111 protein-coding genes and 1 pseudogene (2 of these 112 cut by a window edge) are annotated in these 111942 nt (G+C 60.5%); 47 read left to right on the top strand and 65 right to left on the bottom strand.

Annotation, left to right across the window (positions count from 1 at the left end; all coding sequences use genetic code 11):
- From msrP to ACOAP0_RS13900, 4 genes are all read right to left on the bottom strand, one after another.
- Nucleotides 1-863, bottom strand: partial view of a protein-methionine-sulfoxide reductase catalytic subunit MsrP gene (gene msrP / locus ACOAP0_RS13915; RefSeq protein ID WP_087496471.1) — the 5' portion only. It extends 145 nt beyond the left edge of the window; 863 of the gene's 1008 nt are visible here — the first part of the coding sequence; its start codon is at nucleotides 861-863; its stop codon lies off the left edge, out of view.
- A gap of 45 nt (nucleotides 864-908) precedes the next feature.
- Nucleotides 909-2258, bottom strand: coding sequence for a c-type cytochrome biogenesis protein CcsB (ccsB, locus tag ACOAP0_RS13910; RefSeq protein ID WP_498376880.1), 1350 nt, complete (start codon nucleotides 2256-2258; stop codon nucleotides 909-911).
- Between the two features lie 3 nt (nucleotides 2259-2261).
- Nucleotides 2262-4382: a cytochrome c biogenesis protein ResB gene (locus ACOAP0_RS13905; protein ID WP_498376879.1), complete on the bottom strand. Its 2121-nt coding sequence runs from the start codon at nucleotides 4380-4382 to the stop codon at nucleotides 2262-2264.
- 106 nt (nucleotides 4383-4488) lie between these two features.
- Nucleotides 4489-5127 (bottom strand): c-type cytochrome, encoded by a 639-nt coding sequence (locus tag ACOAP0_RS13900; protein ID WP_087496468.1) that lies wholly within the window; start codon nucleotides 5125-5127, stop codon nucleotides 4489-4491.
- Between the two features lie 70 nt (nucleotides 5128-5197).
- Between ACOAP0_RS13900 and yihA the strand changes: the two genes are divergently transcribed.
- Nucleotides 5198-5932 carry a ribosome biogenesis GTP-binding protein YihA/YsxC gene (yihA, locus tag ACOAP0_RS13895; RefSeq protein ID WP_442873340.1) on the top strand — a complete coding sequence of 245 codons (735 nt, stop codon included), beginning with the start codon at nucleotides 5198-5200 and terminating at the stop codon, nucleotides 5930-5932.
- Here yihA and ACOAP0_RS13890 read toward each other — a convergent pair.
- Nucleotides 5926-6786, bottom strand: a complete 861-nt coding sequence (locus tag ACOAP0_RS13890; protein ID WP_498376878.1) for a lysophospholipid acyltransferase family protein — start codon at nucleotides 6784-6786, stop codon at nucleotides 5926-5928. The two genes, yihA and ACOAP0_RS13890, sit on opposite strands and share 7 nt — an antisense overlap.
- Nucleotides 6783-7643, bottom strand: a complete 861-nt coding sequence (locus tag ACOAP0_RS13885) for a lysophospholipid acyltransferase family protein (protein WP_498376877.1) — start codon at nucleotides 7641-7643, stop codon at nucleotides 6783-6785. Before ACOAP0_RS13885 ends, ACOAP0_RS13890 begins: the two co-directional genes overlap by 4 nt.
- 180 nt (nucleotides 7644-7823) lie before the next feature.
- Here ACOAP0_RS13885 and metK point away from each other — a divergent pair, with 180 nt between their 5' ends.
- The 4 genes from metK to ACOAP0_RS13865 are packed head-to-tail and all read left to right on the top strand — an operon-like array spanning nucleotide 7824 to nucleotide 12536.
- Nucleotides 7824-9008, top strand: a complete 1185-nt coding sequence (metK, locus tag ACOAP0_RS13880) for a methionine adenosyltransferase (protein ID WP_087496465.1) — start codon at nucleotides 7824-7826, stop codon at nucleotides 9006-9008.
- 9 nt (nucleotides 9009-9017) lie between these two features.
- Nucleotides 9018-10265 carry a glycosyltransferase family 9 protein gene (locus ACOAP0_RS13875; protein WP_498376876.1) on the top strand — a complete coding sequence of 416 codons (1248 nt, stop codon included), beginning with the start codon at nucleotides 9018-9020 and terminating at the stop codon, nucleotides 10263-10265.
- Nucleotides 10262-10744, top strand: a complete 483-nt coding sequence (locus ACOAP0_RS13870) for a GtrA family protein (protein WP_498376875.1) — start codon at nucleotides 10262-10264, stop codon at nucleotides 10742-10744. Before ACOAP0_RS13875 ends, ACOAP0_RS13870 begins: the two co-directional genes overlap by 4 nt.
- Nucleotides 10745-10751: 7 nt before the next feature.
- Nucleotides 10752-12536 carry an ArnT family glycosyltransferase gene (locus tag ACOAP0_RS13865; protein WP_498376874.1) on the top strand — a complete coding sequence of 595 codons (1785 nt, stop codon included), beginning with the start codon at nucleotides 10752-10754 and terminating at the stop codon, nucleotides 12534-12536.
- Between the two features lie 28 nt (nucleotides 12537-12564).
- On the opposite strand, the gene ACOAP0_RS13860 is transcribed toward ACOAP0_RS13865, so the two are convergent.
- The 7 genes from ACOAP0_RS13860 to ygiD all read right to left on the bottom strand — a co-directional run bounded on the left by ACOAP0_RS13860 (nucleotide 12565) and on the right by ygiD (nucleotide 18715).
- Nucleotides 12565-13401: a shikimate dehydrogenase family protein gene (locus tag ACOAP0_RS13860; protein ID WP_498377783.1), complete on the bottom strand. Its 837-nt coding sequence runs from the start codon at nucleotides 13399-13401 to the stop codon at nucleotides 12565-12567.
- A complete protein-coding gene (aroQ, locus tag ACOAP0_RS13855) occupies nucleotides 13401-13847 on the bottom strand; it encodes a type II 3-dehydroquinate dehydratase (protein WP_498376873.1) in 447 nt (148 codons plus the stop codon). The genes ACOAP0_RS13860 and aroQ overlap by 1 nt, the downstream gene beginning before the upstream one ends.
- Before the next feature lie 66 nt (nucleotides 13848-13913).
- Nucleotides 13914-14918: a TRAP transporter substrate-binding protein gene (locus ACOAP0_RS13850; RefSeq protein ID WP_313878843.1), complete on the bottom strand. Its 1005-nt coding sequence runs from the start codon at nucleotides 14916-14918 to the stop codon at nucleotides 13914-13916.
- A gap of 99 nt (nucleotides 14919-15017) precedes the next feature.
- On the bottom strand, nucleotides 15018-16295 hold the full coding sequence (locus ACOAP0_RS13845) for a TRAP transporter large permease subunit (protein ID WP_313878844.1): 1278 nt from the start codon (nucleotides 16293-16295) through the stop codon (nucleotides 15018-15020).
- An 18-nt stretch (nucleotides 16296-16313) separates the two neighbouring features.
- Nucleotides 16314-16832, bottom strand: coding sequence for a TRAP transporter small permease (locus tag ACOAP0_RS13840; protein WP_498376872.1), 519 nt, complete (start codon nucleotides 16830-16832; stop codon nucleotides 16314-16316).
- A 116-nt stretch (nucleotides 16833-16948) separates the two neighbouring features.
- Nucleotides 16949-17671 (bottom strand): TetR/AcrR family transcriptional regulator, encoded by a 723-nt coding sequence (locus tag ACOAP0_RS13835; protein WP_498376871.1) that lies wholly within the window; start codon nucleotides 17669-17671, stop codon nucleotides 16949-16951.
- 138 nt (nucleotides 17672-17809) lie between these two features.
- On the bottom strand, nucleotides 17810-18715 hold the full coding sequence (ygiD, locus tag ACOAP0_RS13830) for a 4,5-DOPA-extradiol-dioxygenase (RefSeq protein ID WP_498376870.1): 906 nt from the start codon (nucleotides 18713-18715) through the stop codon (nucleotides 17810-17812).
- A 169-nt stretch (nucleotides 18716-18884) separates the two neighbouring features.
- On the opposite strand from ygiD, the gene ACOAP0_RS13825 reads away from it, so the two are divergent.
- Complete coding sequence (locus ACOAP0_RS13825) at nucleotides 18885-19034, top strand: lmo0937 family membrane protein (protein WP_313868876.1); 150 nt, start codon at nucleotides 18885-18887, stop codon at nucleotides 19032-19034.
- A 47-nt stretch (nucleotides 19035-19081) separates the two neighbouring features.
- Here ACOAP0_RS13825 and ACOAP0_RS13820 read toward each other — a convergent pair whose 3' ends face one another.
- The 3 genes from ACOAP0_RS13820 to ACOAP0_RS13810 all read right to left on the bottom strand — a co-directional run bounded on the left by ACOAP0_RS13820 (nucleotide 19082) and on the right by ACOAP0_RS13810 (nucleotide 22379).
- Nucleotides 19082-20428, bottom strand: a complete 1347-nt coding sequence (locus tag ACOAP0_RS13820) for a dicarboxylate/amino acid:cation symporter (RefSeq protein WP_498376869.1) — start codon at nucleotides 20426-20428, stop codon at nucleotides 19082-19084.
- A 143-nt stretch (nucleotides 20429-20571) separates the two neighbouring features.
- Entirely contained in the window at nucleotides 20572-21213 is a 642-nt protein-coding gene (locus ACOAP0_RS13815; RefSeq protein WP_498376868.1) for a hypothetical protein, read from the bottom strand.
- Nucleotides 21210-22379 (bottom strand): exo-alpha-sialidase, encoded by a 1170-nt coding sequence (locus ACOAP0_RS13810; RefSeq protein ID WP_498376867.1) that lies wholly within the window; start codon nucleotides 22377-22379, stop codon nucleotides 21210-21212. Before ACOAP0_RS13810 ends, ACOAP0_RS13815 begins: the two co-directional genes overlap by 4 nt.
- Nucleotides 22380-22438: 59 nt before the next feature.
- Between ACOAP0_RS13810 and ACOAP0_RS13805 the strand changes: the two genes are divergently transcribed.
- Nucleotides 22439-23458, top strand: a complete 1020-nt coding sequence (locus tag ACOAP0_RS13805) for a pirin family protein (RefSeq protein WP_498376866.1) — start codon at nucleotides 22439-22441, stop codon at nucleotides 23456-23458.
- Nucleotides 23459-23559: 101 nt separating this feature from the next.
- Here the strand turns inward: ACOAP0_RS13805 and ACOAP0_RS13800 are convergent, their stop codons facing one another.
- Nucleotides 23560-24189 carry an FMN-binding negative transcriptional regulator gene (locus ACOAP0_RS13800; protein WP_313868871.1) on the bottom strand — a complete coding sequence of 210 codons (630 nt, stop codon included), beginning with the start codon at nucleotides 24187-24189 and terminating at the stop codon, nucleotides 23560-23562.
- A 185-nt stretch (nucleotides 24190-24374) separates the two neighbouring features.
- Between ACOAP0_RS13800 and ACOAP0_RS13795 the strand changes: the two genes are divergently transcribed.
- Nucleotides 24375-24830: a fasciclin domain-containing protein gene (locus ACOAP0_RS13795; protein ID WP_087496450.1), complete on the top strand. Its 456-nt coding sequence runs from the start codon at nucleotides 24375-24377 to the stop codon at nucleotides 24828-24830.
- A gap of 90 nt (nucleotides 24831-24920) precedes the next feature.
- Here the strand turns inward: ACOAP0_RS13795 and ACOAP0_RS13790 are convergent, their stop codons facing one another.
- A complete protein-coding gene (locus ACOAP0_RS13790) occupies nucleotides 24921-28709 on the bottom strand; it encodes a DUF748 domain-containing protein (protein ID WP_498376865.1) in 3789 nt (1262 codons plus the stop codon).
- A gap of 136 nt (nucleotides 28710-28845) precedes the next feature.
- Between ACOAP0_RS13790 and ACOAP0_RS13785 the strand changes: the two genes are divergently transcribed.
- The 4 genes from ACOAP0_RS13785 to xylA all read left to right on the top strand — a co-directional run bounded on the left by ACOAP0_RS13785 (nucleotide 28846) and on the right by xylA (nucleotide 33610).
- Nucleotides 28846-29430, top strand: coding sequence for a hemerythrin domain-containing protein (locus ACOAP0_RS13785; protein WP_498376864.1), 585 nt, complete (start codon nucleotides 28846-28848; stop codon nucleotides 29428-29430).
- Between the two features lie 158 nt (nucleotides 29431-29588).
- A complete protein-coding gene (locus tag ACOAP0_RS13780; protein WP_313868859.1) occupies nucleotides 29589-30767 on the top strand; it encodes an ROK family transcriptional regulator in 1179 nt (392 codons plus the stop codon).
- A gap of 2 nt (nucleotides 30768-30769) precedes the next feature.
- Nucleotides 30770-32212, top strand: a complete 1443-nt coding sequence (gene xylB / locus ACOAP0_RS13775; protein WP_498376863.1) for a xylulokinase — start codon at nucleotides 30770-30772, stop codon at nucleotides 32210-32212.
- A gap of 81 nt (nucleotides 32213-32293) precedes the next feature.
- Complete coding sequence (gene xylA / locus ACOAP0_RS13770; RefSeq protein ID WP_498376862.1) at nucleotides 32294-33610, top strand: xylose isomerase; 1317 nt, start codon at nucleotides 32294-32296, stop codon at nucleotides 33608-33610.
- Between the two features lie 286 nt (nucleotides 33611-33896).
- Here xylA and ACOAP0_RS13765 read toward each other — a convergent pair whose 3' ends face one another.
- The 5 genes from ACOAP0_RS13765 to ACOAP0_RS13745 form a co-directional block, all read right to left on the bottom strand.
- Nucleotides 33897-34946 (bottom strand): protein kinase domain-containing protein, encoded by a 1050-nt coding sequence (locus ACOAP0_RS13765; protein WP_498376861.1) that lies wholly within the window; start codon nucleotides 34944-34946, stop codon nucleotides 33897-33899.
- Nucleotides 34943-35422, bottom strand: coding sequence for a hypothetical protein (locus ACOAP0_RS13760; protein ID WP_498376860.1), 480 nt, complete (start codon nucleotides 35420-35422; stop codon nucleotides 34943-34945). Before ACOAP0_RS13760 ends, ACOAP0_RS13765 begins: the two co-directional genes overlap by 4 nt.
- Nucleotides 35423-35579: 157 nt before the next feature.
- Complete coding sequence (locus ACOAP0_RS13755) at nucleotides 35580-36449, bottom strand: DNA adenine methylase (RefSeq protein ID WP_498376859.1); 870 nt, start codon at nucleotides 36447-36449, stop codon at nucleotides 35580-35582.
- A gap of 28 nt (nucleotides 36450-36477) precedes the next feature.
- Nucleotides 36478-38139, bottom strand: coding sequence for an ATP-binding protein (locus ACOAP0_RS13750; protein WP_498376858.1), 1662 nt, complete (start codon nucleotides 38137-38139; stop codon nucleotides 36478-36480).
- A 432-nt stretch (nucleotides 38140-38571) separates the two neighbouring features.
- Nucleotides 38572-39741, bottom strand: a complete 1170-nt coding sequence (locus tag ACOAP0_RS13745) for an MFS transporter (protein ID WP_498376857.1) — start codon at nucleotides 39739-39741, stop codon at nucleotides 38572-38574.
- A 177-nt stretch (nucleotides 39742-39918) separates the two neighbouring features.
- Between ACOAP0_RS13745 and ACOAP0_RS13740 the strand changes: the two genes are divergently transcribed.
- The 3 genes from ACOAP0_RS13740 to ACOAP0_RS13730 are packed head-to-tail and all read left to right on the top strand — an operon-like array spanning nucleotide 39919 to nucleotide 43337.
- Nucleotides 39919-41259 (top strand): glutamine synthetase family protein, encoded by a 1341-nt coding sequence (locus ACOAP0_RS13740; protein ID WP_498376856.1) that lies wholly within the window; start codon nucleotides 39919-39921, stop codon nucleotides 41257-41259.
- 24 nt (nucleotides 41260-41283) lie between these two features.
- Entirely contained in the window at nucleotides 41284-42663 is a 1380-nt protein-coding gene (locus ACOAP0_RS13735; RefSeq protein WP_498376855.1) for an aspartate aminotransferase family protein, read from the top strand.
- A complete protein-coding gene (locus tag ACOAP0_RS13730; RefSeq protein WP_498376853.1) occupies nucleotides 42660-43337 on the top strand; it encodes a GntR family transcriptional regulator in 678 nt (225 codons plus the stop codon). The genes ACOAP0_RS13735 and ACOAP0_RS13730 overlap by 4 nt, the downstream gene beginning before the upstream one ends.
- Before the next feature lie 107 nt (nucleotides 43338-43444).
- Here the strand turns inward: ACOAP0_RS13730 and ACOAP0_RS13725 are convergent, their stop codons facing one another.
- The 5 genes and pseudogenes from ACOAP0_RS13725 to ACOAP0_RS13705 all read right to left on the bottom strand — a co-directional run bounded on the left by ACOAP0_RS13725 (nucleotide 43445) and on the right by ACOAP0_RS13705 (nucleotide 50713).
- Entirely contained in the window at nucleotides 43445-44959 is a 1515-nt protein-coding gene (locus ACOAP0_RS13725) for a CoA-acylating methylmalonate-semialdehyde dehydrogenase (RefSeq protein WP_498376852.1), read from the bottom strand.
- Nucleotides 44960-44981: 22 nt separating this feature from the next.
- Complete coding sequence (iolB, locus tag ACOAP0_RS13720; RefSeq protein ID WP_498376850.1) at nucleotides 44982-45800, bottom strand: 5-deoxy-glucuronate isomerase; 819 nt, start codon at nucleotides 45798-45800, stop codon at nucleotides 44982-44984.
- A 99-nt stretch (nucleotides 45801-45899) separates the two neighbouring features.
- Nucleotides 45900-46827: pseudogene (gene iolE, locus ACOAP0_RS13715) on the bottom strand (myo-inosose-2 dehydratase).
- 27 nt (nucleotides 46828-46854) lie between these two features.
- Nucleotides 46855-48726: a 3D-(3,5/4)-trihydroxycyclohexane-1,2-dione acylhydrolase (decyclizing) gene (gene iolD / locus ACOAP0_RS13710; protein ID WP_498376848.1), complete on the bottom strand. Its 1872-nt coding sequence runs from the start codon at nucleotides 48724-48726 to the stop codon at nucleotides 46855-46857.
- Nucleotides 48727-48748: 22 nt separating this feature from the next.
- Complete coding sequence (locus ACOAP0_RS13705) at nucleotides 48749-50713, bottom strand: bifunctional 5-dehydro-2-deoxygluconokinase/5-dehydro-2-deoxyphosphogluconate aldolase (RefSeq protein ID WP_498376847.1); 1965 nt, start codon at nucleotides 50711-50713, stop codon at nucleotides 48749-48751.
- Between the two features lie 124 nt (nucleotides 50714-50837).
- Here ACOAP0_RS13705 and ACOAP0_RS13700 point away from each other — a divergent pair, with 124 nt between their 5' ends.
- The 3 genes from ACOAP0_RS13700 to ACOAP0_RS13690 all read left to right on the top strand — a co-directional run bounded on the left by ACOAP0_RS13700 (nucleotide 50838) and on the right by ACOAP0_RS13690 (nucleotide 55677).
- Nucleotides 50838-51710, top strand: a complete 873-nt coding sequence (locus tag ACOAP0_RS13700; RefSeq protein WP_498376845.1) for a MurR/RpiR family transcriptional regulator — start codon at nucleotides 50838-50840, stop codon at nucleotides 51708-51710.
- Between the two features lie 48 nt (nucleotides 51711-51758).
- Complete coding sequence (gene iolG / locus ACOAP0_RS13695; RefSeq protein WP_087496424.1) at nucleotides 51759-52754, top strand: inositol 2-dehydrogenase; 996 nt, start codon at nucleotides 51759-51761, stop codon at nucleotides 52752-52754.
- A 340-nt stretch (nucleotides 52755-53094) separates the two neighbouring features.
- Complete coding sequence (locus ACOAP0_RS13690; protein ID WP_498376844.1) at nucleotides 53095-55677, top strand: DUF3857 domain-containing protein; 2583 nt, start codon at nucleotides 53095-53097, stop codon at nucleotides 55675-55677.
- Here the strand turns inward: ACOAP0_RS13690 and ACOAP0_RS13685 are convergent.
- The 3 genes from ACOAP0_RS13685 to ACOAP0_RS13675 all read right to left on the bottom strand — a co-directional run bounded on the left by ACOAP0_RS13685 (nucleotide 55670) and on the right by ACOAP0_RS13675 (nucleotide 57702).
- Entirely contained in the window at nucleotides 55670-56041 is a 372-nt protein-coding gene (locus tag ACOAP0_RS13685) for a response regulator (RefSeq protein ID WP_498376843.1), read from the bottom strand. The genes ACOAP0_RS13690 and ACOAP0_RS13685 overlap by 8 nt on opposite strands.
- Nucleotides 56042-56086: 45 nt before the next feature.
- Nucleotides 56087-57046 (bottom strand): chemotaxis protein CheX, encoded by a 960-nt coding sequence (locus tag ACOAP0_RS13680; RefSeq protein ID WP_087496421.1) that lies wholly within the window; start codon nucleotides 57044-57046, stop codon nucleotides 56087-56089.
- Nucleotides 57047-57162: 116 nt separating this feature from the next.
- Nucleotides 57163-57702 (bottom strand): FxDxF family PEP-CTERM protein, encoded by a 540-nt coding sequence (locus ACOAP0_RS13675; RefSeq protein ID WP_498376842.1) that lies wholly within the window; start codon nucleotides 57700-57702, stop codon nucleotides 57163-57165.
- 268 nt (nucleotides 57703-57970) lie between these two features.
- Here ACOAP0_RS13675 and ACOAP0_RS13670 point away from each other — a divergent pair, with 268 nt between their 5' ends.
- Nucleotides 57971-58531, top strand: coding sequence for a hypothetical protein (locus ACOAP0_RS13670; protein WP_498391438.1), 561 nt, complete (start codon nucleotides 57971-57973; stop codon nucleotides 58529-58531).
- A 19-nt stretch (nucleotides 58532-58550) separates the two neighbouring features.
- On the opposite strand, the gene ACOAP0_RS13665 is transcribed toward ACOAP0_RS13670, so the two are convergent.
- Entirely contained in the window at nucleotides 58551-62036 is a 3486-nt protein-coding gene (locus ACOAP0_RS13665) for an error-prone DNA polymerase (RefSeq protein WP_498376840.1), read from the bottom strand.
- A 38-nt stretch (nucleotides 62037-62074) separates the two neighbouring features.
- Between ACOAP0_RS13665 and ACOAP0_RS13660 the strand changes: the two genes are divergently transcribed.
- The 4 genes from ACOAP0_RS13660 (at nucleotide 62075) to ACOAP0_RS13645 (ending at nucleotide 64387) form a co-directional block, all read left to right on the top strand.
- Entirely contained in the window at nucleotides 62075-62284 is a 210-nt protein-coding gene (locus tag ACOAP0_RS13660) for a hypothetical protein (RefSeq protein WP_498376839.1), read from the top strand.
- Nucleotides 62269-62499 (top strand): PIN domain-containing protein, encoded by a 231-nt coding sequence (locus tag ACOAP0_RS13655; RefSeq protein ID WP_498376838.1) that lies wholly within the window; start codon nucleotides 62269-62271, stop codon nucleotides 62497-62499. The genes ACOAP0_RS13660 and ACOAP0_RS13655 overlap by 16 nt, the downstream gene beginning before the upstream one ends.
- A gap of 173 nt (nucleotides 62500-62672) precedes the next feature.
- Nucleotides 62673-63206, top strand: a complete 534-nt coding sequence (locus tag ACOAP0_RS13650; protein ID WP_498376837.1) for a hypothetical protein — start codon at nucleotides 62673-62675, stop codon at nucleotides 63204-63206.
- Between the two features lie 35 nt (nucleotides 63207-63241).
- Nucleotides 63242-64387, top strand: coding sequence for an MORN repeat-containing protein (locus ACOAP0_RS13645; RefSeq protein WP_498376836.1), 1146 nt, complete (start codon nucleotides 63242-63244; stop codon nucleotides 64385-64387).
- Nucleotides 64388-64509: 122 nt separating this feature from the next.
- Here the strand turns inward: ACOAP0_RS13645 and ACOAP0_RS13640 are convergent, their stop codons facing one another.
- On the bottom strand, nucleotides 64510-65697 hold the full coding sequence (locus tag ACOAP0_RS13640; RefSeq protein WP_498376835.1) for an alkane 1-monooxygenase: 1188 nt from the start codon (nucleotides 65695-65697) through the stop codon (nucleotides 64510-64512).
- Nucleotides 65698-65771: 74 nt separating this feature from the next.
- On the opposite strand from ACOAP0_RS13640, the gene ACOAP0_RS13635 reads away from it, so the two are divergent.
- Nucleotides 65772-66851: an AraC family transcriptional regulator gene (locus ACOAP0_RS13635; RefSeq protein ID WP_498376834.1), complete on the top strand. Its 1080-nt coding sequence runs from the start codon at nucleotides 65772-65774 to the stop codon at nucleotides 66849-66851.
- On the opposite strand, the gene ACOAP0_RS13630 is transcribed toward ACOAP0_RS13635, so the two are convergent.
- Nucleotides 66832-67584 (bottom strand): dienelactone hydrolase family protein, encoded by a 753-nt coding sequence (locus ACOAP0_RS13630; protein WP_498376833.1) that lies wholly within the window; start codon nucleotides 67582-67584, stop codon nucleotides 66832-66834. The genes ACOAP0_RS13635 and ACOAP0_RS13630 overlap by 20 nt on opposite strands.
- A 142-nt stretch (nucleotides 67585-67726) precedes the next feature.
- Here ACOAP0_RS13630 and ACOAP0_RS13625 point away from each other — a divergent pair, with 142 nt between their 5' ends.
- Nucleotides 67727-68488: an SDR family oxidoreductase gene (locus ACOAP0_RS13625; protein ID WP_498376832.1), complete on the top strand. Its 762-nt coding sequence runs from the start codon at nucleotides 67727-67729 to the stop codon at nucleotides 68486-68488.
- A 44-nt stretch (nucleotides 68489-68532) separates the two neighbouring features.
- Here ACOAP0_RS13625 and ACOAP0_RS13620 read toward each other — a convergent pair whose 3' ends face one another.
- Nucleotides 68533-69468 carry an EamA family transporter gene (locus ACOAP0_RS13620; RefSeq protein WP_498376831.1) on the bottom strand — a complete coding sequence of 312 codons (936 nt, stop codon included), beginning with the start codon at nucleotides 69466-69468 and terminating at the stop codon, nucleotides 68533-68535.
- Between the two features lie 65 nt (nucleotides 69469-69533).
- On the opposite strand from ACOAP0_RS13620, the gene ACOAP0_RS13615 reads away from it, so the two are divergent.
- Nucleotides 69534-70004 (top strand): Lrp/AsnC family transcriptional regulator, encoded by a 471-nt coding sequence (locus ACOAP0_RS13615; protein WP_313878882.1) that lies wholly within the window; start codon nucleotides 69534-69536, stop codon nucleotides 70002-70004.
- A gap of 63 nt (nucleotides 70005-70067) precedes the next feature.
- On the top strand, nucleotides 70068-70931 hold the full coding sequence (locus tag ACOAP0_RS13610; RefSeq protein WP_087496412.1) for a transglutaminase-like domain-containing protein: 864 nt from the start codon (nucleotides 70068-70070) through the stop codon (nucleotides 70929-70931).
- 17 nt (nucleotides 70932-70948) lie between these two features.
- Here the strand turns inward: ACOAP0_RS13610 and ACOAP0_RS13605 are convergent, their stop codons facing one another.
- The gene (locus tag ACOAP0_RS13605) at nucleotides 70949-71440 is read right to left on the bottom strand and encodes an acyl-CoA thioesterase (RefSeq protein WP_481874132.1); all 492 of its coding nucleotides are present in this window, start codon (nucleotides 71438-71440) and stop codon (nucleotides 70949-70951) included.
- A gap of 90 nt (nucleotides 71441-71530) precedes the next feature.
- Here ACOAP0_RS13605 and ACOAP0_RS13600 point away from each other — a divergent pair, with 90 nt between their 5' ends.
- Nucleotides 71531-72118: a DUF1993 domain-containing protein gene (locus ACOAP0_RS13600; protein WP_498376830.1), complete on the top strand. Its 588-nt coding sequence runs from the start codon at nucleotides 71531-71533 to the stop codon at nucleotides 72116-72118.
- Nucleotides 72115-72600, top strand: a complete 486-nt coding sequence (locus tag ACOAP0_RS13595) for a hypothetical protein (RefSeq protein ID WP_498376829.1) — start codon at nucleotides 72115-72117, stop codon at nucleotides 72598-72600. The genes ACOAP0_RS13600 and ACOAP0_RS13595 overlap by 4 nt, the downstream gene beginning before the upstream one ends.
- On the opposite strand, the gene ACOAP0_RS13590 is transcribed toward ACOAP0_RS13595, so the two are convergent.
- Nucleotides 72597-74030, bottom strand: a complete 1434-nt coding sequence (locus tag ACOAP0_RS13590; protein ID WP_498391437.1) for a Y-family DNA polymerase — start codon at nucleotides 74028-74030, stop codon at nucleotides 72597-72599. The genes ACOAP0_RS13595 and ACOAP0_RS13590 overlap by 4 nt on opposite strands.
- Nucleotides 73999-75000, bottom strand: a complete 1002-nt coding sequence (gene imuA, locus ACOAP0_RS13585; protein WP_498376827.1) for a translesion DNA synthesis-associated protein ImuA — start codon at nucleotides 74998-75000, stop codon at nucleotides 73999-74001. The genes ACOAP0_RS13590 and imuA overlap by 32 nt, the downstream gene beginning before the upstream one ends.
- A 131-nt stretch (nucleotides 75001-75131) precedes the next feature.
- On the opposite strand from imuA, the gene ACOAP0_RS13580 reads away from it, so the two are divergent.
- Together ACOAP0_RS13580 and ACOAP0_RS13575 are read left to right on the top strand one after the other, a co-directional pair.
- Nucleotides 75132-75761 carry an HD domain-containing protein gene (locus tag ACOAP0_RS13580; protein WP_498376826.1) on the top strand — a complete coding sequence of 210 codons (630 nt, stop codon included), beginning with the start codon at nucleotides 75132-75134 and terminating at the stop codon, nucleotides 75759-75761.
- Between the two features lie 12 nt (nucleotides 75762-75773).
- Complete coding sequence (locus ACOAP0_RS13575; RefSeq protein WP_498376825.1) at nucleotides 75774-76358, top strand: flavin reductase family protein; 585 nt, start codon at nucleotides 75774-75776, stop codon at nucleotides 76356-76358.
- Between the two features lie 7 nt (nucleotides 76359-76365).
- Here ACOAP0_RS13575 and ACOAP0_RS13570 read toward each other — a convergent pair whose 3' ends face one another.
- The 7 genes from ACOAP0_RS13570 to ACOAP0_RS13540 form a co-directional block, all read right to left on the bottom strand.
- On the bottom strand, nucleotides 76366-76857 hold the full coding sequence (locus tag ACOAP0_RS13570) for a C40 family peptidase (protein ID WP_498376824.1): 492 nt from the start codon (nucleotides 76855-76857) through the stop codon (nucleotides 76366-76368).
- Nucleotides 76857-78089: a multidrug effflux MFS transporter gene (locus ACOAP0_RS13565; protein WP_498376823.1), complete on the bottom strand. Its 1233-nt coding sequence runs from the start codon at nucleotides 78087-78089 to the stop codon at nucleotides 76857-76859. The genes ACOAP0_RS13570 and ACOAP0_RS13565 overlap by 1 nt, the downstream gene beginning before the upstream one ends.
- 102 nt (nucleotides 78090-78191) lie before the next feature.
- Complete coding sequence (locus ACOAP0_RS13560; RefSeq protein ID WP_481874121.1) at nucleotides 78192-78941, bottom strand: SDR family NAD(P)-dependent oxidoreductase; 750 nt, start codon at nucleotides 78939-78941, stop codon at nucleotides 78192-78194.
- Between the two features lie 129 nt (nucleotides 78942-79070).
- Nucleotides 79071-80030, bottom strand: coding sequence for a GlxA family transcriptional regulator (locus tag ACOAP0_RS13555; protein WP_498376822.1), 960 nt, complete (start codon nucleotides 80028-80030; stop codon nucleotides 79071-79073).
- The gene (locus tag ACOAP0_RS13550) at nucleotides 80027-80953 is read right to left on the bottom strand and encodes an EamA family transporter (protein ID WP_498377782.1); all 927 of its coding nucleotides are present in this window, start codon (nucleotides 80951-80953) and stop codon (nucleotides 80027-80029) included. Before ACOAP0_RS13550 ends, ACOAP0_RS13555 begins: the two co-directional genes overlap by 4 nt.
- A gap of 14 nt (nucleotides 80954-80967) precedes the next feature.
- Entirely contained in the window at nucleotides 80968-81234 is a 267-nt protein-coding gene (locus ACOAP0_RS13545; protein ID WP_498376821.1) for a DUF1272 domain-containing protein, read from the bottom strand.
- A 27-nt stretch (nucleotides 81235-81261) separates the two neighbouring features.
- Nucleotides 81262-81834: an isochorismatase family protein gene (locus ACOAP0_RS13540; protein ID WP_498376820.1), complete on the bottom strand. Its 573-nt coding sequence runs from the start codon at nucleotides 81832-81834 to the stop codon at nucleotides 81262-81264.
- 228 nt (nucleotides 81835-82062) lie between these two features.
- Between ACOAP0_RS13540 and ACOAP0_RS13535 the strand changes: the two genes are divergently transcribed.
- Nucleotides 82063-83745, top strand: a complete 1683-nt coding sequence (locus ACOAP0_RS13535) for an AMP-binding protein (protein ID WP_498376819.1) — start codon at nucleotides 82063-82065, stop codon at nucleotides 83743-83745.
- Nucleotides 83746-83814: 69 nt separating this feature from the next.
- On the opposite strand, the gene ACOAP0_RS13530 is transcribed toward ACOAP0_RS13535, so the two are convergent.
- Complete coding sequence (locus ACOAP0_RS13530; protein WP_498376818.1) at nucleotides 83815-84036, bottom strand: hypothetical protein; 222 nt, start codon at nucleotides 84034-84036, stop codon at nucleotides 83815-83817.
- A 657-nt stretch (nucleotides 84037-84693) separates the two neighbouring features.
- Between ACOAP0_RS13530 and rpoH the strand changes: the two genes are divergently transcribed.
- A complete protein-coding gene (gene rpoH / locus ACOAP0_RS13525) occupies nucleotides 84694-85635 on the top strand; it encodes an RNA polymerase sigma factor RpoH (RefSeq protein ID WP_087496396.1) in 942 nt (313 codons plus the stop codon).
- 86 nt (nucleotides 85636-85721) lie between these two features.
- Nucleotides 85722-86717 carry a Bug family tripartite tricarboxylate transporter substrate binding protein gene (locus ACOAP0_RS13520; protein WP_498376817.1) on the top strand — a complete coding sequence of 332 codons (996 nt, stop codon included), beginning with the start codon at nucleotides 85722-85724 and terminating at the stop codon, nucleotides 86715-86717.
- Between the two features lie 64 nt (nucleotides 86718-86781).
- On the opposite strand, the gene ACOAP0_RS13515 is transcribed toward ACOAP0_RS13520, so the two are convergent.
- The 5 genes from ACOAP0_RS13515 to ACOAP0_RS13495 are packed head-to-tail and all read right to left on the bottom strand — an operon-like array spanning nucleotide 86782 to nucleotide 90864.
- Complete coding sequence (locus ACOAP0_RS13515) at nucleotides 86782-87387, bottom strand: SCO family protein (protein ID WP_498376816.1); 606 nt, start codon at nucleotides 87385-87387, stop codon at nucleotides 86782-86784.
- Complete coding sequence (gene cyoE / locus ACOAP0_RS13510; protein ID WP_313868815.1) at nucleotides 87384-88280, bottom strand: heme o synthase; 897 nt, start codon at nucleotides 88278-88280, stop codon at nucleotides 87384-87386. Before cyoE ends, ACOAP0_RS13515 begins: the two co-directional genes overlap by 4 nt.
- Nucleotides 88281-88304: 24 nt before the next feature.
- Nucleotides 88305-89432 (bottom strand): COX15/CtaA family protein, encoded by a 1128-nt coding sequence (locus tag ACOAP0_RS13505; RefSeq protein WP_498376815.1) that lies wholly within the window; start codon nucleotides 89430-89432, stop codon nucleotides 88305-88307.
- A 9-nt stretch (nucleotides 89433-89441) separates the two neighbouring features.
- Nucleotides 89442-90134, bottom strand: coding sequence for a redox-active disulfide-containing membrane protein (locus ACOAP0_RS13500; protein ID WP_498376814.1), 693 nt, complete (start codon nucleotides 90132-90134; stop codon nucleotides 89442-89444).
- On the bottom strand, nucleotides 90127-90864 hold the full coding sequence (locus ACOAP0_RS13495; RefSeq protein WP_498376813.1) for an SURF1 family protein: 738 nt from the start codon (nucleotides 90862-90864) through the stop codon (nucleotides 90127-90129). The genes ACOAP0_RS13500 and ACOAP0_RS13495 overlap by 8 nt, the downstream gene beginning before the upstream one ends.
- A gap of 15 nt (nucleotides 90865-90879) precedes the next feature.
- Here ACOAP0_RS13495 and ACOAP0_RS13490 point away from each other — a divergent pair, with 15 nt between their 5' ends.
- The gene (locus ACOAP0_RS13490) at nucleotides 90880-91101 is read left to right on the top strand and encodes a twin transmembrane helix small protein (RefSeq protein WP_498376812.1); all 222 of its coding nucleotides are present in this window, start codon (nucleotides 90880-90882) and stop codon (nucleotides 91099-91101) included.
- Between the two features lie 55 nt (nucleotides 91102-91156).
- On the opposite strand, the gene ACOAP0_RS13485 is transcribed toward ACOAP0_RS13490, so the two are convergent.
- The 8 genes from ACOAP0_RS13485 to ACOAP0_RS13450 all read right to left on the bottom strand — a co-directional run bounded on the left by ACOAP0_RS13485 (nucleotide 91157) and on the right by ACOAP0_RS13450 (nucleotide 97426).
- Complete coding sequence (locus ACOAP0_RS13485; RefSeq protein ID WP_087496389.1) at nucleotides 91157-92038, bottom strand: cytochrome c oxidase subunit 3; 882 nt, start codon at nucleotides 92036-92038, stop codon at nucleotides 91157-91159.
- Between the two features lie 50 nt (nucleotides 92039-92088).
- The gene (locus ACOAP0_RS13480) at nucleotides 92089-92298 is read right to left on the bottom strand and encodes a DUF2970 domain-containing protein (protein ID WP_087496388.1); all 210 of its coding nucleotides are present in this window, start codon (nucleotides 92296-92298) and stop codon (nucleotides 92089-92091) included.
- Nucleotides 92298-92894: a cytochrome c oxidase assembly protein gene (locus tag ACOAP0_RS13475; RefSeq protein ID WP_481874110.1), complete on the bottom strand. Its 597-nt coding sequence runs from the start codon at nucleotides 92892-92894 to the stop codon at nucleotides 92298-92300. The genes ACOAP0_RS13480 and ACOAP0_RS13475 overlap by 1 nt, the downstream gene beginning before the upstream one ends.
- A gap of 3 nt (nucleotides 92895-92897) precedes the next feature.
- Nucleotides 92898-93011: a cytochrome oxidase small assembly protein gene (locus ACOAP0_RS13470; protein WP_313868808.1), complete on the bottom strand. Its 114-nt coding sequence runs from the start codon at nucleotides 93009-93011 to the stop codon at nucleotides 92898-92900.
- Nucleotides 93011-94627 carry a cytochrome c oxidase subunit I gene (ctaD, locus tag ACOAP0_RS13465; RefSeq protein ID WP_087496386.1) on the bottom strand — a complete coding sequence of 539 codons (1617 nt, stop codon included), beginning with the start codon at nucleotides 94625-94627 and terminating at the stop codon, nucleotides 93011-93013. Before ctaD ends, ACOAP0_RS13470 begins: the two co-directional genes overlap by 1 nt.
- 42 nt (nucleotides 94628-94669) lie before the next feature.
- A complete protein-coding gene (coxB, locus tag ACOAP0_RS13460; protein ID WP_498376810.1) occupies nucleotides 94670-95854 on the bottom strand; it encodes a cytochrome c oxidase subunit II in 1185 nt (394 codons plus the stop codon).
- A gap of 57 nt (nucleotides 95855-95911) precedes the next feature.
- Complete coding sequence (locus ACOAP0_RS13455) at nucleotides 95912-96388, bottom strand: DUF2244 domain-containing protein (RefSeq protein WP_481875356.1); 477 nt, start codon at nucleotides 96386-96388, stop codon at nucleotides 95912-95914.
- Nucleotides 96389-96541: 153 nt separating this feature from the next.
- A complete protein-coding gene (locus tag ACOAP0_RS13450; protein ID WP_498376809.1) occupies nucleotides 96542-97426 on the bottom strand; it encodes a methyltransferase domain-containing protein in 885 nt (294 codons plus the stop codon).
- A 250-nt stretch (nucleotides 97427-97676) separates the two neighbouring features.
- Between ACOAP0_RS13450 and ACOAP0_RS13445 the strand changes: the two genes are divergently transcribed.
- Nucleotides 97677-98180, top strand: coding sequence for a ComF family protein (locus ACOAP0_RS13445; RefSeq protein ID WP_498376808.1), 504 nt, complete (start codon nucleotides 97677-97679; stop codon nucleotides 98178-98180).
- 11 nt (nucleotides 98181-98191) lie between these two features.
- Entirely contained in the window at nucleotides 98192-98656 is a 465-nt protein-coding gene (gene trmL, locus ACOAP0_RS13440; protein ID WP_313878908.1) for a tRNA (uridine(34)/cytosine(34)/5-carboxymethylaminomethyluridine(34)-2'-O)-methyltransferase TrmL, read from the top strand.
- Nucleotides 98657-98677: 21 nt separating this feature from the next.
- On the opposite strand, the gene ACOAP0_RS13435 is transcribed toward trmL, so the two are convergent.
- Together ACOAP0_RS13435 and ACOAP0_RS13430 are read right to left on the bottom strand one after the other, a co-directional pair.
- The gene (locus ACOAP0_RS13435) at nucleotides 98678-99133 is read right to left on the bottom strand and encodes a MaoC family dehydratase (protein ID WP_498376807.1); all 456 of its coding nucleotides are present in this window, start codon (nucleotides 99131-99133) and stop codon (nucleotides 98678-98680) included.
- Between the two features lie 61 nt (nucleotides 99134-99194).
- Complete coding sequence (locus tag ACOAP0_RS13430) at nucleotides 99195-99812, bottom strand: nucleotide-binding protein (RefSeq protein ID WP_498376806.1); 618 nt, start codon at nucleotides 99810-99812, stop codon at nucleotides 99195-99197.
- A gap of 41 nt (nucleotides 99813-99853) precedes the next feature.
- Between ACOAP0_RS13430 and kefF the strand changes: the two genes are divergently transcribed.
- The 4 genes from kefF to ACOAP0_RS13410 all read left to right on the top strand — a co-directional run bounded on the left by kefF (nucleotide 99854) and on the right by ACOAP0_RS13410 (nucleotide 103490).
- Nucleotides 99854-100495 carry a glutathione-regulated potassium-efflux system oxidoreductase KefF gene (kefF, locus tag ACOAP0_RS13425; RefSeq protein ID WP_498376805.1) on the top strand — a complete coding sequence of 214 codons (642 nt, stop codon included), beginning with the start codon at nucleotides 99854-99856 and terminating at the stop codon, nucleotides 100493-100495.
- Nucleotide 100496: 1 nt separating this feature from the next.
- A complete protein-coding gene (gene kefC / locus ACOAP0_RS13420; RefSeq protein WP_498376804.1) occupies nucleotides 100497-102326 on the top strand; it encodes a glutathione-regulated potassium-efflux system protein KefC in 1830 nt (609 codons plus the stop codon).
- A gap of 21 nt (nucleotides 102327-102347) precedes the next feature.
- On the top strand, nucleotides 102348-102782 hold the full coding sequence (locus tag ACOAP0_RS13415) for a DUF1841 family protein (protein ID WP_481875348.1): 435 nt from the start codon (nucleotides 102348-102350) through the stop codon (nucleotides 102780-102782).
- Nucleotides 102783-102875: 93 nt separating this feature from the next.
- Nucleotides 102876-103490, top strand: coding sequence for a hypothetical protein (locus ACOAP0_RS13410; RefSeq protein WP_498376803.1), 615 nt, complete (start codon nucleotides 102876-102878; stop codon nucleotides 103488-103490).
- Between the two features lie 35 nt (nucleotides 103491-103525).
- Here the strand turns inward: ACOAP0_RS13410 and ACOAP0_RS13405 are convergent, their stop codons facing one another.
- On the bottom strand, nucleotides 103526-105190 hold the full coding sequence (locus tag ACOAP0_RS13405; protein ID WP_498376802.1) for an aminotransferase class III-fold pyridoxal phosphate-dependent enzyme: 1665 nt from the start codon (nucleotides 105188-105190) through the stop codon (nucleotides 103526-103528).
- Nucleotides 105191-105231: 41 nt separating this feature from the next.
- On the opposite strand from ACOAP0_RS13405, the gene asd reads away from it, so the two are divergent.
- Entirely contained in the window at nucleotides 105232-106113 is an 882-nt protein-coding gene (asd, locus tag ACOAP0_RS13400; RefSeq protein ID WP_498376801.1) for an archaetidylserine decarboxylase, read from the top strand.
- Here asd and ACOAP0_RS13395 read toward each other — a convergent pair.
- Nucleotides 106057-107340 (bottom strand): glycosyltransferase family 4 protein, encoded by a 1284-nt coding sequence (locus ACOAP0_RS13395; protein WP_498376800.1) that lies wholly within the window; start codon nucleotides 107338-107340, stop codon nucleotides 106057-106059. The genes asd and ACOAP0_RS13395 overlap by 57 nt on opposite strands.
- A 63-nt stretch (nucleotides 107341-107403) precedes the next feature.
- The gene (lplT, locus tag ACOAP0_RS13390; protein ID WP_498376799.1) at nucleotides 107404-108660 is read right to left on the bottom strand and encodes a lysophospholipid transporter LplT; all 1257 of its coding nucleotides are present in this window, start codon (nucleotides 108658-108660) and stop codon (nucleotides 107404-107406) included.
- 148 nt (nucleotides 108661-108808) lie between these two features.
- Here lplT and ACOAP0_RS13385 point away from each other — a divergent pair, with 148 nt between their 5' ends.
- Complete coding sequence (locus tag ACOAP0_RS13385; protein WP_087496371.1) at nucleotides 108809-109267, top strand: hypothetical protein; 459 nt, start codon at nucleotides 108809-108811, stop codon at nucleotides 109265-109267.
- A 57-nt stretch (nucleotides 109268-109324) separates the two neighbouring features.
- On the opposite strand, the gene ACOAP0_RS13380 is transcribed toward ACOAP0_RS13385, so the two are convergent.
- Nucleotides 109325-109990, bottom strand: coding sequence for a c-type cytochrome (locus tag ACOAP0_RS13380; protein WP_498376798.1), 666 nt, complete (start codon nucleotides 109988-109990; stop codon nucleotides 109325-109327).
- A 120-nt stretch (nucleotides 109991-110110) separates the two neighbouring features.
- On the opposite strand from ACOAP0_RS13380, the gene ACOAP0_RS13375 reads away from it, so the two are divergent.
- The 4 genes in view from ACOAP0_RS13375 to ACOAP0_RS13360 are tightly spaced (at most 10 nt apart) and all read left to right on the top strand, a layout consistent with a single transcriptional unit that may run on beyond the window.
- Entirely contained in the window at nucleotides 110111-110965 is an 855-nt protein-coding gene (locus ACOAP0_RS13375; protein WP_087496369.1) for an AAA family ATPase, read from the top strand.
- A gap of 5 nt (nucleotides 110966-110970) precedes the next feature.
- Entirely contained in the window at nucleotides 110971-111195 is a 225-nt protein-coding gene (locus ACOAP0_RS13370; protein ID WP_198301842.1) for a hypothetical protein, read from the top strand.
- A 2-nt stretch (nucleotides 111196-111197) separates the two neighbouring features.
- The gene (locus tag ACOAP0_RS13365) at nucleotides 111198-111794 is read left to right on the top strand and encodes a GNAT family N-acetyltransferase (protein WP_481875339.1); all 597 of its coding nucleotides are present in this window, start codon (nucleotides 111198-111200) and stop codon (nucleotides 111792-111794) included.
- A gap of 10 nt (nucleotides 111795-111804) precedes the next feature.
- A protein-coding gene (locus tag ACOAP0_RS13360) for a vWA domain-containing protein (RefSeq protein WP_498376797.1) crosses the window boundary here: on the top strand, nucleotides 111805-111942 show its 5' end (the start). The gene runs 1077 nt beyond the window's last position; the window shows 138 of its 1215 coding nt (coding positions 1-138); the start codon lies at nucleotides 111805-111807; its stop codon lies beyond the right edge, outside the window.

Below are 111942 nucleotides of genomic sequence, written 5' to 3'. Positions count from 1 at the left end.
TCCACGTTCGGATTCACGTTGGAATAGAAGCCATATTCATTCGCTGCAGCCTTATTCCACGCGGTGGCCGGTGGCTTCTCGGTGAAGCGGATCTTCACGATGCTCTTGCCGCTCTTGAAGCCGTATTTCCACGGCACCACCAGCCGTACCGGAGCCCCGCTCTGGTTCGGCAATATCTCGCCGTACATGCCAAAGGTCAGTAACGTCAGCGGATGCTGGGCTTCATCCAAACGCAGACCTTCCACGTAGGGCCAATCCAGGACTCTGGAACCTACAAAAGGCATGGTTTTGGGGTCTGCCAGCGTCACGAACTCCACATACTTGGCGCTCCCCAAAGGCTCTACCTTCTTGATCAGCTCAGCCAGTGAATAGCCCACCCACGGGATCACCATGGACCAGCCTTCTACGCAACGCAAGCGATAAATCCGCTCTTCCATGGGGCTGAGCTTGAGCAGGTCTTCCATCGCAAACTTGCCCGGTTTTTTGACGAGGCCCTCCACCTCCACCGTCCACGGTGTGGTTTTGAGGGTATGGGCGTTGACCGCGGGGTCCGCCTTGTCGGTACCGAATTCGTAGAAATTGTTGTAGGTGCTGGCGTCTTTGTAGGGCGTGACCTTCTCGGACGTGACCGCCCCGTCTACCGACGTGGCTTTGGTGTTGAGCGCAGCCAGCTTGCCAGGCTTGGCGCCCCACCCTGCACCTTGGGCTATGGCTTTACGGGAAGCCCAGGTCGCCAAACCTGCGCCTGCGACGCCGGTCGCCATGTGTTTAAGCAGGCGGCGCCGGTCTTGATAGACCACCTGCGGTGTGATTTCGCTGGAAACCGGATGTTCGAACCCGTTAGAGGAGGACTTGATATGCATGGTGACTTCCTTGTTTCCAGTTTGGTCGTGGGAGACCGTGTTTTCTTACAAAGTTCCGTAACTGTGCAACCCGCTAAGGAACATGTTCACCCCGATAAAGGCGAAGGTTGTGACTGCCAGCCCCGCCAGTGCCCACCAGGCGGCTACCGTGCCACGCAGGCCTTTCATCAGTCGCATATGTAACCAAGCTGCGTAGTTCAGCCAGACGATCAAGGCCCAGGTTTCTTTGGGATCCCAGCTCCAATAGCCGCCCCAAGCTTCTGCAGCCCACAAGGCGCCCAGCACGGTAGCGATCGTGAAAAATGCGAATCCGACCGCGATGGACTTGTACATCACGTCGTCCAGCACCTCGAAATCGGGCAACTTGGCTGCGATTGCTTTGCGCCCCAGCAAAATGCCGGCGACGATCAAAGCAGAAATGCCGAAGTACATGGCCCAGTAGTCACTCAAGCCGGTGACCGAAGACTTGCGAAACACGATAGGCTCAAAGCACAAGACCACGCCCAAGAGCCAGAGCGGCGCCATGCGGTACCACTTGGTCTCCGACGCTTGCTGCTTGATCAGGTAGGCAAAAGCCACCATCGCGGCCAAAGCAAAGGTACCGTAGCCAATGAAGTTGGCAGGGACGTGCAGTTTCATCCACCAGCTTTTCAAGGCCGGAACCAAAGGCTGGATTTCTTGGGCTTGCCTCTCCACGGTGTACCAGAGCAAGAAACCGACCGCAGCACTCACCACCAGCATGACGAAGGCACCCAGCGCGCGGGTGTTGTATTGCGCCTCGAAATACAAGTAAAACACCGCTGTCATCCAGCAGAACATCACAAATACTTCGTAGAGGTTACTCACCGGAATGTGGCCGATATCTGCACCCAGCAGATAGCTCTCGTACCAACGCACCATGGTGCCGATGAGTGCCATAGTCACCGCGGCCCATACCAAGCGGGAGGCGACCAGCTCCAAACCGTCAGCCCGCCCCTTGGCGAACACACCAATCCAATAGAAGAGCGTCGCCATGAAAAACAGCATGCTCATCCACAAAATCGCCGACTGGCTGGACAAGAAGTACTTCAGCCAGAACACCGTCTCTGCGCGTGCAAGGTCGTTCTGGTATGTGTTAATTCCTAGCAATGAAAAAGCGGCAACCACCAGCATCAGTCGTTGCAGTGGCTTCCAAAGCCATCCCAGCCAGATGGCAGCAGGCATGGCCCCCAACAAGATGCCTTTTTCGTACACGTCCATGGCGGACTGGTATTGCACAAAGGCAAACACACCGCCTGCCATGACAAGCACTGCAAACAGCCATTCCCACACCGAGCGCTTGAAATAGCTGGCGTTCAATTCCAAGGTCACCGACCCATCGGTACCTACTGTTTCGTTGGCGGGTAGTGCGCTCATTTCTTATTCCTTCCAGGCTAACAGGCGACGTTTCAGGTGGTCGAACTGTTTGTCGCCATCCATGGTTTTTCTGTTGGTGGACAGCGCCATCGTGGCCGCTGTCAAGCCGGAGCCTGCTTCTACAGGTTCCAACCATATCCACAATCGGCGCTCACGCACATACAACATTGCAAAGACCCCGAGAATCAAGAGTGCACAACCCAGATACACCACGGTCTTACCCGGTGCCCGGGCAACCTGAAACACGCTGGCCTGTACTTGGGTGAAGTCGGTCAGAGAAAGCACGAAGGGAGCCGGATACAGAGGCACATCACTCAGGGCCAGTACGGCTTGGGTCATGAAGGTTTGCGTAGCGGCATCAGCGGGCAAGGGCTTCAACCCCGCTTTTTCTCGGCTGAGTTGGGCCAATTCGTAGAGCACACCATTCAATATGCGAACCAGCACTTCGCCTGCTTTATTCCGCTCGGTTTCCGGCACATTCGCCTCAATAAAGTCAGAGATAGCTTGTAAACCTGCTGTCGACTTGTCTGTACCGGCAAACAAGGTCAACGCACGATTCGCAGACCCGGCGAGCTGCTCCACCAAGTCCGGGCGCTTGGAATCGATTGCTTTGGTCGCGTAGCGCCTGACCGCCTCTTTGCGCAGTTCAGGATCTGCCAGCGCGCGGCTCAACCGGAGAAAACCATCCATGCCACCATCTGCATCCGCAGGTACCCGCAGATAACGGAACGGTTCCGAGGGGCTCTCACGCATGCCCAGCAAAAACACTGAGGTGCCGTCACCGAGGTCGGCTGGCAGCATGTAGTTGTTGAACTCCCTCGCCTGTCCGGCTTTGTCGCGCAACTTGTAACTGAAGCTAGGCCCGATATTGCGCAGACTTTTGCCCTCTTTGTGTTTGTTGGCAGCGCCCAGCTGGGCATCAACCGCAGAGCGCAAGTCCACACCTCGCACATCCGTTTTGGCACCGGCATCCGCAGACAGGTTTTCAACGTTGATCACCCGCAGCCCCGTGTACTCCACCGTCAAGTCATCTGCATTGCCACTGTCGCGGCTGGCAATGGCGCTGCTTCCACCCACAATGCCCTGCAAGTCGAAGGCAGCACCTCCGGCACGAAGAGGTTGCGCCTTGAACTTCAGGGCCGAACCACCGTCATCAAAACTGGACTGGTAAATTTCAATGCCTTTGTAGCTCGCCGGATGATTCACTTCCACCCGAGCAGGGATCTTTTCTCCCGTGGCTTTATCGTGAATAACAATGTCACTGGCAAACAGCTTGGGCATGCCGGTGGAGTAGTACTCCACAATGAATTTTTTGAGCTCCACTGCGAAGGGTAGCTCCTGCAACAGAATGCCGTCCGACTGGCTCAGGATGGCGGTGCTGGACTGGGTCCCTTCAGCCACCATCAGGTTACCCCGGAATGTCGGGTTGCGTTCACTCAGGCGGTGTTCAGCAGGAACATCTGCAATCATCCCGCCGCCCTTGAAAGGAACTTTGCCGGCAAACAACATTTGCGCACGCACGACCAGATCACCATCCAGCAAGCCCCCCAGGCACACCAGCACAATGGCACTGTGGGCAGCGATGTAGCCCAGCTTGTTGGCAGCACCCGCTTTGGCGGCCAACATCCACCCCGTGCCCTTGGCGGTCTCGCGGGATTGGAGCTTGACCTTCCAACCGCCACCTGCCAGCAAGCCACCCAAACGACGGGCGGCGACCTCGGGTGACTCTTGTAGCTGCGCCTGCGCTTTATGCCCGAAAGCCTTCAGGCTTTGCTCCCGGATGTTTTCCTTGTAAGAGCGCAAATCAGCCAGTATCTTGGGTGTGTTCCGGGCCACACAGAGCGAAGTGCTCACCACCAGAAACGCCAGGATCAGCAAAAACCACCAAGCGCTGTAAACATTGAAAAGACTTGCGCGCTGAAAAACTTCCGCCCAGAACGGACCAAACTGGTTGACGTAGTTCCCGACCGGTTCGTGCTGCTTGAGAACGGTTCCGATGATCGAAGCAATGCAAATCACCGTCAAAAGTGAGATGGCAAACCGCATGGAGGACAGCAGCTCCACGCCGGCGCGCCAGGCACGGGAACCGACATTGAGCTCAATGCCTTGGGTTGAAACAGTCATGGAGGAAAATCATCAAAAAAAAAGCGGGCCATCGTGTTGATGGTCCCGCCTGTTGGGTTGTCTGCGCTCCCTTTGGTTCCCTGAAGAACCACAGAAAGCCGACGCTTTAGCGCAGCCCGGCGACGTAGTCGGCTACCGCCTTGATTTCGCGGTCATTCAGCTTCGCAGCCACTTGTGTCATTTGCAGGTTGTTCTTGCGGACTCCGTCGCGGAATGCTGTCAGTTGAGCAACGGTGTAATCGGCATGCTGGCCGCTCAAGCGAGGGTATTGGGAGGGGATACCGGCGCCGTTCGGGCTGTGGCAACCGGCACAGGCAGCGACCTGACGGTCTGCAATGCCACCGCGGTAAATCCGCTCACCCAAGGTCACCAGTTCTTTGTCTTTCGCGAAACCGGGCTTGGCTTTCTTGCTGGTCACCCAGTAAGCGATGTTTTTCATGTCCTCGTCGCTCAACGCAGACGCAAAGCCCTTCATGACCGCGTTATTGCGTTTGTCGGACTTGAACTCCTGCAACTGCTTCACCAGGTATTCGGGGTGCTGTTGTGCCAGCTTGGGGTAGGCGGGCGTACCAGAGTTGCCGTCGGCGCCGTGGCAAGCAGCGCACACAGCGCCATAGCTTGCCTCACCCTTGGCCAGATCCGGCTTTGCAACTGCAGCAGCCTCTTTTTTCGGCTCTTCCGCAAAGGAAGAAACAGCGAGCGTAGCCACGGAGGCTGCGATGATCAATTGAGCAATCAACTTCATAGGGATGTTGTGTCTGGTGGGCGGAACAGCGCCATTCTACAATGCAGCTCTGGGTTTACCTTCCAAATCAATGACCACAACACAAAACCCAAAGGGCGCGACCCCTTCCAAGACGATTTCCGCCCCTCCTGAGAAAAGCGCAGCCACCATCGCACTAGGCTGGCTGCATACCGCCCGATTCCTGACCACCGCCCCCCAACTGCACTTCCTGCCCGAGCTGGACGTACCTGAAATTGCCTTTGTCGGACGTTCCAACGCGGGCAAGTCCACCTGTATCAATACACTGACCCAGCAGAAGCAGCTGGCATTCGCCTCCAAGAAGCCCGGGCGCACCCAGCACATCAATTTGTTTGCTCTGGGCAAACAAGGCGCCACCGACGCCGTGCTGACCGATTTGCCGGGTTATGGCTATGCGGCCGTTCCCAAGCAAGACAAAATCCGCTGGCAACAGGTAATGGCCAATTACCTGGTCACGCGCAAGAACTTGAAGGCCATTGTGCTCATGTGCGATCCGCGACATGGCATGACTGAGTTGGATGAAATCTTGCTCGACGTCATTCGCCCCCGCGTAGCAGAAGGCTTGAAATTCCTGGTCGTTTTGACCAAGGCCGACAAGTTGACCCGCTCTGAGGGCGCCAAAGTGCTGTCCATTACCAAGCTACAAGCCGGCGGGGGCGAAGTCCGTCTGTTTTCTGCGACCAAGCGCACCGGCATCGACGAAGTGGCTACGCTGCTATGGGACTGGGCACACCCCGATACACCATCCCTGGAGGCGCAGGCAATTCCTGCCACCGACGCTCAGTAAGGCGGCGTCATGCCCGCAGGCTGGTCTTTAAACCGTTTGTGCACCCAGTAATACTGCTCGGGCATCTGTTTGATGTAAGTTTCCAGCGTGCGGTTCATGCGGGCCGTATCTGCCTCCAAGTCCCCGCTGGGAAAATCTATCCAAGTTGGGAGTATCTCGATCTCGTAGCCGGTGGACGTCAGGCGGCAAAGGATGGGTACCACCTTTGCGCGCGACAAGCGGGCAAAGCGCGACAGGGATGGAACGGTCGCGGCCGGGCGACCATAAAACGGCACGAACAAGGACTCTTCCGGACCGAAATTCATGTCGGGCAAAAGGTACAGCGGCTCTCCTGCCTTCAGTCCCGCAATGATGGGCTTCACCCCCTCAATCCGACCGAACAACCGTCCGCCGAATCGCTTGCGCCCGGCCAATATCCAAGCGTCAGCCACTTTGTTGGCTTGGTCCGTATAGATGGTCGTATAGCTGCGCTTGCCCTGCTGGGTCAAGGCTGTCCATCCGGCATCCAAGCCGACGAAATGCGGGGCGAACAAAACAGTGGGCGCTTCGCCCGCCAATTCTTCGAGGGCTCCGCACAAGCGTAAGCGCTCCCTGAGTACCTCAGGGCTTGCATGCCATAACCAGCCGCGATCCAGCCACGCTTGGGCGAACGCGACAAAAGTGCGGATCGATTGCCTGCGACGGAATGAGGGTGTCCATTCGGGGAAGCAGATTGTCAGGTTGATATCCACCACCCTGCGCCGTGAGCGAACCAGCAGGTACAAAGCCCAACCAAACACGACCCCCAAACCCCGAAGCAACGGCAGCGGCAACCGGCCCAGTACCTCAATGCAACGCAATATCCAACGACTCATTCTTTATGGCTTTCCTGTCCGACTGCCAGATCCGGCCGCCGGGGTTGTTTATAGCGCGCGTAGCCCCACAGGTATTGAGAAGGCAATTCCCTGATGACCTGCTCCATGGCGGCATTAATCTGGGCGGTGGCTTCCGTCAAGTCCAGTGACAAAGCCAGCTCGTAAGGCCGCACACAGACCTTGTAGCCCGCGCCGTCCGGCAAACGCTCACCCCAAGCCAAGACCAGACGGGCACCGGTTTGCTGGGCCAACCTCGCGGCCAGCGTCATGGTGTAAGCATCGCGTGCAAAAAAAGGAACCCAAGCGCCTTGCCCCTCAGGGGGCACCTGGTCGGGCAGCAAACCCACACACTGCCCTGACCGCAGGGCTTTGATCAGTTGCTTCACTCCCGCCAGGTTGGCCGGTGCAGTGTGCAAACCAGGCCGCGCACGACTGGCCTCAATAATCCGGCGCAGCCACGCATGACGGGCGGGCCGGTACAGCACCGTCATGGGCGCGCCGGATACCCCGAAGCGACTTGCATAGGCCTGTGCAGTCACCTCAAAACTGCCCAAGTGAGGTGTCAAAAAAATAATCCCGCGCTGCTCAGCCAGCGCTTGCTCAAAGTGATGGGCACCGTCCCACATCACCGGCACCGGGGCACCCAGCCATAGCCGGGGAAGCTCCATCACCATTCGACCGGCAGCTGCCACTGCTTTGCGTCGGTCTGCATCGAGAATTCCTGCCTGACTGGCGTTGTCCTGCAAGCGACTGCGGTAACCGGGGGACAGCGCGTAGACCAGCCAACCGCACACAGCCCCCAAGCGGTGCAACAACCACAAAGGCCAGCGGGAGAGGAATTGAAATACAAAGGCCATGGGTGGGCTAAAATTCACGATGTCACCGAGTTATAGAACTACTTGCAGGGTGACTTCACAGGGGCAACTGATCAAAAAGAAGCCATTGTGCCTCGCCGATTCCGGCGTATCTGCTAAAGCGTTCGCTGAAAGCTCCAAAGCTCAAGCAACGCGTCTTGATGTTTTTTTTGGAGAACTACTATGGCGAACGATTTCCTCTTTACCTCTGAATCCGTATCTGAAGGTCACCCTGACAAGGTCGCAGACCAGATTTCCGATGCAATTCTGGATGCAATTTTCAAGCAAGACCCCCGCTCCCGCGTAGCTGCCGAGACCCTGACCAATACCGGTCTGGTGGTGCTCGCAGGTGAAATCACCACCAACGCGCATGTGGACTACATCCAGGTGGCACGCGACACCATCAAGCGTATCGGCTACGACAACACCGAATACGGCATCGACTACAAGGGTTGCGCGGTGCTGGTGGCATACGACAAGCAGTCCAACGACATCGCACAGGGCGTGGACCACGCGTCTGACGATCACCTCAACATCGGAGCCGGTGACCAAGGCCTGATGTTCGGTTACGCCTGCGACGAAACGCCCGAGCTGATGCCTGCGCCCATCTACTACGCCCACCGCTTGGTAGAACGCCAGGCGCAGCTGCGCAAAGACGGCCGCCTGCCCTTCCTGCGCCCGGATGCCAAGAGCCAGGTGACCATGCGCTATGTGGACGGCAAGCCCCACAGCATCGACACCGTGGTGCTGTCTACCCAGCACAGCCCGGACCAGTCCGAAACCCAGCACAAGATGAAGGCCTCGTTCACCGAAGCCATCATTGAAGAAATCATCAAGCCGGTGTTGCCCAAAGAGTGGCTGCAGAACACCCGCTATCTGATCAACCCCACCGGCCGTTTTGTGATCGGCGGACCCCAGGGTGATTGCGGCCTGACCGGTCGCAAAATCATTGTGGACACTTACGGTGGCGCCTGCCCCCACGGCGGTGGCGCATTCTCCGGCAAAGACCCGTCCAAGGTGGACCGTTCTGCCGCCTATGCAGCCCGCTATGTGGCCAAGAACGTGGTGGCCGCCGGTCTGGCGCGCCAGTGCCAGGTGCAAGTGGCCTACGCCATCGGCGTGGCCAAGCCCATGAACGTGACCGTATACACCGAAGGCACCGGCGTCATCCCTGACGACCAGATCGCCGCCCTGGTGAACGAACACTTCGACCTGCGTCCCAAGGGCATTATCCAGATGCTGGACCTGCTGCGCCCCATCTACGAAAAGACCGCGGCGTACGGCCACTTCGGCCGCGAAGAGCCCGAGTTCACCTGGGAGCGCACTGACAAGGCAGCTGCGCTGCGTGCCGCTGCCGGCCTGAAGTAAGCACTGCCCATGAACATCCAGACACAACGCTTCATTGACCGCTGGGCCGGCCAGCTACTCTGCGGCGGTGTGTCTGCATGGGTGCGTTTCACTGGGCTATTCAGTGCACCGGCCCGTATGCCGGCTGCGCCGAAAAACATCCTGGTTATCCTGCTGTCCGAGATGGGCAGCATCGTGCTGGCGGGGCCCATGTTTGCGGAGTTACGCCGCAAGTACCCGGGTGCTGCCATCCACATCCTGCAGCTCAAAAAGAACCAGGAAGTCTCCAAACTGCTGTCGCTCACGGACGTGGAGCACATGCACACGCTGGACGACAGTTCCGGCGGCTCGCTGATCTCGGACATTTTTAAAGTCAGCCTGAAGTTCCGAAGTATCGGGCTGGATGCGGTCATCGACTGCGAGCTGTTTTCACGTGTGAGCGCCCTGCTGTCTTTCAGCACCGGTGCACCGGTGCGGGTGGGGTTTACCCCGCACACGCAGGAAGGACTGTACCGTGGCAGCTTCATCAACCACAGCATTCCGTACAACCCCTACCAGCACATCAGCAAACAGTTTTTGTCGCTGGTCGATGCTTTGGATGCACCGGACAGCATGCCGCGCAACCGCGCCGCTGCGATCCGGAACACACCGGTGGACACCGAGCTTTCCGTCACGTTCACCGATACCGAGCTGGAAACTTACCGCAGCAAGCTGGAGAGCGACCACCCTGTGACGCGCGAGCGGCGTCTCGTGCTGGTTTATGCCGGCGGCGGCATCCTGCCTGAGCGGGCCTGGCCTGCCAGTCACTATGCGCGCGTGGTACAAGGGCTGTGCAATGCCGGCTATGCAGTCGGCCTGATCGGCCTGAAAGATGACGCTGTGCTGGCGCGTGACCTGCAAGCCCAAGTGGGCGACGCGGCCTGCCTGAACCTCACCGGCTACACCAAGAGCATTCGCGAGCTGCTTATGCTCATGCACGCCAGTGCCCTGCTGATCACCAACGACGGCGGCCCCAGCCACTTCGCCACGGTCACTCCTATTCAGACCATGGTGTTCTTCGGGCCGGAAACCGGCAAGCTGTATGGGCCCCTGGGCCATCGCACCATTATTCTGGAAAGCGGCATTGCCTGCTCCCCGTGCCTGACCGCCTACAACCACCGCCTGACCTTTTGCGACGGCGACAACCAGTGCCTCAAACGGATTGCGCCCGATCCGGTGCTGGACCAGGCGCTGGCATTTTTGAATAGTGCATCTGCGAGTGCAGGTGCCGCAGCATGATTGCTGTGCAACGTTTGGTGCTCTGGGCACTCGGGCTGCTGGAGCGCTACCGCTATATCAAGTTCGGCATCGTGGGCGCCAGCGGCACGGTGGTGAACTTGGCGGTCTTGCACTTCGGGCACGAGTACCTGTTCAACCATATTGAAGCCGGCTACAACAAGCCCTACTTCTCGCTGGCTCTGGCCATCGCACTGGCCACCCTGAACAACTTCACCTGGAACCGGTTGTGGACCTGGTCCGACCGGGTCAAGACGCTGGAAGCGGGCGAGGTGCAACCGGTGAGCCTGAGCCTCTTGGGCATGGAATTCGGGCAGTACGTCACCGCCTCCGCATTCGGCAGCGGCATGCAATATGTGCTGACCCTGTTGCTGTCTGGCAGCATGGATTACCGCCTGGCAAACATCATCGCCATTGTGGCCGCCAGTGTCAGCAACTTTCTGGCCAACGACCGTTGGACCTTCAAACGCAAGCGCGACTGAGCAGACCATGGGGCCTATCCACAAGCCTTTCGGGCCTCTAGCGTCCACCGAGCGTGCGTGGCTAGCTCTTGTTTTTATAGCAGCTGCGCTCTACCTGTTCGGTCTGGGTGGTAGTTACGCGCCCACCAACGGCGACGAGATGGTGTACATCCACATCGCGCGCATGACTGCCGAGAGCGGCCACTGGCTGCCACTGCAGTCCGAACTGGTGGGCACCCGCAATACCAAACCGCCCTTGCTGATCTGGCAGGCCATGGTGGCAGGTGGCTGGGGCCAAACCTGGAGTCTGTTCGCACTGCGCTTGCCCAGCATCATTTACACCTTCGCCACCACTGCCTTGCTGGCGTTTTTTGCTTACCGGATGAGCGAGGCATCCAACCGCCTGCGCACTGCCTGCGTGGCGGCTGCCTTGTATCTGCTGTTTTTCTGCACCTTCCGCTACGGGCGGGTGTACCTCACTTCCGCACCCGAAACCTTCTGGCTGGCCTTGCCCATGTGGTGGGTGCTTTGGCTGCGCTTGCGTGAAAGCACCACAGGCATGGGGCACCCGGCAGACGCCACGCCCGGCCCGCTCGGCTACACCTTGTTCGGCATCGCGATGGGCTTGGGCGCAGCCTACAAGTCTTTTGCCTTGGTCGCCCCTGCAGCTGCCGCCCTGTGGTGTGCGGTGCTGCTGAGCACGCCCTGGAACTGGCGCACGGCCATTCGCACGACCATAGGCACGGGCTGGAGCACGCTGATTGGCGTTGGAATCTTTGCCTTGTGGTTCGTGCTGGACCCGGACCCGGCCAGCGTCTGGCAGGAATTTGTCGTGGCCGAGAACGCGGGCAAGATGTCCAGCAGCATGGGCTACTGGCAGGCAGCCTTATCCGGCCCTTACCCCATGTGGACCCAGCTGCTGGCTTACCCGGCCAACGGCGGCCTGCTGGCTCTGCCGGTGTTGGGCTTTTGCCTGCTGGCCTTGCGCCACACCGGCTCGCTGCGCCAGCCGAATCGACTGAGTCCCGCGTTGTGGGTGCTTTTGGCCTGGGTAGCGGTGTGGCTGGTGGTGTTCACCATCCCCAACCAGCGCTCGGAGCGCTATGTCATTCCCGCCATGCCCGCGGTGGCCATTGCCATGGCGCTGGTGTGGGACCGGCTACCGCGCGTCTGGTTCTGGCTGACGTTGCTGATCACCCTGCCCGCGCTGGTGATGCTGGGGCGTATCAGCTGGGTCATGGGCACGTTGGGGATGGCCTCGACCACTGAAGTCGCTATTACTTTGATAGCTGCCGGCGCAGGTATCGCGGGCGCCATCGTCGGTTTTTATCGCAAACCATGGGCCGCCAACGCCAGCCTTGTGGCGGTGCTGGCGGTGTATGGCTGCTTCACGCTGATGGTCCAGCCCATCTCCAAGGACGAGGCAGGCTACAGCCCGGCGATGGAAGCCCAAATGAAAGGCCAGCGTGTCGCTGTGCCCAACGGCTTTACCGGGCAGTACGAGCGCTATCACTTCCAGTTGCATGGCGCTCGCATCACGCCCTATGACGCGGAGGGCCGCAACACCGGGGCGCTCTATCCCGAAATGCCGCCCAAGGAACGCTTGGCACGCTTGCTGAATGAATTTGATGCCGTGATCTGGCTGCAGGAGGACTTGAACGAGCCTCCGTCTTGCCTGCCCCAGTGCACCCTGCTTGCCCAGCGCTGGCACGTGAAGAGCCGGCACAAGGACGGCGAAATCACGCTGGACAACCTCTGGCAGGTACAGGACTGGCTGTTCCGCCGCGAGTGGCTGCTCACAGCCGCCCGATAAACACCTGAAAAAAGGCCCGCTTGCAGGCCTATTGGTATTGCAAGGTTGCCAGCGAACGCAGCTCATCGGCGCTGGTGCTGGGCAGGCCGAAGAACTCCAGATACGCTGGAATCTGCTCAAACAACATGTCCGAGCCCACCTGCACTTTGCATCCGCGCAGAATGGCTTCAGCGAGAAACGCCGTGGTTTCGGATTTCATGACCACTTCACCCACAAAGGTGCTGGCCGACAGGCGTGACACATCCAGGGGCATGGGGTCGCCCTCGTTCATGCCCAGAGGCGTGGCGTTCACGACCAGGTCAAAACCTGCCGGGTCGGTCGACCCGGTGCTGACGTCAATCTGCGGGTAGTGCTGGCGCAAACGTGCTGCCAGCCCCTCAGCGGCCTCTGCATTCACATCGAACAGCGCCAACGCCGACAAGCCCTCGGCTGCCAGCGATGCGGCAATCGCACAGCCCACGCCACCGCTTCCCACGACCAAGGCACGAGCGCCCTTAAGAACCAAGCCTTTACGCAGTACCCCGCGCACGAAGCCGGCGCCATCGAACATGTCGCCTTGCAACTGGCCTTGGGGCCCCAGGCGCACGGCGTTACAGGCTCCTGCAATCTGCGCCGTGGGGGACAGTTCGTCCACCAACGTGGTCGTCACCACCTTGTGCGGCATGGTGATCAACGCGCCCCGGATGTTAGAGAGCTGGAACACGCTGCGCAAAAAGCCGGGGAAGTCTTCGGGCTTGGAGCCCATGGGGACCACCACGGCATTGACCCCGGCTTTTTCAAACCAAGGGTTGTAGATCATGGGCGCCTTGAAGGCGTGGGTCGGGTAACCAAGATGAACAATGAGCTCTGTATTGCCGTTGATGATCATTTTTTCGCAGCTTTCGCCGCAGACACCCCGGCGCGCAGGGCCAGCAGATAGCTGTCCACGCCGAAGCCTGCGATCTGGCCCTTGACGATTTCCGCGAACACTGACTTGTGGCGGAATTCCTCACGGGCATGAATATTGGACATGTGCAATTCCACGATAGGGCAGGTCAGGATGGCCAGCGCGTCGCGGATGCCGTAGCTGTAATGCGTCCAGGCACCGGCGTTGATGAGGGCCGCGTCCACACCATCGGTATAGCCCTGGTGAATGCGCTCGCACATGGCGCCTTCATGGTTGGTCTGAAAGGTCTCCACGTCCACACCCAATTCGCGGCCCAAGGCCGTCAGGTCGGCGTTGATTTCATCGAGCGTGATGGTGCCGTACTGCACCGGATCGCGCTTGCCGAACATGTTGTGGTTAATGCCGTGGAGCATCAGGACTTTCATACAAACCTCTAGAGAAGATGGAATCAAACGTGGAGCGTCCCTCGCGGGCCGCTCCACACGGTGTGATTACTTGCGCATCTTGGCCAACTCGGCCTGCACATCAGCCACCACGGTGCCCAGGGCAGCGCTGTGCTTGTCAATCACGGGCTTCATCTTCTCACGCAGTTTGGCGATTTCGGCCGCGGGCAGGGTCGTAATCGTCATGCCGTTCTTCTTGAGCAACTCGAGGTTGTTGTTCAAGGCAGCACGGTTGGCCTCGCGCTGCGCCTTCACGGCTTCGTCTGCAGAGTCGTCGATGATTTTCTTTTCAGCGGGAGACATGGTGTCCCACACCTTCTTGCTGAAGATCACGGACTGGGGGTTGTACTGGTGGTTGGTCAGGGCCACGTTCTTCTGCACTTCCCAGAACTTGTTGGCGGCAATTACGGCAATCGGGTTCTCCTGGCCGTCAATCGCGCCCTGCTCCAATGCGGCGTACACCTCAGGGAATGGCAGGGGTGTGGGGTTCGCGCCCAGTGCTTTCACCCAGTCCACATTGATCGCGTTGGGAATCACGCGCAGCTTCAGGCCAGCGATGTCGTCCACCTTGGTGATCTGCTTTTTGCCGGTCGTGATGTTGCGAAAGCCCAGTTCCCAGTAGGACAAACCGATGATGCCCTTGTCGGCCAAAGCGGCGTGCATCTTCTGGCCGATGGGGCCGTCCACGATGGCATCCGCTTCTTTTTCGTTGGCGAACAGGAAGGGGAAGTCGAACACTTCGAGGGCTTTCACTTCGCTGGCCAGAATGCCGGAGTTCATCACGGCCATTTCCACGGTGCCGCCCTTCAATGCGGACAGGGTCGCTTGGTCGCTACCGAGTGCGCCGTTCAGGAACAACTGCACCTTCATCTTGCCGCCGGATTTGGCTTCCACTGCGGATGCGAACTTGCGCATGCCGGCCACAGCAGGGTGACCTTCAGGGCTGTTCAGGCCGAACTTGATCGTGCGTTCCTTGATGTCCTGGGCAGAGGCCAGGCCACACGCGGCCAATGCCACGGTTGCCAAGACGGATTTGATAAACAGTCGCTTCATGAGTTGTCTCCTGGACAGTTAGTTGGGTGAAAACAGGCGTACGCGGTGAATAAGAATCCTGTGCGTGGCGTACCCATCACGCACAGGTTTGGAATGGGGTCAATAGAACCAGCGGGCCGGCACCATCACCAGCTGCGGGAACAGCACCATCAAAAACATGATGGCGAACTGGGCAATCATGAAAGGCACCACGCCTTTGGTCACCTCGTCCATGCTGACCTTGCCCACACCGGCCACCGCATTGAGCACGGTGCCCACCGGCGGGGTGATCAGGCCGATGGCGTTGTTGATGATGAACAGCACGCCGAAGTACACCGGGTCGATGCCTGCCGCTTTGACCACCGGTATCAGCACGGGGGTCAGCAACAGAATGGTGGGTGTCATGTCCAGCGCCGTACCCACCACGATCACCAGCACCATGATGGCAAACATCAGCAGCTTGGGGCTGTCCAGCAGGGGTTCCAGCAAGGCCACCACTTGAGCGGGCAGGTTGGCCACGGTGATCAACCAGGCAGACACCATGGCAGCTGCGACAAGGAACATCACCACGGCACTGGTCTTGGCGGCTGTGATGAACAAAGGCACCAGCTTCTTGAAGTTCAACTCACGATAAATCACGGTGGACACAAACAGCGAGTACACCGCCGCCACTACCGCCGCTTCCGTGGGGGTGAAGACACCAAACTTCAGGCCGAACACGATGATGAAAGGCAGCACCAGCGCCCAGGTGGCCAGACGCATGGCCTCCAGAACTTCGGCCAGGTTTTTTCGGGGCGGGGGTGTGATGTGCTCTTTGCGAGCCAGCCACCACCACGTCCCGACCAAAGACAGAGCCAACATCAGGCCGGGAAAAATGCCCGCCATGAACAGCTTGGAAATGGAGACATTGGCTGCCACACCGAAGATCACAAAGCCGATGCTCGGCGGGATGATGGGGGCGATGATGCCGGCAGAGGCAATCAGGCCAGCAGAGCGCGCTCTGTCGTGGCCGGCCGCCACCATCATGGGCAGCAACAAGGCGGTGAGCGCTGCCGCATCTGCTACTGCGGAGCCGGAGAGCGAGGCCATGATCACCGCGGCCACAATGGTCACATAGCCCAGGCCGCCTTTGACGTGGCCCACCAGTGCCATGGCAAAGTTCACGATGCGGCGGGACAAACCGCCTGCGTTCATGATTTCACCGGCCAGCATGAAAAAGGGCACCGCCAGCAACGGAAAGCTATTGGCACCTTCCAGCAGGTTCTGCGCGAGGATTTGCGCATCGAACATGTTGAGGTGCCACATCAAGGCAGCACCGCACAAGAGCAGAGAGAAAGCGATGGGCACGCCGACAGCCATGGCCGCCAGCAAGGAACCCAGAAAAATAATGATCGTCATGTCAAAGGGCTCCGGGGCTTAGTGAGGGGCTTCTTCAGATTCCTGGATCAGCATCAGGTCTTGGTCGGCGATCTGGCCGGTCACGAGGCGGAACAGCTCCAGTGCCAGGATCGGGAAGCTCAAGGCCGAGAACACCATGCCGCCCGCATAGAACCAGCCCATGGAGACTTCCATCACCGGGCTCTCAGAGTCCTTGTTCACCAAGAATTGGTCGTAGGTGCCCTTGAAGATGAGCCACAGGCAATAGATCATCAACAAGAGCGAGATGCCCATGAAGATGCGCTTGCCGGTCGGGCCGAACTTGCTCACCAACATGTCGGTGCCAAGGTGGGCGTTATCGCGCAATGCGATCACTGCGCCCAGGAAAGTCACCCACACAAACAGCCAGCGCGACAGCTCTTCGGACACGGTCAAGCCGGAGTTGAACGCATAGCGCATGAACACGTTGCCAAACACCAGCACCACCATCAGCGCTAGCGCGGCGGCGATGACGTAGCCGATCAAACGGCAGTAGGCATCGATGAATTTTTTCAACACAGAAAGCTCCTCAGGGTCGTACTTTCAATAATGTACGAACTAGTTAGTTTTTAAGTTTGCGGGTTTTCCCTAAATCGGTCGGGCATAACCGGGAAAGCTGTTATGCCGGAAAGGAATTACTTGCGCACGAAGCGCACCACCATGTCGGTGATGCTCGCGCGCCGGTCTGCAGAGCGGGCGTTGCGGGCCTTGTCCTTGAAGATCAGCCCGAAAGTGTGGCGGTTGGACACATTGAAGAACGTGAGCGCGGAGATGGAGGCGTGAATATCCACCGGGTCCAGGCCCTCGCGGAACACGCCCTGCTCCACGCCCCTCTGGTAAAGCCGGCGAATGGACTCGATGGCCGGCACGTTGAGCTGCTGGATGGACGTGCTCTGTGCCAGATAGGTGCCTTGCTCGATGTTTTCGTTCATCACCAGGCGGATGAAATCTTCGTTGTCGGCGTGCCGGTCGAAGGTGAAGCCCACCAGGCGCCGCAAGGCCGCCTCGGGCTCCAAATCTTCCAGGTGCAGCTCCGCCTCGATCTGCCGCATGCGGCGGTAGGACTCCTCCAGCACCGCGAGGTACAAGCCCTCTTTGCTGCCGTAGTAGTAGTAAATCATGCGCTTGCTGGTGTGGGTAGCCTCGGCAATCGCGTCGATGCGGGCACCGCTCAAGCCCTTGTCGGCGAACTCTTTGGTTGCCACTTCCAGTATCCCGGCCATGGTGCGCGCCGGGTCGTTGGTGCGTGTGGGGGCCTTGGCACCGCTGGCCTTGCTGGCCGCCGGAGCAGCACCCGCAGCAGCTTTCCGGCGGGTGGGTTTGTCTGTCTCTTTATTGGAATGTACTAACTCGTTCATTCGACCAGTATAGGAGGGCGCACGCCGCACCTACAAGTGCGGCGATTCCGCAGCCCCTTACCGGGCTTATGCATCAAATCAGTGCCTGGCGCTCATGAAATATGCGCGAGCAGCTATCAAAACAGGAGCGTTTTCGTATTAACCCCAGATCACCGAACGCATGGAGATGGAGGCTTCCTGAAACCCGGTGTTAAAAAACCGGGGCATCTCGTCCGGGCGCGCAGCCCCGGCGGCTACCAGCAAGGGCAGATAGTGGTCATACGAGGGGTGCGCCTGCTGCGCGACCGCACCCAACGACTGGAATTTGTGCAGCTGGTCGAGCTGGCCCTTTTTGATCTGGTCCTGGACCACTGTGTCGAATTCGCGGGCCCAGTCGTAGGTTTCGTTCGGGCCGCTGCCGTTCCGCGTGGCACGCAGGTTGTGCACGATGTTGCCGCTCCCCACCACCAACACCCCGCGGCTACGCAGGACATGCAGTTGCCGCCCCAAGGCAAAGTGCTCAGCCGGCGGGCGGCTGTAATCCATGCTGAGCTGCAGCACCGGTATGTCCGCTTTGGGAAACATGGGCTTGAGTACCGACCAGGCGCCGTGGTCCAAGCCCCAGTGGTCCGGGTCCAGTGCCAGTTTGTCACCCGAGGGCACCTTGATCTCTTGTGCCAGAGCGCGGGCCACCGCCGGCGCACCGGGTGCGGGGTACTGCACATCCTGCAGCGCCTGCGGAAAACCGCCGAAATCATGGATCGTTTGCGGCTGCGCCATGGCCGTGACCTGCCAGCCCTGGGTCAACCAGTGGGCCGAAATGCAAACAATCAGTTGCGGCGCCGCCTGCCGCACCAACAATTCTTTGCCCATGGCCTGCCAACCCCGGCGCCATGCGTTGTCTTCGATCGCATTCATCGGGCTGCCATGGCCGACAAACAGCACCGGCATGCGAGGCGAAGGTTTGAGCGACTGCAACAAAGGCTGGGTGGAAGCGCCTGCCAGACTGCTGCGAAAAAGGGCGGAGAAAGCGGCAAGCGTTGCCAGTGCGGATCTGCGGTGCATAAAGAATTGTTGAGCGATGGCAGTGATGGAGTCTTTCCCCGAGGCTTGAGTTCCCTGCGAATGGCAATCCGCCCTGCAACTCACTCTGTGCCCTGCCACACAGCCAGCCAGTCCGGGGAGTTGGACACTGGAATGCCGCGCAGTAGCGCACGCCATTTGAAAGCTCCTCATGCTCTACACCATCGCTCTTGTACTCATCGTTTTGTGGCTTCTAGGGCTGGTCAGTGCCTACACCATGGGGGGATTTATCCACATCCTTCTGGTGGTTGCTGTGGTGATGATCCTGGTGAACCTCATCAACGGCCGCAAGCCGCTATGAAAAAAGGGCCCCTCAGGGCCCTTTTGCTTTGCTGTCAGATCGCCCCATCAGCGCGCATCTGCAGGTACCGCCATGGTGGCCACCTTCTGGTCCAGCAGCACTTCAGGCTCCTGGGCTTCGATGGTCGTAGGGTTCGCCAAGCCTTGGGTCAGGCGTTCCATGTCGAGGTCGCCGGTCCACTTGGCCACCACCAGAGTCGCCACACCGTTACCCACCAGATTGGTCAGCGCACGCGCTTCGGACATGAAGCGGTCAATACCCAGAATCAGCGCCAGACCGGCCACAGGCACATGACCCACGGCGGACAAAGTAGCCGCTAACACGATGAAGCCACTACCGGTGATACCGGCGGCGCCCTTGGACGTGAGCAACAACACGGCCAGCAAGGTGAGCTGCTGGGTCAGGTCCATGGGAGTGTCCGTGGCCTGGGCAATGAACACCGCCGCCATGGTCAGGTAGATAGACGTGCCATCGAGATTGAAGGAGTAACCGGTGGGGATCACCAAGCCGACCACCGACTTGCGGGCACCCAGGTTTTCCAGCTTTTCCATCATGCGGGGCAGCACCGATTCAGACGACGAGGTGCCCAACACGATGAGCAACTCTTCCTTGATGTAGCGCACAAAGCGCCACACGCTAAAGCCATGCAAGCGGCTGATGATGCCCAGCACGCCGAACACAAAAATCAGGCAGGTCACGTAGAAAGCGCCCATCAATTTGCCCAACGAAAACAAGGAATCCACGCCGTACTTGCCGATGGTGAACGCCATGGCACCGAAAGCACCGATGGGCGCGACCTTCATGATGATGGCCACGATATCGAACAGCACATGCGATGTCTTTTCGATCAAGTCAAACACCATGGTGCCGCGGCCGCCGAACTTGTGCAACGCAAAGCCGAACAAGACCGAGAACAACAGCACCTGCAGGATTTCACCCTTGGCGAAAGCATCGATCACCGAGGTCGGAATGATGTTGAGCAAAAAGTCCACGGTGCCCTGCATCTTGCCCGGTGCGGTGTAGGCCGCAATGCCTTTGGTATCCAGCGACGCGGGGTCTACATGCATGCCGGAACCGGGCTGCAACAAGTTGACCACCACCAGACCGATGATGAGCGCCACCGTAGAAACCACTTCAAAGTACAAGAGCGCCAGACCGCCGGTCTTGCCGACTTTTTTCATGTCTTCCATGCCGGCAATACCCACCACCACCGTGCAGAAAATGATGGGGGCAATGATCATCTTGATCAACTTGATGAAGGCATCGCCCAGCGGCTTCATGTCTGCCCCGGTTTGGGGAAAAAAGTGGCCAAGGAACACGCCCAGTGCCACCGCGGTGAGCACTTGGACGTAAAGGGATTTGTAGAGCGGTTTGCGCCCGGGAGTGGATGACATGAGGGGTCTTCTGGAGAGGGGTTGATTTGCCGATGCAATGAGCACGAAGCGGGCACGCGCCAGGGCGCGCCGCAGGCTTCAAAACAGGGCGCAACGATACGGCGCCCACCCCTCCACGCCTACTGTGGCGTTCAACAGTAGGGTTAACCCTTAATTTTCCAGTGGCAATACAGCCAGCGCAAAGCCACCGCGTGCAAGGCTACCCACAGCCATGGGTCCAGCACCGCATCAAATGCATTGCCTGTGGGCAGTCGCAGCAACACAAACAGCGCCAACGCCACCGGAGCCAACCAGGCACTCACCCGTCGAACGGCACCCACTTGCAGCAGCGGCAGCACCGCCACTACCAACAAGGCCAGCAATACCGGTTGCCCGAAACCCAGCGGGTACAGGGCAGACGGCAACTGCGCAAAGGTATCGAGCAGCAACGCCCAGCCCAACAGCACGCCGCACACCACCAGCCCGGCCTCCCAGCGCAGAGGGCGAGTTGCGGTTTCCGCAGCGGGTGCCACCGTTGGACGCAGTGCCGCCCAGCCCACATACGCACAGGCCAGCGCACCCAACACACTAGGCGCCTGAAAAGCCAGGCCCAGCCAGTAGGCGACAGACAGATTGCCGGGCATCAGCACCAACAGCCCCAGCACTAGCGCAATCACACGACGGAACAACAAGGGCACAGAAAGTTGCGCCAGCACTGCAGCACCACCGCCAGCGAGCACCAGCGCCCAGCCCACATGCAGCCACAGCTGCATCACCACCAGATCAGGCAAAGCCGGTGTACTCATGGTTTGCCTTCCACCGCAAAGCGCTGCCACGACAAGGTGGCCCGGTCTACGGTGTAGGCGATCCACAGCGCGTCATCCGCCCAAGCCATGGCGGGGTAAGAAAACTCGGCTTCCTCGCTGCCCTGCCGCAAGGTTTGTTGCGGGGTCCATTGCAGGCCATCCTGGCTACGGCTCAACTCCAGCTTGGCGCGCCCTTCCGGCGTCGGGTTGTGGGCCAGCAGCATTTGTTGCGGCCCCAGCCCGAAGGCGGCTACCGCAGAGTCCGGGTTACCCAGCGCAAGGTCCGGCAGGTCCTGCCAATGGGCGCCACCGTCCTCGGTGCTCACAGCAGTTACTTTGCCGTTATGGCGTTCGTCACGCATGAGCGCTAACCATTCAGAAGGGCTGCGCGCCAGCAGAGAAGGCTGCAGTTGGTAAGTGAGTTGCGACATGCGCGTCAGGCCAGCGAACTCACCGTTCGCATCCAGCCGCACCGCGCTGGGGTACTTGAGCCCCAGCTCAAAGTGCACGGGCAGCACGGCGCCGCCATCCTGCAAAGGCATGACTGCATTGCGTGCGAGAAAACTGGTGTTCCACAACCACGACAGGGGCAACACCCGCATGGGCTCAAACGCCAGATCGCTCAGATCTTGCGAGGCGCTACTTTGGCGCAGGTGCAGCACGCGGCTTGCAGCCCAGCCACCCCAGCCGGTCGCCACCACAAACAGGTGCATGCGGCCTTGTCCGTCCATCCATGCCACCGGGTTGCCCAAGCGCCGCAAGCCGTGGCCCAGCACATCGCCCATGATGTGGCGGTTGACCACAAAGCGCGGCTCACGCCAGCGGCCGCTCCCGCGGTCCCACTGCGTTACGGCAATCTGCACCAAGGGGCCGCTTTCGCGTTCACCTGAGAACCAGAACAGGCTCAGCGTCGACGGACTTCCGGCAGGCATGGGCAGCAAGCTGCTGGCGTGCGCCGCCGTCGTGCCGGGCGGCATGGGCACGTCGCCCATCGCCACACGCTGCAATTTGGCCGCCTCCACCGGCTGGCCTTGCACACTGATGGCCGGCATGAGCGCCTGGGCCGGCGGCATGGGAGCCGGACGCACCCGCGCATCCACCGCCCAGAGGCCGGCTACCAGGGCAGCCGCCAGGCCGGCACGTGCAGTGAAAGAAGAAAACAACATGGGGGGTGATCTTAGTGGGCGCCGGCAAGGCCTTGGAACTGGCGCGACAATGCGCCCTTATGAAAACCTTGCTCTCCATCGCACCTTTGGGTTTCCCCTGGCAGACCCTGGATCCCTTCCTGTTCTGCGTGCACCACAACGACGCCTATCCGGCAGGCAACGCACAGCTGGCGCCGGATCCGGCCCTGCTGGCCGGGCGCAGCATCGGCCAGGACTTTGCCGGCAAAGACGGCTGGAGCATGTACCACGGCGATACGGTACCGGGCTTTCCCTCCCACCCGCACCGGGGGTTTGAGACCGTCACCATCGTGCGCAACGGCCGCATAGACCACTCTGACTCGCTGGGCGCCACCGCCCGCTTTGGCGGCGGCGATGTGCAGTGGCTCACTGCCGGCAAAGGCATCGTGCACTGTGAAATGTTTCCACTGCTGCATACCGATGCGCCCAACCCCACCGAACTGTTTCAGATCTGGGTGAACCTGCCGGCCAAAAACAAAATGGCTGAGCCGCACTTCACCATGTTCTGGCATGAAGACATCCCCCGCCTCACCGCCACCGACGCGCTGGGCAAGACCACCGAAGTGGTTTGCATCGCCGGCAAGCTCAATGACAGGCAAGGCCTGCCACCGCCCCCCGATTCGTGGGCGAGCGAGCCCGGCAGTGACCTCGGCATCTACACCATCAAACTCAGCCCGGGAGCGAAGTGGACGCTGCCCGCCGCCCAGAGCGCGGACACCCGGCGGGTGCTGTATTTCTTCAAAGGCGGCGCTTTGCAAGTGGCAGGAGAAGACGTGCCTGTGAAGTCCGTGATGGTGGTGCAAGCCGACCACGACTGCACTTTGGTGAATGGCGATGCCGAGAGCGAGCTGCTGGTACTGCAGGCCCGCCCCATTGGTGAGCCTGTGGCGCAGTACGGTCCGTTTGTGATGAACACCCAAGCCGAAATCCACCAGGCCTTTGCGGACTATCGCCGCACCGAATTCGGCGGCTGGCCCTGGGGCGCCAACGACCCGGTACACCCGCGCGAGAAAGGCCGCTTCGCCAAGCACGCGGACGGGAAAGTCGAAGAAAGAGGCTAGCCCTCCGAAGTACTTCGCGCCCCACGCTCCACCGCTGCGCGGGTCGCTGCCCCCGTGGGGCCGTGTTTTGCCTTGGGGCGGCCCGGCGGCAAAACCCCTGTTCAGGAGCGTGGAATCAGTCCCGCCATGGTGCGGGCAGCGTCGGTTGCCTGATGCTCCAACCCTTCGCGCACAGTGGTCTGGTTGGCGGGCGGCTGGTTCTGGCTGACCTTCCATTTGCCCACCCATTCGTCCACCACGATCTCAATGCCGACCACCGCTGAAATCATCTTGTCGGTGTAGTCGCGCGGCGCATCGTCCACGGCCCATGGCTTGTCCATGGGCGCTTCCTGTTGGGTCGTGATCTGTTGCATCTGGCTGCGGACCCATGCCGCATCGTCGTGCACGGTCAGCAGGCCTTTGGCATGGACCACCGCGTAGTTCCACGTGGGCACCACCTTCCCGTGCTCCGCCTTGGTGGCATACCAGCCGGGGCTGATGTAGTGCTGCGGCCCCTGGAAGATGGCCAGTACCGGCACGCTCAGGTCCGTGTCTTTCCAGATCGGATTGACCCGGGCTACATGCCCCACCAGCGATGTGCGGCCATCCGCCGCCACCCGCAGCAGCAAGGGGATGTGGTTCGCATCCATGCCCTTGTCGGACAGGGTCACCAGCGTCGCCAAGGGGTGGCTTTGCACTAGTGCATGCAGTACCTCGGGGCGGTTCTCAATGAAGTGGGAGGGTTGGTACATCACAGGCTCCGACGTAGGAAGAGTGGCCTCAGTGTAGCCGCCGATAAATCAACAGATTTGACAAACATTACCGATCAGTTCAGTTTAAATACCGTACAGTTCAAAGGGATACTAAATGGGCTATATTTCGGTCACGTCAGTATTTTCTGACGTTAAACATCGAATTCAACCTCTTGGAGATTCCAATGAAAAAACTGTTGATTGCTTCCGTTCTGGCACTGGGTGTGGCTGTTTCTGCACAAGCTAAAGACATCGTTGACACCGCCGTAGGCGCGGGCAACTTCAAGACCCTGGCTACCGCGCTGGGCGCAGCTGGTCTGGTCGATACGCTCAAGGGCAAGGGCCCCTTCACGGTTTTCGCACCGACTGACGAAGCATTTGCCAAAGTACCCAAGGCCGACCTGGAAGCCCTGCTCAAGGACAAGGCCAAGCTGACTGCCGTGCTGACCTACCACGTCGTCCCCGGCAAAGTGATGGCGGCTGATGTGAAAGCCGGCAAGGTCAAGACCGTGCAAGGCAGCGAAATCACCATCAGCACCACCGGTGGTGTGAAGGTGGATGCCGCCAACGTGATCAAGACCGACATCGTGGCTGACAACGGCGTGATCCACGTGATCGACTCCGTGATCATGCCCAAGTAAGTCCTTCGCAGGCCTCAACAAAAAGCCCCGGCAATTTCGGCTGCCGGGGCTTTTTTGTTCTCTGGAGTGAGCTTTCGGTAAGCGAAAGACTTAGTTGCCGCCGATCTCCAGCTCGGATTGCGGTTTGGCTTCCGACGCGGGACCGCCGGTCTTCACCGCGCCCAGGAACAGGCGCTCGGCGGCCAGCTTTTTGCCGGCGAGGTATTCCTTCACCGTTACCGCCCGCTGCAAGGCCAGGTTGCGGATGTCATCCTCATTGGCGCTCAGGTTGGCCAACAACAAGGCCTCCATGTCGGCCACCGCGATGTCTTTGGTCAGGCCCACCAGGTTGCGCGGCTTGGTGATATCGGAGCGGCGGTACACCGAGCGCAGCAACACCGGCATTTCTTCAGTGGTGTAGCTGGCGACCGCAGCGGCATCTTTGCCCTGTGCGCTGGTGGTGCGGCGCTTTTCTGCCAACAGCAAAGCCTTGAGCTTTTCACGCTTGGCAGCTTCGCGTTCGGCCTCCAGGTTGGCAGAGCCCACCACTGTGAGTTTGAGTGCCGGCCGGTCCTGCAGGGCCTGTGCCACTTTGTCCAGGCCGGCGCGGGCTGAATCACTCAAGCCTGCACTGCCTGGCGCAAACGCCACGCTGCTGAGCTCGGAGCCACCGGCCCCGCCCCCGAAGGCATTGGCCAGCAAGCTGAAGGGCGCGGTAATCGCCTTGGTCACCAAGTTGGTGATCACCTTCCAGATCACCGGACCGATGCGGAACTGCGGGTCGTTGAGCGAGCCACTGATGGGCAAGTCCAAATCAATCACGCCATTACGGTCTGCCAACAAGGCCACCGCCAGCTTTACCGGCAGGCTGGCGGGCGCACCCTCCACCTTGTCGCCAAAGGTCAGTTGGTTGAGCACCAGCTTGTTGGTTGCGGTGAGCTGGCCGTCAGGCTGCACGGTGTAGTGCACATCCACACTCAGCTTGCCGCGCTCAATACCGTAGCCGGCGTACTTGACCGCGTAAGGCGACAGGGGCGAGAGTTCCAGATCGCGCACCAGCCCCTTCACATCCAGGGCCAGCGGCTGCGCCAATGGGTTGAGCTTGCCCAGAATTTCCAGCGACGCGGTGCCTTCCGCACGGCCCCGCAGCTCCAGGTCGGCCAGTTGCACCACGCCACCGGTGGGCTGGTTGGAGAAGCGGCTGAGCTTGCCGGTGAGGTCGGTCAAGTTGGCCGTGTAGTTGGGCTGGATAAAGCGGTCCGAGAACAGCACCCGGCCGTTGACCATGCTGATGGGCCCCATCTGGATGATGGCGGCCGGGCCGGCCGAAGCGGTACTGGTGGCAGACGCAGCGGCCGCAGGTGCCACTGCACTGGCCGCAGCTGCTGCCGGCTTGGCGCCATCGGCAGCGGGCGGGGCGGTCTGCCCCAAATCTTGCAGGTTCAAGCGGCCTTGGGGGCTCACGATCAGGCGGGCATAAAAGTCAGACAGTGCAGCCTCGCGCACCTGCACTTTGGTGGCGGTGCCGGGCGCCATGTTGAAGTCGATGCCCGGCACATTCAGCGCCTTCCAGCTCAGTAGTTCTTCGCCCAGGCTCTCTGCGCCTTTGCCGGTGGTGTTGGCCTTGAAGTCTTCCAGCGCGGCATCGCCCTTCACGCTCACCTCGGGGCCATTGGGCAGCGCGGCATACCGCACCTGGCCCTTGAAGCTGGTGTCAGCGCGCAACACATCAAGTTTCAGGACGCCGCCGGCGTAGGCGGCAAAGGCGTGGGCAGGCAAGTCGGTGATGTCCACCTCGCCTTGGGCGACCACCGGGTCCCACATCACGTTGCCGGTGTAGCGCAGGCTGCCGGCCTCGGCCTGGCCGGATTTCAGCTTGGCGGCTACTTGCAGCGGCATGGGCTTTTTGCCGTCGGGTTGTATGTTTTTGGCTTGTACCTGCAGGCCGCTCAGCTCCACCCGCACCGGGCGCTCAGGCAAGCGGTCTGCAAACACCACGTGGCCTTCTTCGAGCTTGAACTCACCTACATTCAGCTTCCAGGGTGCGGGTGACTTGGCCACCTCAGCCTTGGTGCCGGCAGGTTTGCCGGCAGCAGCCTCTGCCACCGGTGCAGCTGCAGCCTCGGTGGGCTTGAGCCAGCTTTCAAACATCCAGTGGCCATCTGCATCGCGGCGCACGCCGCTGCTGGGCTTTTGCAGCAGCACCTTGCTCACCGTCGCACTGCGCGCCAGCGTGTCTACCCGCACATCGCTCACTTCCAGCAGCTTGAACTGCGGCATGTCCGCCGAGCTGGGCCCGTTGTTGGTGGCATTCGCGTTCCCATCCACGCTCCTGTTCGCACGGGGTTCTGCGGCCGGCTTGTCGCTGATCAAAGCCACATCCCGCAAGGCCAGCTTTTGCACCACGGCCGTCTGGCGCTGGCCGTCCCAGGTGATGTTCATACGGGTGTCCGCCTGCCCGCGCAAGCTTGGCACCAGGTAGGGCGACACATAGCCCGACACCAGCCCCAGCCCGAAGTCCGACACGCTGGCCTCGGCTCTGCCGGCGTCCACCGTGCCTTCGCCTTGCAAGCTGATCTGGGTAGCGGGTGCTTTGGCGCCCGCAGCAAGGCTTTGCAAACGCGCCTTCAGGTCCAACGTGGCGGCTTCCTTCATAGGCCACTGCAGCTTGGAGATGGTGACCTGGAAGTCCCGCAGCCCCAGGCGCGTGGCCGGCGCGGTGACCTGATCTATCCAATCCACCGAAGCGTCCTTCAGTGCCAGCGTATCCAGCTGCAAGGCCCAAGGCGTCGGCGCTGGTATTTCAGCATCTTTTTGACCACCAGCGCCCGTGGAATCTGCGCGAGCAGCTACGTTATCAGGAGCGGTTTGTTTTGCCGGCGCAGGCGGCAAAAGATTCAGGCTGCCATCCGCGGCGCGCACCACGTTGAGCACGGGCGCATTCAGGGTGATGCCCGAGAGCTTCACGCTGCGCTCCAGCGGGCGCACATCTGCCAGGCCCACCTGCAGGCTGTCAGCCGAGAACAGCGGCTTGCCCTTGGTGTCTTGCACAGCCAAGCGGCTCACGGTGACTGAGCCGGACAAAGTCACTGCGGTTTGCGGGCTCTGCACAAAGCCCAGTTTGATGTCCGCATCCACCACCGCGCTTTGGGGCTTGACCGGCAAGTTGGCCGGCAGATAAGGCAAATAAGGCGCCAGGTCCAGCTGGCTGATCTTGAGCTCCGCATCCCCCTTGCGGCTTTGCGCGAACGGCGTACCTTCGGCCTCCGAGTCGAAATGGCTGCCATTGAGCACAAAGGCCAATCGGGGCGAGACCAGCACATCGCGCTTGGAATCGAAACTGCTCAAAAACGGCAGGCTGATCTGCAAATCCCGCAGGGTGTGCACGCGCTCAGCGCCACCGGCGCGGTCGGTGTAGTCCACGCTGCCTTGGTTCAGGGTGAGGTTGTAGACCGCAAACTTTGGCGTGGATCCGGCAGGTGTGTCGTCGGGCTTGTTCAGGCGCTGGATGATGTCGTCAATGTCGTAGCGGCCCGCGCCCAGGTGGGTGAGCTGCACCTTGGGCGCATCCACGGTGACTGCGTCAATCACCGGTGCCAGCCGGAACAGCGACTGCGCCTCGGCATCCACATACACCCGGTCCAGCGAAAACTGCACGCCCTTGCCATCGGCGGTGGCCACCGCAAATTCCCGCACCGTGAGCTCCAGCGACCAGGGCGAAAACGCAATGCTCCCGATGGTCACTTGCCGGCCCAGCAGCTCGCTCAGGCGGCTTTGCGCCTGGCTTTTGACCAGCGGCGGCACCGCGGCCCAGGCCAGCGCCCACAAAGCCAGCAAACCGCCAAGCCCCCAGGCCAGTCGGCGAAACCAAGGGGAAGAAACAAGAGCGCGTGGATTCATAGGACAGCAGATTCGTGGAGTAGCGTGCCCCCTGATGGTACCCAAGCCACTGTGGCAAAGCAGCGCCCTGTTGACTTGCATCAAGCTGCCACAGCCCCCGCCATGGGAAGCTCGCGCCCAGCCTGAGGAGCACTCCATGAAACAAAGCAGCCTTCAAATCATCAAAGACGAGCACGCCGCGTTGCGCGCCATGTTGCAGTCACTCACCATGATGCTGGACCGCGGCCCGGGCGATGAGCCCGAAGGCTTTTTTGACGTGGTGCGCGCCATGCTCTTCTACATTGACGAGTTCCCCGAAAAGCTGCACCACCCCAAAGAGTCCAACCTGCTGTTCCCGCGCGTGGCGCGGCTGGCCCCGCAGGCCATGGAGGCCATCGTCCAGCTTGAAGAAGACCACGCGCACAGCGAAGCATCCGTGCGCGACCTGCAGCACCTGCTGCTGGGCTGGGAGCTGATCGGCGAGAGCCGCCGCGCTGCTTTTGACACTGCCGTGCGCCGCTACGTGCAGGCCTACCTGGCCCATATGCAGCTGGAAGAAACCGCCATCCTGCCTATTGCCCAGACCACCCTCACCGACCAGGACTGGGCCGAACTGGACGCCGCGTTTGAAGCCAACCGCGATCCGCTGGCCACCAAAGGCCAGCGCGATCCGGTGTACGACCGGCTGTTCACCCGCATCGTGATGCGGGCACCTGCGCCCATTGGCGTGGGCGAAGCCTGAACTTTTTTGCCCCCGGCCGCCCCTGGGCGGCAAATAAGTAGGCATTTCTCGCACCACAGGCGGTGTGAAAACCCTAGTTGTTGGCATGATCGCCGTTGGTAAATAATTCGACGGTTCAACAAAAGCCTTCGCATCCTGTGCGAGCGGCTCCCCAGATCATGAAAACAACAGGCGACCAACAGCTAGTCAAGCGCATCAACCGCAGTGTGCTGCTGCGGCAGCTGCGGGCGCAACCCGGCCTCTCACGTGCCCAGCTGGCCACGGAAAGCGGGCTCACCAAGTCCACCGTCAGTCTGCTTGTGCGCGAGCTGATTGACGAAGGCTGGGTCACCGAGACCGACGTCACCACCACCCAAAGCCAGGGTCGCCCCTCCACGCCCCTGCACATCGACACCCGCTCGCGCGGGCTGATCGGGGTGGAAGTCGCAGTGGAGGCCCTGCGCGTGGTGGGCGTATCGCTCACCGGCCAGGTGCTGTGCGCGGCCGAAGAGGCACTCAACGGCACCAAGCCTGAAGACGTGTGCCGCCAGGCCGCCCGGCTGATTGCCCGCACCTACAAGCAACTGCAACAGCGCAACATCGAGGCGCTGGGCGTGGGCGTGGGCTTGCCCGGCGCGTTTGACGAGGCCACCGGCATGCTGCGCTTTGCCCCCAACCTCGGCTGGCGCAATGTGGACCTCATGCCCCCCATTGCCGAGGCGCTGGCCAAAGCCAAACTGCCCGAGCTCAAGGTGCACCTGCAAAACGAGGCCGACACCGCGGCGCTGAGCGAATACGAGTTTTCTGATGGCGATGCCAAAGACTCTCTGATCTTCGTGACCTGCGGCGTGGGCGTGGGCGCCGGCATTGTGCTCAACGACCGGCTATTTACCGGCGTGCAAGGCATGGCCGGCGAAATCGGCCACAACATTCTGCAGATCGACGGCCCCTTGTGCTCCTGCGGGCGTCGGGGTTGTGCCGAAACTTTCTTCGGAGCCCGCACCCTGGCCAAGCTGCCAGACCCCACCCAAGGCGGCCACTACCTGGGCGTGGTGTTGCAAAACCTGTGGACCACCTTCAACCCCAGCACCCTGGTGGTGGGCGGCCCCTCGTGCGACACCTACCCCGGCATCGTCAAAGCCGCGCAAGACACCCTGCAGCGCTACGCCGATGCAGCCGGCATGGCCGCCCCCACCGTGCGCCCTGCGCGTTACGGCCTGCTGGCATCCGCCGTGGGCGCTGCCGCGCTGGTGCTGCACCACGAGCTGCGTCCCATGCACACCGGCACCCCTTTGGCCGCTGCGCGCCAGGCCGACAGCGAACCCCTTTCTCACACCACAACGACAACCGCGGACTAACTATGTTTCTTGGAATTGATATCGGCACCTCCGAGGTGAAGGCCCTTTTGCTCTCCGATGACCATCGCATCATCGGCTCGGCCGGCACATCGCTCAGTGTGTCGCGCCCGCACCCCGGCCACAGCGAGCAAAATCCGGCCGACTGGTGGTCTGCCACCCAAAGCGCCCTGCTCAAGCTGCAAGCTGCCCATCCGGCCGACTACGCTGCAGTGCGCGCCATCGGTCTGTCGGGCCAGATGCACGGCGCCGTGCTGCTGGACGCGCAAGACCGCGTGCTGCGCCCCGCCATTTTGTGGAACGACACCCGCTGCGCCCTCGAGTGCACCGAGATGATGGACGCCCTGCCCGGCCTCACCGACCTGGCCGGCAGCCTGGCCATGCCCGGCTTTACCGCGCCCAAGCTGCGCTGGGTGGCCAAGCACGAGCCCGAAATCTTCCAACAAGTGGCCAAAGTGCTGCTGCCCAAAGACTATGTGCGCCTCATGCTCACCGGCGAATACGCCTGCGACATGTCTGACGCCAGCGGCACCCTTTGGCTGGACGTGCAAAAGCGCGACTGGTCTGACGCACTGCTCGCCCTGACCAACCTGAACCGCAGCCACATGCCCCGCCTGGTAGAAGGCAGCGCCCCCGGTGGCCTGCTCAAAACCGACGTAGCCCGCCTGCTTGGCCTGCACCCCGGCATCGTGGTGGCAGGCGGCGCGGGCGACAACGCTGCCAGCGCCGTGGGCATGGGCGCGGTGGACAGCGGCCAAGGCTTCTTGTCGCTGGGAACCAGCGGCGTGCTGTTTGTGGTGACGCCCAGCTACCAGCCCAACGCGGCCAGCGCCACCCACGCTTTTTGCCACGCGGTGCCCGGCCGCTGGCACCAAATGAGCGTAATGCTCTCTGCCGCCAGCAGCCTGCAGTGGGTGACCGACCTGCTGGGCGCGCCCAACGCCGGTGTGGTGGCCGAAAAGGCCGGTGCCCTGAGCGCGGCGCAGCGCGCTGCATCACCCCTGTTTTTGCCCTACCTGGGTGGCGAGCGCACCCCGCACAACGACGCCAACGTGCGCGGCAGCTTCCACGGCCTGAGCTTCGACACCGACGCCGCCCGCCTGGGCTACGCCGTCATAGAAGGCGTGACCTTCGGCCTGAAAGACGGCCTGGCCGCCCTTAACGCGGCTGGCAGCACCGTGACCCGCCTCTCGCTGGTAGGCGGCGGCGCGCGCAGCACCTTCTGGGCACAGCAGCTGGCCACCGCGCTGGATGTGGAAATCGTCACCCATGGCAGCTCAGCCGTAGGCGGCGCCCTGGGTGCAGCCCGCCTTGGGTGGCTGGCCACAGGCGCTGCGCAGGCCGATGTATGCCTGAGCCCCGAGGTAGACGCCACCTACCGCCCCGATGCCGCCGAGCAGCCCCTGCTGCTGGAACGCTACGCCACCTTCCGCAGTCTGTACCGCTGATACGGGTAAGCCCTTGATCCACAAGGGCGCCCTTTCATGATTTAATTCGACCACACAACTAAACAACCCCGAGGAAACGCCATGAGCCATTACTTCCCCACCGTCGCGGCGCCCGTTGCCTATGAAGGCCCGCAATCCACCAACCCGCTGGCCTTCAAGTGGTACGACAAAGACCGCTTGGTCCTGGGCAAGCGCATGGAAGACCACCTTCGCTTTGCCGTCTGCTACTGGCACACATTCTGTTGGAACGGGCTGGACCCGTTTGGTGGAGACACCTTCCAGCGCCCCTGGCACTCCATGACCGACCCCATGGCCGCCGCCAAGGCCAAGGCCGAAGTGGCTTTTGAGTTTTTTGCCAAGCTGGGCGCGCCCTACTACTGCTTCCACGACCGTGATGTGGCCCCTGAAGGCGCCACCCCGCGTGAGAGTGTGAACAACCTGCGCGAGATGGTCGACATCCTGGGCGCCAAACAGCAAACCACCGGCATGAAGCTGCTGTGGGGTACGGCCAATCTGTTCAGCCACCGCCGTTTCATGTCGGGTGCGGCCACCAACCCCAACCCCGAAATCTTTGCCATGGGCGCCTTGCAGGTGAAGGAGGCCATGGACGCCACCCTGAAACTGGGCGGCGAAAACTACGTGCTGTGGGGCGGCCGCGAAGGCTACGAGACCCTGCTCAATACCCGCATGGGCCACGAGCTGGACCAGATGGGCCGCTTCCTGAACATGGTGGTGGAGTACAAGCACAAGATCGGCTTCAAGGGCACCATCCTGCTCGAACCCAAGCCCCGCGAACCCTCCAAGCACCAGTACGACTTTGACACCGCCACCGTCTACGGCTTCCTGTGCCGCTACGGCCTGGAGAAGGAAATCAAGGTCAACATCGAAGCCAACCACGCCACCCTGTCGGGCCACAGCTTTGAGCACGAAATTGCCACAGCCATTGACCTGGGCATCTTCGGCTCTATCGACATGAACCGCGGCGACATGCAGTGCGGCTGGGACACCGACCAGTTCCCCAACAACATCCCCGAGACCGCGCTGGCGATGTACCTGATCTTGAAGGGCGGCGGCTTCACCACCGGCGGCCTGAACTTTGACGCCAAAGTGCGCCGCCAGAGCATCGACCCCGAAGACATCTTCCACGGCCACATCGGCGGCATGGACGTATCGGCCCGCGCCTTGCTGATCGCCGAGAAGATGATCACCGACGGCAAGTTCGCCCAAGTCACCGAAGACCGCTACGCCGGCTGGAAAGGCAGCTTCGGCCAGGACGTGCTGACCGGCAAGCTCGGCCTGGACGCCGTAGCCCAACGCGTGCTGGACCAGAACGCGGACGTGCAACCCGTCTCCGGCCGCCAGGAGCGGATTGAGAACCTGCTGAACAGCTACATCTGAGTTGAGCCGCTAGACAGCGGAAAGACGAAGGCCCCGCAGGTGAATGCCTGCGGGGCCTTTTTTTATCTGCTTTGGGCCAGTTGCGGACCATAGCGAATGACTGCTTTACGGACCTGTTCTCGCTCTAAACTTTCGATCAAGATTCACCCGATTGAGGGATAGCGAGATAGCGCTGTTGACGACAGAATTGCAGAGAACAGCCGCCGATCAGCGTTCAGAACTTGAATGGCTGCAACTGCTTGAGGTCTTTGATGCGCCAGCCGGGAGGCTAGCACTGCCGCGCCGCCTAGTACGGTGAGTTTGTTCGCTCGTGCGGCGGAAGATGCCATTCAGGATCGCAGCCGTGGCTCACGTACTCATCCAAAGCGGCGCCTTTCCTGCTTAGAAGCTCATAGTCATGGTTATGCAACTGCGCCATAAACGCGGTTGCGCTCACTAGGTCTATGCGCTCTGCTGGATTCACCCGCAGCATCAGTTTCTGCAGTTTTTTCAAATGATAGTCATTGATGCTTTGGTCGATAGCTTGGTCAAGTCGGACCTGGAGACGACCATCGCTGATGCTGGCTGCGAAGTGGCCTAGCGAGTCCGCCACCTTCAAGAGCTGCCCCGTCGTCATTTTGTGAAGCAGCAGACCCAGACCCCAACAGTCGAGCTTGCCAGGGGACTGCATTGCATCGGTGTATCCTCCCGTGAGGAACTCGGGTGCCAGGCTATAGAAGGAACCAGCAAAGCGTTTGTGATGGTCTGACCACAAGTCAGCATCGAAGGTCTCTTCATATCCAAAGCGGAATGGCGAGATCGACGCACCGAGATCAAGGATTCTGACCTCCGGAGATTCTGGCTTTCTGGCAAGCCAATCAGTCATATTAGATAGAAAGAAGATATTCCCCGGATGCAAGTCCCCGTGAACATGACCACGGAGTGCTTGATGGTACGCCCAGACAACTCGGAAGAAGGCTCCGTGCAGTTCGTTGGTTTCGCCAAAGCCGGAGGACGGTATAAGCGTCTCAAGTGACGTCCCGTCAACGAACTCCATGAGATACCCACGAAGGAGGCCGTCCGATGACACGAAGCTCGTATAAATCTTGGGCAGGACGTCCGAGTACATGAGCATCTGCTGATGGTTCTGAAGTTCGTTAAGGAACCGCTTCTCCGTGATGGCATGTGGGCCCATGAAGAAGAATTTCGCTACCGCCTTCTTGGAACCGTCCTCAAAAAGCGCGGTGAAATTGGTGCCGCCGCCCGGCAACGGCGATACGTACTTAAACCCATCAATGATTTCGAGGCCGTTGGTGCGAAGAAACTGGTCGAGGTTTTGCAACACAGGAGCGTTCATGCCAGTTCTTTAATGACTTCGTACCCAAAGGAATCAGCCGCGAGCATCACTTCGCAGTTGCTCGCTGCCGCCGCGTCTAAGCCTTGGTTCTGAAGGCAGTTGTATCCAAGTATGTCCATCTCCGCAGTGATCTCTTCTGAAGTGGGTGCTGTGCCGGCAAAGCGATTCTGAAAGCTGTCGAAGAGGTCGTAGACCCAGTTGCTATAGCAAAGTTTGTAGTCACCGATGGGCCAAATGTTGATCATCACCGCTCCGGGCTCAAGGTAATTTGAAGCCTGCGCGAAGCTCCCAGTTGCAAAGAGCGCTCGCGAGCGAAATCGCGTCTGGAAGTGGTCATAGAACCATTGATCGGCTGCGTCGTGTACAACAAGTGGCGTAGTGCGTGGCCTCCGCGGCCGCTCCAGGTATGGATTTGGGAAGACTCCGCCCTGGGCGAAGTTGGCAGGAAAGTGGTGAGCTCGATACAGTTTTGTCATGGGCGAGAGTATGTTCGCTGATGTCGGATGCGGCAGCGGATAGTTGAAAACCAGTGGCGCTTATACCGGAGAACGACCGCACTTGAGCACCGAACCAAATGACTTGGACATCTGCTTTGGGGCGTTACCGGCCCTTCGGCGACAGGTGCCTCATGCGTCAGGCCGCAATCTTCTCCATCGTATCCCGCGGTGCTTGAAGACGCTTGCTGAAAAACATGACTTCTGAGCCTGTGTAACGGCGCTGTGCTGTGTAGTGGAGTCCGTACGCATAAGGTGTGGCGTATGCGTACATCTCTCTGATTTCATCAGCGTTGTCATATGACACGACCCACGGTCGGCTGAAGCGCTGCTTCCCCAAAAGCTGTGCGATCTTCACGTGGTCGTCGTGTTTGTAAAAGTTGCGGTACAGACCCGCGCCTTTGACGTAGTAAGGCGGGTCTAAGTAGATCAGTGATTTGGCTGGCAAAAACTGGTGGCAACGCCGCAGCAGTTCATGTGCATCTTCTTCATACACATGGATGCCCTCGGCGTGTTGGCCAATGCGTTCCAGACGCTTGCAAAGCTCGTCACGCATAAAGCGGGCATCAATTCTGTAGATCCCCGCTTGCGCCTTGCCGCCAATAACACCACCTTTCAGGATGCCTGAACGGTTGGTCCGGTTCATGAACAGCGTGGCAAAGCCACGTTCCAGCTCCGTTCCGGCTTCTTGCCCCAGCATCACTCCACGCCAGTGGTGCCACGCATCCATGGTGATGGGCTCGGTAGCGACCATGGTCACCAACTTGGTGGTTTGCTGGGTTGCCACACGCCAGAAACCCGCAATGGCGGGGTCGGCATCGTTGATGTGGATGTGCTCAACGACGTTGTCGATTAGCAGAGACAACGCAACGCCAGCTCCCCCAGCATACGGCTCAAGGTAATGGCCGCCGGCAAGCTTGTTGGTGGTGATGACCTCTGCGATCAACGGGGCAAAGCGAGCTTTGCCACCGGGGTAGCGCAGAGGGGTGTACAGCTTGTTGGAGTACATGGATAAACAGGTAGGCGGGTAGCTTACCTCATGCCTTGTCTTTCAGCCGACCTGCAGTGCGGGCGACAGCAGCCTCAAAGGCGGCTTCAAATTTATCCACCTCAGGTTTGTACACCACAGCCCACTGTTCTATCACCCCCCAGTTTTTCAGCTTGGTCCAGTGCTTTTTCCACCAAATTTTGGTCTTTTCCCGCTTGGTGCTTTCACCATCACCATCTTGGAAGAAGTTAACGTAGATTTTGTCAGTGGTCGGGTTTTGCGTGTTGAGATTAATCAGTGCTTTGCGCAGTGGACCGTCCGCGGTATCAGAGATGTCGCGCAGGAATTGTTTGGTGGTGTTTTCCAATGATCGCGCAACACCGGTTGTGCCGGGCACATTGGGCAACTTGACGATATTGCCTCTTGCAGCAGCTTCTTGATGTACGGATGTGTCTGCATCCACGATCAAGACTCTGTCTAGGAATAATGGGTCTTTTTCCGGGAGCTTTACCAGATGTGATCCACCTATGCCCAGTGGAATCCAGTTGATGTGAACTCCGTACTTTTTGGATAAGGCTGTTTTTTTCGCTGCAGGGATCAAACTGGCGCAGAACTGAGCTGCCTCGTCGTCCTCGAAGTAAACGGCAAGCTTGGGTTTAGCCTTCCTAGTCGGCTTTTCCTTGTCCTGCGTCATGGACATGTCGCTCAGCATGGCCTGAAGTGATTGATCAGTGGCCAGTCTGGGGTACTTGGTGTCCAGTAGGTAAATCACCTTGTCGGGGGCATTGGCGTTCCCGTTGCCATCCGGGTGGATGGCTTCAATGAGTCGCGGCGAGTGTGTGGTGGCGATGATTTGCAGGTCAAGTTGATTGGCGTAGGTTTTCAGTGACTTGGCGAGCCGTTCAATGGCGTGCGGGTGGAAGCCCACATCCATTTCGTCGATAACCAGCAGTCCCCCTGGATATGCCTCTCCCATTTCGCGTTTCAACTGGTTGAATGACGCCAGCGCTGTCGCCATGCTACCTAGGCTGTCCTGCCCCATGGATACGGCGAGCGCGTCATGGTTTGTGTAGCCAGGTTGAGCGGTTTTTTTCTTGGAGCCTTTGATGGTCTGGTGGGTCACGTCTGTGTTCAGTTCGGTGCCATGAATCACTGAGCTGACAAAGGCCACCATCAGGGTGCTGTCGGCAAGGTGCATATCCAGCTGGCTGCTGGCTACTTCTTTTTCGTCGGCTTCACCTGCCGAGGCAAGCCGTCGCATTCCAAGGTATATGGTCGGTAGAGGTATCTTGGCATCTTGGCCTACCGTGTCATCTTCAGCTTTATCTATGGTCCGTGGAACGACACGAGCACGTTTCCACTCGGTACGTTGGGTCATTGCACAGCGTTTTTTGACCTCGATGCCATTGACATTGGCTGTAACAACTGGTGCAGAGGCCAGATCCTTCTGGGCTTCAGCCACTTCGGCCAAAGCCAAATACACGATGCGTTCGATGTTTGCGTAGTAGGGCTCACCAAAATAGCTTTTGGGGCCACCGCGCTCAGTGATACCGAATGTGTTGGCAACCAGGCCCAAGATTGTGGATTTACCAATCCCGTTGTGCCCTGCGATGAGGGTAAGCCGATGGGCGAACTCAATGTTGATATTGCCTAACTTGCGGAATGGGGGTTTCCCAAACGTCAGTGATTTAACCTGAACCTTGGCTGCCACAGAACCTCCTGAATATTGTTCATCTGCATGGTGATGCGCTCCCTGTGCCGAGAGCTATGCGCATCTTATCGAAAGTACTGGGCCGTCTGCGTGCTGGAGTCGAGGAACGTCGCTGCAAAGCGTCGTTCAGGATCGGTATTCGATTGCGCGAATACCCGCTTGGGCCGGGCAACACAGCGTTGCATTGCTGTGTCTCATACGGTCTTCGATTGTCATTGGGCCTAATGACTGCTTAGTAGCAGGCATGGTGAATCCGCCTTGCGGAGACCACCCGCAGCAATCGCTGCAATATGCGACCGCTGCAAGCACGCCTCATTTGTATCTGATCGGATGTCCGCTTTCGGGCAACCACTAAAAGAATGTAGTGGTCCGCTTTGGGTCGAAAGCAAGCATCAAATTCGACTCCAGCGCCCATAGAACATGCGCAACCAGCTATCTTTTCAATAGCAACCCCACCATCACCACACCCACCGCAGCCGCAAACCACATCAGCGCAACGCTGCTGGTCGCGGTCATGGCGCCGCCGGCCACCACCGGGCCGACGACGGCGCTGAGCGAATAGGCCATCGATAGGCTGCTGACGTTCCAGGCCATGTCGGGTGTGGGGGTCTTGGTGGCGGCGATGAGTGACAGGGTGAGGAAGGCGGTGATCAGCCCGCCCAGCACAAACATGGTGGCAAACGCCACAGTCACACCGGGCACGCAGGCCAGCAATGCCGCGGCCAAGGCGGTACCCAGCGCGGCCAGTGCGCCAGCAGCGCGCAGGCCCCAGTGGTCAGCCATCCAGCCCACGGGGTATTGCAACAGCAGGCCACCCAACCCGAAGGCGGTGAGCAAATGGGCAATGCCTTCAGCCTCAAACCCGCGGTCGCCCGCGAACACGGCAAACAAGCCGGCCAGCGCCGACTCCAGCATGCCGCCGCACAGCGCGATCAGCAGCCCCTGCCTGAAGATGCGGTGCGGCCACGCCGCGTGGGCGGACTGGCGCCAACTGTTGACGTGGTGCACCTCCTCCACCGGCGGTGTGCGGGCGAATGCCAACGGCACCAGTGCTGACACGGTAAAGCCCACGCCCACCCACAAAATGGTGTGGCCCTGCACGCCCACCCAAGCGGCAATGGCCGGGGCCACCACGGGGGCGGCGGCAATCAACGTTTCATGAAAACCCACCAGGCGCCCGCGCGCATGAGCGGGGGCAATGTTGTAGAGCCAAGGCTCCAGCCCCACCCAGCGCAGGCCCATGCCCAAGCCGGCCAGCAGGCCGCAAGCCAGGTACGCGGGCCACGGCAAAGACGCCATGGGCACCCATGCAATGCCCAGCAGCGCCACCACCGAGCAGGCCAGCCCCACCACCACCACGGTGCGTGCGCCCCAGTGGCGGCACAGCCAAGGCGCCAAGCCCAGCCCGGGCATTTGCCCCATCCACAACGAAGCCGCAAAAAAACCAAGCTGCGCCGCGCTCAAACCCTGCAGAGCCAGCCACACCGGCACGATGACAAAGATGATGCCGAACTGACCGATCTGGGCCAGGGTAGACACGATGTTGAGCGCGGTGATGGTGCGCCAGTCGTAGGCGCTCGGGGTGGGGTTGGTGCTGGACATGGAACGAAACCGAAGGCGGGGGTGGGAGTCTAGCCGGTTCCAAAACCGGGCTGAATATTGAATTTTTCGATCACAGATGATCGATTTAAATCTAAATTTCGGCTTATTCTACTATTTGTGATCACAAATTGACTTTGACGCACTAGAATTTGGCCATCTCCACTCCCGGCTACGCCCATGTCTACTCCCAGCGCCATTGAAGCTTTTTTGACCCAGCACCGCATCCACGAGGTGGAGTGCGTCATCCCCGACATGACGGGCATTGCGCGCGGCAAGATCCTGCCGCGCGACCTGTTTTTGGCGGCGGGGGAAATGCGCATTCCCAAAAGCGTGCTGCTCAACACAGTGAATGGCCAGCAGCCGGACAACGGCCCCTATGTGGGCGACACCGACCCCGACATGGTGTGCCTGCCCGATGTGAGCACCGCCCGCGTGGTGCCCTGGGCGGCCGAGCCGGTGGCGGTGGTGATCCACGACTGCCAGGAGTGGGACGGCAGCCCGGTGCAAATCTCGCCACGCGGCGTGCTGCGCCGGGTGCTCAAGCTGTTTGACGAACGCGGCTGGACGCCGGTGGTGGCGCCCGAGATGGAGTTTTATCTGGTGGCCCGCCAGCAAAACCCGCACGAGCCTTTGCAGCCGCCCCTGGGCCGCACCGGCAAGCCCGAGGCGGGGCGGCAGAGTTATTCGATTGACGCGGTCAACGACTTCGACCCTTTCTTCATGGAACTGTCGAGCTTTTGCCAGCAGCACAACCTGGGCGTGGAGACGCTGATCCACGAGGCCGGACCCGGCCAGATGGAAATCAACTTCAGCCATGGCAATGCGCTGGAGCTGGCGGACCGGGTGTTTTTGTTCAAGCGCACGGTGCGCGAGACGGCGCTGCGCCACGGCATTTTTGCCACCTTCATGGCCAAGCCCATGGAGCAGGAGCCGGGCAGCGCCATGCACATCCACCAGAGCATTCTGGATGCCGAGGGCAACAACATCTTCAGCCTGCCCGATGGCTCGGTCAGCCCGCTGTTCGGGCAGTGCATTGCGGGGCTGCAGGCCTACATTCCGCAGCTCATGCCCATGTTTGCGCCGTATGTGAATTCGTACCGGCGGCTCTCGCCCTTTATGTCGGCGCCCATCAATGTGCGCTGGGGGCATGACAACCGCACCTGCGGCATCCGTATCCCCAAGTCCAGCCCCGCCAACCGCCGGGTGGAAAACCGGGTGCCGGGTGTGGACGTGAACCCCTACCTCGCCATGGCCGCTACGCTGGCCTGCTGCTACTTGGGCATGACCGAGGGCCTGACGCCCAGCGCCCCCACCACCGACAGCGCCTGGAACGTGAGCCACGAATTGCCCCGCCACCTGGAAGACGCCATAGCCTCCATGCGCAGCTGCGAGCCCATGCGCGAGGTGCTGGGTGCCGGTTTTGTGGATGCCTTTTGCGCCGTGAAAGAGCTGGAGTACGCCACCTACAACCGCGTGATCAGCTCCTGGGAGCGCGAGCACTTGTTGCTGTTGGTTTGAACCCGCACGCACCGGAGAACCGCCATGACACAGACCCACACACCCGTTTTGCGCCACCTGGACCCGCAACGCCTGGCCGCCGTGCGCGAGCGCGAGCGCGCCGCCTACGCCGCCGCTAACCCCACGTCCCACGCCCTGTCGCAACGCGCGGCCAAGCACCTGATGTTTGGTGTGCCCCTGCACTGGATGAGTGACTGGTCCACGCCCTTCCCGCTGCACCTGGCCCACGCGCAAGGCGCGCGGTTGACCGACGCCGACGGCCACCGCTATGTGGACTTTTGCCTCGGTGACACGGGCGCCATGTTCGGCCACAGCCCGCCCGCGGTGGCCCGCGCCATTGCGGCGCAGGGGGCGCAAGGCATCACCACCATGCTGCCCGGTGAGGACGGCGTGTGGGTGGCCGAGGAGCTGGCCCGCCGCTTCGGGCTGCCGGTGTGGCAGTTTGCGCTGTCGGCGTCTGACGCCAACCGCTTTGCCATCCGCTGGGCGCGGGCGCTGACCCAACGCACGCAGGTGCTGATCTTCAATGGCTGCTACCACGGCACGGTAGACGATGTGTTTGTGGACCTGGTGGACGGCCAGCCCCGCACGCGCGACAGCCTGCTGGGCCAGGTGATGGACATCACCCGCACCACGCGCAGCGTGGAGTTCAACGACCTGGCCGCTCTGGAGTCTGCGCTGGCCGACGGCCAAGTGGCCTGCCTGCTGGCCGAACCGGCCATGACCAACATCGGCATGGTGCTGCCCGAGCCCGGCTTTTGGGAGGCTGCGCAGGCCCTGTGCCGCCGCTACGGCACGCTGCTGCTGATCGACGAAACCCACACCATCAGCACCGGCCCCGGCGGCTACACCCGTGCCCACGGCCTGCAACCTGACTTGCTGGTACTGGGCAAACCGGTAGCCGGTGGCGTGCCCTGCGCGGTGTATGGCTTTAGCGCCGAGGCCGCAGCCCGCGCTGAGGCCGCCAAGCGCAACGCACCACCCGGCCACAGTGGCATAGGCACCACGCTCACCGCAAATTTGCTGACCATGGCCGCCATGCGCGCCAACCTGGCTGAGGTGATGACGGACGCCGCCTACGCCCACATGTTCACCCTGGCTACCCGCTTGGCAGAGGGCCTGCGCGCCATGATTGCGCGCCACGGCTTGGGCTGGTGTGTAACGCAAGTGGGTGCGCGCACCGAGTTCCAGTTCACCCCCACACCGCCGCGCAACGGCAGCGAGGCGGACCGCATCTTGAACCCGGCTCTGGAGCAGAACATTCACCTCTACCTGCTAAACCGGGGCCTGGTGATCACGCCGTTTCACAACATGATGCTGGTGTGCCCCGACACCACTGCCGACGATGTGGACCGCCTGGTGGCCGGCATGGAGGCGTTTGTGGTGGACACTCTGACCCCATGAGCGAAGCCCCCACCCCAGAGACAAGCACCAGCACCGACCAGGACCGCGTTTACACCACGCTGCGGCAGTGGATCACGGTGGGGCGCTTTCTGCCCGGCGAGCGGCTCAAGATCCGCAATGTGGCTGCCGACATGGGCGTGGGCCAGATGCCGGTGCGCGCTGCCTTGCAGCGTCTGGCTGCCGAGGGCGCGCTCATTAATGTGCCCAACGCCGGGGTGACCGTACCCCGCCTCTCGCTGCCCGAGTTTGACGACCTGATGCAGATGCGCCTGCTGCTGGAAGGCGAAGCCGCCGAGCGGGGTTGCCTGCGGCTGGATGCGGCACAAATTGCCACCCTGCAAGGCTGGAGCGCCGACATGGCCGCCGCCTTGCAAGCGGGTGAAGCCAAGCGCTACCTGGACATCAACGATGACTTCCATGTGCTGCTCTACAAGGCTGCCGGCTCACCCCTGCTGTTTCAGCTGATAGACACCCTGTGGCTGCGCGCCGGCCCCATCTCCAACCGCCTGTTTGACACCCCGGATGCGAGCGCCGTACTCAACGACGCCCACGACGACCTGGTGCGAGCCCTCGCCCAGCGCGACAGCGCCGCCGTGCGCCGCGCGGTAGAGCGCGACATCTTTGTAGCCGGCCAGTTTTTGCGCGCGGCGTGCGTGGACAGGAAGCGCAAGTAAAAAAGGCGACTCCGCCGAGTCGCCTTTTTGCTATCAAAACAGAAGCTGCTCGCGCCCATTCCATGGGCGCTAGAGCACGATTTGACTTGTAATTACTTGGCTGGCAGTTATTTGGCGGTGGGCATCACAAACTCAGCCCCCTTGCCGATGCTCTCGGGCCAGCGCTGCATGATGGACTTTTGCTTGGTGTAGAAGCGCACGCCCTCTTCGCCGTAGGCGTGCATGTCGCCAAACAGGCTCTTCTTCCACCCCCCGAAGCCGTGCCATGCCATGGGCACCGGAATTGGCACGTTGATGCCCACCATGCCCACTTGCACGCGGCGGCTGAATTCGCGCGCCACGTTGCCGTCGCGGGTGAAGCAGGCCACGCCGTTGCCGAACTCGTGGTCGTTGATGAGCTGCAGCGCCTTGGCAAAGTCGGGCACGCGCACGCACGCCAGCACCGGGCCGAAGATTTCTTCTTTGTAGATGCGCATCTCGGGGGTCACGTGGTCAAACAGTGTGCCGCCGAGCCAGAAGCCATCGCCACAGCCTTCACCGGCTTGCTTGCCGTCAAAGCCACGGCCATCAGCCAGCAGCGTGGCGCCTTCTTGCACACCGAGGTCGATGTAGCCGCTGATGCGCTTGTGCGCTGCTTGGGTGACGATGGGGCCCATTTCGGCTGCGAGGTTGGTGCCGTTGAGCACCTTAAGCGTTTTGGTGCGCTCCAGCAATTTGGGGATGACCTTGTCGGCCACATCGCCCACCAGCACCGCCACGCTGATGGCCATGCAGCGCTCGCCGGCGGAGCCATAGCCTGCGCCTATGAGGGCGTCTACCACCTGGTCCACATCCGCATCGGGCATGACCACCATGTGGTTCTTGGCGCCACCCAGGGCCTGCACGCGCTTGCCGTGGTGGGCACCGGTCTCGTAGATGTAGTTGGCAATGGGTGTGGAGCCCACAAAGCTCACAGCCTTCACATCGGGGTGCACCAGAAGTGCGTCCACCGCTTCTTTGTCGCCCTGCACGACATTGAACACGCCATCGGGCAGGCCGGCTTGCTTGAGCAAAACGGCAATGTAGAGGCTGGGGGACGGGTCAATCGGACTGGGCTTGAGCACAAAGGTGTTGCCCGCAGCAATGGCGACGGGGAACATCCATGCCGGCACCATGACCGGGAAGTTGAACGGCGTGATGCCGGCCACCACGCCGAGTGGCTGGCGCAGGGTCCAGTTGTCGATGCCGGTGGAGACCTGGTCGGTGAAGTCGCCCTTGAGCAACTGCGGAATGCCGCACGCGAATTCGACGATGTCGATACCCCGGGACACCTCGCCCTGCGCATCGGTAAACACCTTGCCGTGCTCGGCGGTGATCATGCGGGCCAAGGCGTCTTTGTGCTCGTTCAACAACTGCAGGAAGTTGAACATGATGCGCGCGCGGCGGATAGGCGGTGTGTCTGCCCAAGCCGGGAATGCCGCTTGCGCTGAAGCAACCGCGGCGTTGACCTCTGCCCCGTTGGCAAGCGCCACCGAGCCGGTGACCTGGCCGGTGGCGGGGTTAAAGACATCCTGGGCACGGCCGCTGGTGCCAGGGGTGACCTGGCCTTGGATGTAGTGGGAGATGGCAGTAATTGGGGACATGGAATGTGTTTCTCTAAAAGGGTCAGGTACCGGCAGCAGGGGCCAGCATCCATTCGTGGGCGGGGTCGTTCTTGAAGACCCAGAAGCGGTTGGGGCCCGCCATCACGTTCAGGTAATACGAGTCGTAGCCGTGGGGTGCCACCACCGGGTGGTAGCCCTTGGGCACCATGACGACGTCGTGGTTCTCGACGGCACAAGCTTCGTCGATGCTGCGGTCGTCGGTGTACACGCGCTGAAAGGCAAAGCCCTGCGGCGGGTTGAGGCGGTGGTAGTAGGTTTCTTCCAGCAGCGTCTCGACCGGCGGCTGCTCCACGTCGTGTTTGTGGGGCGGGTAGCTGCTGCTGTGGCTGGCGGGGGTCATCACCTCGACCACCAGCAGGTGGGCTGCGGTGGGGTCATCGTGCGGCAGGATGTCGCACACATAGCGGGTGTTGGTGCCCTTGCCACGCACACTGCGGCGCATGGTGGCGGGGTCGATCACGCGCACGGTGCGCTCTTGTGAGTCGGTGGGTGCGGTGCACAGGCCGACTTCCGCCTGGCGCACACCGCGCAGCGTGACCGTTTTGCCGGCGGGCACGTACACAGCAGCAGGCGACTGCTCGTCAAACACGCTGTCGCGGGTGCCGAGGTTGGCATGGGTGGTGCCGTCCACCGTGACATCCACAGAGCCTGTGAGCACCACCACGCACAGCTCACGTGCGCCGGTAGCTACGATTTCGATAGCACCCGCTTCGAGGCGCACGGCGCGGAAGCCCACGTGCGTCCAGCCTGCGCGCTCGGGAGTGACGTTGACAATCTCGCGACCCGAGGGCGCGGCCTTGGCTAAAAGGGGGCTGACCATAGGTGGCTCCTTAAGAAAGATGTTGCACAACCAGGGCATCCGTGGAACCGGCTTTGCCGGGCCAACGGATGCGTCCCCTGGGGGAAGACGCGAAGCGGCTCAGGGGGTGCCTTTCACCAGAGCGCTGAGAGTGTCAAAGCCCTTCTTGGCGTACTGGTAGCTGGGGGCGACGGCCGGGTCTTGCTCGGCTTCAACCACGAGCCAGCCTTCATAGCCGGCTTCGCGCAGCACTTGCAGGGCGGCTGCGTAGTCGATGGTGCCGTCGCCGGGCACGGTGAAGGTGCCGTTGAGCACGCCGTGCAAAAAGCTCCAGCCATCGTTGCGGGCTTGGGCAATCACGGGGGGTACGCACGTCTTTGCAGTGCACATGCACCACACGCTTGACGTGCTTTTTGAGCAAGACCACCGGGTCGGTTGCGCCCCCGAAATAGGCGTGACCTGTGTCGTACAGCAGGAAAACCTTGGCGGGGTCAGTGAGCGTCATCAGCTTGTCGATGTCAGCCGGGGACTCCACATAGGCACCCATGTGGTGGTGGTAGGCCAGCTTGATGCCGTAGGTCTGGATGAGGTGCTCGCCGAATGCGTTCAGGCGCTCGGCGTAGCCTTGCCAGAGGGCCTCGCTTGCGAACCGGGGGCGCTTGTTGACGGGGGTGTCCATCTGGCCTTGCACAGTGCCTGCGCACTCGCCATACACCACCACGTTCACGCCGTTGTATTGCAGCTTGCTCATATGGGCCTTGCAGCGCTCGATCTCGGCGGCTACGGCGTCGGCATTGCTCTGGCCGGGTGCTACTTCGGCCAGAAAACCGGAGTACCAGCCGGACACGCAGGCCAGGCCGTACTCATCAAGCTTGGCTTTGAGCGATGGGCCGTCTTTGGGGAATTTGTTGCCCAGCTCAAAGCCGACGTAGCCGATTTCTTTGCCTTCGCGCAGCGCGGTTTCCAACGGAGTTTCGCCGCCCAGGGAGGGCATGTCGTCGTTGAACCAGGAGATGGGGTTGATGCCGATGCGGACGTTCCAGGTCATATCAATGCTTCTTTCTGAATCTAAATATCAAACACGTTGTTCTTGCTTGCCGGCGACATAGCGGGCGTGGGCGTCCAGCACCTCGCTGCGCGCGGACACTTCGGGAATCGCCACCTCCCACCAGCAGCCGCCCTCGGTGGTACGGGTGTGGGTGGTGTCGATCACCAGTACCTGGCTGCGTGTGGCAGCGCGGGCTTTGGCCATGGCGGCCTTGAGCTCGGCCACGTTGGCCACATGCACGGAGTCTGCACCCATGCTGCGGGCGTGGAGCGCAAAGTCGATGTTGCTGGCCTCGCCGCCCTCGCCAATGCAGTCGTCCAGCAGGTTGTTGAAGGCCGGGCTGCCCGACGCGGTTTGCAGGCGCTGGATGCAGCCGTAACCGCGGTTGTCCAGCACCACGACAATGATCTTTTTGCCCAGCATGACAGAGGTGGCCAGCTCGGAATTCATCATCATGTAAGAGCCATCGCCCACCAGTACGATGACCTCTTGCTCAGGCCGGGCCAGCTTGACGCCCAGGCCACCCGCAATCTCGTAGCCCATGCAGGAATAGCCGTATTCCATGTGGTAGTTGCCAGGCCGGCTGGCGCGCCAGAGCTTGTGCAGCTCGGCAGGCAGGGTGCCGGCGGCGCAAATGGCCACGTCGTGCACACCGCTGTCGCCACCTGCGTCGTTGAGGGAGTCGCGCACGGCGCCAATCACCTCGGCGTCGTAAGGCAGCACGCCTGGCTGGGGCGCGGCGGTGGTGAGCTCGGTGACCCGCGCGTTCCACAGCGCTGCTTGTTGTTGGGCGCGCGCAGTCCAGGCGCTGTCTGCCGCCCATGTGCCCAGCGCTGCGCTCAAGGCTTGCAGACCCACCAGCGCATCGGCCACCAAGGCGGTGCCACTCCACTTGCTGGCGTCAAAACTTTGCACGTTGAGGCTGAGCAACCTGGCGTTGGCAAACAGGGCGTGCGAGCCGGTAGTGAAGTCTTGCAGGCGGGTGCCCACGGCAAAGACCACATCGGCCTCGCGGGCCAGCACATTGGCATTGGGCGCACCGTCCACGCCGATGGCGCCGAGATTCAGGGGGTGGTCCCACGCCAGGCTGCTCTTGCCGCCATGCGACTCGACCACGGGCACACCATGCGCTTCGGCAAAGGCGCGCAGCGCCTCGCCCGCGTGGCTGTACAACACGCCGCCACCAGCCACGATGAGGGGCTGCTTGGCTGTCTTCAGCAAAGCGACTGCCTTTTGCAGTTCGCGCGCATCAGGGGGCGGGCGGCGGAACTGAATCAGCTCGGGGTGCAAGAAGCTCTCGGGGCAATCAAACGCATGGGTCTGGATGTCCTGCGGCAGCGCCAGGCACACCGGGCCGCAGGCTGCAGGGTCCGTCATGATCTGAATAGCGCGCGGCAAGGCGGTAAGGATTTGCTCCGGGCGCGTGATGCGGTCAAAGAAGCGCGTCACGGGGCGGAAGCAATCGTTGGCGCTCAGGTCGCCCTGCTGAAAACTCTCGACCTGCTGAAGCACCGGATCCGGCGCGCGGGAGGCGAAGGTGTCGCCGGGTAACAGCAGCACAGGCAGGCGGTTCACATGCGCCACAGCGGCGGCGGTGACCAGGTTGGTGGCGCCGGGGCCGATGCTGGTGCTGACTGCCATGATGCGCTGGCGCATGTGGGCCTTGCTGTAGGCGATGGCCGCATGGGCCATGCCTTGCTCGTTGTGGGCGCGGTAGGTGGGCAGCGCCTGGCGCTCGGCCCAGAGGGCTTCGCCGAAACCGGCGACGTTGCCATGGCCGAAGATGGTGAACACCCCGCCGCAGTAGGGCTGGATGCTACCGTCATGCATTTCCACCTTGAGGGCGGCGAGGTGCTTGACCAGGGCTTGTGAGAGCGTGAGTCGTTGGGTTGTCGTCATGAAAATCTCCGTCCTGCGGGGTTCAGGCTGCTGCAGCTGAAGAAGCGTGGCTAGAACCACGACGTGCTCGCCATGCGTTCACCAGGGTGGTGAAGTTGCCGGCAACCTCGGTCACAAATTCTTCGTCAGACATGCCGCCTGACAGCCATGTTAATGAGGCTTCGGCCCAGAGGCTACGACCCACCATAAAGCCCTTGACCACCGGGTTGGTGGCCAGCTTGAAGCTCTCTACCAGATGGGGAATGGGCTGGTTCAAACCGAGGATGACGGCGCCACGGCAGTACGGGTCGCGCTCGTCGATCAGCGCCTTCAACTCGGCCCAGCCGCCCTCTTGCATAGGGGCCAGCTTCCACCACTCGGGCTTGACTCCCAGGTTGTAGAAACGCTTGACGGCACGCAGCACCGCAGCGTCTTCCTCGCCCGCGACCACCAGCGCCTTGGGCAGGATGATTTCGAGCAGCAGCTCGTTGCCGCTGGCACGGGTGGCTTCCCACAGTTCCAGCACTTTTTGCTCTTGCTCCAGGCGTAGGGTGTAGTGGTCGTCCGGGTGGTAATGCACGAGGCACTTGACCACTTGCTGGGTGGGCCAATGGGTAAGTGCTGTGCCAATGGAGCGGGTGCCGTCAAACCGTAAGGGGCGGGAGCCGGGAAGCTCCACCGGGCGGCCTACCCACCAGCCACGGCCTGTGGCGCTGGCCAACGCGTCGGCACCGTAGCTGCCGCCATCGACCAGCACACCGGTGGCGCCTTGCAAGCCGCTGCCCTGCTCCACACGCTCTGCAGCGGTGACCAGCAGCTTCTTGAGGGCCGGAATGCGGGACTCGGGGGCGCCTGCCTGGCGGCACAGGTCATAAAACTGGCTGCGGTGGTCAAAGGCCATGACGCAGAGCTCGTTCCACACTGGGCGTGCCGCGGTGACGCGGTGCAGGTGGGCCAATTGCTGGTCCGCATCGACCTGCGGATTACGGCTGCCGCCAAACCAGTGCACCAGCTCGGGTGGCGTGGGCATGGCGGCAGAGCAGGCGTGGCGGGACACCACGATGGCTCCGCAGGCATTGGCCGTCTGGGTGGATTGCGCCCAGTCTTTGCCCTGCAAGAGGCTGGCCATGAGGCCTGAGAGAAACGCATCCCCCGCGCCGAGCACATTGAGCACTTCAACCCGCTCGCCCTGGAAGGTGGGCGCATCGTCAATCGCAGCGGGAATGGCGCCTTCAATGACGGTGCAACCTGCAGCGCCCCGCTTGACCACCAGCACGGCCTGGCTGTGCGCACGCACAGCGCGCAGACTGGCCATCAGGTCGTTGGGCACGCCACCCGCAATGAAGAACTCTTCTTCGGTGCCGACCAGCAGGTCGAACTGCGGCAGCATTTCTTGTAATTGCCGGGTGACAGCGGCATCGGCCACATAGCGGTTTTCGCCGGCGCCGCGGCTGGTCAGACCCCAGAGCACGGGGCGGTAGTCAATGTCCAGCACGCGCACCACGCCATGCTTGCGGGCGAACTCCAGAGCGCGGGTAGACGCAGCACGGGTACCCGGGGTGGATAGATGCGTGCCAGTGATGGCCAGTGCACGGCAGCGGGCGATAAAGGATTCATCAATCAGCGCCGCGTCTACCGCCATGTCAGCGCAGTTTTCGCGCACGAACAGCAAGGGGAAGGTGTCGCGGTCCTTGATGCCCAGCAGAACCAGGGCGGTAAGGCGCTGGGGGTCGATCTGTACCTGGCTCACATCGCAGCCATTGGCCTGCAAGGTGGAGGTGAGAAAACGGCCCATCTGTTCGTTGCCCACGCGGGAGATCATGGCGCTCTTGCAACCCAGGCGGGCTACGCCAAAGGCCAGGTTGGCGGAGCTGCCACCCAGGTACATGGCCATGCTGCGCGCGTCTTCCAGGGCGCTGCCGAATTGCTCGGCGTACAGGTCCACGGCCAGCCGGCCCAGGCAGGCCAGGTCGATGTCGCGCCCCTGCGGAAATTTCAGTTGTGTCATGGTGCTTCCTGATCGAAGAACTTTAGAAAATAGAATTATTTTTCGATTTAGTATAGTTCAATGAACAAATTTTCGTTTCAAAGTTTTTTATTGATGGATAATTTGTTTCAATTACCGACAACACATGAGCCCCATCACCCCCACCGCCCCCGATAGCGAAGAAGCTCTGATCGCAGCGATTGCGGCAGGCTACGAGGGCTTGAGCCGGCAGCTCAAGCAGATCGGCACGTACGTGGAGCAGCACCGTGGGCAGCTGGGCATTCAGTCCATCCAACAGGTGGCGGAGCAGTGCGAAGTGCAGCCCAGCGCGGTGATCCGGTTTGCCAAGCACTTCGGGTTTAGCGGCTTTACGGAAATGCAAAAGCTGTTCCGGGACGGGCTGGCGCGCCATATCTCGCCCAGCAGGGATTACCAGTCGCGCATCCGCAGTGCCATTGAGTCCGGTGCCAAAGACCTCACGGGTGCTGACATCGTGCACGCCGTCATTGGCGGCGGGATTGCCGGAATGGAAGAGCTGCAAAGCAGCTTGCAGGAGCCCGCGTTTGAGGAAGCGGTAGACCTGCTGTTCCATGCAGACACGGTGTGGCTGATGGCCTCGCGCCGCTCGTTTGCCATCTCCACCTACTTGGCCTATGCCCTGCAGCACACCGACAAGCGGGTGCAGCACATCACCGCCCTGGGCAACATGCAGGATGGGCAACTGCGCGGCCTGCGGCCCGGGGATGTGATGGTGGCCATTTCATTCGCACCCTATGCGGCGGAGACCGAAAGCATCGTGGCGGACGCCCACGCGCGTGGCGCCCGCATCATTTGCATTACCGACAGCAGCCTGAGCCCCATGGCGCGGTTTGCACAAACCTCGATCCTGGTGAATGAAACCAGCGTCTTCGGATTCCGTGCACTGACCAACACCATGGCCGTCGTGCAAAGCCTGTTCATGGCATTGGCCTACCGGCTGGAGCTGCAGTACGAACCCACCCGTCCGCGCGCAAGCTGAGCTGCGCGCGTTTTTGTTTTTTCCCTCCACTTACACCCAGACCCCACCATGAAAAAAGTTGCTCTCTTCGGTGCCGGCCGTATCGGCCGCATCCACGCCGCCAACCTCGCCGCCATGCCCGGCATTGAACTCACTGCGGTGAGTGACCCGATGGCTGCCAACGCGGCATCGCTCGCCCAGGAACACGGCGCACGCGTTGACAGCGTGGAAGCCATCTTTGCGGACAAGTCGATTGACGCGGTCGTCATCGGCAGCCCCACCACCACGCACAGCGACCTGATCACCCGCGCGGCCCAGGCCGGCAAGCACATTTTTTGTGAAAAGCCTGTGGACCTGTCTGCCGAGCGCGCACGTGCTTGTGCGGCTGTGGTGGCACAGGCCGGTGTGGCTTGCATGATCGGTTTCCAGCGCCGCTTTGACCCCACCTTCAATGAAGCCAAAACCCGCCTGGACCGTGGCGATATCGGCAACCCCGAAATGCTGGTCATCACCAGCCGCGACCCCGGTGCGCCACCCGTGGAATACATCCAGCAGTCCGGCGGCATCTTCCGCGACATGCTGATTCACGACTTCGACGTGTTCCGCTGGATCTTGTGTGGCGACGGTGACAAAGCCGCCTGGCTGAGCGCTACCGGCTCCTGCCTGACTGACCCCGCCATCGGCAAGGCCGGCGACTTTGATTGCACCGCAGTGACCATCAAGACCGTCAAGGGCCGCCTGTGCCAGATCAACACCACCCGCCGCGCCGCCTACGGTTACGACCAGCGCTTTGAAGTGATCGGCTCCCAAGGCATGCTGCAATGCGGCAACCACAAGCCCAGCGAAGTAACGCAGGCCACCGCCCAAGGCACCTCCCAAGACAACCCCGAAGCTTTCTTCCTGCAGCGCTACGCCGCGGCTTACCGCCTAGAGATTGAACACTTCTTCACCCAGCTGCAAAACGGTGGCAGCTTCCGCACCTCGGTACAAGACGGTGTGGATGCGCAGATTCTGGCGGACGCGGCGGCAGAGAGCGCGGCTAGCAACCGCATCATTACGTTCTGACAATGAAGGAACCTTTCACCACACGCAAGCTGTGGTGAAAGGTTCGTCGCGTGATAGACAGCGGCAAGGGTCTCTCCCTACATACAAGCCCTTTACGTGGCGAAAACCTTTGCTAGCATCCTGACTCAAATAAAAGGGGGGCTGTGTGCGAGGTTTATTCATTCGTTTCGTAGGCGTGTTTCTCGCCTTTTTTGTCCTTGCACTGGCGCTCCCCCATACGTCCCGGGCACAGGACTTGGACAGGGCCAACAAACTCAGTACGGGGCCGGAGCCGGAATGGGTCGAGGCCCGAGAGGCAGTGCCGGCCTCTGTGGTACCTGTCCCCCCTGGCATTGCGACATTGGGCGCATACATCGAATATTGGGGAAGCGAAATTCTGGCCAGCGGCTCCAGATCAGTGACGTATGAACGCCGCATCACTAGGATCCAGCAAACATCTGCGCTAACCGATGTAGGTGTTTTCCGCCTGGACTATTCGCCGGATTACCAATCGGTAAAGATTCACCGGATTGACCTGATCCGGGGCGGCCAGAGAATCCCGGTCCTCAAATCCATGACCTTCCGCGTCTCCAAGGTGGAAAGCGGGCTTGAGCGGCTGATGTTGAGTGGTAAGTCTGCAGCCATAGGCCAAATCCCAGATGCGCGTGCAGGTGATGTGATCGATGTCGCCTACTCGGTGACAGGCCAGAACCCCGTGTTTGGAGAACATTTTGTTGCCAATGTGAATTGGAACCATCCGCAGTACGTGCACAAGCGCCAAGTGCGCCTACTACACAGCCCGGAAATCAAAATTGCCAGCCAATTCATGGGGCCGCAATTCAAAGAGGCACCGTCCAACGGAAGTGTTTTCGGTGGCCGGTACAAGGAGCAGGTCTTTACCCAGACCCAAGTACTGCCCGCCTTCTACGACAACAAACTACCGAAAGACTACTCTCCGTTTCTGATTCTCCAACTGAGTTCCATGGGAAGTTGGTACGACGTGCACCAGTGGGCCGCGGAGCTCTTCAGGACGGAACCGGCCTCCCCAGCCATCAACTCTCTGGCAAAAGCATTGTCTGCCGGCGTCTCGCAAAAGCAGGCGATCGCCAAAGCTGCCAAGTTTGTCCAAGACGATATTCGCTACTTTTCTGTCTCAATCAGCGAGAACACTCACCGGCCACAGCAACCCGACGTAACACTGGAACGGCGTTTTGGTGATTGCAAAGACAAGGCGCTTTTGTTGGTCACGCTGCTTCGCGCGATGGGTGTCCGGGCCAATCCGGTACTGGTATCCGATTCCATGGGAAGACGCATTTTGGGAAGCCTGCCAACACCATTGGCATTCGATCATGCCGTGGTACAGGTGGTCTACAGCGACCGCTCGGAGCAAATGATTGATGCCACGCTCAATGCCGAGGATTTGCCCCTGGAACACCAAAGCGGAAAGCTGCAACGCAGCGTCGGTCTGGTTATCAAGCGTGATGCTCCCTATTACGTTCACCTCAAGGCCCTGGGCTACAGCCAAGCCAACCTGCAACTCAGCATTCTGGAATCCGTCAAGGTAGGTGGACTGGACAAAGAGTCCACCACAACCATCTCCACCCGTCTCCAAGGAGCTTTGGCGGAAATTACCCGTCAGTCACAAAAACAGCAGCCCGAGTCAACCCGTCTGCAGTTCCTGACCGACAATTACCTGCAACGGTACCCGAGCGCACGCAAGCGCAACGGGTTTCCGGTCAGCAAAGACATTCAGGCCTTGAACCAGTTTGAAATTGAAGAGGCCTACACCATTGAACGATTATTGAGTCGGGACAACACCAGCGGAATCTGGTTCGCGCGCTTCAACGCGCAACAGTTGCTCGGTGCGCTGAGTCAGGGCGGTTTGGACAAAGACCGATGGCTTCCCCTAGGCCTGCCGATGCCTGGCTCCATCCAGACGTACAGGGTGGAAGTTGAGTTTCCGCCGGAAATCCAAGGACAAGACGACCCCATCGAAGACAAGATGGACACCCCTTTTTTCCAACTCAACACTTTCCGCAGCTTTCGGGGCAACGTCTTCACATTTCAAGCGGACCTGAAGGTAATGGCGGACGAAATTCTTCCCGGAGGCATGGCGGACTTCGTCAAGGCCTACCAGGATGCCCAGAAAAAGTTGACAGATATCGTGATCGTTAGAGAAGACAACGTGTCGGCCAGCGTCAACAGCCGGGAAAACTATCGCGACCAAGCGGAAGCCAATCGCAAGAGGGCCATCGTAGCGGCAAGCAAAATCATTGACACAGGAAAGATCGCAGATGAAGACATGGCAGAGGTCTATCTGCAACGAGCCGCTGCGTACATGGACCTGGGTCAGATGCCGGAGGCCGAGGCTGACATCACCCAGGCCGTGCGACGCAGCCCGAACCTGGGGATTGCGTTCCAAGTTCGAGCCACTTGGAACATGCGGAACAAGCGATTACAAGCAGCAGAGAGCGATCTGAACAAGGCCATCGGAATGGGTAGTGAGCCAAGTTCAGCTTATTTGCGACGAGGCCAAGTCCGCTATGTTTCCGGAAACTACGCAGGAGCGTTAAGAGACTTCGAACAGGCGGAAAAATCTTCAGAAAGCGGCCTGAACAACGGCTTCATGCGGGTCTGGCAAGCACTCGCCCGAAAGCAGCTTGGATTGCCCGGCAATACTGATGTGACACAGGCTGGTTGGCCGAATCCCTTGCTCAAGGTGATATCGGGCATTGAGTCTCCTCAGGCCATGCTCCAAAAAATTGAAGCGACAAAATCACGCGAAGAGCGCACGCTCAACCTGTGCGAAGCCTACTTTTATCTGGCGCTGTGGTCTCAGACATCAGGCCGCGAAGGGGACTACCGTCGCTATCTGCAGAAAACCCTGGACACAGGCGTCATTCATTTCATGGAATACGAACTCGCCACGGTGCTGCTTAAATAATGCCGCAGAACTTCTTGAATGGCCCGAGTACCGCATCACCGCGGAAGGGCTTGACGATCCAGCCGGTGACGCCGATGGCACGGCCGCGCTCGCGCATGACCGGGTTGTCCTCGGTGGTGAGCATGATGATGTGCACCGACTTGTTGCCCAACTCGTTGCGGATTTTTTCGGCCATGGCCAAGCCGTCCATGTTAGGCATGTTGATATCACTGACCACCAGCTTGATGCCGGGGTCAGCCTTCAGCTGAACCAAACCATCGCGACCATCCGTGGCAAGTGCCACATCAAAACCGTGTTTGTTTAAGTAGCCGGAAACGATTTCCCGCATCGTGCTGGAATCGTCCACCACCAGAACATTCGCCATCTCTACCCTCTTCCCATCCGCACCGAAGTTGACGCTTTGAGTTGCTTAAAACAGATCCAGTTCACCGGCATCGCTGGAGCTTGACGCTGCATATTCTGCGAATTGCTCGGGCGACCAATGGAGGTTGAATATAAACCGCTGCACGATCACCAGCGGCTGGCCACCGCGCCGACCGGATTCCGACAGCGAATAGCGAATACACAACTGCGGATCGGGCGACCCGAAAGAGATGTACTTGTGCGCATGGTTGATCACGATCGGCACCTGGGCCAGCTGCGTGGCAGTACCTACAGGGGCAATGTAGCGGTTTTTGAAAGCACCCCAGATCAGGTTGGTGGTTTCGCCCAGCATGTTGTTGAGATCGCGGAAGTTGAGCTCGCCCCCCACCCCCTCGTAGCTGAAGCCCTTGAGCATGCCCTGGCGCAGTGCACTTTCTTCGGTTTGCAACATCATGTAGCCGCGGCACCAGGTGCTTTCGATCGGAATGATGGTGGACACTTCACCATGGATGATGCGGTCGTGCACTACATAAGGTGGCTCGGCCGTCACGTTGGCGTTCGGGAACATGGAGCGCATGGAAGTCAGCGTCAAATCCACAATGCCTTCCACCAGAGCAGTGGGGTAGCGCAGGCTGAATATCGACCGCTCCACGCCGGCGCGTAATTGCTCAACGTCGCCGGTGCTCCATGGGTAGCGGATGAATTCACGGTACAGCGCATCCAGGTCTCCGCTGGCGGTACGACGGAGAAAGATAGGCAGCTCAGGCCGCAGGCGGTGAATGGACTCGGCCAAGTGCAGCGCATCACGGTTACCGCAAGGCAGGTCTTCGGCCAGCAGTACACCAGCCAGATCCTTGTGCTGCTCCAGGCATGTAAGCGCATCGTGCGAGGTGCGCAACAAGGGCATCAGCCCCACGGAATCACAAAAATCGGTAAGCACTTTGCACTGCTGGGCATCGTGCTCCAGCAACAACACCTTGGCTTCCAGGTGGGTGGTATCAGTCATCGCGCAGACCTCACAGGATGGGTTTGACTCCCTGTGGACATCCTACACCGGCAGCGTTGAGACAGAGGCAAAAAAACGGGCCCGAGGGCCCGTTGATTTCTGAGGTTGTTTTCCGCTCAAGCGCTCTTGGCTTTGCGACGACGAGCTATTGCTCCCATCAAGCCCAAACCAGCCAAGAGCATGGCGTAGGTTTCTGGCTCAGGTACCGCAGTGACCGAGATGGAGCCGTGATAGCCGGTCATCGGAACATTACTGTAGCCATTGATGGTCAAAGTAAAGGGAGGCTGCGAATTGCCATCGATATCGAATGAACGTTTGGCCATATAGCTTACAGGAATCGAGTTCAACGTAGCTGATGTAACGGTAATGGGATTCGTGGTCGGAATACTGCCACTGGCCTGCTCCATGAAATTCAGCTCTACATAGTACTGTCCGGCCTCCCATGTTCCACTCATGCCTTGGAAGGTAATGGTGTCTGTGCCGGGGACACCGACGATGCCGCCCAACAATGGGCCGGTCAAATGGTCAGAGTCGTAATCCGCCTGCCAGTAACCGGGTGCTGTTTGGTGTAACTCGACGCTCATGGTGCCAGCTTGCACATTGGCTGCCATGCAAAGCACTGCAGCAGCAGTAAGGGTAAAGGCTTTCAGTTTCATAGAGAACTCCCGAAGTATGGGTTGGTTGAGTCGACATCAAGGTGGCACCCTGAGCGCTCTTTGTCATTGTTTTTCTGCTGGTCTTTTGGCTCCGTACGGCGGCGCACGGTCGGGCCATCCGTTTGGACTAGGTTCGAGTTCTCCCCGTCGAATCTGCGGACATTGAAAGACGTATTTGCATAGCACCTTGGAGTCTGAATAGCATCGCGACCATCAACTCCCGATCGCCCCTATGTTCAATACGCTCCGGTTATCCCTATCCAGGTTAATGTTGCTAGTCGCCGCATCGACTTCTACTGTTATCCATGCCGATGAATCAGACTGGAGCATCGGCGTCTATGCGGGCAAATATCACGATGCGGAGCCCGCCGGTGCACTGGCAGGTCGTGCGAACTATGCAGAGCACTACATGCTGGCCGTGACCGGTAGCAAAACGCTATGGAGACATAGCGAATGGCCGATTGCCATTGAACTTGACGGCATGCTGGGGCAGCAAGCCGGCATGGCCAACTTGACTGAAATTGCAGTGGCCCCCGCCCTGCGTTGGAGCGGCCTTCCATGGCGCGATACGCTGCGTACGGGCATCCGTCTTGCGCCCTTGGGGCTCTCGTACACCAGCCAAGTCGGTCCCATGGAAGCCGGGCCGGATGGAAGAGGGAGCCGTACGTTGAACTACCTGTTTGTAGAAGCCGCGTTTTCGCGCCCTCAATCCAAAGACAGTGAGTTCTTTGTGCGCTTGCACCACCGCTGCGCAATTTACGACCTGCTGAACAACTATGGCGCCAATGGTGAGGATTTCTTGAGCTTCGGCTTCAGGCGCAAGTTTTGATGCGGAGCCTACGCAGCGCTCAGTGAAAGTCCCGGCTAGTCGTCGCCAGCTCCCCCAGCAGGTGTGTCATGTCCACCACGCGCTTGGCAATCACATGGCGGACTTGGCCGCCGGTGGCCTCGTCACGCTGCCATACGCCGTAGACTGCCATCAGCCGGGCGCGGTAGACCGCGTCACGGAACTGCTCTTTCACCGCTTTCCAGACGATGATATTCACACTACCCGTCTCGTCCTCCAGCGTGACAAACACCACGCCTTTGGCGGTGCCCGGTTGCTGGCGCGCGGTGACGATGCCGCAGGCGCGCACCAGCCGGCCGCTGGGATAGTCACGCATCTGAGCCGCCGTGAGTAGGTTCTTTTTTGATAGCTGCTCGCGCAATAGCTGCAGGGGGTGGGAGCGCAAAGTGAGGCCTGTCGCTGCGTAGTCAAAGGTCACTTCTTCGCCCTCGTCGGCCGGGGGTAGCGCCAATTCATCCTCTTCAATCGGCACGCCCTGCAGCAGTGCGGGCGCGGGGCGCAGGGCGGAGGCGTCCCACACCTGCTGGCGGCGGTGACCGCTGAGGCTGATGAGGGCATCGGCACTGGCCAGCGCCTTGAGGTCGCCAGCGTCGAGGGCGCAGCGCAGGGCCAAATCTTGCGTGCTGGTGAACGGCCCGTTTGCGCGCTCTGCGCAGATGCGCTCGGCCACCGCCTGCTGCAAACCGCTGACCATGCGCAGCCCTAGGCGGATGGCGGCTTGGGTTTGCAGCGTCCATCCATTTGGGGTGGGGTGCTGCGCTTGCGGCTGCTCCAGCGTGCAGTCCCACGCGCTGTGCAGCACATCCATCGCGCGCACCTCCACACCGTGGTGGCGGGCGTCTTGCACCAGCTGTGCAGGGCCATAAAAGCCCAGCGGCTGGCTGTTGAGCATGGCCGCCAGAAAGCAAGCTGGCTCATGCCGCTTGAGCCAGCAGCTCACATACACCAGCAGAGCAAAGCTGGCCGCGTGGCTCTCGGGGAAGCCGTATTCGCCAAAGCCCTCAATCTGCTTGAACAGCGTGTCGGCAAACTCCTGCGTGTAGCCGTTTTTGAGCATGCCGCCCACCAGCCGGTCGTAGAACTTGCCCACACCGCCCTTGCGCTTCCAAGCGGCCATGGAGCGGCGCAGCTGGTCCGCCTCGCCCGCCGTGAAGTCGGCGGCGGCCATGGCGATCTGCATGACCTGCTCCTGAAAAATCGGCACGCCCAAGGTGCGCTTCAAAGCCTCTTCCAAGCCGGGAGATGCGTAGGTCACTGCTTGCGGATTGGCGCGCGCCTTGAGGTACGGGTGGACCATGCCGCCCTGAATCGGCCCCGGCCGCACGATGGCCACCTCGACGACCAGGTCGTAAAAGCACTTTGGCTTCAGGCGCGGCAGCATGCTCATTTGCGCGCGGCTCTCGATCTGGAACACACCCACCGTGTCGGCCTGGCAAATCATGGCGTAGGTGGCGGGGTCTTCGGCGGGCACGTCCTGCATGCGCAAAGGCACGTCACGCCACTGGCCGATGAGGTGCAGGCAACGTCGTATGGCGCTGAGCATGCCCAGGGCCAGCACATCGACCTTCAAGAGGCCCACCGCGTCCAGATCGTCCTTGTCCCACTGGATGACCGAGCGGTCGGGCATAGACGCGTTTTCCACTGGCACCAGCCGCGTCAGCGGGCCTTGCGTTAGCACAAAGCCGCCTACGTGTTGGCTGAGGTGGCGGGGAAAGCTTTGTAGCTGCGTGGCGAGGTCCAGCCAAAGTTGCAGGCGGAGCAAGGAAGGCAGGGGCGAACCGTCCACCAACAGACCGCAAGGGGCCGATGCTTGCGAACCAGTCCCAAAAGAACCACCCCGCTCAGCGACGCCACCTGCAGGAGCAAGAGTGGCAGGGCGTTCAGCGTAGGTCAAGGAGGAGCCCGCAACGCGGGCGGGGGACACGGAGCTGGGCGCCCTGCCGCTCTGGCTCCCGGCCCCCACACTGCCCGCCGGAGATTGAGCATCAAAACCACCCCTAGCGCCCGCAGAATCTGCGCAACCAGCTACTTTTTCGATAGCAGCCTGCAACCGCTCCACCAACACCGCACGGCTGTACATGCCGGGGTGCTCCTTGGCCATTGCGGTGATCAACACCTCAGGAATCTCCAGTGCCCACCCCACATCGCGCAAAGCGCTGCGCGGGCGGTAGCTAGCCACCACCGCAGTAATAGCAGCCCGCTCCCGGCCATATTTGGCGTAGATGTACTGGATGACTTCTTCGCGCCGCTGGTGCTCAAAGTCCACATCAATGTCGGGCGGCTCGTCGCGCTCCTTGGAGATGAAACGCTCGAACAGCACGTTCATGCGGCTGGGGTCCACCTCGGTCACGCCCAGGCAGTAGCAAACAGCCGAGTTCGCCGCCGAGCCACGCCCCTGGCACAAAATGCCGCGCCCTCGCGCAAATCGCACCAGGTCGTGCACGGTGAGGAAGTACATCTCGTACTTCATGTCGGCAATCAGGGCCAGCTCATGCTCCACCTGCGTGCGCACGTGGGGCGGCATACCCGTCGGGTAACGCTCCAAGGCGCCCTCTTCCGTGTACTGGCGCAAGGTCTGCGCCGGGGTGTGGCCGGGCAGCACGGCCTCCATGGGGTACTGGTAACGCAGCGCATCCAGTGTGAAGCTGCAGCGCCCCGCCACCACCAGCGTGTGGGCCAACTCGTCGGGGGTGAATAGGGCCGCGAGCCGGGCGCGACTGCGCAGGTGGTGCTCGGCATTGGCCTGCAGCGCAAAGCCGCACTGCGCCACCGGCAGGCCGCAGCGCACGGCGGTCAGCACATCGTGCAGCGGCTTGCGCGAGCGGGTGTGCATGCGCACCTGCCCGGTAGCAAGTGGGGCCAGCCCGCTCACCGCCGCAATCTGCTGCCAGTGCGCCCGCTCCAAAGCTTGCATGCCGCCCAGACCCGCAGTGACCGCCAGCCAAGAATTGATGCCAAAAAGGCCTCTAGCGCTCATCGCTATTGCGCAAGCAGCTTCTGTTTTGATAGCAAGGGGCAGATGCAGCAGCACCTCGCAATGCCGCAGCGTGTGCCAGGGAGATGCCTCCGGCTGCCCCAACCAGGCGACCCGGTAGTCGCCCTTGGGCGCCGCCATGCGCGCGCGGGTGATGAACTCGCACAGGTTGCCCCAGCCCTGCAGGTTGTGCGGCAACACCACCACGGTGAAGCTGGCGCCCGCGGCTACACCACCCGGCGCAGCCGGGTAAGGCACCGCAAACTCCGCCCCCGGCAGCAGCTGCAGACCCAGGCGCTGCGCCTCGCCATGCGCACGCACCACCCCGGCCACCGAACACTCGTCGGTGATGGCCAGCGCCGCATACCCGAGCCGGTGCGCCCGCTCCACCAACTCTTCCGGCTGCGAGGCACCGCGCTGGAAGCTGAAGTTGGAGAGGCAATGCAGCTCGGCATAGGCCGGCGCCGGGGTGGCTACCGGCGGCTGGGGCTTGATGGGCTTGGGAGATTGCATTTAAACTGTATAAAAATACAGTTTACAAGGAGATTCTCATGACCGCACCCATCAACCCCGTAGAGAGTGACAGCAAAACCGATGGCGACCCGGTGCTGCACCCGATTCAAGCGGACCGGGGCGCGGCACTCGTGCAAGCGCTGGAGGCGTTTGACGACGACTTTGCCGACCTGTTGGTGGCTGACCAGAAAGCCATCTTGCCATTGCAGGGAGCAGCACCCGCAAACCCGAAGTGCTCAAACGACTGACAGACCTCACCCGCTCCATCCCCGTGCGCTACAGCACCAGCGCCAGCTTGTGCGAACACTACGCCACACAGTTCACCCGACTGCGTACTGCAGGCACCCCCATAGGCGCCAACGACCTGTGGATCGCTTGCCATGCACTTGCGGACGATTGCACGCTGGTGACCAACAACGTCGGGGAGTTTGAGCGGGTGCAGGGACTCAGGTCGGAAAATTGAGAAAAGCTAAGCTGATTGACAGCATGGTCAAAGTCAATCCAACGTTACATTCATCTAAGCTCTTATCTTGAGCGGCACATTCCATGATGAGTCTTCAGATGTGAGGCCACGACCTCTGGCTGGCTCCACTGCAATGCCGTCGAGTGACGGCATATATGAATGGAAATACTTTTATGACACGAGTATCTGACTCATCTCAGCTCGACATATTTCAACAACTTGACCTTGACGCGATTGCCGACCCCGGAGACAAAATTCGAGAGTGTGAATTCTTTCTTAATCAGGCTTCCGCTGAGGTGGATCGCACACGATTTAGGTGGTTTATAAGCGCCTATCTCAATGCCGTTTACAGTTACTTTGAAACCACGGCTATGTATGCGTCCGTTGCATTCACCGATCCAAAAACTGGTTACCCAATTGAAGACACAGAGGCAATTGAAAAATTACGTACTTACGTTAGCGCTTCTCAGAGCAAGAGGAATCCTTACTACGTGAAGACCTCTGGGATACATCCAGTCATTGCTCGCGTATTTGAGATAAGAAAGGTAGCTACACATCATTTCCCGCTTGCAATCATGACCGTTGGCCCGAATTTGCCGGAAGATTTCCACTTGGGCTATCTGAAAGACAAAAGCGTGCCATTACTCGCACTCTGTCGCGAGGTATTAGCAATTGTCAAGAACGCGCAAAATGAGATTGACAAGTGAACTTTGTATGCGAACTACAGTTTGGAGGATAGGCCATGAAAAACAATCTGAATAAATTTGCTGTCATTGCCGCAGGATTTATCTTTGCCCTCATTGCCTGTAAAGCCACTCTGGCTCGTACCCTAATTGAGGTGGAACACGTTGCCAAAGGCGGTTGCAGGATTGTTCTTTTTGAGGATGCATTAGCTAGAGATTCAGAAAAGGACTCAGCACTTCTTTCATGGTCTGGAAAATGCAAGGATGGTTACGCTGATGGCCTTGGGACATTTGTTTCGAAGCAAAAGGGCATTGAGATAACAGTCACCGCAACCCTCATACGTGGACGTCTTGAAGGAGAGGGAACGTATGAAGCTTCAAAAGCCAATGGAGATCGCGAGTTCTTCAAAGGAATTTTTGCTAATGGTTTGCGGAATGGAGATGGCCATCAATTCACCACAAAGAAAGGTCAGACCTCCGCTACTTACACTGGCAATTTTGCAGCTGGACTCCCCCATGGAAACGGTAAATTAGAGTACGACGGAACCATATATACAGGGGATTTCATCGAGGGGCGAGCAACAGGAATTGGTACGATTACCTCGCCTAGTAGAGTTGTTTACTTTGGCGAAGTACGCGACGGGAAACCAAGCGGCAATGGAAAGCTTACCTTTACTGATGGAACAACGATCGCGGGCACTTTCTCGTCGAACAAACCATTAACGATCGGCACCATTGACAGTCCCAAGGGATATCGATACGAAGGGGAACTTGACAACTACAAACCGTCAGGCCGCGGTAAGCTTTTTAATCCGATGGGCTCCACGTTCATTGGTGACTTTAAAAATGGAAGACCTATTGGCATGGGTGTAGTAGAGACTAAAGCTGGGGAGAGAATTGAGGTTACTGCGATTAATGAAAAAATCATTCCTCGCGACCCCTCGGTTGCTAAAGCACAACCTGCTCCAGTTGATGAGGAAGAAAAAACTAGTTGGCTTCAAGACCTTGGCGCAATAGCAGCAAGGATTAACGCAGCACAAAATCGGCCCACACCCCAAGGATCAATTAAAAGTGATCGCACATCCGGTTTTCTTAAAAGCGAGCGCACGTCCGGATTTAATAAGATATGCATATATGACACGATTCGTGGCGAGGTAGCGATCGATCGAAGTGCCACTGACATATGTCCGCTCTCACCTGATTAAATGAAAAGCTCTCGCTGCCTAGCGAGAGGAAAAAGCCACAAGTTAAGCATGACACCCTTTATCAAGCTGCAATTATCGATTTGTGGGTAGTGCTAGGAACTGCCCCGTGGCTAGGGCACCGCTTACCGGTCCACCAAACCGTATTTCGCCATCAGCCGTTCTCGTTGCCCCGGTGCAAAGTTGATGCGCGCCGGGTCACGCCCCACCGCCGCAAGCAGGCGCTTGTCCATCACCGCAAACCACAAGGGCGGCACATAGGCGATGGGGAACATGCCGAAGTAACCACTGGGCAGCTGCGGTGCTTCGTCAAAGTGCCGCAGCGACTGGTAACGCCGCAATGGGTGGGCGTGGTGGTCCGAATGGCGCTGCAAGTGGAAGGTCGCCCAGTTGGAGAACACGTGGTTGCTGTTCCAAGAATGCTGCGGCTTGCAGGTTTCAAACCGGCCATTGGCATCCTGCTGGCGAAGCAGGCCGTAGTGCTCGATGTAGTTGGCCGATGTGAGCTGAAAGTTCGACCACAGTGACGCCAGCACCAAAAAGCCCAGCACCTGCGGCCCCAGCCACACGCACAGCGCAGCCCACAGTGCGACGGTAATAGCTGCTGGTTGCAATATCTCGTTGTGCCATGACCAGAAGGCCTGTCCGTCCAAGCGGGTGCGCTCGCGCTCCAGCGCCCATGCGCGGCGCCAGGCACCGGGCATTTCGCGCCACACAAAACGCCAGATCGATTCGCCCATTCGCGAAGAGGCCGGGTCTTGCGGGGTGGCCACATCGCGGTGGTGGCCACGGTTGTGCTCGATGGTGAAGTGGCCGTAAAACGTGGGCGCCAAAATCAGTTTGGCTAGCCAGCGCTCCAGCGGCGCGCGCTTGTGGCCGATCTCATGGCCCAGATTGATACAAAAGCCGCCCACACCGCCGGTAGAAATGATGAGCCCCAACAGCCCCACCCAGGTAATGCCGGCCACCTGGCTGAACCAGGCTGCACCGATGAACGCCGCCCATAGCAAAGGCACCAGCGCAAAGGTCACACGGCGGTAGTAAGGGTCCGCCTCCAGCCCGGGCACTGCCGATTCGGGCGGGTTGCTGGTGTCGGTGCCCAGCATCCAATCGAGTGCGGGCGCCACGCCATACACAAAGAACACCGGCAGCCACAACATCAGCGTGTGCGGGTACCAGAACCACAGCAAAGGGCCCGTCGCGATCGACAAGGGCACCAGCAAAGACAACACCCAGGCAAAGCGCTTGCGGTCCACATACGGCTGCACGGGTGCGGGGGATGACGGGGGGATGGGGAGGTTGGCAGTAGTCATGGCCGCAGTGTCAAAGCGCCAAGCATGGGTTACCACCGATAGCGCTGCCAAAGGGTCGTCTTAAACTGCCAAACATGCCCTATTTGCCCGCCACCAAGGGAAAACACCCAGCCCCGCAGGCCCGCCCCGCGGCCGGTGCCGAGGCATTGGTACACCCGATTTACGCGCGCCTGCTGCGCATGCTGCTGCAGCAAGCCGCGATTGACAGCGACCGCGTGCTGGCCGCCGCTGCGCTTGACTGGAACCAGCTGCTCACCACCGAGCAGCGCTTGCCGCGCGACACAGTGATTCGGCTGGTGCAAGCCGCCATGCAGGCCACCGGCAAACCCTGGCTGGGCCTGGAGCTGGGCGATCAAGCGCCGGTGTCAGCCCACGGCCCGCTGGGCTATGCCGCCGTCACGGCGCCGGACCTTCAACATTGCCTGATGGTGCTGGGGCGCTACGGCCCGGTGCGGGAAGACAGTTTCAGCTGGTCCTTCCAGATGCGCCTCGAAGGCGGCACCCTGCAAGTGATTGACCGGCTGGACTGGGGCAGTGCGCGCAGCTTTGTGCTCGACACCATGGCCGCGGCCCTGGTGCGGGTGCTGCATGCCGCAGTGGGCTCTCTGCCTGCAGGCCTGCGGCTGGATGTGCCCCTGCCCCGCCCCGCGTGGGTGGCGCACTACGAGCGCGCCCTGCCCTTGCCCTTGCAATTCGGGCAGCCCACACTGGCTTTGCATGTGCCGGCCGCCGCCTTGCGCCTGCCGTTGCTGGGTGCAGATGCCCGTGCCCACGCCGCCGCCTGCCATGAGTGCGATGCAGCCTTGGCTGAGCTGGTGCAAAGCAGCATGGCGCAGCGCGTGGCCAGCCTGCTGGGCCACACCCCGGAAGGCAGCTACCCCCGCCTGCCGGACATCGCGGCCCAATGCGAAGTGTCCGAGCGCACCCTGATGCGGCGCCTCGCCCTGGAGGGCACCTCGTTCCAGCAACTGCTGGACGCCCACCAACAAAGCCGCACACTCTGGCTCTTGCAACACACCAGCGACAGCGTGGAAGACATCGCCGGCCGCTTGGGCTACACCGACACGTCCAACTTCAGCCGCACCGTCAAGCGCTGGTTCGGCTACACGCCCAGCGCCTTGCGCAAGGGCACGCTCAGTACAGCGCCCGCCTGAACAACCCAATCGCCATCTGGTAGCCCAGCAGTTGCAGCTCCGCGTCATAGCGCTCACCCTCGTCACGCATAAAGGCGTGCACGCCATTGAACTCGTGCCAGGTGAAGTTCACACCGGCTTTCACCAGGGTGCTGTACACCAGCGCGCGGCCTTCGGGCGGGATGTGGGGGTCTTGCTTGCCCCAGATCATTTGCAACTCACCTTTGATTTCGGACGTGCGGGTCAGGCTGTCGTTGCCGGCGCTTGAGGGCACCATGCCGGAATGGATGTCGGTGGCGTAGAAGCACGACGTGGCGCTGATGGCCGGGTTCATGGCCGCGCGGTACGCCAGCCCGCCCCCTAAGCAAAAGCCCATGGCGCCTACGCGGCCCGAGCAGTAAGACAAGGTGCGCAGGTGGTCGATGATGGCTTGCGCATCGCTGTCGTGCGCTTCCAGCGTCTTGACCACTTTGTCGGCGTTGCCCTTGTCGCGCCCGGCGTCGTCATAGCCCAGCACGGTGCCGATGGGGTTGAGCTCATGGAACACCTCGGGCACCACCACCACAAAGCCGTGCCCGGCCATGATCTGCGCGCTGCGGCGTATGGGGCCGGTCTGCTGAAAAATTTCAGAATAGAGAATGATGGCCGCGTATTGCTTGGGCGCTGCGCCCTCAGACTCCTTGGGGCGGTACACGGTGCAGCGCATCACGCCGGTGGGGGTGGAGAGGTCAACTTCATGGGACTGGATTTGCACAGCAATAACTCCGGTGAAAAACGTGCCCCGAGTATCCGGCACTAGAGGGTACGGTCCGCGCCCTGTCGCGCGGGTTACGCCTGCGGCGGCGTGGCGCCATACCGCGGCCTAAGATGCCTTTTTTTGCGGCAAGGGGCATTCCATGGACATTCGGTTTGACAACAAAGTGGTGCTGGTCACTGGCGGTGGCGGTGGCATTGGGCGGGCCAGTGCGCTGGCGTTTGCGCGTGCGGGTGCCAAGGTCGCAGTGACCGACCGCGACGTGGCAGCAGGCGAAGAAACCACCGCACAAGTCAAAGCGCTGGGGGCCGAGGCGCTGTTCATTGCGGCGGATGTGATGCAGGCCGCGCAGGTGCAAGCCATGGTGACTCAGGTGGTGGCGCACTTCGGGCGGCTGGACTGCGCCTTCAACAACGCTGGCATTGAAGAAGAACACATGCGCCTGGCCGACTGCGAAGAGGCCACTTTCGACCGCATCATGGGCGTGAACGTCAAGGGCGTGTGGCTGTGCATGAAGTACCAGATTGCGCAGATGCTTGCCCAAGGTGGCGGCGCCATCGTCAACACTGCATCGGTGGCCGGGCTGGTGGGCGCACCCAAGATGTCGGCCTACAGCGCGAGCAAGCATGCAGTGATTGGCCTCACCAAATCTGCCGCGGTGGAATACGGGCGCAAAGGCATTCGCGTGAACGCGGTGTGCCCCGGCGTGATCCGCACGGTGATGCTGGAGCGCGCAGTGCAAGCCGACCCCAAGGTAGCCGCCACCGTAGCAGGCGCCCACCCGATCGGCCGCATTGGCGAGCCCGATGAAGTGGCCGCCGCAGTGCTGTGGCTCAGCTCGGATGCGTCCAGCTTTGTGACCGGCCTGGCTCACACGGTGGATGGTGGGCTGACTTCGATTTAAAGCGTTTGTCCGGGGGACTGCCCCCGGCACTCACACCAGGCTTTTCACGGCCGGGCTGTGCGGCTGCGCACCCAACCCACAATGGCCGGGCCGTACATGATCATGGCCAGCGCACCGGCAATCAGCGGCAAGGCCAGAAACACCCAGCCGGTGAGCACTTCTTTACCGATAACTACACCCACCACCAAGGCTACGGCGGGGTTTACAAACGAGTAGCTGCCGGCCACCGCGGCGGTGGTGTTTTGCAGCAGCCAGAGGTAGGCATTGAGCGCTATCAGCGTGCCGAACACCAGCAGGTACCACCAGGCCAACCAGGCTTCGTGCGACACATTGCCCAGCGCACCTTGTGGCTCGATGAGCGACGCAGCTACCACCCCCATGAGCCCGCCGGCCAGCCACTCGGTGGCCGAGGCCATGGCAGGGCCCGGCAAGTCCAGCTTGCGGGATGCGTAAGAGCCCACGCTCCAGCACAGCGGTGCGCCAAAGGCAGCCAAGGCACCCAGCCAGCTGGCAGAAAAGTCGCCCTCCATGGCCAGCAACAAAGCCCCCGCCACACCCAGCACCAAGCCTACCCAGCTGGTAGTGGGCACACGTTCGCCGCCCAGGCGTGTCCACAGCGCCAGCCACATGGGCATGGTGGTGATGACGGTGGCCATGAGCCCGGAGCCGATGCCCTGCTTTTGCGCGAACACCACCAGGTTCATGGACACAAACACCATCAGCCCGCCCACCAGCGCGGCATTGCGCCACTGGCGCCAGCTGGGCAGCTTTTCGCCGCGCCACAGGGCCCAGGCCAGCATGATCACACCGGCCAGCATGAAGCGGGTGGCATTCATCCACAGCGGGGGAAAGCTGTGCACCGCCACGCCGATGGCAAAGTAGGTGGTGCCCCAGACGATGTAGACCAACCAGAGCGCCACCATGAGGCGCCAGAATGGGGACAAACGCCAGCCTTGCTGAATATTGAGTGCCGAAATCATGAATAGTCCGTAAAATTTACGGCAACCAGCGCCGCTGGGCGTGATATTACCGAAAAACCAGCCCAATGCAAGCAAATATTCAGACAGACGCCATCGATGCCAAAATTCTTACGGCGTTAGGCGAAGACGGCCGACGTTCTTACGCCGAGGTGGGTGCGGATGTGGGCTTGTCTACCGCTGCGGTGCATGAGCGGGTCAAGAAAATGCTGGAACGCGGTGTGATTCGCCGCTTTTCCATCAGCGTGGACCCGCACACCGTGGGGCTGAACTTCACCGCGTTTGTGGCGATTCGCAACGATGGCGGCGCCCACTGCCGCGACATTGCTCCCCGCCTGCGCGAGCTGCCCTCGGTGCAAGAACTGCACAGTGTGGCCGGCGAATACGACCTGCTGGCCAAGGTGCGCACCCCGCATGCCCGCGACCTGGAGGCGGTGCTGCTGCAGATCAAGGCCATCCCCGGTGTAGCGCGCACCACCAGCACCGTGGTGCTGAACACCGAGTTCGAAGACCAGCCCCTGCGCCTGCCCGGCACCTGAAAGCACACCCCCTTGCAGGGCGGCGCACAGACAAAAGCGCGCCAAACCTGTAGAAGGGGGGGGATGATCCGCCTTCGCCTTGCCATCCAGCTGCACTACCAAGTGCAGCCCCCGGGCGGCGACTTTGTATTCCACCTGCACGCGGCCTTCACGCCGCGCCAGCGGGTGGTGTCCGAGTCGCTGCACTTCAGCCAGCCCCTGGCCTACACACTGGAGAGCAGCCCGCCCTCCACCAACCGCGTCCTGCGTACCAGTGCCTTGCCCGGCATGCTGCAAGTGGCCTATGCGGCGACGGTGGATCTGGACCATTGGGTGGCAGCGCCCGCCACCATCGCAGAAGTGCCGGTCAGCCGCCTGCCTACCAACGTGCTGCCCTACCTGTACCCCAGCCGCTACTGTCAGTCGGATTTGCTGCTGCAATTCGCCCAGCAGGAGTTCGGCCAGCGCTGGCAGGGCTACAGCCGGGTGCAGGCCATTCGCGACTGGGTGCTGCAGCACACCGCCTTCAGCCCCAACACCTCCAATAGCAATACCTCGGCGTTGGACACCCTTCAAAGCCATGTGGGGGTGTGCCGCGACTTTGCGCACCTGATGATTGCGCTGTGCCGTGCAGCCAATGTGCCGGCCCGCTTTACCACCGGCATCGACTACGGGGCCGACCCCGCGCTGGGGCCGACCGACTTCCATGCCTATGTGGAAGCCTATGTGGGCGACCGCTGGTATTTGTTTGACCCCTCAGGCACCGCCATCCCCATGGGCCTGGTGCGCTTTGCCACCGGGCGCGATGCGGCCGACGTGGCCTTTGCCACCATCTTCGGCTCCGTGCAAAGCAGCACCCCGGTGATCAGCATCGAAGCCATTCCAGGGGCAGACGGCCTGCTGCGGGTGCCGCACCACAGCGCCGATGCGCTCAGCACCGACGGCTGAGCACGGACTAAAAAGACTCAGGCCGCGCCGGGCTGGCGGGTGGTCTTGCGGAATTTTTCTTCCAGCTCGTGGCGCAGGGCCTTGCGCATCTGGGCAGCCTCGAAGCGGCGCTTTTCGTCATCGGTCTCGGGCTGCAGCGCCGGCACCGGCGCGGCCTTGCCGTGGTCGTCCACCGCCACCATGGTGAAGAAGCAGCTGTTCACATGGCGCACTTCTTGGGTGCGGATGTTTTCGGCAATCACCTTGATGCCCACTTCCATGGACGACTTGCCGGTGTAGTTCACGCTGGCCAGAAAAGTCACCAGCTCCCCCACATGGATGGCCTGCAAAAACAGCACCCGGTCCACACTCAGCGTCACCACATAGCGCGAGGCATAGCGGCTGGCACAGGCATAGGCCACCTGGTCAAGCAGCTTGAGAATGGCGCCGCCGTGTACGTTGCCGGAGAAGTTGGCCATGTCGGGCGACATGAGCACGGTCATGGTGAGTTGGTGGGTAGGCAGGTTCATGGCAGCGTGTGGTGCAAAAAGCGTTCCAAGGAATGTGCAAGCCAAGCCTGCGCGGAGGCCCGCAGTGTAAGGGGCCGCTATATTGGCTGCATGTCATTGTCCGCCCCAGCCCACCCCTCCCCCGATCCCACCGCTGCTCCGTCAGCGCTGCCGCCCCTTTTCACCGCCAGCGTACCGGTGTTTGACCGCTACCTTATTCAACTGCAGGGCTTGCTGGCCAAGGCCGCCGCGCACTGCGCACAGCAAGGCACCCCGGAAGCGGCGCTGCTGCAGGCCCGCCTGGCGCCCGACATGCTGCCCCTGGGTGTGCAGGTGGAAATTGCAGTGAACTTTGTGTTCCGGGCGTGTGCACCGCTGGCCGGCCAGCCCGTACCACCCTTCGGCGAGCACGGCGAGAGCTTGGCCAAGTTACAAGCGCGGGTGGAGGCAGCGCAAGCCTTTCTGCACACCCTGCAACCGGAGGACTTTGCCGCAGCTGCCGGCCGCACTATCCACGACCCGGCCGGTCAAGCCACGGTGGCGCTGGATGGCAGCACCTTTTTGCAGCAGTACGCGCTGCCCAACTTCTTTTTCCACCTCAGCATGGTCTACGCCCTGCTGCGCCAGCACGGCCTGCCGCTCAGCAAAGGTGACTTCGACGGCTGGCATGTGTACTCCCAGATGGGGCAGGCTACATGAACATCTTGCGTTGCCTGCTGCTGACAAGCCTTGCCTGGGGAGCCGGAGCTGGGTTTGCAGAGACACCGCCACCCACACCAACCGATGCATCCACTCAAGCCATTTGGGTGAATCTGGGGGGCATCTCCTGGCATGACGACCGACGCAAGGGCTACAACGAAAACAATTGGGGGCTGGGTCTGGAGTACCCCTTGCAAGCCGACATAGCGCTGATGGGAGGCGCCTTTCACAACAGCGTGCACAAGACCAGTGGCTACGTCGCCATCAAATGGCAACCCCTCACCCTGAGCGACTGGAAACTGGGTCTATCAACGGGTGTGATGAACGGCTATCCGGGTATTCATCGCGGTGGCGCCTTTCTGGCCGCTCTGCCCATGGCCAGCTACGAAGGTTCACGATTCGGCGTGAATCTGGCGCTGGTGCCCTATGTGGATCGGGCAGAAGGCGCATTGGCTATCCAATTCAAGTTCCGCCTGCGTTAGCTAAACAAACCGTGCAGGTACCACGGCACGGCCTGCCCGGCCTCTTCCACTGCGGTACTACGCCCTAGCCGCTCGCAGTACACCCACACCAACCCCGCCTGCGGGCTGCGGGCCATGTAGTAGTCGCGCAAAGCGGGCTCACCTTCGAGCCAGCCCGTCTCCAGACGCTGCGGGCCGGCCAGTAGTGTGAGTTCGCCGTGGTAGTGGGGAATGCTTTGGCGCACCACCAAACGCTGCGGCACCGGCAACAGCCAGGTGGGGTACAGGTCGGCCGCGGGCAGCACATCACGCTCTGATTCAGGGTCTTTTGGGCCTCTAGCGCTTATGGAATGTGCGCGAGCAGCTCCTGATTTCATAGCACCTTGGTTTTCCTTGCGCGCAGCATCCGCCCGCCATGGCTGCCAGCGCTGCATGCGTTCCGGCCGGTGGTCGGCCTGCGGGGTGGCGCACTGCACGCTGTGCGCGCCCAGCCGGGCGGCCAGGCGCTCCAGGGTCTGGTGCAGGCTGTCGCCCTTGCGCACGTCTTCGGGCAGCAGGCTGTGACTCTCGCCACCCAGCGGTTGGGTCTGCAGGCTGCGCAGGCGCAGGTACAGCACCGGCGCCGGCAGGGTGACGCGAGCCAACTGCTCACCCAGAATGCGCTTCAGGTGGCTCATGTCCTGCGTGGCCTCGGCGGTACGCAACTCCAGTCGGCCTTGCTGGCCGCCTTGGTGGTGGGCGTCCACATGGCGGGTGTTGGCGCGGCGCGCATCCAGCTCCCACAGCAGCTCCAGCGCCAGCACCCCCGACTGGCGGGCGCGCAGCCACACCAGCAGCTGCGCCAGCAGGCGGCGCGCGCCGAACAACAAGGCCGGTGCCGAATCCACACTCGCCGCCAGCTCCAGCGGGGCATCAAACACATCGGGCAGCGTGAGCCAAGGGTAGACCTCAGGGCGCTGGCCGTAGGCGCGGTCCAGCGCGTCCACCACCTCGGCACCAAAGCGCCGCACCACGCCGCCCCGCGGCAAGGCCCGCAGCTGCCCCCAAGTGCGCATGCCCAAGCGGGCCAACGTGGGCAGGTGAGGCTGGGCCGCCGCCAGGGTATGCACCGGCAGAGCATCGGGCAGCACCGCACGCACCGGCGCGGCCTGCCCCACCCGACAGGCATGTACCTGCAACGCTGCCAGTGCTATCAAAGAAGTAGCGCCTTGCGCATATTCCAGGTGCGCTAGCTGCCTATTTGACTCCAAAAGCTGCTGCAACAAGGCGGTGCGCCCGCCGAACAGGCGCTCGCTGGCGGACACCTCCAGCACCAGCGCATCGCCCACGCGGGCCACCAGCGGCGTGAAACGCAGGGCCCACCATGCCAGCGCGGTGGACGCATCCACCAGCGCAGGCTCGGTCGGGGCGGCCGCTGCATCAGGCGACGGCCGCAGTGCGATCCAGTGCATGGCCCGCCTCCGCTTCCATAGGCCCAACCGCATCGGCCATACCGCGCGCCGCCACGGACAGCTCGCCCTGCGCGGGCGGCAGCGGCGGCCACGGGAACGCCTGGCTCTCCACGCCGCCCAGCGCCTGCTGCTGAAATGCGGCGCGCGCGGCTTGTGTATCCAACGGCGTGGCAGACAACATCCTCCACGCTGACGCACCATCTTGCGCACTGCTTTGTAGCAAGGCTCGGCCGGCGGCCAACAACAAGCCCAATTGCTGGCTGCGTGCCTGCAAGTGCAAAGGCTCTGCCAACGGCGGGCCGCGCCGCTTGAGGATGTCGACCTCCAGCCCGTCCAGCAACAACCCTTGCAGCGGATGCCGGGCGCGGGCCATTGGCTGCACCCACAGGCGCAGCACGGCGGGTGATGCATCGCTGCGCGCCCGGTCCGGCCGCATCACAAACAGCAGCTTGTGGTGCTCGGCCGCAGCCAGGTGCAGGCGACGCAGCTGGTCGCCCCGGGCCTGCGGTAACCAGGCCAGCACGGCGTCCACCTCTGCGCAACGCAGCAGCTGCTCGGTGGCCCAGAGACGACCACTCGCTTCATCTTTGACCCGCGTGCCCACCCCTGCCGTGACCGACGCCAGCACCGACAGCAGCCGCCCCGAGCGCAAGCCCAACCGGGAGAGTGCCGGTGCAAACGGCAGCTGCGGCGGCCCCACCATCACCACCGGGCCGCGCCCGCACGCCGCCAGCGCAGGAAGCAGCAGACGCCATTCGCTGTGCGCGCCGGGAGGCTGCAGCAGCTCCACCAAGGCACCCACCGGCCAACCGCCGCCGGGCAAATGCGCATCCAACAAGGCATCCCCCGTGGCCTGCACCGACTGCACCGGGCTCGCCAGAGTGTGCGCGTGCCAGACACCGGCGTGGATGTCCTGAGGGTCCGGAACACCGGTGGCAGAGGTAGTGGAATGGCGCGCAGCGCTAGTCATGGCAAGGGCTTCGACAAATTACTGTATTTTTAAACAGTATATTGAAAAGCCCACTGCTATCAAAATCAAGAACAGTGTTTGCAGGCCTGGCGGGCGCTGGCGGCTTGGCTGGTTTTGCTAGAGTGCCTGCCATGAACACCGCACCGCCTTTGGCCGCCCTGAAACCCCTGTTTGCAACTGTCTGGCACGATGCCGGCGCGCGCACCGACGGCACCGCGCTGTGCGACGCACTGCTGGCCGCCTACTCCGAGCCGCATCGGCACTACCACAGCACCCAGCATCTGGCCGAATGCCTGCAAGGGTTTGAAGCAGTGAGCCACCTGGCACAGCGGCCTGCCGAGGTGGCGCTGGCACTCTGGTTTCATGACGCCGTGTATGACGTTCAACGCCACGACAACGAAGCCCAAAGCGCGGACTGGGCCCGTCAGGCGCTTACCACCGCCGGTGTGCAGGCAGACGTGGCAGAGCGCGTCTACGAGCTGGTCATGGCTACCCGCCATACCAGCGTGCCCGCCGCGGGCGATGCGCAGTTGCTGGTGGACATTGACCTCTCCATCCTGGGCGCCGAGGCGCAGCGCTTTGCGCAATACGAGCAACAGATCCGCGCGGAGTATGCCTTCGTACCCGAGGACCTGTTCCGCACCAAGCGCAAAGAGGTACTGCAGTCCTTCGCAGAACGCCCCCGCATCTACAACACCGACCACTTTCACGCCGCACTGGAGGTCCGTGCGCGGGCGAATCTGGCGCGGGCGGTGGCTTAACCACACACCTCCATGAACACCCTGCCCGACTTCTGTGCTTCCGTCCCGCTGGACAAGGCCTACCGCCTGCTTAACCATGGCCCCACGGTGTTGGTGTCATCCGCGCATGCTGGCGAACACAACGTGATGGCCGCCGCCTGGTCCATGCCACTGGACTTCCAGCCACCCAAGGTGATAGTGGTCATCGACAAGGCCACCCGCACCCGTGCGCTGGTCGAAGGTAGCGGCTGGTTTGCGCTCAACATCCCGGCCCGCGCTCTGGCGCAAGCCACGCTGGGGGTGGGTACCGACAGCGCACTCACCACGCCTGACAAACTGCACCGCCATGGCATCCACACGTTTACACCGCAGGAAAGCTCTGTGCCACTGGTGCAGGGCTGCGTGAGCTGGTTACTGTGCAAGGTACTGCCCGAACCACACAACCAACAGACGTACGACCTGTTCATCAGCGAAGTGACCCACGCTTGGGCGGACAGTCGCGTGTTCATCAATGGGCACTGGAAATTCGACCAAGCACCGGATGACTTGCGCACGCTGCACTACGTGGCGGGTGGGCAGTTCTTTGTGATCGGGGAAAGCGTAAAGCTGGACACGTGAGCACCTCTTACGGCCTGCGGTAACTCACCTGCTGCTTGGCCCAGTACGGCGAATTCAAGCTATCCAGCCGCACCGTGCCGCCGGTAGACGGCGCGTGCACAAAGCGGCCCTCACCCACGTAGATGCCGGCATGGTTGGCGCGGCCGTTTTGCACGAAGACGACCAAATCACCCGTGCGCAGGCTGGGCGCGGGGATGCTGGTGCCCCAGTCGATCAGGCCACCGGTTGTGCGCGGCGCCACGACACCGGCGCGTTGTTTGTAGACATAACCGATCAGGCCGCTGCAATCGAAGCCGCTAGCGGGCGTGTTGCCGCCGTAGCGATAGGGTGTGCCCACCAGGCCGATGGCCATGACGGTAACGTCATTAGCTTGCTCCAGGGTCAAACGGGCGGCAGGTTGCGGTGCTGCTGCGGGCGCTGAAGGTGTCGTAGGCGCACTGGAACAAGCTGCCAACACCATCACTGTGCTGGCAAGCAGCAAACCCCATAGTGTGCGCATCACAGCTCCTCCACACGCCGTCCGATCTCGGGCCAGCGGCTGCGAATGAACACCCAGGAGCACAGGCCCACGCACATCATCAGCACCGAGGCACTGGCCAAACCGATGGTGGAATGCATGACCAGCGGCGACACCACCCCGGCCACAATGCCGTTGGCCGTAGAGCCCACAAACATCTGCAAACTCGACGCCATGCCCCGGCGGTCCGGGTGCAGGTCCAGCACCAGCAAGGTCACCACCGGCACCATGAGCGCCCAGCCGAAAGCGAAGATGGCAATGGGAAAGAGCGCCCAGCTCACATGTGCCTTGAACAGCAGATTGGCCATAAGGTTGATGACGCCAATGGTGAGCATGATGGAAAAGCCGTTACGGATCTGGCGCTTCGGGCTGATCTTGCCGGCCACCCGGCCACTCACAAACGCGCCACCCATGATGCCGCTGATCGTGAGTATGAAAAACCAGAAGAACTGCTGGGGCTGCAACCCCAGGTGTTCGCCCAAAAACACCGGCGCACTCAGCACATACAAAAACATGCCGTTGAACGGAATGCCGCTGGCCAGCGCCAGCAACAAGAAGCGCGGGTCGGAGCCCAGCTTCCAATAACCGGCCAGCAGGTTTTTGACATGGAAGTGCTGGCGCTGTGCGGGTGGCAAGGTTTCTGGCAGCAGGAAATAGTTGGACGTCCACAGCGCAACGCCGACTGCGGCCAGGAACCAGAAGATGCCGTGCCAGCTGGCGTGAATCAGCAACCAACCGCCCACCATGGGCGCAATGGCGGGTGCCACCCCGAAGAAGATGGTGACCTGGCTCATGACCTTTTGCGCTTGCGACGGCGGATACACATCACGAATGACCGCACGTGAAATCACAATGCCCGCACCGGTGCACAAACCCTGCATGGCCCTGAAGAAGATGAGCTGGCCGATAGTCTGCGACAGCGCACACCCGACCGATGCAACAGTGAACGCTGCCAGCCCCCACAGCACCACCGGGCGCCGGCCGAAGCTGTCTGAAATGGAGCCATGGAACAGCGCCATGAAGGCAAAGCCGAACAGGTAGGCCGACAGCGTTTGCTGCATTTGCACCGGCGTGGCCCCCAGCGACTGGCTGATGCCGGCAAACGCAGGCAGGTACGTATCAATAGAGAACGGCCCCAACATGCCCAGCAAGGCAAGCAGGATGGAGAACGCCCATTGCGGGGCGCGCCAGAGTTTTTGGGCTTCGGGGGTCATGGATGCAGCAGACTGGTACAGCCTGCTATTGAACCATGCTCAGCGCCTCTGACGGCCGTCTTCGGCTTAAGCCACCACGAAACTCACATCTCAACCACCTGCTCAGCGCGCGAGATAGCCACCATCCACCGGGTAGTACGCCCCGGTGACAAACGAGGCACGGTCGGAGGCCAACCACACCACCAGCTCAGCCACCTCTTCAGGCCGTCCCAATCGGCCCATGGCATGGGCGGCAACCAGCATGGCGTGGGTCGCAGGGTCTTCCGAGAGTTTGCTGACCATGGGCGTCTCAATAAAGCCCGGCCCCACTGCATTCACCCGCACACCTTGCGCGCTGTACTCCAGTGCAGCTACCTGAGTCAGCCCCACCACCCCGTGCTTGGCGGCGGTATAGGCCACAGAGCCCGTGAAGCCCACGGCACCCAACACCGAGGCGATGTTGACGATGGAGCCACCACCATGCTTGAGCATGGCTTCAATCTGGGCCTGCATGCCGTAGAAGACGCCGCTCAGATTGATATTGAGCACGCGGGTCCAGCCGTTCAGCGGGTAGTCGGCCGTGGGAGCCGTAGGGCCGGCAATGCCAGCGTTGTTGCAAGCAATGTCCAACCGTCCGTAATGCACCACTGCGCGTGCCACCAAGGCCTGTGCTTCGGCGGGCTTGCCCACATCGGCCGCTACAAAAATCGCCTCGCCACCTTGGGCGCGGACCAGGGCCACGGTGTCGGCTCCGGCGTCCAACTGCACATCCGACACCACCACACGCGCACCTTCACGCGCCAACAGCAAGGCCACTGCGCGGCCTATGCCTGATGCGGCTCCGGTGACCAGCGCCACTTTGTGTTTCAACATTGCGTCTCTCCTGCCATGCATGTGCGGCAAGACACCGCATGGGGCCAGAGTAGGTAGCGCAGTGCTGCATGTCGGTTCGCTGGCGAACCTTCGTCTCAACACCACTTTCTGCGCAGCCTGTGGGCAGGCTCAATCAGCCACGCGCGCACTGGCCGGCGAGCCGGCTTCATATTTGCGCCACACGCGGCGCAAGTCGCGTGCCGACGCAAAACCACAGGCCTCGGCCACACGCTCCACCGACAGGCCCTGACGTGCCAGCAAGTCTTTGGCGCGGGCAATTCGTAATTGCTGCTGGTAGACCACGACACTGATGCCGGTGTGTTGTGCAAACAAGCGGCTTAGATGCCGGGGGCTGACACAGGCCACATCAGCCAGATCCGCCAAGCTCCAGTTGCGCTGGGGCTCTCGGGCAATTGAGTCTTGCGCGCGGTGAACCGCGGGGTGCATGTGGTTGCGGTGTGCCAGCCAGGGCGACATTTGCGGGTCGTGGGTGCCGCGGCGCTGGTACATCACCAAGCGGCGGGCCACGCGCGCCGCCAGCTCTGCGCCAGCCTCCTGCTCAATCAAGTACAGCGCTAGGTCAATACCGGTGGTGATGCCTGCACTGGTAAGCACGCCGCCATCGTCCACAAAGATGCGGTCAGACACCACCTGCGCACTGGGGGCCAGCGCCTGCAAATCGGCAATCAGGGTGTGATGAGTGGTGCAGTGCCGCCCATCCAGACAGCCGGCTTGCGCCAGCAACAAGGCCCCCGAGCAGATGCTGGCCATGCGTGTGCCCGATTGGGGCACGGCGCGCAACCACTGCACCACGGAGCGGGCCTCGGGGGTGGCGTAGTCCACCACCTCGTTGCTGTTGCCCACCACCAAGACCAAGCTGCGCGCTGGCAGGGTGGCGGGTAGCGCCTCTAGCCCGGACAGGCCCGTACCCAGAGAGGTCGGGATGTCATTCTGCGGGCCACAGGCATGCAGAACGATAGGTGCCCCCATGTCGCGCGCCATGCGCAGGGCCTCCGCCGGACCGGCGTAGTCCAGCATCAGCACATTGGGCGTGAGCACCAGATAGATGTGGAGTACTGCGTCGTTCATCCAGCGTTCCGGAATTGCTGTACACGCGCCATCCAACGCGTCATCAAGGGTCCACCGAATACATTGAACAGCAAGCCCGCCATCAACAGCGCGCCACCGGCAAAGTGCACCGGACGCAAGGCCTCGCCGAACACCAGCCAACCCGTGGTCAAGCCGACCACCGGCACCAGCAGTGTGAACGGCGCGACCCGGTTGGTCGCGTAGCGGGACATGAGGTGCGTCCACAAGCCATAGCCCAGCAAGGTGGCTGCCCAAGCGAGGTAGGCGATGGCCGCGAAGGTGCTCCAGCCGATATGCTGCATGGCGGAGGCTATTGCGTCAGGCCCTTCCATCACAAGCGACAGCGCCAGAAACGGAAGCGGCGGCACCAGGCTCGCCCACACCACAAAGGCCAACTGGTTCATCGGGCCGTAGCGGCTCACGGTGCGGGTCAAGATATTGCCGCAGGCCCACATGACGGCCGCTGCCACGGTAAGCAAAAAGCCCAACAGCGGCATGGACACGCCAGTGCCTGCCGGCCCTGCGGCGCTGCCGATCAACACCAAGCCGCAGGCGGCCAGCAACAGCCCGGCCATCTGGTTGGCCTGCCAACGCTCTTTGAGCCACCAGGCCGCCAGCAGCAGGGTGAAGAACGATTGCGACTGCAGCACCAGCGACGCCAAGCCCGAAGGCATGCCTGCGTGGATGGCAGTGAACAAAAATGCAAACTGCCCCACCGAAATGGTGAGGCCATAGGCCAGGTACCAGCGCAGTGGCACCTTGGGCGGCTTCATGAATAACAGCGCCGGGAATGCCGCCAAGGCAAAACGCAAGGCACCCAGCAACAAGGGCGGCACCCCGACCACCCCCACTTTGATGACGGCAAAGTTCACGCCCCACACCAGAATGACCAGCAGCGCCAGCGCCAGGTCTTTGGGCCGCATGGGTATGGCCGCGCTCATGCGGATGCCGCCGAGTCAGCTTTCTGCGCGCACCCCAGGGGCTTGAAGACCCGCTCGGTTGAGGGCGGGTTGTTGGCCACCTTGGCGGCCGGACGCACCGGGCGGCGCAACAACTCACCTCTGCAATTGGGGCAAATGCCGTTCAACTTGGTATCTGCGCAGTCCGCACAAAACGTGCATTCAAACGAACAGATGCGGGCATTCAGGGCGGCGGGCGGCAAATCAGTATTGCAGCATTCGCAGTTGGGGCGGAGTTGGAGCATGGCGGTTTCGGCTTCAAGGACGACGATTTATTGGGCGGATGGCAAACCGGCTAGGCAGGTAGCTACATCCACGATACGCGCAAACCGGTCTTGCAAGACCAGCTCGGTGCGGGTGGTGATCTCTTCGGCACTGAACGTCCGACCGCTGCCAGCGTGGGACATAGGGAAGGTCAGGGTGGCTTCAGACACAAAGTCCACTGCATAACCCAGATCCGAGCCCACACGGGCTGTGGTCTCGCAGCATTGCTCGGTACGGATGCCGGAGATGATGAGCTTGCCCACACCCTGGCGGCGCAGCCACAGATCCAGCCCTGTATCGGTAAAAGCGTTGTGGGTGTGTTTGTCGAAGCGCACATCCGGGTTACCGGGCAACCATGGCAAGGGCTTCACAAACCCGGAGTCCTCACGAAAGGGGCCGGCCAGCCCCACGTGAAAAATGTGCACCACCGGAACACCGGCTGCGCGACAACCTGCCTCCAGACGCTGCAAAGCAGACTCAAACGGGGCATGAATGCCCTGCGACCAGAAGGGCATTTGGGCGAAAGATTGCTGCACATCAATGATGATGAGTGCGGGCTTCAGGGTAGATACGGAGGACATGGAAGGACACCTTTCATTGAACAGTGAATCAATGGTATTTCTTGTCAAATATGCGCGAAACCACGTTACACGACAAGCAGAGGACAAAAAGCGCCAAACAAAGATCCGCTGGATAGACCCGCAAATAGTAGCCCCCCCTCTATTCAAGGGGGCTTGGTCACTTAAAGCTCTCTTTTGCGCGCAAAAGCCCAGACAATGCGGCAAACAAACCATAACGAGGAGACAAAAATGGCTCAAGCCAAACTCATGCTGGACTACGTCTACGAGCACGAAATCAACCATGCGGATCAGATTTTTCTGACCCAGCCCACCGGTGGCGGTCAGGTGGTGGACTACACGTGGAAGCAGACACTGGACCAGGCCCGCCGCATGGCCGCGCACCTCAAGGCCCAGAACCTGGAGCCGGGCTCGCGGGTGGCCATTCTGTCCAAAAACTGCGCCCACTTCATCATGGCGGAGTTGGCCATCTGGATGACAGGCTGCACGACCGTGGCCATTTTCCCGACCGAAACAGCCGACACCGTGCGCTACGTGCTGGAACACAGCGAAGCCAGCCTGCTATTCGTCGGCAAGCTTGACACCTTTGACCAACAGCAGCCCGGCATTCCTGCAGGCATGCCCATCATTGCCTTTCCGCTCGCCCCAAAGAACAGCTACGAGGCGTGGGATGCAGTCACCGCACGCACCAAGCCCCTGACCGGCAAGCCTGCACGTGGCGGCAAGGACATTGCCATCCTGATGTACACCTCCGGCTCCACCGGCCAGCCCAAGGGCGTGATGCACAGCTTTGAGCGCATTACCGCCGCAGCTGAAGGCATCAATAACGACACCCAGGCTCGCATCGGCACCAACACCCGCAACCGCATGTTGTCCTACCTGCCCTTGGCGCACGTGTTCGAGCGCGCATGGGTAGAGTCCGCCACGCTGGTGAACGGCAACACCCAACTGTTTTTTGCCGAGTCGCTGGATACCTTTATCCAGGACTTGAACCGCGCGAAGCCGGTGACCTTTATCTCCGTACCCCGCCTCTGGCTGAAGTTCCAGCAAGGCGTGTTTGCCAAAATGCCGCCCAAGAAGCTGGACCGGCTGCTGAGCATCCCGATTCTGGGCAAGATCGTAGGCCGCAAGGTGCTCAAGGGCCTGGGCCTGGACCATGCTTTGCTGGCCGGCAGCGGCTCGGCACCCATCCCTGCCGAGCTGATTGCCTGGTACCGCCGCTTGGGCTTGAACCTGATTGAGGGTTATGCCATGACAGAGGACTTTGCGTATTCGCACAACTCCACCGACAAGATCAATGCCCCCGGTTGCGTGGGCGTACCGCTCAAGGGCATGGAAGTCCGCATCAGCGAAGAAGGCGAAGTGCTGATCAAGTCTCCAGGCCAGTTTGTGGGTTGCTACAAGCGCCCTGATCTGGACGCAGAGGTGTTCACGGAAGACGGCTTCTTCCGCACCGGCGACAAGGGCGAGCGCCGCGCTGATGGACTGCTCAAGCTCACCGGCCGGGTGAAGGAGCTGTTCAAAACATCCAAGGGCAAGTATGTGGCCCCCGCACCGATTGAGAACCGCCTGAACGCCTGCCCCCGCATTGAAACCAGCATGGTGTCCGGTGTGGGCCAGCCCTCGGCTTATGCCATCGTGGTGCTTGCAGAAACCGTGCGTCCCCAAGTGAAGGCCGACCCGGCCTTCAAAGCTGAGGTTCACGCAGAACTGGAGCAACTGCTCGATAGCGTGAATGCCGAACTGGCGGACTACGAAAAGCTGCAGATGCTGGTGGTAGCACCGGAACCTTGGTCCATTGAAAACGGCATGTTGACTCCCACGATGAAGATCAAGCGCGCCCGCATTGAGTCTGCGGTAGAGCCGCTACTGGCGAACTGGTACTCCGGCCGGGAGAAGGTGCGCTGGGCATAAAAGCGCTGTTGATTTGCCAAACAAGGGGGCCCTTTGGGGCCCTTTTTTCATTTGCGAACAATGACGCACTTACTTCAGGGAAGAGTAGTTCAATGGCACCCAGAAATGGCCTTTTCCATTGGCGGCAGGGCGCAGGTTGCCGAGGCCCGGCAAGGCCATATGGGTAACGCCCACGATGTAGCCACCTTTGGCCGCGTCTTCGAAGGCCTTCATACTCTGCTGATGGGCTGCACTGTTGTCGGAGCCAAACCCTGTGGTGGCGCTTGGGAAGGCAATGCCTCCCTCTGCCATAAGCCCACCTACATGATCAGGGCACATGTGAGTGATGTAGATCTCGTCAACCTGTTCCGGCTTGCAACCAGCCGTCAGGGCGATACGAAAAAGAATGTGTTGAGCGGAGAGCTCCTCGGAAGTTGTAACCAAAGATGATCACTGCCGATACTGGGCCATCCCCACCCAAAGCGCTTCTGCAAGATTTTCATTAGCGGCCAAGAATACCGCCGAAGGACAAAACGCTCAATTCTTAATTGTGAAATACAACACGCATTCGAACCCACCCGCCCTGCCTTGCACATTGTTGGGCGCACAAGTGCATGACCCATAAGTCACACGGGCCGGCTGCGACTCATATCCGACCAACGCACGTTTTTCCAAGCTCGTGCACTGTTCGACCTTATCCAAACCTACTGAAGTCAAGCGCTGCAAACCACCGTCTGCAGCCGACACGATCAGAGGCAAACACATACTTGCCGCAACAAAGACACTTTGGAACTTCATAGCCATTTCCTTCATAACTGTCCGATGTTAAGTCCAAGCTCTACGATGCTTGCCACCGTTAGTCCGCTACAGAGTGCACTTCACCCCTACTCAATCGCATGGATTGAACTTATCAATTAGCACTCTCCTCCAACGAGTGCTAATATAAAGTTTGAAGAGAAGGAGTTCCCTATGTCCGCATTGATTGCTGCCCCCCGCACCGCCCTGGCCACGGCCAACCCGTGGTCTTTGGTGCCGCCGCTGGGGAATCTGGACGCCTATATTTCTGCCGCGAACCGCTTGCCCATGCTTACTTTGGAAGAAGAGCAGGAATTCGCCCGCAAGTTCAAAAACGAGAACGATCTTGAAGCAGCCGGTAAGTTAGTGCTCTCTCACTTACGATTGGTCGTTTCCGTTGCCCGCCAGTACCTTGGCTATGGCCTGCCCCACGGCGACCTGATTCAAGAGGGCAACGTGGGTCTGATGAAGGCGGTCAAGCGCTTCGACCCTGAGCAAGGTGTGCGTCTGGTGAGCTACGCGCTGCACTGGATCAAGGCCGAAATCCACGAATACATCTTGAAAAACTGGCGCATGGTAAAAGTGGCCACCACCAAGGCCCAGCGCAAACTGTTTTTCAACCTGCGCTCCATGAAGCAACGCTTCAAGGGTGAAGACGCTGCGGCTGACCTGGACACCCACCGCGACACGCTAAACAGCGAGCAAGTGAACACCATGGCCCGGGAACTGAACGTGAAGCCCGAAGAAGTACTGGAAATGGAAGCACGCCTGGCAGGTGGCGACGTGCTGCTGGACCCCAGTCCTTCCGATGATGGCGAAGACGCCTTCGGTCCGATTGCGTACCTGACGGACACCAACCACGAGCCGGTAGCCATGATCGAAGCGCGCCAGCGAGACGTGTTGGCCACCGACGGGATTGCCACAGCGCTGGCCAGCCTGGACGAGCGTAGCCGGCGTATCGTGGAAGAGCGCTGGCTCAAGGTAAATGACGACAACTCCGGCGGTATGACCCTGCATGACTTGGCCGCCGAATACGGCGTGAGCGCCGAGCGTATACGACAGATCGAAGTCGCTGCCATGAAGAAGATGAAAACAGCGCTGGCCGCCTACGCCTGATTGCGCAGCGGCACGCGCCGCATAACTTCACGCACAATGCCCCTGCCGGCCCCGCCTGCAGGGGCTTTTTCTTGGACACCAAGCTGATGACACACACACGCCGCACCGCCGCTTTTGCTATGCTTTCCATAGCTGCTTGCGCACTATCCACGGGCGCTAATGCCCAGAAATCCACTCAATCCGCTGCGTGGCCAACCAAGCCTGTTCGCATCATCGTCGGATTTCCCGGCGGGTCTTCGCCCGACCTGACGGCGCGAGCATTCGCAGAACCGCTCTCAAAAGCACTCGGCCAACCTGTGATCGTGGAAAACAAAGTGGGCGCAGCGGGCAACATCGCCGCCGATGCGGTTGCCAAAGCTACCGATGACCACACCATCGGGCTGATGATCAACGGCAACATGACGATTGCCAAGCTGCTCAACCCCAAGCTGAGTTACGACCCGCTGAAAGACTTGACGCCGGTGAGCCTGCTAGGCGTATCGCCCCTGGTGCTGACCGCACCCGCCAACGCGCCGGGCAACAACGCCGTCGAGTTTCTGGCCGCAGCACGTGCCTCCGGCGACAAGTGGAACTATGGCACCCCCGGAGTGGGCACCGTAGGCCATATCGGCATGGAACTCCTGAAAGCCAAAGCCCGCATTGCGCCCCTGCATGTGCCCTATGCCGGATACCCGCAAGTCGCCACTGCAATGATCGCGGGCGATTTGCAGCTCAGCCTGCTGCCCCCTGCCTTGGCTTCCGCCCAGATCAAGGCGGGCAAGCTCAAAGCCATCGGCATCACTGCCAGCGTGCGCAGTGCGCTGGTACCGGAGATTCCCAGCCTGTCAGAGGCTGGAGTGAAAGACCTGAATCTGGAGATTTGGAACGCCGTAGCCGCCCCCAACAGCATGCCCAAACCGGTGGTTTTGCGGCTGTCTGCCTTGTTCAGCGAGATTGCCCGCAGTCCCGAGATGCGCCAGAAGATGTTTCAGCAGGGCTGGACCGTGCAAGGCACTTCCTCGGAAGGACTGGCTAACCGGGTGAAGGCCGACACGGCTTTGTTGGGCGGCATCATCACCCAACAGAACATCAAGACAGATTGACCCCCTGCACCGAATGTCAGTCTGCCATCAAGGCCGGCTGGCAACGAGCGTCAGGCAGCGTACATCAAGACTTCAGGAGCTGCTGAATATCTGCAGCCAGCACTTGTGCACCGCTGCCGTAGCGGGTGAACAGGCGCAAATTGCCCTGGGTGTCGTAGATGTAGCTGCCCGCCGAATGGTCCATGGTGTAGCTGGTAGGTGTCTGACCATTGACACGCTTGTAGTACACCTTGAAGTCTTTGGCCAAAGCTTCCAGCTTCTCGGGCGTGGTGTAGAGCGCCAGGAAGGTCGGGTCAAAGTTTTCCATATAGCCCTTGAGCACTTCGGGCGTATCGCGGGCAGGATCTACCGTGACAAACAAGCCCTGAAGCTTGTCGCCATCGGCACCCAATGCCTTCTTCACTTCTGCCAGCTCTGCCATCGAAGTCGGGCATACATCCGGGCATTGGGTGTAGCCGAAGAACATGACGACCACCTTGCCTTTGAAGTCCGCCAGATGACGGACCTTGCCATTGTGGTCCGTAAGCTCGAATTCTTTAGCGTAGCTTGCGCCGGTGACATCCACCGAGGAGAACTTGGGCCTTGATTCAGAACATGCACTCAACATGCCTCCAGCGCCCGCCAACAATGCGCCAGCAGCTATGAATTGAATAGCGGAACGTTTATTCATATGAGGTAATGGTCCAGCAGCAAGGCTGCGAAAAGCACGCTCAGGTGAATGAGCGAGAAGCGGAAAGTCGCGCGGGCAAGCTCATCCGAGTAGTTACGCAACAGGCGCACCGCGTACCAGCAAAATCCCAGACACAAAGCCACTGCCACGATCAGGTAGGGCCAATGGCTCATGCCATACACAAACGGCAGCAGACACGCCGCTAGCAACATGAAGGTGTAGAGCAGGATCTGCAGGCGGGTGAACTCACTGCCATGGGTCACCGGCAGCATGGGCAGGCCTGACTTGCGGTAATCCTCCACACGGTACAAAGCCAGCGCCCAGAAATGCGGTGGCGTCCACAAGAAAATGATCAGGAAAAGAATCAGGGCCTCCGGCCCCACATCACCCGTCATGGCGGCCCATCCCAATACCGGTGGCATGGCGCCGGAAGCACCCCCGATCACGATGTTTTGGGGAGTCAGGGGCTTGAGGATCACGGTGTAAATCACCGCGTAGCCCACAAAGGTGGCAAAGGTCAGCCACATGGTGAGCGGGTTCACCCAGACATACAGAATGGCAGAACCGGCAGCACACAGCATGGCCGAGAAGATCAAAGTCTGGGTATCGCTGAGTTCCCCGCGGGCAGTGGGCCGCCACGAGGTGCGCTTCATCTTGGCATCAATGCCTTTTTCCACAATGCAATTGAAGGCAGCTGCTGCGCCGGCCACCAAGTAGATGCCGAGGCAGGCTATCGCTGCCAGCATGACTTGGGCGCCCGTGGGTGCGCCGGGCACGGCTAACACCATGCCGATGAGCGCACAGAACACAATCAACTGGATGACCCGTGGCTTGGTCAGTGCATGGAACTGGGCCAGCACGGAGGGCTTGGGGGCTGCTACTTGTACGGTCATTCGAATTCTCTTTTTCTCAATCTTTCAGCGGCCGACGGGTCGGGTGCGGGATACCACGATGACCCAGACCAACACCATGACCATGGCGCCGGCACCGCCGGTATGCATGACAGCAGCCAACAAGGGCCAGCCCAACACCACGTTGCTCAAGCCGGTAGCCAGTTGCAATACCAGCAAGCCTGTGAGCCATTGAGCGGGCTTCTTCAAGGCGGGCTGTTTCCAGAGTGCCCACGCCAGGCTGCCCAGCACCAACACCGTGATGGCTGCGAGCAGACGGTGCGCCATGTGGATAGCGGTCAGCGCCTGAAAGCTCAGATGGTCGCCAGAGGCGGTGAGCCCCAAAGGACGCCAGATCTCCGTCGCAGCCTTCCAATCCATGGGGGGCCACATCACCCCCTGACAACCGGGAAATTCGGCACAGGCGAGCACCGCGTAGTTGGTGCTGACCCACGCTCCAGATGCAGCTTGTAGGGTCAGCATCAGCAAGGCTGCCCAGGCCCAGCGGTAGACCCAAGAGGGTGCGACTTGCAAAATGGTTGGCGTACCAGCTCGGGGCGCCGCACCCATCGCAACCTGCGCCATCAACAAGGCCAGAAGCGCATAACCCCCCAGCAGGTGCAGGCTCACAATGGCGGGAAACAGTTTCATGGTCACCGTCAAGGCGCCGAAGGCCCCTTGGATACACACCCACACCAATGTCGCTGTGGGCCACCATGGATTGAGGGCAAGTTGACCCTCCTGCTTGCGGCCACGCCACACAAGAATCACCATCAGGGTAATCAATGCGCCCACCGAGGTGGCCATATAACGGTGCACCATCTCAATCCATGCTTTGCTGTGGGTGACCGGACCACTGGGAAGCGCCGTTTGCGCCATGGCGATCTCGTGCGTCGCACCCAAGGGGCTTGCGTTGCCATAGCAACCTGGCCAATCAGGGCAACCGAGGCCGCTATCGGTCAAACGGGTAAATGCACCGAACAGCACGAGGTCAAAGGTGAGAAACAGGGTAATCACTACCAGCGCGTGGTAACGGCTTACGGAACTGCTGCGGCGGTTTCGCAAATACACCCACAAAGCCGGCACTGAGGCCACCAGCGCTCCGATCAGCAGTACCCGGAAAATGGGCGACAAGTCGTACAAGGTCGTTTGCATGAGCTTCAATCAGTCACGGCCCGGGCGATCCCAGAATTGGGCAGCCCGCATCAGACGGTCAAGGTCGCGCTTGGCCTTAAGAGCGGTCTCTGCATTCATGCTGGCAGGAAAACGCATCATCAAATTACCCAGTGGATCGACCAGAAACAGGTGTTCTTGGATCTCATGGCCTGTTTCAGCAGGCAGCCATTGCGATAGTGCCGCAGCGGGCATGCGCAGCACGGTCGCGCCTTTGAGTGCTGGCAAGAGCTCCGGCTTTACTGGGGCGTCGTCATTGATCAGCCACACCCAGTCAAGGCGGTCTTTCTCTTTGCCCAAGCCTTCGCGCAACTGGCGTTGGATATACAAATGTTGTTGACACGCAGCGTCACATGCGCCGCCGGCCACACTCACGAATAGCCATTGGCCTTTCAAGCTGGGCAATGCCACCATCTCGTTAGCCAGCCCCTGCGCTTGTACAGCCGGCAAGGGACGCTGCGGATCGATCAATTCGCCGAAATTCCGGCGACCTTCAGGCCGAATAACGTAGTAAGTGAAATAAGACGCGATGACAGGGGCTGCACATACCAGCATCACCAGCAGCATGCGGATTCTGCCCGCGCGCGTGTCGACAGCGGCTGACTGAAGTTGGCCGGAGGGCTCCGGCAATGAATGAACGGTCAAACCAAGGGGGCGATCGTCGGGGACTGGAGCGCTAGACATGGGTAGAAGAATCCTTGGAAGATACGAAAAGCGGTCGCAATTGAAACCAGACAAACAAACCCGCTATCAGCGCTGTCAGTGCAAACCATTGCACGGCGTAACCATAGTGTTTTTCGACACCGAGATTGATCGCCGGCCATTCACGAAGCAACCCTTCGGATGCTGCACCAATTTGCACAACAGACAGATCGGTTCTCAGTGAAAGCCCAGTCTCCTGGCGGAACAACTGCAAGTCGAGATTTTGCCGGATCAGGCCGGTCGATGCCGCACCGGGCTCATAAAGCTTGGAAGGTGGCAAGGCGATTCGCCCAGTTATTTCGACAGGCCCAGCTGTGGTTTGTACCTCTGGCACGCGATCACGTTCTACAAAGTTACGAGGTGCCCACCCACGCTGTACCATGATGATCGCATCAGATCCTTCAACCCGCAGAGGCGTTAATACATAAAACCCGACCTTGGCCTGCATCTGCCTGTTGTCGAGGTAAACCGTCTTGTCGACAACCCACTGACCCCGCAAGCGCACTGTTTGATGGAGAAACTGCTCAGTCGCCATGCTTGCGATGATGGTGGAGCTCGTGATCGATGGGCCTGACGCCCCCGCCTCCATCTGGGCTGTCAAAGCCTCCTTCTGAGCAGCACGTCGGAGTTGCCAGAAGCCCAAAGACAAAGTGAGCGCCGTAGCAAGACATGCGGTTATCGCAATCAGCAACCATCGCATTCGGCGGTTCACGTAATAATTCTCCACATGACGTATCTCGTAATCATCGCTTTCGTAGCCATTCTGGGCAGCCTGACAGCAGCCCTCTATTTCATGTTACGCGGAGGCTCTTCACAATCCGCCAAGTCCCGGAATATGGCAAGGGCATTGGGGATGCGCGTTGGAGTTTCGATCTTTTTGTTTCTGTGCATATTGCTGGCTTGGAAGTTAGGCTACATCCACCCGACCGGCATCCCTGAGGGGCATTGAATACGCTGCAGCAAAAAGGGCACCCGAAGGTGCCCTTTTTTCATGCCGGCAAGGGTTACATCCAGTACACCAAAACGTACAGACCCAACCATACAACGTCCACGAAGTGCCAGTACCACGCTGCACCTTCGAAACCGAAGTGACGCTCAGGCGTGAAATGACCCTTTTGCAGGCGCAAGGTGATGAACAACAGCATCAACATGCCTACAAACACGTGGAAACCGTGGAAACCGGTCAACATGAAGAAGGTGGAACCGAACACACCGGAGTTCAGCTTCAAGTTGTAGGCCGTGTACGCATGGTAGTACTCGTAGCCCTGCACAAACAAGAAGGTGATTCCCAGCAGGACTGTCGCCCACATGAAGGCAATAGTCTTGGAGCGATTGCCATCAATCAACGCATGGTGTGCGATCGTCAATGTCACGCCAGAGGTCAACAACAACGCTGTGTTGATGGTGGGCAGCCAGAATGGCCCCATGGTGGTGAAGGGCTCGACGATCCCGGCAGGAGAGGCAGTCACACCGGCAGCCAAGCTGGGCCATACCGCCTTGAAGTCAGGCCATAACAGCGAGTTTTCCAAGCTGCCGAGTGCTGGTACAGAGTGCGAGCGTGCCCACCAAAGTGCAGTAAAGAATGCACCGAAGAACATCACCTCTGAAAAGATGAACCAGCTCATGCTCCAACGGTAGGAGATATCGATCTTGCGGCCATACTGACCGCCTTCACTTTCAGTGACCGCATCACGGAACCACTGATAAAGAACGAACAACCACCACACCATGCCAAGCAGCAAGGAGTATTTGCCCCAAGCAGAGCCGTTGATCCATTGGCCGGCACCGAGAATGACGAAAAACAGACCTGCGGCAGCCATGACCGGATGACGCGAAGGTCCGGGCACAAAGTAGTAAGGCGTTCCGCCGTGTGTTGTTGAACTCATTTCTGCTCCATTTCTTCTCAAATCCAAATTTGTGATGCGCGACCCGCTCCTTAAGAGCCGACCACCCATTTTGCAAGACTGATCAAGCCCACGACCAGCAGCAATGCACCAACAATGCCCACCAGAACGACATGCAAGGGATTCACCTTGGCCAGGTCATCCCGATAACCTTTGTTACTGCGAATACCAATAAACGACCACGCTACCAATTTGACACTATGCAAAAAGGAAGATTTTTTTTGCACGTCACCCACCGCCATCAAGAGCCTGCACTTTCAGAGATCACTGGCTTGACGACTGCAACCGGTGCAGCAGGCGTCTTGCCACCCACCTCAAAAAAGGTATAGGAGAGGGTGATGGTCGATACATCTTTAGAAAGTTTCGGATCAATCACAAATACCACAGGCCAAGACTTCTTCTCTCCGGGCTCCAAGGTGTATTGATTGAAACAAAAGCACTCCAACTTGTTGAAGTGCGCTGAGGCCTGCATGGGTGCGTAACTGGGGATGGCTTGCGCGGACATCCTACGATTCTGCACGTTCTGAAACTCATACACGACCGTGGTCATTTCGCCAGGGTGAACGGTCAAAGAACGCTGTGCAGGCTTAAATTCCCAAGGCCCACGGGAGTTCGCATCAAACTCCACAGTGATGGTGCGGCTGGTGTCAACTTGTGAATTGGCAGGCGTTGCCTTCTTGCCGGACAAGACCTGTTCACCTAACGCCAGTATGTTGATACCGGTCATCTCACAAATAGTCTTGTACAAGGGGACCAGTGCATAACCAAATGCGAACATACCCACCGTAATCACGGCGAGCTTGCCCAGCATCCGGCGGTTTGCACTGAGATTGGCCATGCCTTACTTACCCAGAAAAATCATTTTGGCCATAAAGCCGATAAAAAAGACCGCTGCGATCGAGGCCAGAATCAGCCCCAAGCGCACATTAGCCTTTTTCTGATCTGCGTTGGCCATTAACCGATCACCTTGGTCGCAGTAGCGTCCAACTTGGGTGGGTTTTCAAAAGTATGGAAAGGGGCTGGAGAGGGGACTTCCCACTCCAGACCTTCTGCAGCTTCCCAAGGCTTCTGGCTGGCTTTCTCGCCTTTGCCCAACATGGCAGGCAAGACAACACCGAAGAAGAAGTAGACCTGAGCCAAACCGAATGCAAATGCACCCACCGTAGCAATCGCATTGAAGTCAGCGAATTGCATGGGGTAGTCAGCATAACGGCGTGGCATACCTGCAAGACCCAGGAAGTGCATGGGGAAGAAGGTCACGTTGAAGGCGATCAAAGACCACCAGAAGTGCACACGGCCTTTCCACTCTGGAATCATCACACCAGTCCACTTGGGTGCCCAGTAGTAGAACCCTGCAAACATGGCATACAAGGAGCCGGCAACCAACACGTAGTGAAAGTGAGCCACCACGTAGTAGGTGTCTTGCAGCTGGATGTCGATAGGCGCCATGGCCAGAATCAAGCCGGTAAAGCCACCCATGGTGAACACAAAAATGAAGCCCACCGCAAACAACATGGGGGTTTCAAAGGTCATGGAACCCTGCCACATGGTGGCGATCCAGTTGAAGATCTTTACAGCGGTCGGAACGGCAATCAACATCGTGGCGTACATGAAAAACAGCTGACCGGTGACAGGCATGCCGGTAGTGAACATGTGGTGAGCCCACACGATGAACGACAGAATGGCGATCGAAGAAGTGGCGTACACCATGGAGGCATAACCGAACAGCTTCTTGCGTGCAAAGGCCGGAACAATCTGGCTGATGATGCCGAAAGCCGGCAAGATCATGATGTATACCTCAGGGTGACCGAAGAACCAGAAGATGTGCTGGTACATGACGGGGTCACCGCCACCTGCGGGGTTGAAGAAGCTGGTACCGAAATGGCGGTCTGTCAGCGTCATGGTGATAGCGCCTGCCAACACGGGCATCACAGCGATCAGCAAATAAGCCGTGATCAACCATGTCCAGCAGAACATCGGCATCTTCATCAAGGTCATGCCGGGAGCGCGCATGTTCAAGATGGTCACGATGATGTTGATCGAGCCCATGATGGACGACGCGCCCAGGATGTGCATCGCAAAAATGCCTGCATCCATCGAGGGGCCCATTTGTAGGGTCAGAGGCGCATACAAAGTCCAGCCTGCTGCAGGCGCGCCGCCGGGCATGAAGAAGGAAGACACCAGCATCAAGGCGGCAGGAATCATCAGCCAGAAGCTGAAGTTATTCATGCGGGCAAATGCCATGTCGGATGCGCCGATTTGCAGCGGGATCATCCAGTTCGCAAACCCCACAAAGCCAGGCATGATGGCACCGAACACCATGATCAGTCCGTGCATGGTGGTCAGCGAGTTGAACAGCTCAGGATTTACCAGCTGCAAACCGGGCTGAAACAATTCGGCGCGAATCAGTAGCGCCAAGATGCCGCCGATGATCAGCATAGTGAAGCTGAACAAGAGGTACAAAGTACCGATGTCCTTGTGGTTGGTCGCAAACACCCAGCGCTGCCAGCCGGTAGGGGCGTGGTGGTGATCGTCGTGGGCGTGATCGTGATGGTCGAGTACGGCGCTCATGGTGAGGTCCTTTTTAATTTTCTAGGTTCTGCCTGAGGTGCATTACTTGCGCAATGCCAGCACTTCAGCGGGCTGCACCAATTGGCCGGTCTTGTTGGACCAGTTGTTCTTGGTGTAGCTGATAACAGCTGCGATATCGGTGTCACTCAACGCCTTCCAAGCAGGCATTGCACCGTTATTCTGTCCATTCAACAAAACTGCAATCTGCTTGGTTTTGTCAGCATCCAACACGACAGCCGAACCATCCAATGGCTTGATAGGACCCGCACCCTTACCGTTGGCTTGGTGGCAAGCAGCGCAATTTTGGGCATACACCTTCTCGCCGCGCTTGGAGATGTCTTCCAGAGTCCACACCTTGGTCGGATCATCTGCTTTGGCAGCCAGCTTCTTCTGCTCGCCGGCAACCCACTTGGAATAGTCTTCCGCAGACAGCACCTTCACATGGATAGGCATATATGCGTGTTCTTTGCCGCACAACTCTGCGCACTGACCGTAATAGTCGCCAACCTTCTCGGCACGGAACCACGTGTCACGGACAAAGCCCGGAATCGCATCTTGCTTGATACCGAATGCAGGAACCATAAACGCATGGATTACATCGTTGGCGGTCGTGATGATGCGGACCTTTTTGTCCACAGGAACCACCAGAGGGTTGTCAACCTTCAACAGGTAGTTATCTACAGACTCGCCCTTCTTGGGTCCGCCGGCATCCGACATGGCCCGCTGATCGCTGTCCAATGTGGAAACGAAACCAATCCCTTCGCCTTCACCCTTGATGTAGTCATAGCCCCACTTCCACTGCATGCCTGTGGCCTTGATGGTCAGGTCTGCGTTGGTCGTGTCTTTCATAGCCACCACCACCTTGGTGGCGGGAAGTGCCATCAGGATCACGATGACAAAGGGGACGATGGTCCAGATGACTTCCACGGTAACTGATTCGTGGAAAGTCGCCGGTTTGTGCCCGACTGATTTGCGGTGCTTCCAGATGGAATAAAACATGACGGAGAAAACCGCCACAAAAATCACTGAGCACACAATCAGCATGAACCAATGCAGCCACTGCTGCTCTTGTGCGATCTTGGTGACCGCAGGGGCCAGATTCAACTGATTGACCGCCGGTCCGCCCGGCAGATCATTCACAGCATGCGCTTGCGTCAACAGGGAAGTGCCGGCAAAAGCACCAGCCGCCCACAGCATAGACGCCAGTTTTTTCGTTGTGTTCTTCATCTCGCTCACTTTTTGATGCCCCAAAATAATCCAACGCACCGGGTTCACGCGCCGCCCTTAGACAGCTCGCAGTGCCGAACGTATTTCCTTGGCCAGCTGCGGACGCAACTCAGGCCTGATATATCGCCCGACCCGGATGGTTTTCCCCCGCTCAGATAACTCAATCAACGATGAGTCATCCGCCCGAGGCTCCACCCTCACCCAGCCCCTTTGAAATTCCGCACGCTCCAAGCGCCCCGCGCATTCCAACTCCACAACCAGCCGGTTTTCCAGCAAGGATATGTGCTCGCCGTCAGTTGAATGCCGCGCGTAAACCAGGAACGCCAGCCCCACCGCAATCAGCTCAAGTGATGCAAAAGGGATCACCAGCGTGGCGCCTTGAAACCAGAAAAAAAGTCCGATTCCGATAGACACCGCACAAAGCGATATGTAAGTCCATACCAGCTGCAGGGGCGTTACAGAACAGTTTCGCCTTAGAAGCCAATGAACATGCTGCCCTTGTACCGTCGCAAAGCGAAAAACCAAATTCGTCATGCGTGTCACCCGAAATTGACCGGCCGTGCACAGGCTTGGTCAAGATTGGAGGGGGGAAATGCCGTCACCTCTTTTCCTATCATTGTATGACAGTAACGGACTTGACCGGCATCAGCCTCGGGCATCGGCTGAGTGAAACTGTGGGGGTTTTGCCTACTTCTTCAAGACGGCGCGCATGTCATCCAGAGAAACCCTAGTTTCCGGTTGGAGCTTGACTTTGGGCTTGGGCTTGAAGGCATGCCCATAGACCACCTCGAAGGTCAGACTTAGCCGTCCGTCTGTGGAACGGGCACCCAAGCGATTGCTGATCCGTTCAAGCAGATTCCGCTTCCAAGATCTGGCGCGCATACCGGGGAATCGCGCGACATGCAGATTACGCCCCAAACCTCGCAATTCGTCCAGCAACTTCTCAGCCGTGGAGTAACTCAGTGTTATCCGTTCCATGTCCATGACGGGCTCGGCAAAGCCGGCATGCACCAGCATGTCACCCCAATCATGCATATCGGTGAACTGGTGGTGAGGTTGTGACCAACCCGCATCAGCATAAACGTCCCTAATTTCACGCAAAGTGTCCGGTCCGAGGCAGGAAAACATGGCGAAGCCATCTACTGCCAAAGCCTGGTGCCACCGATTTATCAGTGCTTGGGGGTCTGCGGCCATGTGTAAAGCCATATTGGCCCACAGCATCTGCACCGGTTCGGTGGGCAGCCCGAACTGAACAGCCCCGCTCCCCCAGCGTGCAGGACTCCACCATGCGGGCGACAAGGCATCGCGGCTCACGGCCAAGCCCGAAGGCGATTCCTCATGTACAAATGCCCTGGCTTGTGGATAGCGCTTCTGGACCAAGGCATGCGCTTCTAGGCCACCCCTGGCGGGCGTCCAATCCAGCCATGCGGACGGCTTTTGCACGATCCATTGCAGGCGGTCTTCCATGCGCCGTGCAACCTCCTCGTGCAACCAGGGCGACTGCGCGGCAGGCACGCAAGCCCAGCGGGCAGCGGCAACGGGATCGATGGTGGGAGGCTTGTGGGTGGTCATGGGCCGGGGAAAAGCAAAGCTGGGGGAGTATATTGGGCGGATGTTCAGCGCATGGGCTCGAGGGTTAAGCCGCGCAGTGCCCAGCACCTGCGCCGTCTGTCATGCGTGGCCCGCGCAAGCCGTCTGCGAGGATTGCATACAGGCATTTGGTCAACCGGTCCACCGTTGCCCGTCATGCGCACTGGCCCTTCCGGACACCCTCCGTCAATGTCGCGCGTGCACCCACGCGCCACCGCCATGGGACAGCGCCTTGGCTGCCGTGGACTATGCCTACCCGTGGGACCGGCTGATCGCTCACTTCAAGTTTCAGGAGAACCCCGCTTGGGCGGGCCATTTCGCCGCACTCATGCGCAGCGCGCCTTGGGTAGAACCGGCGCTGGAAGCGGCAGACTTTGTCATCCCCATACCGCTGGCCAGAGAACGCCTGCTGCAAAGAGGCTTTAACCAATCCGCCTTACTGGCGCGTCACCTCAGCCCTGACAAAACACTGGAGCAAGTGCTCCTGCGCGTTATCAACACGCCTGCACAAAGTGCACTGGATCGCAAAGACCGCCAAGACAATGTGCGACATGCTTTTGCCATGGAACCCCTCCGCCAGGGCGCTGTGTCGGATAAGCGCATCGTGCTGCTGGATGACGTGATGACCAGCGGTGCTTCCATGAGTGCGGCGGCGACAACCCTGCGGCACGCAGGCGCAGCGCACATCACTGCGCTGGTCTTCGCCCGCACCGGCGTGGATGCCGCTACTGCGTAGACAATGACGGCATGTTTCATATTGTTTTAGTTGAGCCCGAAATCCCTCCCAATACGGGCAACGTGATCCGCCTGGCGGCCAATACCGGCTGTCGCTTGCATTTGGTGGAACCTCTAGGTTTCTCCATGGACGACAAGCACATGCGCCGCGCCGGGCTGGATTACCACGAGTACGCCGAGCTCAAGCGCCACGCCAGTTGGCAGCATTTTCTGGACGCAGAACGTCCGGCGCCTGACCGCCTGTTCACCCTCACGACCCGCGGAACCCGCAGCCCGTTTGAGGTGGCGTTTCAGCCCGGGGATTGGCTGGTATTCGGCTCGGAAACCAAAGGCATTTCTGATTTCGTACGTATGTCCTTCAGCCCGGAACGCAGCCTGCGCCTGCCCATGCGGCCGGATCAGCGCAGCCTGAACCTCTCCAACGCAGTCGCCGTAACGGTATTTGAAGCCTGGCGGCAGAACGGATTCGGCGCCTGAAGAGCGTCAAATCACCCTTATTTAGGGGTATTGGCGCACCAAGGCTTCAGCCACACACGCAGGTTTGGCGGCTCCCTCTCGCTCAATGGTGACTTCCCAAGCCTGCTGTACGCCACCGTTGTCGACCGGCAGCACCTCCAACAACTTGAGATGCGCGCGCAAACGGCTGTTGACCGGCACCGGCGAAATGAAGCGGACTTTGTTCAGGCCGTAATTCACTCCCATCCGCACATTGAGCACCTGCATGCTGGATTCCATCAACTGCGGAATCAGCGACAGGGTGAGAAAGCCATGGGCAATCGGGGTGCCGAAGGGACCTTGTGCTGCACGCTCCGGATCCACGTGGATCCACTGGTGGTCACCGGTTGCCTGCGCGAATTGGTTGATCTGCTCCTGGCTGATGGTCAGCCATTCGCTCACAGCTACCGTGGTACCGACGTGGGCGGACAACTCCGCCAAGGTGTTGAATGTTTTCATGCCGCCACTCTAGCCAGCCGGCACCTGCTCCCTTGTTGCCACGGTGACAGGTGACGGGGAATTACGCATCCAGCCACTGGCAAATGGCTTGCCACTGCTGCAAATCCCGCTCGACCTTGCCGGGCGCGACATCAAAAATGGTCAGCCCCCGAGCAATTACCTGGATGTAGTTTTGGGTATCGCGCACAAAGCCCAGCACCGGCAGGTCCAACCCGTCGACAAAGTGCTGCAGCTGATCGGAAGCCAGCGTCCGCTCATCCACTCGCATGCCGACAATGCCCACCTTGAACTTACCCGCCCGCGAACTGGCGGCCAGCTCATCCAGGAAAGGCTTGGTTGCAAAGATATCAAACACACTGGGCTGCAAAGGCACCACCACATGGGTGGCAATTTTCAGTATTTCCTTAAGGCGCTTGCCGTGCAGGCCGGCCGGGGTGTCGAGCACCACGTGGCTGGTGCCCTTGGGCGGCTTGGCAACGCCCTCCTCGTTCAACTCCCATCCCGTGATGGGTTTGGCCGCCGGCGGGCGAAGCCCCAGCCACAGCTTGGAAGATTGCTGGCGATCCGCATCGCCCAGCATGACGGCATGCCCCCTGGAGGCGAAGTAACCGGCAATTTGGGTCGACATTGTGGACTTTCCGACGCCCCCCTTGGGGTTAGCAACAACAACCACGGGCATAGACAGCTCCTCCACTCCATGAACTGCGCTATGTTACGGCCATGGTCACTGAAAACCAATCTCACCCCATCTACGTCGTTGCCGCCCACCCCAACTGGCGGAACTCCCACGTCAACCGCCAACTCCGCCAGGCCGCTGTCTCTGCCGAAAGCGTGGCGCTGTGCGACCTGTATGAGAGCTATGCCGACTACGCCATCGATGTACAAGCTGAACAGGAAAAACTCGCCGCAGCCCGTCTGGTCGTGCTGGTGCATCCGGTGCAGTGGTACTCCATGCCTGCACTACTCAAACTCTGGCTGGATGAAGTGCTGAGCTACGGCTGGGCCTATGGCCATGGCGCCAAAGCGCTGCAAGGCAAAGACTTGTGGCTGGTCGCCAGCACTGGCGGCCCTGAGGCTTCTTACCACCCACAGGGTTACAACCGCTATTTCTTCGACGCTTTCCTGCCCCCCTACGAGCAAACGGCTGCTTTGTGCGGCATGCGTTTTCTGCCGCCCATGGTGCTCCATGGTGCACATAGCGCGCCGCAAGCCGACGTAGAAAGCCACGTCGCTACCTTCGCAGAGCGGCTGCGCAGCTACCCCGAATGGCCGGAGTTGGCGGAACTGGAAAGCACTGCAACATGCGATGTGCCGGATGCAGACCGGCCTGCCGGCTCAGCGACCTTGCAAGGAGACCTGTGACATGGAGCACGCACCGGCCTGGCTGATCAACAGCCTGATTTACTTGAGCGCAGCGGTGATTGCCGTTCCCCTGTCCAAAGCAGTCGGGCTGGGCGCCATCATCGGCTACCTGGCCGCGGGTATTGCCATCGGCCCCTGGGGCGCGGGACTCGTCAACAACGTGGAAGACATTCTTCACTTTGCCGAGTTCGGCGTGGTGCTGATGCTGTTTCTGGTGGGCCTGGAGCTGGAGCCGCGGCGACTGTGGAGTCTGCGTCGCTCCATCTTCGGCTGGGGCGCCCTGCAGGTGCTGGGTTGCACGGCCTTGCTGATGCTGGTTGCCATGGCCTGCGGTGTGGGCTGGCGCCTGAGCCTGGTGGGGGCGCTGGGGTTGGCGCTATCCAGCACCGCTATCGCGCTGCAGGTGATGGGGGAGCGCAATCTGATGCCGACCCAAAGCGGCCAGGCCGCTTTTTCCATCCTGCTGTTTCAAGACGTGGCCGCCATCCCTATTTTGGCTTTGCTGCCCCTGCTGGGCGCCAGTTCAGGATCAAATGACGGCCTGGCGCCCATGGAATATGCGCAAGCAGCTATCAAAATAATAGCGGTTATTGCCGGTATTGTGCTCGGGGGCCGCCTGCTGTTGCGCCCCCTGTTCCGTTGGATCGCCCGGTCACGCACCCCCGAGATCTTTACTGCGGCAGCGCTCTTGTTGGTGGTGGGCATCTCGGCGCTCATGTTGTTGGTGGGCCTGAGCATGGCGCTAGGCGCTTTTCTGGCCGGCGTGCTGCTGGCCGAAAGTGAGTACCGCCGGGAACTGGAAACCGATATCGAGCCCTTCAAAGGATTGCTGCTGGGCCTCTTCTTTATTGCGGTGGGCATGAGCATCGACTTTGGCGTGCTCCTGGCCTCCCCGGGCACCATGGCGCTGGTGGTGGTGGGTTTTCTGGTGGTGAAGGCCGTGGTGATTTACGGGCTGGCCCGCCATATTCAACTGCCGGGGCCGGAGCGCCCAGTGTTCACCTTGCTGCTGGCGCAGGGCGGGGAATTTGCCTTTGTGGTGTTTCAGGCCGCGGCCGGGGCAAATGTGTTTTCTGCGCCAACGGCCTCACTACTCATAGGCGCCGTGGCCGTCTCCATGCTGCTGAGCCCTTTGGTGCTGGTCGCGGTGGACCGGTGGGTACTTCCCCGCTTTGCAGGGCGCAAGGGGCCGGCGCTGGAAGAAATTGCAGAGCCCCAAAGCGCGCCGGTCATCATTGCCGGATATGGGCGATACGGGCAGATTGTGGGCCGCGTCTTGCTCGCCGAGGGCATTCCCGCCACGGTGCTGGACCACGATGCCGACATGGTCGAAGCCGCGCGCAGCTTCGGCTACCGGGTGTTCTTTGGGGATGCCACCCGCCTGGACCTGCTACGCACGGCCGGCGCCGGGACCGCGCGTGTACTGGTGGTGGCGGTAGACGATGTGGAGCAGTCCCTGGCCATTGTGGATCTGGCGCGTGAACACTTTCCCACCCTGCCCATCGTGGCCCGCGCCCGCGATGTGACCCACTGGAACCAACTGCGCGAACGGGAAGTCACGTTGGTCGAACGTGAGTTGTTTGAGTCCAGCCTGCGCAGTGCCCGCAGCGTGCTAGAGGTGCTGGGCCAACCCGCCCATATTGCCCGCCAGAGCACCATGCGCTTTCGCCAACACAACCTGAAGCTGTTCGAGAAAATGCGCCCCCATTTCAAGGACCGCACCAAGCTGATTGCAGCTGTCAAACAAGGCCGTCAGCAGCTGGAGGAGCAAATGGCCCAGGAACGTGCCGAACGGGAAAAGCGCAGGGGTCCCGACTGGAGCGGGCAGTAAAGCCCGTGCTAACCTCTGGCCATGTTCAATCCATCCCAAGAAGACGTACGTCGATTTTTCTGCTCCGTTTACACCAAGTCCCGCGCTGGACAGGCGATGGAAGCTATTGAAACCATAGCAGCCCAGTGGATGGACGAGCATCCTGAATACCAGACGGACTTTGCGGATGTCGATCGGGCCTTGTCGACCATGTACGAGGCGACCGAGGGGCGTACCAACCCCTTCTTGCACCTGAGCATGCACCTGTCCATCAGCGAACAGTGCAGCATCGACCAGCCCCGGGGCATACGGCAGGCGGTAGAGCTGTTGACCCACAAGCGGAACTCTTTGCACCAGGCACACCACGAAGCCATGGAGTGCCTTGGCACCATGCTGTGGGAAAGCCAGCGCGCCGGGCGACCACCGGATGGCGATGCCTACATCGCCTGCGTGCAACGCCACGCCACCAAAGACTAGGTCCGCGTTTTCACCAAACCGTCACAGGTCTTGTCACGGCTCTGCCATCAAGTCTGGGTAGCATGAAATTTCCGTTTCCTGGAGACTTCGTGTATGCAAGACTTTCTCACACAACTCAAGATCCAGCGCTGGGATGACCACCGCTATTACCACCACAGCCGCATCAACCAGTCCCTGCACTTGTTGAGCGCGATCAGCTTTCTGGTCGCTTATGCGCTGCTATTCAAAGACCCGGCCATCGCGGCCCTGGTCGCATGGCTGGTGTCCATGACATCCCGCCAGGCAGGGCATTTTTTCTTTGAGCCATTGGGATATGACCATGTCAACAAGGCCACCCACGAATACAAAGAAGAGATCAAGGTCGGCTACAACCTCCAACGCAAAATAGTGCTCATGGCCATCTGGGCCGCGGCACCGGTTGCACTCTGGATCGACCCCACCCTGTTCGGCTACTTCGAGCCATCCAGCGGCATGGAAGCTTTCATGCGCCACACCGGCGAACTCTGGCTGTTCGTTGGCGTGGGTGGCCTGATCTTCCGCACCGTGCACCTCTTCTTCATCAAGGACGTGATGTCCGGTCTGGTGTGGATGACCAAAATCATCACCGACCCCTTCCACGACATCAAGCTTTACTACAAGGCACCTCTGGCCCTGATGCGCGGCGAACTTATCGAACCCCGCGGCAATATGGATCACGCACCTACCTGACCGGAACCCGTCGCCAGGTTCCGGCCCTCTGAGGCTCAGAACTTGGCGGCCAGCATCTCCCGCAGGATGCGGCGCTTGATGACCTTGTGCGTCTGGGCGCTATCGGTCCACCACCAACCATCCTGCTGCATCGCCTGACCCGCCGCCACAAACCGGCGGGTTACCTCCTCAAAGTCCGCATCGCTGAAATTCAGGCTGAAGATCATGCGACCGGTTCCCACCCAGCTCAAGGCCAGCCCTTGCAAACGCAAATAGTGCTGAAACAACCAGTGGTAGCAGCCGGGCTGCGTGTAGGTCACGGTCCAGATGGTCGACAGGTTGGCCACGCGAGCCGGCAGACCCGCTACCTCCATGGCATGGTTGAGCTGCGATGCTCGGCGGTTCCAGACACCGTCCAGATCGGTGTAGAGCGCTTGTACCTCGGGTGTTTCGAGCCTGCGCATAAAGGCATTCATGGCGCCCATCACATAGGGGTGCGAATTGAACGTGCCGCGGGCAAAGCAGATATCTGCTGGTGCTTCATCGCGGAAGCGGCGCATCCATTCGCGCTTGCCGCACAACACGCCGATGGGCAGCCCGCCGCCCAGTGTCTTGCCATAGGTCACCATATCGGCACGCACGCCGAAGTATTCCTGAGCGCCACCGGGCGCCAGGCGGAAGCCGACAAACACCTCGTCAAAGATGAGCGCAATACCGCGCTCATCGCAAATCGTGCGCAGGGTTTTGAGCCATTCTGTGTAGGCCGCTTTGTCGAATCCGGCTTTGCGCGAACCGTCCAGCAAGGAGCCGTCGCTGGGCGCCGGCATGTTGGGGTGCAGGGCCTGCAAGGGGTTGATCAAGATGCAGGCAATGTCACGGCGCTTGCGCAGCACGCGCAGAGTGCCCTCGCCCATTTCAGACAAGGTGAAGGTGTCTTTGGCCGTCATCGGGTTGCCGATACCGGGCTGCACATCGCCCCACCAGCCATGGTAAGAACCGCAAAACCGCACCAGCTTCTTGCGGCCGGTGTGGTAGCGGGCCAGGCGCACGGCTTGCATCACTGCCTCGGTGCCGGACATGTGGAAAGACATCTCGTCCATGCCCGAGGCTTTGCGCAGGCGCTGCACGTTGTCCACCATGACCGGGTGGTATGCGCCCAGCACCGGACCCAGGTCGCGCGCGATGGCAGCGCCTTCGTCAATGCACTCTTTGTAAAGGTCATTGCCCATCAGGTTCACGCCATACGAGCCGGTCAGGTCGATGAACACATTGCCGTCCAGATCGGTCACGGTGACGCCGGAAGACGACTGCAAAAAGGCACCGATCTTCAAGCCCTGCTTGACCATAGCTTTGAACTGGTAGGGCACGCGGTAGGCACTGACGAACTGCATGTCCGACAAGCCATCGATCACCGAAGCGCCCGCCTCCAGGGTCTTGGGGTAACGCTGTGCAATGCCTTGCACCAGCGCGACAAATGCCGCCTTGCGGCGTGCCACCACATCGACTGGCGCACCGTCTACGGCGAAAACCTGCTGCTCGTCGTAGCTGTAGTTGGGCAGCAAGGAAGCCAGCAAACGCGCATTCCGCGGATGGCCTGCCAGCGAGCGGTGCTTGGCCAGCGAGAGCTCGGCGCGCGCCTTCAATTTGCGCAAAGCCGCTATGGCCGCCGCCGTTCCCACGCCGGCCAGCAGCAGGGTTTGCAGTTCTAGAGATTCATTCACGACATTCACCTTTCAATCCAACTTCACTATCAACAATCACCATGCAACTACGTGCACAGATTCAAAAAATCCTCAGCCAGGAAGACCCGAACTTCCTGCTGACCAACCGCATTCCGCGCCAAGCGCTCACCCGCTTTCTGGGGTGGTTCAGCAAGATCGAGCAGCCGCTGGTGCGTGATGCCTCTATCGGCATCTGGAAGTTCTTTAGCGACCTGGACTTGCGTGAAGCCAAAAAACAGCGCTTTTCCAGCATGCACGACTGCTTCACCCGCGAACTCAAAGACGGCGCCCGTCCCGTATCGCAAGATGTGGATGCCATGACCAGCCCGGTCGACGCCATCATTGGCGCGAGCGGCCCTATCGAAGGCACCCGAGTGTTCCAGGCCAAAGGCTTTCCCTACACGCTGGAAGACCTGCTGGGCCCGGACGCCGACGTCAGCGAATGGCGTGACGGCAGCTTTGTGACCTTGCGACTGACATCCAGCATGTACCACCGCTTCCACGCGCCCCACCACTGCACCGTGGACGAAGTGCGCTACTTCTCGGGCGACACCTGGAACGTGAACCCGATTGCCCTCAAACGGGTGGAAAAACTGTTCTGCAAAAACGAGCGCGCCTTCATCGGCACCCGACTGAGCGGCCCCGGCCCGCTGCAGGGGCAACGCGTGGCACTGGTTCCGGTGGCTGCGGTGCTGGTAGCCAGCATCCGGCTGCACTTTCTGGATGTGTTGTTTCACCTGAAATACACCGGCCCCAAACGAATTGCCTGCAACGCAAGCTTTGAGCGCGGGCAGGAAATGGGCTGGTTTCAGCATGGCTCCACCGTGATCGTGCTGGCGCCCAAAGGCTTTGTGCTCGACGCAGGCTTAGAGCAGGGGTCGCGCGTGCGAATGGGCCAGCCGCTCCTTCGCTGGCAATCCTGAGGCACTCGCCCTGCTCGCGGGGACGGAAGCAAACGGCCGGCCGTGGCGCTCCAGTACCGAGCGCAAGGTGTGCAAAAACGTATCGGCCACCGCATCCCAGCTGCGGTCGGCCACAGCCTTGGCTGCCGCCGCGCGGAAACGCGCGATGCGTTCAGGATCCACCGCCAGTTGCACTGCGGCATTGACGAAAGACACGTCGTCGCCTGTAGGCACCAACACCCCGTTGTCACCGCTTTCAATCAATTCCAGCGCTGCGGCACAGTCGTACGACACCACGGCCAGCCCGCTGGCCAATGCCTCGGGCACCACATTGCCGTAAGTCTCCGTCATGCTGGGGAACAAAAACAGGTCGGCCGAGGCATAGTGCGCCGCGAGGTCGCCGCCTTTTTGCACACCGGCAAAGGTGGCTTCCGGGCACGCCTCGGTCAGCGCCTTGCGCAGAGGGCCATCGCCCACAAACACGAGCTTTACATCCGGCACGCGCGCTTTGATGGCGCGGAACGCGGCCACCACCAGTCCCACGTTTTTTTCCTTGGCGAGGCGCCCCACCAGCAGAATGACCGGCTCATCGCCCAGCACGCCCCATTGGCGGCGCAGGGCCTCGGATCGGTGTTGCGGGCCGAACTGCTCCAAAGCCACGCCACGCGACAGCAGGGTCACGTTCTCATAGCCACGTGCGGTCAGGTCTTGCACCAGGCTGCGTGTGGGCACCATGGTGGCTTGGGTGCGGTTGTGCAGTTTGCGAAGGTAAGACTCGATCGGCGTCTTCAAGAGGCCAATGCCATAGTGCTGCGAATAGCTCTGAAAATTGGTGTGGAACGAGCTGGTGATCGGCAGCTGCAACTTGCGGGCCGCCGCTACAGCAGACCAACCCAGCGGCCCTTCGGTGACCACGTGCACGATGTCGGGCCGCCGCTCACCCCACAGCTTGAGCAAGCGGTTTTTGGAGGGCATGCCGAACCGAAGCTCACCGTAAGCAGGCAATGGCACGCCTTTGGACAGCACTTCGTCCAGCCCTTCGTGCTGCAAAGTGGCCTGCTCGCGCGATTGGCGCGGTCGCACCACTTGGACCGAATGCCCCTTTTGCAGCATGCCGTTGACGAGCCACCCCAGCGTCATGGCCACGCCATTGACTTCGGGTGGAAAGGTTTCTGTCACGACGGCAATCCGCAAACTGGAGAGCTGCGGAGCGAAGGACTCGATAAGGAGGTCGTCGGAGGTTTTCACAAGTCCGAGACTAGGCACCCCACATAACAGCTTGATGATGCTTTTTTGACAGTTTGACGTCTATCAAGCCAGTCGCGCCGGCATCCACTGCCCGCGATAGGCAACGCACACCAGCACCATGCCCACCGTCACCAAAGCACCGAACCCCAATACCAATGTGCTGAGCTGCAAGTGCAGCGCGGTGGCGCCTGCATAGACCGCCAGCATGACCAGCATGCCCGCGTTCTCATTGAAACCCTGGACCGCGATGGAGCGACCTGCCGTCAACAAGGTGTAGCCACGGTGCTGCAATAGGGCATTCATGGGCACCACAAAGAAACCGGCCATCGCACCGACCACCACCATCAACACGGCGGCCATGGGAATGGATCGGACCCACAGCATGAGCGGGATGACCAGCCCCAATAGCAGCCCCAAAGGCAAGAGGCGTACTGCCCGGTCCAGTGCTACATAGCGGCTGGCGGCTATGGCCCCGGCCACGACACCCAGTGCAGTGACACCCTGCAAGTAAGCCGCTTTGTCCAGTGGCAAACCCAGGGCCTCATTCGCCCAACGCAGCACCACCAATTGCAAGGTCGCCCCGACCCCCCGCAGCAAGGTGGTCACCGACATGGACATGCCGCCCACGGCATCCCGCCACAAAAGAATGTTTTCACGCCAGAAACGAACCGCAAGGGCACGTGGGTGAATCGAATACGGGTCATACCGCGCACCGCTGTCAGGTATTACAAAGCACACCAGCATGGCCACGCTATTCAAAGCCAGCAACACCAGCATGCCCGCCAACAGGGCGGTGCCAGTAGCCCCCTGCCAGCTCCACAACAGCGGCCCTTGCAACACCGGCAACAGCGGACTGATCAATACACCGCCCAGCACGGTCCCGAAAATCACGGCGCATACCGTGGCACCTTCAAAAAAACCATTGGCCCGCACCAGCTCACTGGACGGCAGCAACTCGGTCATCAAGCCGTATTTGGCAGGGGCATACAGCGCAGCGCCCCAGCCCGCCACCACGATGGCCAAGAGCGGATCCACCCCGTGAAGCAGCAGCACCATAGCCACCACCTTGAGGGCATTCGACAGCACCATGACCCGCCCTTTGGGGAAGGCGTCAGCCACCGGCCCCACCAGAGGGGCCAGCAACACATAAAACAAGGTGAAGCCGATTTTCAGAAGGGGGATGCGCCAATCCGCCTCGGCCAGCTCCATCACGCGGGCAATCGCGACGATAAGGAACGCGTTATCCGCCAGGGTAGAAACGAACTGCACCGCAAGCAGCACATAGAAGGCACGGGGCATAGTTCGGGATGTGGCGTGCATGGTTCAGCAAAAGTTGAAGCTGCGCATGCTGCCGTTTGCATGTGAAGGCACGGTGACACCGGATGTGAAAAGGCCATGTCACGGTTTTGCCGCAAAGCTTGCCTAGCATCCGGCATCCAAGACAAGGGGGGCGACTTTGCGACATCACATGGCACGATGGGCCGCCAAAGCACTGATAGGCTGTGCGTACGTCAGCATTCCAATTGCACCGGCCCTGGCCAGCCTGGTGTTCTGGCGCAAGCGCTACCTGCGGGACTACCGGGGCACCATGCGCAACGCGCACCGCCATATCCGGGCCATGCAAGCCGGCCCCGCTTTGCATTACTTTCAAGACGTGGCCGGACGCGAGCGCCAGGTGCCGGAGCACATCGAGGGCGAGTGCATTCAGTGCGGCAACTGCTGCATGGACCACCAATGCATGTTTCTGGAACCCGCCGGGCCACAGCGCTTTCAGTGTGGCATTTACCACTCGCCTTTGCGTAAGGTTTCGAATTGCGGGTCCTTCCCGCTGCACAGCCACGACATAGCGCGCTACCAATGTCCCAGCTACTTTGTGGTGGACACTCGCATGCCGATGATCCCTATCGTGCCGGTCACTGCGAAATAGCCGGAAACGAAAAAGCCGCTCATCGAGCGGCTTTTGAATGTGGTAGACGCCGGAGGCTTACTTGAAGCGGCTCTGGGGAACCACTTTCAACTCCGTGGGCAAAGCACCTACGTAGTTGGCCAGCTCCTTGAGCTCGGCATTGCTGAACTGCTTGGCCACACCGCCCATGATGGCGTTACCGCGGCCGACGTTCGCGTTACCTTCAACCTTGTAAGCCTTAAGCGCAACATACAGGTAGTCGCTGTGCTGGCCGGCAATCTTGGGGTAGGTGGGGTCGATCGGCTTACTCAAAGACTCACCGTGGCAAGAGGCGCAGTTGCCTTTGGTCAGCAAGGCGTTGACCTTTTCAGAACCGGGAGCTGCTTTTTCCAGAGCGGGGGCACCTTCCACCACGCCGCTAGCTTCGTAATAAGCGGCCAAGTCAGCGATGTCCTGATCGGTCAAGGACGCGGCGATGCCCTTCATGGAGGGGTGCTTGCGCTCGCCCTTCTTGTAGGCGTTCAGGGAGGCAGCAATGTACTTGCCGCTTTGGCCGGAAATCTTGGGAACCTTATGAATTTCGGGGAAGCTGGCTTGGTAGCCCACGATGCCGTGGCAGCCGATGCACATGGCGTTCTTTTTGGCGCCGGCCTGCACATCACCCTGCACGCCCTCGGCATGAGCTGCAAAAACGGTCACAGAGGCGACAAGCGCGGCGGACAGCGACAAGAGAATTTTGTTCATTTTGCGAGGACAATCACAGAGTGATGACGTGGTGGTTGTATCAAACCATTATATCGACAAGGCCCTCCGTAGAACCCCTATGTTTGATCCCCATCAAGCGACAACGCCGAAGCATTTGCTATGAAATTCACCGGTACCTCCAACTACGTTGCCACCCAGGACCTGATGCTGTCGGTCAATGCCGCCATCACCCTGCAGCGCCCCCTGCTCGTCAAGGGCGAACCCGGCACCGGCAAAACCATGCTTGCCGAAGAGGTGTCTGAAGCTTTGGGCATGCCTTTGTTGCAATGGCACATCAAATCCACCACCAAAGCCCAGCAGGGTCTGTACGAATACGACGCCGTGAGCCGCCTGCGCGACTCGCAGCTCTCAGATGTGGACGGCGGTGAGCGCGTCAAAGACATCAACAACTACATCATCAAAGGCGTGCTGTGGCAGGCCTTTACCGCCGACCAGCCAGTTGCACTGCTGATTGACGAAATCGACAAGGCGGACATCGAGTTCCCCAACGACCTGTTGCGTGAGATCGACCGCATGGAGTTCTATTGCTACGAAACGCGCCAGCTGATCAAGGCCAAGCACCGGCCTCTGGTGTTCATTACCTCCAACAACGAGAAGGAACTGCCTGACGCCTTCTTGCGCCGCTGCTTCTTCCACTACATCAAGTTCCCGGACGCCGCCACCATGCAAAGCATTGTGGATGTGCACTTCCCCGGCCTGAAAAAAGAGCTGGTCAGCGCCGCCATGAAAACCTTCTTCGAGGTGCGCAACCTGCCCGGCTTGAAGAAAAAGCCCTCTACCAGCGAACTGCTGGATTGGCTCAAGCTGCTGCTGGCCGAAGACATTCCCGCTGAAGCGCTGCAAAGCAAAGACGACAAAATGGCCGTCCCCCCGCTGGTGGGCGCACTGCTGAAGAACGAACAAGACGTCACGCTGTTTGAAAAGCTGATGTTCATGCAACGCCATAACCGCTGATCGCCATGAGTTCCAAACTGTTGCTGGAAGGCATTTCGGATGCCGTGGGCTTTGTAGGCGGCGCATTGGCGGGTTTCTGGATCGGGCGCCTGCTGGGCTTGGACCTGTTTGCACCCGGCTATGGCAATGCCAGCGTGGGCGCGATTGTGCTGGTAGGCTTGGGCGGAGGCATCGGCTTGCAACTGGCACGCAAATGGCGTAACCGCCAGTCCGACACCCCCAAGGAATAAACATGGCATTCGTTGAGCCTGTCACCCTGAGCGCCCGCGGCGTGACCCTGCTGCCGCTGGCGCTGGAACACGAAGCCGGACTGCGGGCCGCCGCCGCGGACGGTGAACTTTGGAAGATCCGTGTGACCTCGGTGCCCGAGCCGGAAAACACTCGCAGGTACATTGAGGACGCACTCGCCATGCGCGAGGCCGGCCACCGCTTCGCCTTCGCCGTGACCGAAACGGCCACCGGCAAAGTACTGGGCTGCAGCAGCTACCACGACATCGTGCCGGCCATCAAGCGTGTTGAAATCGGCTGGACTTGGTATGCCAAAAGCAGCCAGCGCAGCCACGTCAACACCACCGCCAAGCTACTGCTGCTGACCCACGCCTTCGAAACGCTGGGCTGCCATGTGGTGGGCTGGCGCACCGACAACTTCAACTTCGCGTCCCAAGCCGCCATCGAACGCCTGGGCGCCAGACGAGACGGCGTCATCCGTGGCCACGCCCTACGCCGCGACGGCACCATCCGCGACACCGTGATGTACAGCCTGCGCAGCGGCGAATGGCCTGAGGTGAAAACCCAGTTGCTGTATCTGCTGGACAAACCCCGCACCTGAGGGCACCGCCATGCTGCTGGACTTCTTCTACACCCTGCGCTCTGCCAAGCTACCCGTCTCGGTCAAGGAGTACCTGACCCTGCTTGAAGCATTGCAAAAAGGAGTGGTCGGACCCAACACGCAACCGGCGGATGGTGAGGGCGAGGTC

This window comes from Curvibacter sp. Hmag1.1 (assembly GCF_059769165.1).
This window is presented reverse-complemented; position numbering and strand designations above follow the sequence as displayed.

Coding starts and splice junctions, on each gene's coding strand:
- aroQ (WP_498376873.1), bottom strand. CDS start 13,847: ATGAAAGTCCTGATGCTCCACGGCATTAACCACAACATGTTCGGCAAG.
- imuA (WP_498376827.1), bottom strand. CDS start 75,000: ATGACTAGCGCTGCGCGCCATTCCACTACCTCTGCCACCGGTGTTCCG.
- ACOAP0_RS13640 (WP_498376835.1), bottom strand. CDS start 65,697: ATGACTACTGCCAACCTCCCCATCCCCCCGTCATCCCCCGCACCCGTG.
- ACOAP0_RS13515 (WP_498376816.1), bottom strand. CDS start 87,387: ATGAATAAACGTTCCGCTATTCAATTCATAGCTGCTGGCGCATTGTTG.
- cyoE (WP_313868815.1), bottom strand. CDS start 88,280: ATGACCGTACAAGTAGCAGCCCCCAAGCCCTCCGTGCTGGCCCAGTTC.
- ACOAP0_RS13705 (WP_498376847.1), bottom strand. CDS start 50,713: ATGACACAACTGAAATTTCCGCAGGGGCGCGACATCGACCTGGCCTGC.
- ACOAP0_RS13375 (WP_087496369.1), top strand. CDS start 110,111: ATGAAATTCACCGGTACCTCCAACTACGTTGCCACCCAGGACCTGATG.
- yihA (WP_442873340.1), top strand. CDS start 5,198: ATGACCACAACACAAAACCCAAAGGGCGCGACCCCTTCCAAGACGATT.
- ccsB (WP_498376880.1), bottom strand. CDS start 2,258: ATGAGCGCACTACCCGCCAACGAAACAGTAGGTACCGATGGGTCGGTG.
- ACOAP0_RS13520 (WP_498376817.1), top strand. CDS start 85,722: ATGACACACACACGCCGCACCGCCGCTTTTGCTATGCTTTCCATAGCT.
- ACOAP0_RS13545 (WP_498376821.1), bottom strand. CDS start 81,234: ATGCTCCAACTCCGCCCCAACTGCGAATGCTGCAATACTGATTTGCCG.
- ACOAP0_RS13600 (WP_498376830.1), top strand. CDS start 71,531: ATGTCATTGTCCGCCCCAGCCCACCCCTCCCCCGATCCCACCGCTGCT.
- ACOAP0_RS13765 (WP_498376861.1), bottom strand. CDS start 34,946: ATGAACGCTCCTGTGTTGCAAAACCTCGACCAGTTTCTTCGCACCAAC.
- ACOAP0_RS13780 (WP_313868859.1), top strand. CDS start 29,589: ATGAAAACAACAGGCGACCAACAGCTAGTCAAGCGCATCAACCGCAGT.
- ACOAP0_RS13905 (WP_498376879.1), bottom strand. CDS start 4,382: ATGACTGTTTCAACCCAAGGCATTGAGCTCAATGTCGGTTCCCGTGCC.
- lplT (WP_498376799.1), bottom strand. CDS start 108,660: ATGCACGCCACATCCCGAACTATGCCCCGTGCCTTCTATGTGCTGCTT.
- ACOAP0_RS13480 (WP_087496388.1), bottom strand. CDS start 92,298: ATGGCGGTGGGTGACGTGCAAAAAAAATCTTCCTTTTTGCATAGTGTC.
- xylB (WP_498376863.1), top strand. CDS start 30,770: ATGTTTCTTGGAATTGATATCGGCACCTCCGAGGTGAAGGCCCTTTTG.
- ACOAP0_RS13675 (WP_498376842.1), bottom strand. CDS start 57,702: ATGAAACTGAAAGCCTTTACCCTTACTGCTGCTGCAGTGCTTTGCATG.
- ACOAP0_RS13635 (WP_498376834.1), top strand. CDS start 65,772: ATGCCCTATTTGCCCGCCACCAAGGGAAAACACCCAGCCCCGCAGGCC.
- ACOAP0_RS13875 (WP_498376876.1), top strand. CDS start 9,018: ATGAACATCCAGACACAACGCTTCATTGACCGCTGGGCCGGCCAGCTA.
- ACOAP0_RS13555 (WP_498376822.1), bottom strand. CDS start 80,030: ATGAACGACGCAGTACTCCACATCTATCTGGTGCTCACGCCCAATGTG.
- ACOAP0_RS13410 (WP_498376803.1), top strand. CDS start 102,876: ATGCAAGACTTTCTCACACAACTCAAGATCCAGCGCTGGGATGACCAC.
- ACOAP0_RS13435 (WP_498376807.1), bottom strand. CDS start 99,133: ATGAAAACATTCAACACCTTGGCGGAGTTGTCCGCCCACGTCGGTACC.
- ACOAP0_RS13800 (WP_313868871.1), bottom strand. CDS start 24,189: ATGTACCAACCCTCCCACTTCATTGAGAACCGCCCCGAGGTACTGCAT.
- ACOAP0_RS13500 (WP_498376814.1), bottom strand. CDS start 90,134: ATGTCTAGCGCTCCAGTCCCCGACGATCGCCCCCTTGGTTTGACCGTT.
- ACOAP0_RS13845 (WP_313878844.1), bottom strand. CDS start 16,295: ATGACGATCATTATTTTTCTGGGTTCCTTGCTGGCGGCCATGGCTGTC.
- ACOAP0_RS13550 (WP_498377782.1), bottom strand. CDS start 80,953: ATGCGGCCCAAAGACCTGGCGCTGGCGCTGCTGGTCATTCTGGTGTGG.
- ACOAP0_RS13795 (WP_087496450.1), top strand. CDS start 24,375: ATGAAAAAACTGTTGATTGCTTCCGTTCTGGCACTGGGTGTGGCTGTT.
- ACOAP0_RS13365 (WP_481875339.1), top strand. CDS start 111,198: ATGGCATTCGTTGAGCCTGTCACCCTGAGCGCCCGCGGCGTGACCCTG.
- ACOAP0_RS13740 (WP_498376856.1), top strand. CDS start 39,919: ATGTCTACTCCCAGCGCCATTGAAGCTTTTTTGACCCAGCACCGCATC.
- ACOAP0_RS13730 (WP_498376853.1), top strand. CDS start 42,660: ATGAGCGAAGCCCCCACCCCAGAGACAAGCACCAGCACCGACCAGGAC.
- xylA (WP_498376862.1), top strand. CDS start 32,294: ATGAGCCATTACTTCCCCACCGTCGCGGCGCCCGTTGCCTATGAAGGC.
- ACOAP0_RS13805 (WP_498376866.1), top strand. CDS start 22,439: ATGAAAACCTTGCTCTCCATCGCACCTTTGGGTTTCCCCTGGCAGACC.
- ACOAP0_RS13660 (WP_498376839.1), top strand. CDS start 62,075: ATGACCGCACCCATCAACCCCGTAGAGAGTGACAGCAAAACCGATGGC.
- ACOAP0_RS13505 (WP_498376815.1), bottom strand. CDS start 89,432: ATGCAAACGACCTTGTACGACTTGTCGCCCATTTTCCGGGTACTGCTG.
- ACOAP0_RS13850 (WP_313878843.1), bottom strand. CDS start 14,918: ATGAAGCGACTGTTTATCAAATCCGTCTTGGCAACCGTGGCATTGGCC.
- ACOAP0_RS13760 (WP_498376860.1), bottom strand. CDS start 35,422: ATGACAAAACTGTATCGAGCTCACCACTTTCCTGCCAACTTCGCCCAG.
- ACOAP0_RS13785 (WP_498376864.1), top strand. CDS start 28,846: ATGAAACAAAGCAGCCTTCAAATCATCAAAGACGAGCACGCCGCGTTG.
- ACOAP0_RS13455 (WP_481875356.1), bottom strand. CDS start 96,388: ATGACGAATTTGGTTTTTCGCTTTGCGACGGTACAAGGGCAGCATGTT.
- ctaD (WP_087496386.1), bottom strand. CDS start 94,627: ATGAGCGCCGTACTCGACCATCACGATCACGCCCACGACGATCACCAC.
- ACOAP0_RS13570 (WP_498376824.1), bottom strand. CDS start 76,857: ATGCGCACACTATGGGGTTTGCTGCTTGCCAGCACAGTGATGGTGTTG.
- ACOAP0_RS13810 (WP_498376867.1), bottom strand. CDS start 22,379: ATGTTGTTTTCTTCTTTCACTGCACGTGCCGGCCTGGCGGCTGCCCTG.
- ACOAP0_RS13580 (WP_498376826.1), top strand. CDS start 75,132: ATGAACACCGCACCGCCTTTGGCCGCCCTGAAACCCCTGTTTGCAACT.
- ACOAP0_RS13385 (WP_087496371.1), top strand. CDS start 108,809: ATGGCACGATGGGCCGCCAAAGCACTGATAGGCTGTGCGTACGTCAGC.
- ACOAP0_RS13725 (WP_498376852.1), bottom strand. CDS start 44,959: ATGTCCCCAATTACTGCCATCTCCCACTACATCCAAGGCCAGGTCACC.
- ACOAP0_RS13790 (WP_498376865.1), bottom strand. CDS start 28,709: ATGAATCCACGCGCTCTTGTTTCTTCCCCTTGGTTTCGCCGACTGGCC.
- ACOAP0_RS13610 (WP_087496412.1), top strand. CDS start 70,068: ATGATCCGCCTTCGCCTTGCCATCCAGCTGCACTACCAAGTGCAGCCC.
- ACOAP0_RS13865 (WP_498376874.1), top strand. CDS start 10,752: ATGGGGCCTATCCACAAGCCTTTCGGGCCTCTAGCGTCCACCGAGCGT.
- ACOAP0_RS13625 (WP_498376832.1), top strand. CDS start 67,727: ATGGACATTCGGTTTGACAACAAAGTGGTGCTGGTCACTGGCGGTGGC.
- iolD (WP_498376848.1), bottom strand. CDS start 48,726: ATGACGACAACCCAACGACTCACGCTCTCACAAGCCCTGGTCAAGCAC.
- asd (WP_498376801.1), top strand. CDS start 105,232: ATGCAACTACGTGCACAGATTCAAAAAATCCTCAGCCAGGAAGACCCG.
- kefF (WP_498376805.1), top strand. CDS start 99,854: ATGGTCACTGAAAACCAATCTCACCCCATCTACGTCGTTGCCGCCCAC.
- ACOAP0_RS13485 (WP_087496389.1), bottom strand. CDS start 92,038: ATGAGTTCAACAACACACGGCGGAACGCCTTACTACTTTGTGCCCGGA.
- ACOAP0_RS13450 (WP_498376809.1), bottom strand. CDS start 97,426: ATGACCACCCACAAGCCTCCCACCATCGATCCCGTTGCCGCTGCCCGC.
- ACOAP0_RS13700 (WP_498376845.1), top strand. CDS start 50,838: ATGAGCCCCATCACCCCCACCGCCCCCGATAGCGAAGAAGCTCTGATC.
- coxB (WP_498376810.1), bottom strand. CDS start 95,854: ATGAAGAACACAACGAAAAAACTGGCGTCTATGCTGTGGGCGGCTGGT.
- ACOAP0_RS13415 (WP_481875348.1), top strand. CDS start 102,348: ATGTTCAATCCATCCCAAGAAGACGTACGTCGATTTTTCTGCTCCGTT.
- trmL (WP_313878908.1), top strand. CDS start 98,192: ATGTTTCATATTGTTTTAGTTGAGCCCGAAATCCCTCCCAATACGGGC.
- ACOAP0_RS13380 (WP_498376798.1), bottom strand. CDS start 109,990: ATGAACAAAATTCTCTTGTCGCTGTCCGCCGCGCTTGTCGCCTCTGTG.
- ACOAP0_RS13605 (WP_481874132.1), bottom strand. CDS start 71,440: ATGAACCTGCCTACCCACCAACTCACCATGACCGTGCTCATGTCGCCC.
- ACOAP0_RS13670 (WP_498391438.1), top strand. CDS start 57,971: ATGTTGCTAGTCGCCGCATCGACTTCTACTGTTATCCATGCCGATGAA.
- iolG (WP_087496424.1), top strand. CDS start 51,759: ATGAAAAAAGTTGCTCTCTTCGGTGCCGGCCGTATCGGCCGCATCCAC.
- ACOAP0_RS13735 (WP_498376855.1), top strand. CDS start 41,284: ATGACACAGACCCACACACCCGTTTTGCGCCACCTGGACCCGCAACGC.
- ACOAP0_RS13870 (WP_498376875.1), top strand. CDS start 10,262: ATGATTGCTGTGCAACGTTTGGTGCTCTGGGCACTCGGGCTGCTGGAG.
- ACOAP0_RS13645 (WP_498376836.1), top strand. CDS start 63,242: ATGAAAAACAATCTGAATAAATTTGCTGTCATTGCCGCAGGATTTATC.
- ACOAP0_RS13835 (WP_498376871.1), bottom strand. CDS start 17,671: ATGAACGAGTTAGTACATTCCAATAAAGAGACAGACAAACCCACCCGC.
- metK (WP_087496465.1), top strand. CDS start 7,824: ATGGCGAACGATTTCCTCTTTACCTCTGAATCCGTATCTGAAGGTCAC.
- ACOAP0_RS13530 (WP_498376818.1), bottom strand. CDS start 84,036: ATGGCAGAGGGAGGCATTGCCTTCCCAAGCGCCACCACAGGGTTTGGC.
- ACOAP0_RS13825 (WP_313868876.1), top strand. CDS start 18,885: ATGCTCTACACCATCGCTCTTGTACTCATCGTTTTGTGGCTTCTAGGG.
- ygiD (WP_498376870.1), bottom strand. CDS start 18,715: ATGCACCGCAGATCCGCACTGGCAACGCTTGCCGCTTTCTCCGCCCTT.
- ACOAP0_RS13595 (WP_498376829.1), top strand. CDS start 72,115: ATGAACATCTTGCGTTGCCTGCTGCTGACAAGCCTTGCCTGGGGAGCC.
- rpoH (WP_087496396.1), top strand. CDS start 84,694: ATGTCCGCATTGATTGCTGCCCCCCGCACCGCCCTGGCCACGGCCAAC.
- ACOAP0_RS13820 (WP_498376869.1), bottom strand. CDS start 20,428: ATGTCATCCACTCCCGGGCGCAAACCGCTCTACAAATCCCTTTACGTC.
- ACOAP0_RS13590 (WP_498391437.1), bottom strand. CDS start 74,030: ATGCACTGGATCGCACTGCGGCCGTCGCCTGATGCAGCGGCCGCCCCG.
- ACOAP0_RS13470 (WP_313868808.1), bottom strand. CDS start 93,011: ATGGCCAACGCAGATCAGAAAAAGGCTAATGTGCGCTTGGGGCTGATT.
- ACOAP0_RS13540 (WP_498376820.1), bottom strand. CDS start 81,834: ATGTCCTCCGTATCTACCCTGAAGCCCGCACTCATCATCATTGATGTG.
- ACOAP0_RS13575 (WP_498376825.1), top strand. CDS start 75,774: ATGAACACCCTGCCCGACTTCTGTGCTTCCGTCCCGCTGGACAAGGCC.
- ACOAP0_RS13815 (WP_498376868.1), bottom strand. CDS start 21,213: ATGAGTACACCGGCTTTGCCTGATCTGGTGGTGATGCAGCTGTGGCTG.
- ACOAP0_RS13680 (WP_087496421.1), bottom strand. CDS start 57,046: ATGACTGATACCACCCACCTGGAAGCCAAGGTGTTGTTGCTGGAGCAC.
- ACOAP0_RS13885 (WP_498376877.1), bottom strand. CDS start 7,643: ATGGCCTTTGTATTTCAATTCCTCTCCCGCTGGCCTTTGTGGTTGTTG.
- ACOAP0_RS13620 (WP_498376831.1), bottom strand. CDS start 69,468: ATGATTTCGGCACTCAATATTCAGCAAGGCTGGCGTTTGTCCCCATTC.
- ACOAP0_RS13650 (WP_498376837.1), top strand. CDS start 62,673: ATGACACGAGTATCTGACTCATCTCAGCTCGACATATTTCAACAACTT.
- ACOAP0_RS13685 (WP_498376843.1), bottom strand. CDS start 56,041: ATGGCGAATGTTCTGGTGGTGGACGATTCCAGCACGATGCGGGAAATC.
- ACOAP0_RS13615 (WP_313878882.1), top strand. CDS start 69,534: ATGCAAGCAAATATTCAGACAGACGCCATCGATGCCAAAATTCTTACG.
- ACOAP0_RS13475 (WP_481874110.1), bottom strand. CDS start 92,894: ATGGCCAATCTCAGTGCAAACCGCCGGATGCTGGGCAAGCTCGCCGTG.
- ACOAP0_RS13665 (WP_498376840.1), bottom strand. CDS start 62,036: ATGCAATCTCCCAAGCCCATCAAGCCCCAGCCGCCGGTAGCCACCCCG.
- ACOAP0_RS13560 (WP_481874121.1), bottom strand. CDS start 78,941: ATGTTGAAACACAAAGTGGCGCTGGTCACCGGAGCCGCATCAGGCATA.
- ACOAP0_RS13535 (WP_498376819.1), top strand. CDS start 82,063: ATGGCTCAAGCCAAACTCATGCTGGACTACGTCTACGAGCACGAAATC.
- ACOAP0_RS13755 (WP_498376859.1), bottom strand. CDS start 36,449: ATGTACTCCAACAAGCTGTACACCCCTCTGCGCTACCCCGGTGGCAAA.
- ACOAP0_RS13900 (WP_087496468.1), bottom strand. CDS start 5,127: ATGAAGTTGATTGCTCAATTGATCATCGCAGCCTCCGTGGCTACGCTC.
- ACOAP0_RS13430 (WP_498376806.1), bottom strand. CDS start 99,812: ATGCCCGTGGTTGTTGTTGCTAACCCCAAGGGGGGCGTCGGAAAGTCC.
- ACOAP0_RS13490 (WP_498376812.1), top strand. CDS start 90,880: ATGACGTATCTCGTAATCATCGCTTTCGTAGCCATTCTGGGCAGCCTG.
- kefC (WP_498376804.1), top strand. CDS start 100,497: ATGGAGCACGCACCGGCCTGGCTGATCAACAGCCTGATTTACTTGAGC.
- ACOAP0_RS13890 (WP_498376878.1), bottom strand. CDS start 6,786: ATGAGTCGTTGGATATTGCGTTGCATTGAGGTACTGGGCCGGTTGCCG.
- ACOAP0_RS13565 (WP_498376823.1), bottom strand. CDS start 78,089: ATGACCCCCGAAGCCCAAAAACTCTGGCGCGCCCCGCAATGGGCGTTC.
- iolB (WP_498376850.1), bottom strand. CDS start 45,800: ATGGTCAGCCCCCTTTTAGCCAAGGCCGCGCCCTCGGGTCGCGAGATT.
- ACOAP0_RS13745 (WP_498376857.1), bottom strand. CDS start 39,741: ATGTCCAGCACCAACCCCACCCCGAGCGCCTACGACTGGCGCACCATC.
- ACOAP0_RS13370 (WP_198301842.1), top strand. CDS start 110,971: ATGAGTTCCAAACTGTTGCTGGAAGGCATTTCGGATGCCGTGGGCTTT.